Source organism: Streptomyces sp. NPDC045021, assembly GCF_056432645.1.
The window spans coordinates 339,936-449,318 of record NZ_JBWKIQ010000004.1; the positions used below are offsets into that span (position 1 = coordinate 339,936).

Annotated in this window: 111 protein-coding genes and 3 pseudogenes (1 of these 114 cut by a window edge); 56 read left to right on the plus strand and 58 right to left on the minus strand. The window is 69.0% G+C overall.

All coding sequences use genetic code 11. The annotated features are described in order from the left end of the window. Positions 1–101: 101 nt before the first annotated feature. Together AC07DC_RS15690 and AC07DC_RS15695 are read right to left on the minus strand one after the other, a co-directional pair. Positions 102–248, minus strand: coding sequence for a hypothetical protein (locus AC07DC_RS15690; RefSeq protein ID WP_478914934.1), 147 nt, complete (start codon positions 246–248; stop codon positions 102–104). A gap of 163 nt (positions 249–411) precedes the next feature. After that, a complete protein-coding gene (locus AC07DC_RS15695) occupies positions 412–729 on the minus strand; it encodes a plasmid stabilization protein (RefSeq protein WP_478914935.1) in 318 nt (105 codons plus the stop codon). 128 nt (positions 730–857) lie between these two features. Here AC07DC_RS15695 and AC07DC_RS15700 point away from each other — a divergent pair, with 128 nt between their 5' ends. From AC07DC_RS15700 to AC07DC_RS15720, 5 genes are all read left to right on the plus strand, one after another. Beyond that, on the plus strand, positions 858–1,127 hold the full coding sequence (locus tag AC07DC_RS15700; RefSeq protein WP_478914936.1) for a hypothetical protein: 270 nt from the start codon (positions 858–860) through the stop codon (positions 1,125–1,127). 199 nt (positions 1,128–1,326) lie between these two features. Further along, a complete protein-coding gene (locus AC07DC_RS15705; RefSeq protein ID WP_478914937.1) occupies positions 1,327–1,527 on the plus strand; it encodes a hypothetical protein in 201 nt (66 codons plus the stop codon). Positions 1,528–1,712: 185 nt separating this feature from the next. Next, entirely contained in the window at positions 1,713–2,177 is a 465-nt protein-coding gene (locus AC07DC_RS15710) for a hypothetical protein (protein WP_478914938.1), read from the plus strand. Between the two features lie 104 nt (positions 2,178–2,281). Beyond that, positions 2,282–3,205: a hypothetical protein gene (locus AC07DC_RS15715; protein WP_478914939.1), complete on the plus strand. Its 924-nt coding sequence runs from the start codon at positions 2,282–2,284 to the stop codon at positions 3,203–3,205. Positions 3,206–3,319: 114 nt separating this feature from the next. After that, positions 3,320–4,543, plus strand: a complete 1,224-nt coding sequence (locus tag AC07DC_RS15720) for a permease (protein WP_478914940.1) — start codon at positions 3,320–3,322, stop codon at positions 4,541–4,543. A gap of 119 nt (positions 4,544–4,662) precedes the next feature. Here AC07DC_RS15720 and AC07DC_RS15725 read toward each other — a convergent pair whose 3' ends face one another. Next, complete coding sequence (locus AC07DC_RS15725) at positions 4,663–4,857, minus strand: hypothetical protein (protein WP_478914941.1); 195 nt, start codon at positions 4,855–4,857, stop codon at positions 4,663–4,665. A gap of 167 nt (positions 4,858–5,024) precedes the next feature. On the opposite strand from AC07DC_RS15725, the pseudogene AC07DC_RS15730 reads away from it, so the two are divergent. The 6 genes and pseudogenes from AC07DC_RS15730 to AC07DC_RS15755 form a co-directional block, all read left to right on the plus strand. After that, positions 5,025–5,240, plus strand: a pseudogene (locus AC07DC_RS15730) (aldo/keto reductase); the annotation flags it as partial. 1,035 nt (positions 5,241–6,275) lie between these two features. Continuing rightward, positions 6,276–6,464 carry a hypothetical protein gene (locus tag AC07DC_RS15735; protein ID WP_478914942.1) on the plus strand — a complete coding sequence of 63 codons (189 nt, stop codon included), beginning with the start codon at positions 6,276–6,278 and terminating at the stop codon, positions 6,462–6,464. A 39-nt stretch (positions 6,465–6,503) separates the two neighbouring features. Beyond that, positions 6,504–7,151, plus strand: a complete 648-nt coding sequence (locus AC07DC_RS15740; protein ID WP_478914943.1) for a class I SAM-dependent methyltransferase — start codon at positions 6,504–6,506, stop codon at positions 7,149–7,151. A gap of 390 nt (positions 7,152–7,541) precedes the next feature. Further along, positions 7,542–8,183, plus strand: a complete 642-nt coding sequence (locus AC07DC_RS15745) for a VOC family protein (RefSeq protein ID WP_478914944.1) — start codon at positions 7,542–7,544, stop codon at positions 8,181–8,183. A 171-nt stretch (positions 8,184–8,354) separates the two neighbouring features. Beyond that, positions 8,355–8,630, plus strand: a complete 276-nt coding sequence (locus AC07DC_RS15750) for an isoamylase early set domain-containing protein (protein ID WP_478914945.1) — start codon at positions 8,355–8,357, stop codon at positions 8,628–8,630. Between the two features lie 108 nt (positions 8,631–8,738). After that, positions 8,739–9,089 (plus strand): PRC-barrel domain-containing protein, encoded by a 351-nt coding sequence (locus AC07DC_RS15755; RefSeq protein ID WP_478914946.1) that lies wholly within the window; start codon positions 8,739–8,741, stop codon positions 9,087–9,089. Positions 9,090–9,159: 70 nt separating this feature from the next. On the opposite strand, the gene AC07DC_RS15760 is transcribed toward AC07DC_RS15755, so the two are convergent. Next, entirely contained in the window at positions 9,160–9,534 is a 375-nt protein-coding gene (locus AC07DC_RS15760) for a hypothetical protein (protein WP_478914947.1), read from the minus strand. 250 nt (positions 9,535–9,784) lie between these two features. On the opposite strand from AC07DC_RS15760, the pseudogene AC07DC_RS15765 reads away from it, so the two are divergent. The 3 genes and pseudogenes from AC07DC_RS15765 to AC07DC_RS15775 form a co-directional block, all read left to right on the plus strand. After that, a pseudogene (locus AC07DC_RS15765) lies at positions 9,785–10,045 on the plus strand (TetR/AcrR family transcriptional regulator); the annotation flags it as partial. A gap of 92 nt (positions 10,046–10,137) precedes the next feature. Next, a complete protein-coding gene (locus tag AC07DC_RS15770; protein WP_478914948.1) occupies positions 10,138–10,302 on the plus strand; it encodes a hypothetical protein in 165 nt (54 codons plus the stop codon). Between the two features lie 8 nt (positions 10,303–10,310). Beyond that, entirely contained in the window at positions 10,311–11,153 is an 843-nt protein-coding gene (locus tag AC07DC_RS15775) for an alpha/beta fold hydrolase (protein ID WP_478914949.1), read from the plus strand. A gap of 44 nt (positions 11,154–11,197) precedes the next feature. Here AC07DC_RS15775 and AC07DC_RS15780 read toward each other — a convergent pair whose 3' ends face one another. Beyond that, positions 11,198–11,941 carry a TetR/AcrR family transcriptional regulator gene (locus tag AC07DC_RS15780; protein ID WP_478914950.1) on the minus strand — a complete coding sequence of 248 codons (744 nt, stop codon included), beginning with the start codon at positions 11,939–11,941 and terminating at the stop codon, positions 11,198–11,200. 89 nt (positions 11,942–12,030) lie between these two features. On the opposite strand from AC07DC_RS15780, the gene AC07DC_RS15785 reads away from it, so the two are divergent. Continuing rightward, a complete protein-coding gene (locus AC07DC_RS15785) occupies positions 12,031–12,903 on the plus strand; it encodes an NmrA family NAD(P)-binding protein (protein WP_478914951.1) in 873 nt (290 codons plus the stop codon). A gap of 87 nt (positions 12,904–12,990) precedes the next feature. Here AC07DC_RS15785 and AC07DC_RS15790 read toward each other — a convergent pair whose 3' ends face one another. Further along, positions 12,991–13,356 (minus strand): MerR family transcriptional regulator, encoded by a 366-nt coding sequence (locus tag AC07DC_RS15790; protein ID WP_478914952.1) that lies wholly within the window; start codon positions 13,354–13,356, stop codon positions 12,991–12,993. A 95-nt stretch (positions 13,357–13,451) separates the two neighbouring features. Here AC07DC_RS15790 and AC07DC_RS15795 point away from each other — a divergent pair, with 95 nt between their 5' ends. Then, positions 13,452–13,928 carry a hypothetical protein gene (locus AC07DC_RS15795; RefSeq protein WP_478914953.1) on the plus strand — a complete coding sequence of 159 codons (477 nt, stop codon included), beginning with the start codon at positions 13,452–13,454 and terminating at the stop codon, positions 13,926–13,928. A gap of 35 nt (positions 13,929–13,963) precedes the next feature. On the opposite strand, the gene AC07DC_RS15800 is transcribed toward AC07DC_RS15795, so the two are convergent. The 3 genes from AC07DC_RS15800 to AC07DC_RS15810 form a co-directional block, all read right to left on the minus strand. After that, positions 13,964–14,605 carry a winged helix-turn-helix transcriptional regulator gene (locus AC07DC_RS15800; protein WP_478914954.1) on the minus strand — a complete coding sequence of 214 codons (642 nt, stop codon included), beginning with the start codon at positions 14,603–14,605 and terminating at the stop codon, positions 13,964–13,966. A 119-nt stretch (positions 14,606–14,724) separates the two neighbouring features. Continuing rightward, positions 14,725–15,390: a maleylpyruvate isomerase N-terminal domain-containing protein gene (locus AC07DC_RS15805; RefSeq protein WP_478914955.1), complete on the minus strand. Its 666-nt coding sequence runs from the start codon at positions 15,388–15,390 to the stop codon at positions 14,725–14,727. Positions 15,391–15,442: 52 nt separating this feature from the next. Beyond that, complete coding sequence (locus AC07DC_RS15810; protein ID WP_478914956.1) at positions 15,443–16,423, minus strand: alpha/beta hydrolase family protein; 981 nt, start codon at positions 16,421–16,423, stop codon at positions 15,443–15,445. Positions 16,424–16,766: 343 nt separating this feature from the next. Between AC07DC_RS15810 and AC07DC_RS15815 the strand changes: the two genes are divergently transcribed. Further along, on the plus strand, positions 16,767–17,618 hold the full coding sequence (locus AC07DC_RS15815) for an inositol monophosphatase family protein (protein WP_478914957.1): 852 nt from the start codon (positions 16,767–16,769) through the stop codon (positions 17,616–17,618). Here the strand turns inward: AC07DC_RS15815 and AC07DC_RS15820 are convergent. Beyond that, positions 17,574–19,262 carry a CocE/NonD family hydrolase gene (locus tag AC07DC_RS15820; protein ID WP_478914958.1) on the minus strand — a complete coding sequence of 563 codons (1,689 nt, stop codon included), beginning with the start codon at positions 19,260–19,262 and terminating at the stop codon, positions 17,574–17,576. The genes AC07DC_RS15815 and AC07DC_RS15820 overlap by 45 nt on opposite strands. A gap of 92 nt (positions 19,263–19,354) precedes the next feature. On the opposite strand from AC07DC_RS15820, the gene AC07DC_RS15825 reads away from it, so the two are divergent. After that, positions 19,355–20,071 (plus strand): TetR/AcrR family transcriptional regulator C-terminal domain-containing protein, encoded by a 717-nt coding sequence (locus tag AC07DC_RS15825; protein ID WP_478914959.1) that lies wholly within the window; start codon positions 19,355–19,357, stop codon positions 20,069–20,071. Between the two features lie 29 nt (positions 20,072–20,100). Here AC07DC_RS15825 and AC07DC_RS15830 read toward each other — a convergent pair whose 3' ends face one another. Further along, entirely contained in the window at positions 20,101–20,640 is a 540-nt protein-coding gene (locus AC07DC_RS15830; protein ID WP_478915142.1) for a GNAT family N-acetyltransferase, read from the minus strand. A gap of 97 nt (positions 20,641–20,737) precedes the next feature. After that, positions 20,738–21,247, minus strand: a complete 510-nt coding sequence (locus AC07DC_RS15835) for a VOC family protein (RefSeq protein WP_478914960.1) — start codon at positions 21,245–21,247, stop codon at positions 20,738–20,740. 119 nt (positions 21,248–21,366) lie between these two features. Between AC07DC_RS15835 and AC07DC_RS15840 the strand changes: the two genes are divergently transcribed. Continuing rightward, positions 21,367–21,936 carry a hypothetical protein gene (locus AC07DC_RS15840; RefSeq protein WP_478914961.1) on the plus strand — a complete coding sequence of 190 codons (570 nt, stop codon included), beginning with the start codon at positions 21,367–21,369 and terminating at the stop codon, positions 21,934–21,936. Between the two features lie 33 nt (positions 21,937–21,969). On the opposite strand, the gene AC07DC_RS15845 is transcribed toward AC07DC_RS15840, so the two are convergent. The 4 genes from AC07DC_RS15845 to AC07DC_RS15860 all read right to left on the minus strand — a co-directional run bounded on the left by AC07DC_RS15845 (position 21,970) and on the right by AC07DC_RS15860 (position 27,179). Then, positions 21,970–23,196 carry a glycosyltransferase gene (locus AC07DC_RS15845; RefSeq protein WP_478914962.1) on the minus strand — a complete coding sequence of 409 codons (1,227 nt, stop codon included), beginning with the start codon at positions 23,194–23,196 and terminating at the stop codon, positions 21,970–21,972. Continuing rightward, the gene (locus AC07DC_RS15850; RefSeq protein ID WP_478914963.1) at positions 23,187–24,176 is read right to left on the minus strand and encodes an NAD-dependent epimerase/dehydratase family protein; all 990 of its coding nucleotides are present in this window, start codon (positions 24,174–24,176) and stop codon (positions 23,187–23,189) included. Before AC07DC_RS15850 ends, AC07DC_RS15845 begins: the two co-directional genes overlap by 10 nt. A gap of 196 nt (positions 24,177–24,372) precedes the next feature. Beyond that, positions 24,373–26,088, minus strand: a complete 1,716-nt coding sequence (locus AC07DC_RS15855; protein WP_478914964.1) for a sugar transferase — start codon at positions 26,086–26,088, stop codon at positions 24,373–24,375. Further along, positions 26,085–27,179: a glycosyltransferase family protein gene (locus tag AC07DC_RS15860; protein ID WP_478914965.1), complete on the minus strand. Its 1,095-nt coding sequence runs from the start codon at positions 27,177–27,179 to the stop codon at positions 26,085–26,087. Before AC07DC_RS15860 ends, AC07DC_RS15855 begins: the two co-directional genes overlap by 4 nt. 216 nt (positions 27,180–27,395) lie before the next feature. Here AC07DC_RS15860 and AC07DC_RS15865 point away from each other — a divergent pair, with 216 nt between their 5' ends. Together AC07DC_RS15865 and AC07DC_RS15870 are read left to right on the plus strand one after the other, a co-directional pair. Beyond that, complete coding sequence (locus AC07DC_RS15865; protein WP_478914966.1) at positions 27,396–28,352, plus strand: class I SAM-dependent methyltransferase; 957 nt, start codon at positions 27,396–27,398, stop codon at positions 28,350–28,352. 161 nt (positions 28,353–28,513) lie between these two features. Next, on the plus strand, positions 28,514–30,067 hold the full coding sequence (locus AC07DC_RS15870; protein ID WP_478914967.1) for an oligosaccharide flippase family protein: 1,554 nt from the start codon (positions 28,514–28,516) through the stop codon (positions 30,065–30,067). Between the two features lie 110 nt (positions 30,068–30,177). On the opposite strand, the pseudogene AC07DC_RS15875 reads toward AC07DC_RS15870, so the two are convergent. Then, positions 30,178–30,453: pseudogene (locus AC07DC_RS15875) on the minus strand (IS630 family transposase); the annotation flags it as partial. Between the two features lie 131 nt (positions 30,454–30,584). Then, the gene (locus AC07DC_RS15880) at positions 30,585–31,379 is read right to left on the minus strand and encodes a TylF/MycF/NovP-related O-methyltransferase (protein ID WP_478914968.1); all 795 of its coding nucleotides are present in this window, start codon (positions 31,377–31,379) and stop codon (positions 30,585–30,587) included. A 146-nt stretch (positions 31,380–31,525) separates the two neighbouring features. Here AC07DC_RS15880 and AC07DC_RS15885 point away from each other — a divergent pair, with 146 nt between their 5' ends. Beyond that, a complete protein-coding gene (locus AC07DC_RS15885) occupies positions 31,526–32,527 on the plus strand; it encodes a glycosyltransferase family protein (RefSeq protein WP_478914969.1) in 1,002 nt (333 codons plus the stop codon). Between the two features lie 28 nt (positions 32,528–32,555). Here the strand turns inward: AC07DC_RS15885 and AC07DC_RS15890 are convergent, their stop codons facing one another. Next, on the minus strand, positions 32,556–33,695 hold the full coding sequence (locus AC07DC_RS15890; RefSeq protein ID WP_478914970.1) for a glycosyltransferase: 1,140 nt from the start codon (positions 33,693–33,695) through the stop codon (positions 32,556–32,558). 198 nt (positions 33,696–33,893) lie between these two features. On the opposite strand from AC07DC_RS15890, the gene AC07DC_RS15895 reads away from it, so the two are divergent. Both AC07DC_RS15895 and AC07DC_RS15900 read left to right on the plus strand, forming a co-directional pair. Further along, complete coding sequence (locus AC07DC_RS15895) at positions 33,894–35,303, plus strand: O-antigen ligase family protein (RefSeq protein ID WP_478914971.1); 1,410 nt, start codon at positions 33,894–33,896, stop codon at positions 35,301–35,303. Next, positions 35,300–36,145, plus strand: coding sequence for a hypothetical protein (locus AC07DC_RS15900; protein ID WP_478914972.1), 846 nt, complete (start codon positions 35,300–35,302; stop codon positions 36,143–36,145). The genes AC07DC_RS15895 and AC07DC_RS15900 overlap by 4 nt, the downstream gene beginning before the upstream one ends. A gap of 84 nt (positions 36,146–36,229) precedes the next feature. Here the strand turns inward: AC07DC_RS15900 and AC07DC_RS15905 are convergent, their stop codons facing one another. Both AC07DC_RS15905 and AC07DC_RS15910 read right to left on the minus strand, forming a co-directional pair. Next, the gene (locus AC07DC_RS15905; RefSeq protein WP_478914973.1) at positions 36,230–37,759 is read right to left on the minus strand and encodes an oligosaccharide flippase family protein; all 1,530 of its coding nucleotides are present in this window, start codon (positions 37,757–37,759) and stop codon (positions 36,230–36,232) included. Positions 37,760–37,769: 10 nt separating this feature from the next. Beyond that, complete coding sequence (locus AC07DC_RS15910; protein WP_478914974.1) at positions 37,770–39,335, minus strand: tyrosine-protein kinase domain-containing protein; 1,566 nt, start codon at positions 39,333–39,335, stop codon at positions 37,770–37,772. Positions 39,336–39,646: 311 nt separating this feature from the next. Here AC07DC_RS15910 and AC07DC_RS15915 point away from each other — a divergent pair, with 311 nt between their 5' ends. Genes AC07DC_RS15915 through AC07DC_RS15925 form a run of 3 tightly spaced genes read left to right on the plus strand, consistent with a single transcriptional unit; the run spans position 39,647 to position 43,500 of the window. Next, entirely contained in the window at positions 39,647–40,918 is a 1,272-nt protein-coding gene (locus tag AC07DC_RS15915) for a DegT/DnrJ/EryC1/StrS family aminotransferase (protein ID WP_478914975.1), read from the plus strand. A gap of 6 nt (positions 40,919–40,924) precedes the next feature. Further along, entirely contained in the window at positions 40,925–42,421 is a 1,497-nt protein-coding gene (locus AC07DC_RS15920; protein ID WP_478914976.1) for a polysaccharide biosynthesis protein, read from the plus strand. Next, positions 42,421–43,500 (plus strand): LCP family protein, encoded by a 1,080-nt coding sequence (locus AC07DC_RS15925; RefSeq protein ID WP_478914977.1) that lies wholly within the window; start codon positions 42,421–42,423, stop codon positions 43,498–43,500. Before AC07DC_RS15920 ends, AC07DC_RS15925 begins: the two co-directional genes overlap by 1 nt. Before the next feature lie 18 nt (positions 43,501–43,518). Here AC07DC_RS15925 and AC07DC_RS15930 read toward each other — a convergent pair whose 3' ends face one another. Next, entirely contained in the window at positions 43,519–44,175 is a 657-nt protein-coding gene (locus AC07DC_RS15930) for a LuxR C-terminal-related transcriptional regulator (RefSeq protein ID WP_478914978.1), read from the minus strand. Positions 44,176–44,434: 259 nt separating this feature from the next. On the opposite strand from AC07DC_RS15930, the gene AC07DC_RS15935 reads away from it, so the two are divergent. Continuing rightward, on the plus strand, positions 44,435–45,133 hold the full coding sequence (locus AC07DC_RS15935; protein WP_478914979.1) for a response regulator transcription factor: 699 nt from the start codon (positions 44,435–44,437) through the stop codon (positions 45,131–45,133). A gap of 84 nt (positions 45,134–45,217) precedes the next feature. On the opposite strand, the gene AC07DC_RS15940 is transcribed toward AC07DC_RS15935, so the two are convergent. From AC07DC_RS15940 to AC07DC_RS15955, 4 genes are all read right to left on the minus strand, one after another. Beyond that, entirely contained in the window at positions 45,218–46,030 is an 813-nt protein-coding gene (locus AC07DC_RS15940) for a polysaccharide deacetylase family protein (RefSeq protein WP_478914980.1), read from the minus strand. Beyond that, a complete protein-coding gene (locus tag AC07DC_RS15945; RefSeq protein ID WP_478914981.1) occupies positions 46,027–46,401 on the minus strand; it encodes a hypothetical protein in 375 nt (124 codons plus the stop codon). Before AC07DC_RS15945 ends, AC07DC_RS15940 begins: the two co-directional genes overlap by 4 nt. Before the next feature lie 651 nt (positions 46,402–47,052). Continuing rightward, the gene (locus AC07DC_RS15950) at positions 47,053–49,188 is read right to left on the minus strand and encodes a putative bifunctional diguanylate cyclase/phosphodiesterase (protein WP_478914982.1); all 2,136 of its coding nucleotides are present in this window, start codon (positions 49,186–49,188) and stop codon (positions 47,053–47,055) included. Beyond that, positions 49,185–49,991: an SAM-dependent methyltransferase gene (locus tag AC07DC_RS15955; RefSeq protein WP_478914983.1), complete on the minus strand. Its 807-nt coding sequence runs from the start codon at positions 49,989–49,991 to the stop codon at positions 49,185–49,187. Before AC07DC_RS15955 ends, AC07DC_RS15950 begins: the two co-directional genes overlap by 4 nt. Positions 49,992–50,136: 145 nt before the next feature. On the opposite strand from AC07DC_RS15955, the gene AC07DC_RS15960 reads away from it, so the two are divergent. Then, entirely contained in the window at positions 50,137–51,918 is a 1,782-nt protein-coding gene (locus AC07DC_RS15960; RefSeq protein ID WP_478914984.1) for a glycoside hydrolase family 15 protein, read from the plus strand. 51 nt (positions 51,919–51,969) lie between these two features. On the opposite strand, the gene AC07DC_RS15965 is transcribed toward AC07DC_RS15960, so the two are convergent. Together AC07DC_RS15965 and AC07DC_RS15970 are read right to left on the minus strand one after the other, a co-directional pair. Further along, positions 51,970–54,237: a bifunctional polysaccharide deacetylase/glycosyltransferase family 2 protein gene (locus AC07DC_RS15965; RefSeq protein WP_478914985.1), complete on the minus strand. Its 2,268-nt coding sequence runs from the start codon at positions 54,235–54,237 to the stop codon at positions 51,970–51,972. Between the two features lie 41 nt (positions 54,238–54,278). Further along, the gene (locus tag AC07DC_RS15970; RefSeq protein WP_478914986.1) at positions 54,279–54,794 is read right to left on the minus strand and encodes a hypothetical protein; all 516 of its coding nucleotides are present in this window, start codon (positions 54,792–54,794) and stop codon (positions 54,279–54,281) included. Positions 54,795–55,042: 248 nt separating this feature from the next. Between AC07DC_RS15970 and AC07DC_RS15975 the strand changes: the two genes are divergently transcribed. The 3 genes from AC07DC_RS15975 to AC07DC_RS15985 all read left to right on the plus strand — a co-directional run bounded on the left by AC07DC_RS15975 (position 55,043) and on the right by AC07DC_RS15985 (position 56,800). Further along, positions 55,043–55,390, plus strand: a complete 348-nt coding sequence (locus AC07DC_RS15975; protein WP_478914987.1) for a hypothetical protein — start codon at positions 55,043–55,045, stop codon at positions 55,388–55,390. Between the two features lie 82 nt (positions 55,391–55,472). Next, positions 55,473–56,063 (plus strand): RNA polymerase sigma factor, encoded by a 591-nt coding sequence (locus AC07DC_RS15980; protein ID WP_478914988.1) that lies wholly within the window; start codon positions 55,473–55,475, stop codon positions 56,061–56,063. Continuing rightward, entirely contained in the window at positions 56,060–56,800 is a 741-nt protein-coding gene (locus AC07DC_RS15985) for a hypothetical protein (protein ID WP_478914989.1), read from the plus strand. Before AC07DC_RS15980 ends, AC07DC_RS15985 begins: the two co-directional genes overlap by 4 nt. A 70-nt stretch (positions 56,801–56,870) precedes the next feature. Here AC07DC_RS15985 and AC07DC_RS15990 read toward each other — a convergent pair whose 3' ends face one another. The 3 genes from AC07DC_RS15990 to AC07DC_RS16000 form a co-directional block, all read right to left on the minus strand. After that, on the minus strand, positions 56,871–58,067 hold the full coding sequence (locus AC07DC_RS15990; protein WP_478914990.1) for a S53 family peptidase: 1,197 nt from the start codon (positions 58,065–58,067) through the stop codon (positions 56,871–56,873). 690 nt (positions 58,068–58,757) lie between these two features. Continuing rightward, positions 58,758–59,762 (minus strand): zinc metalloprotease, encoded by a 1,005-nt coding sequence (locus tag AC07DC_RS15995; protein WP_478914991.1) that lies wholly within the window; start codon positions 59,760–59,762, stop codon positions 58,758–58,760. A 385-nt stretch (positions 59,763–60,147) separates the two neighbouring features. After that, a complete protein-coding gene (locus AC07DC_RS16000) occupies positions 60,148–60,825 on the minus strand; it encodes a hypothetical protein (RefSeq protein ID WP_478914992.1) in 678 nt (225 codons plus the stop codon). A gap of 255 nt (positions 60,826–61,080) precedes the next feature. On the opposite strand from AC07DC_RS16000, the gene AC07DC_RS16005 reads away from it, so the two are divergent. Continuing rightward, entirely contained in the window at positions 61,081–61,743 is a 663-nt protein-coding gene (locus tag AC07DC_RS16005; RefSeq protein ID WP_478914993.1) for a helix-turn-helix transcriptional regulator, read from the plus strand. 32 nt (positions 61,744–61,775) lie between these two features. Continuing rightward, positions 61,776–62,249 (plus strand): DUF3291 domain-containing protein, encoded by a 474-nt coding sequence (locus AC07DC_RS16010; RefSeq protein ID WP_478914994.1) that lies wholly within the window; start codon positions 61,776–61,778, stop codon positions 62,247–62,249. A gap of 448 nt (positions 62,250–62,697) precedes the next feature. Here the strand turns inward: AC07DC_RS16010 and AC07DC_RS16015 are convergent, their stop codons facing one another. The 5 genes from AC07DC_RS16015 to AC07DC_RS16035 all read right to left on the minus strand — a co-directional run bounded on the left by AC07DC_RS16015 (position 62,698) and on the right by AC07DC_RS16035 (position 66,832). Continuing rightward, positions 62,698–63,258 (minus strand): GNAT family N-acetyltransferase, encoded by a 561-nt coding sequence (locus AC07DC_RS16015; RefSeq protein WP_478914995.1) that lies wholly within the window; start codon positions 63,256–63,258, stop codon positions 62,698–62,700. 198 nt (positions 63,259–63,456) lie between these two features. Then, the gene (locus AC07DC_RS16020) at positions 63,457–64,482 is read right to left on the minus strand and encodes a GDSL-type esterase/lipase family protein (protein ID WP_478915143.1); all 1,026 of its coding nucleotides are present in this window, start codon (positions 64,480–64,482) and stop codon (positions 63,457–63,459) included. A gap of 414 nt (positions 64,483–64,896) precedes the next feature. Beyond that, positions 64,897–65,346, minus strand: coding sequence for a hypothetical protein (locus tag AC07DC_RS16025; protein ID WP_478914996.1), 450 nt, complete (start codon positions 65,344–65,346; stop codon positions 64,897–64,899). Positions 65,347–65,558: 212 nt separating this feature from the next. After that, on the minus strand, positions 65,559–65,750 hold the full coding sequence (locus AC07DC_RS16030) for a DUF6381 family protein (protein ID WP_478914997.1): 192 nt from the start codon (positions 65,748–65,750) through the stop codon (positions 65,559–65,561). A 455-nt stretch (positions 65,751–66,205) separates the two neighbouring features. After that, a complete protein-coding gene (locus tag AC07DC_RS16035; RefSeq protein WP_478914998.1) occupies positions 66,206–66,832 on the minus strand; it encodes a TetR/AcrR family transcriptional regulator in 627 nt (208 codons plus the stop codon). A gap of 129 nt (positions 66,833–66,961) precedes the next feature. Here AC07DC_RS16035 and AC07DC_RS16040 point away from each other — a divergent pair, with 129 nt between their 5' ends. The 3 genes from AC07DC_RS16040 (at position 66,962) to AC07DC_RS16050 (ending at position 69,226) form a co-directional block, all read left to right on the plus strand. Then, complete coding sequence (locus AC07DC_RS16040) at positions 66,962–67,912, plus strand: alpha/beta fold hydrolase (RefSeq protein ID WP_478914999.1); 951 nt, start codon at positions 66,962–66,964, stop codon at positions 67,910–67,912. A 46-nt stretch (positions 67,913–67,958) separates the two neighbouring features. Beyond that, entirely contained in the window at positions 67,959–68,498 is a 540-nt protein-coding gene (locus AC07DC_RS16045) for a DinB family protein (protein ID WP_478915000.1), read from the plus strand. 431 nt (positions 68,499–68,929) lie between these two features. After that, on the plus strand, positions 68,930–69,226 hold the full coding sequence (locus AC07DC_RS16050; protein ID WP_478915001.1) for a hypothetical protein: 297 nt from the start codon (positions 68,930–68,932) through the stop codon (positions 69,224–69,226). A gap of 111 nt (positions 69,227–69,337) precedes the next feature. Here the strand turns inward: AC07DC_RS16050 and AC07DC_RS16055 are convergent, their stop codons facing one another. Together AC07DC_RS16055 and AC07DC_RS16060 are read right to left on the minus strand one after the other, a co-directional pair. Beyond that, positions 69,338–70,225 (minus strand): ALF repeat-containing protein, encoded by an 888-nt coding sequence (locus AC07DC_RS16055; protein WP_478915002.1) that lies wholly within the window; start codon positions 70,223–70,225, stop codon positions 69,338–69,340. Between the two features lie 327 nt (positions 70,226–70,552). Continuing rightward, positions 70,553–71,146: a helix-turn-helix domain-containing protein gene (locus tag AC07DC_RS16060; protein WP_478915004.1), complete on the minus strand. Its 594-nt coding sequence runs from the start codon at positions 71,144–71,146 to the stop codon at positions 70,553–70,555. On the opposite strand from AC07DC_RS16060, the gene AC07DC_RS16065 reads away from it, so the two are divergent. Then, complete coding sequence (locus tag AC07DC_RS16065; RefSeq protein ID WP_478915005.1) at positions 71,145–71,663, plus strand: N-acetyltransferase family protein; 519 nt, start codon at positions 71,145–71,147, stop codon at positions 71,661–71,663. The genes AC07DC_RS16060 and AC07DC_RS16065 overlap by 2 nt on opposite strands. Before the next feature lie 196 nt (positions 71,664–71,859). Here AC07DC_RS16065 and AC07DC_RS16070 read toward each other — a convergent pair whose 3' ends face one another. The 4 genes from AC07DC_RS16070 to AC07DC_RS16085 form a co-directional block, all read right to left on the minus strand. Continuing rightward, positions 71,860–72,999 (minus strand): RNA polymerase sigma factor, encoded by a 1,140-nt coding sequence (locus AC07DC_RS16070; RefSeq protein ID WP_478915006.1) that lies wholly within the window; start codon positions 72,997–72,999, stop codon positions 71,860–71,862. 8 nt (positions 73,000–73,007) lie between these two features. Next, complete coding sequence (locus AC07DC_RS16075) at positions 73,008–73,415, minus strand: YciI family protein (protein ID WP_478915007.1); 408 nt, start codon at positions 73,413–73,415, stop codon at positions 73,008–73,010. A 153-nt stretch (positions 73,416–73,568) separates the two neighbouring features. Beyond that, a complete protein-coding gene (locus AC07DC_RS16080; RefSeq protein ID WP_478915008.1) occupies positions 73,569–74,003 on the minus strand; it encodes an ester cyclase in 435 nt (144 codons plus the stop codon). A gap of 294 nt (positions 74,004–74,297) precedes the next feature. Continuing rightward, positions 74,298–75,626: a phosphatase PAP2 family protein gene (locus AC07DC_RS16085; protein WP_478915009.1), complete on the minus strand. Its 1,329-nt coding sequence runs from the start codon at positions 75,624–75,626 to the stop codon at positions 74,298–74,300. Between the two features lie 353 nt (positions 75,627–75,979). Between AC07DC_RS16085 and AC07DC_RS16090 the strand changes: the two genes are divergently transcribed. Continuing rightward, positions 75,980–76,348 carry a cupin domain-containing protein gene (locus AC07DC_RS16090; RefSeq protein ID WP_478915010.1) on the plus strand — a complete coding sequence of 123 codons (369 nt, stop codon included), beginning with the start codon at positions 75,980–75,982 and terminating at the stop codon, positions 76,346–76,348. 658 nt (positions 76,349–77,006) lie between these two features. On the opposite strand, the gene AC07DC_RS16095 is transcribed toward AC07DC_RS16090, so the two are convergent. From AC07DC_RS16095 to AC07DC_RS16105, 3 genes are all read right to left on the minus strand, one after another. Then, positions 77,007–78,215: a DUF2254 family protein gene (locus AC07DC_RS16095; RefSeq protein ID WP_478915011.1), complete on the minus strand. Its 1,209-nt coding sequence runs from the start codon at positions 78,213–78,215 to the stop codon at positions 77,007–77,009. A gap of 202 nt (positions 78,216–78,417) precedes the next feature. Then, positions 78,418–79,137, minus strand: coding sequence for a ZIP family metal transporter (locus tag AC07DC_RS16100; RefSeq protein ID WP_478915012.1), 720 nt, complete (start codon positions 79,135–79,137; stop codon positions 78,418–78,420). A 209-nt stretch (positions 79,138–79,346) separates the two neighbouring features. Further along, positions 79,347–81,707 (minus strand): arylsulfatase, encoded by a 2,361-nt coding sequence (locus AC07DC_RS16105; protein ID WP_478915013.1) that lies wholly within the window; start codon positions 81,705–81,707, stop codon positions 79,347–79,349. 303 nt (positions 81,708–82,010) lie between these two features. On the opposite strand from AC07DC_RS16105, the gene AC07DC_RS16110 reads away from it, so the two are divergent. From AC07DC_RS16110 to AC07DC_RS16125, 4 genes are all read left to right on the plus strand, one after another. After that, positions 82,011–84,686 (plus strand): winged helix-turn-helix domain-containing protein, encoded by a 2,676-nt coding sequence (locus tag AC07DC_RS16110; RefSeq protein WP_478915014.1) that lies wholly within the window; start codon positions 82,011–82,013, stop codon positions 84,684–84,686. Positions 84,687–84,822: 136 nt separating this feature from the next. Next, positions 84,823–85,020 carry a hypothetical protein gene (locus AC07DC_RS16115; RefSeq protein WP_478915144.1) on the plus strand — a complete coding sequence of 66 codons (198 nt, stop codon included), beginning with the start codon at positions 84,823–84,825 and terminating at the stop codon, positions 85,018–85,020. 90 nt (positions 85,021–85,110) lie between these two features. Beyond that, complete coding sequence (locus AC07DC_RS16120) at positions 85,111–85,371, plus strand: hypothetical protein (RefSeq protein WP_478915015.1); 261 nt, start codon at positions 85,111–85,113, stop codon at positions 85,369–85,371. Between the two features lie 164 nt (positions 85,372–85,535). Continuing rightward, positions 85,536–86,540, plus strand: a complete 1,005-nt coding sequence (locus tag AC07DC_RS16125) for a formylglycine-generating enzyme family protein (protein ID WP_478915016.1) — start codon at positions 85,536–85,538, stop codon at positions 86,538–86,540. A gap of 237 nt (positions 86,541–86,777) precedes the next feature. Here the strand turns inward: AC07DC_RS16125 and AC07DC_RS16130 are convergent, their stop codons facing one another. Both AC07DC_RS16130 and AC07DC_RS16135 read right to left on the minus strand, forming a co-directional pair. Next, entirely contained in the window at positions 86,778–87,218 is a 441-nt protein-coding gene (locus AC07DC_RS16130; RefSeq protein WP_478915017.1) for a large conductance mechanosensitive channel protein MscL, read from the minus strand. Between the two features lie 537 nt (positions 87,219–87,755). After that, positions 87,756–88,118 carry a DoxX family protein gene (locus AC07DC_RS16135; protein WP_478915018.1) on the minus strand — a complete coding sequence of 121 codons (363 nt, stop codon included), beginning with the start codon at positions 88,116–88,118 and terminating at the stop codon, positions 87,756–87,758. 220 nt (positions 88,119–88,338) lie between these two features. Here AC07DC_RS16135 and AC07DC_RS16140 point away from each other — a divergent pair, with 220 nt between their 5' ends. Then, the gene (locus tag AC07DC_RS16140) at positions 88,339–89,190 is read left to right on the plus strand and encodes a LysR family transcriptional regulator (RefSeq protein WP_478915019.1); all 852 of its coding nucleotides are present in this window, start codon (positions 88,339–88,341) and stop codon (positions 89,188–89,190) included. 505 nt (positions 89,191–89,695) lie between these two features. Further along, positions 89,696–90,013, plus strand: a complete 318-nt coding sequence (locus tag AC07DC_RS16145) for an FG-GAP repeat domain-containing protein (RefSeq protein ID WP_478915020.1) — start codon at positions 89,696–89,698, stop codon at positions 90,011–90,013. Between the two features lie 146 nt (positions 90,014–90,159). On the opposite strand, the gene AC07DC_RS16150 is transcribed toward AC07DC_RS16145, so the two are convergent. Both AC07DC_RS16150 and AC07DC_RS16155 read right to left on the minus strand, forming a co-directional pair. After that, positions 90,160–91,368: a GH12 family glycosyl hydrolase domain-containing protein gene (locus AC07DC_RS16150; RefSeq protein ID WP_478915021.1), complete on the minus strand. Its 1,209-nt coding sequence runs from the start codon at positions 91,366–91,368 to the stop codon at positions 90,160–90,162. Between the two features lie 511 nt (positions 91,369–91,879). Beyond that, positions 91,880–92,710: an alpha/beta fold hydrolase gene (locus AC07DC_RS16155; protein ID WP_478915022.1), complete on the minus strand. Its 831-nt coding sequence runs from the start codon at positions 92,708–92,710 to the stop codon at positions 91,880–91,882. A gap of 78 nt (positions 92,711–92,788) precedes the next feature. On the opposite strand from AC07DC_RS16155, the gene AC07DC_RS16160 reads away from it, so the two are divergent. From AC07DC_RS16160 to dnaN, 4 genes are all read left to right on the plus strand, one after another. Then, positions 92,789–93,388 carry a sigma-70 family RNA polymerase sigma factor gene (locus tag AC07DC_RS16160; RefSeq protein WP_478915023.1) on the plus strand — a complete coding sequence of 200 codons (600 nt, stop codon included), beginning with the start codon at positions 92,789–92,791 and terminating at the stop codon, positions 93,386–93,388. A 123-nt stretch (positions 93,389–93,511) separates the two neighbouring features. Then, entirely contained in the window at positions 93,512–94,240 is a 729-nt protein-coding gene (locus AC07DC_RS16165) for a TSUP family transporter (protein ID WP_478915145.1), read from the plus strand. A 330-nt stretch (positions 94,241–94,570) separates the two neighbouring features. Next, complete coding sequence (locus tag AC07DC_RS16170) at positions 94,571–94,831, plus strand: YciI family protein (RefSeq protein ID WP_478915024.1); 261 nt, start codon at positions 94,571–94,573, stop codon at positions 94,829–94,831. 243 nt (positions 94,832–95,074) lie between these two features. Further along, positions 95,075–96,214 (plus strand): DNA polymerase III subunit beta, encoded by a 1,140-nt coding sequence (gene dnaN, locus AC07DC_RS16175; protein ID WP_478915025.1) that lies wholly within the window; start codon positions 95,075–95,077, stop codon positions 96,212–96,214. A gap of 117 nt (positions 96,215–96,331) precedes the next feature. Here dnaN and AC07DC_RS16180 read toward each other — a convergent pair whose 3' ends face one another. The 6 genes from AC07DC_RS16180 to AC07DC_RS16205 all read right to left on the minus strand — a co-directional run bounded on the left by AC07DC_RS16180 (position 96,332) and on the right by AC07DC_RS16205 (position 101,247). Further along, entirely contained in the window at positions 96,332–96,838 is a 507-nt protein-coding gene (locus AC07DC_RS16180) for a hypothetical protein (protein WP_478915026.1), read from the minus strand. Positions 96,839–97,114: 276 nt separating this feature from the next. Beyond that, on the minus strand, positions 97,115–97,978 hold the full coding sequence (locus tag AC07DC_RS16185; RefSeq protein WP_478915027.1) for a hypothetical protein: 864 nt from the start codon (positions 97,976–97,978) through the stop codon (positions 97,115–97,117). 200 nt (positions 97,979–98,178) lie between these two features. Next, on the minus strand, positions 98,179–98,586 hold the full coding sequence (locus AC07DC_RS16190) for a nuclear transport factor 2 family protein (protein WP_478915028.1): 408 nt from the start codon (positions 98,584–98,586) through the stop codon (positions 98,179–98,181). 122 nt (positions 98,587–98,708) lie between these two features. Then, a complete protein-coding gene (gene ku / locus AC07DC_RS16195) occupies positions 98,709–99,716 on the minus strand; it encodes a non-homologous end joining protein Ku (RefSeq protein ID WP_478915029.1) in 1,008 nt (335 codons plus the stop codon). A 102-nt stretch (positions 99,717–99,818) separates the two neighbouring features. Continuing rightward, on the minus strand, positions 99,819–100,157 hold the full coding sequence (locus AC07DC_RS16200; RefSeq protein WP_478915030.1) for a hypothetical protein: 339 nt from the start codon (positions 100,155–100,157) through the stop codon (positions 99,819–99,821). A gap of 109 nt (positions 100,158–100,266) precedes the next feature. Further along, positions 100,267–101,247, minus strand: a complete 981-nt coding sequence (locus AC07DC_RS16205; RefSeq protein WP_478915031.1) for a hypothetical protein — start codon at positions 101,245–101,247, stop codon at positions 100,267–100,269. Positions 101,248–101,833: 586 nt separating this feature from the next. Here AC07DC_RS16205 and AC07DC_RS16210 point away from each other — a divergent pair. Then, positions 101,834–102,076 (plus strand): hypothetical protein, encoded by a 243-nt coding sequence (locus AC07DC_RS16210; RefSeq protein WP_478915032.1) that lies wholly within the window; start codon positions 101,834–101,836, stop codon positions 102,074–102,076. Between the two features lie 21 nt (positions 102,077–102,097). Then, a complete protein-coding gene (locus AC07DC_RS16215) occupies positions 102,098–103,525 on the plus strand; it encodes an MbnB/TglH/ChrH family RiPP precursor modification enzyme (protein WP_478915033.1) in 1,428 nt (475 codons plus the stop codon). A gap of 43 nt (positions 103,526–103,568) precedes the next feature. Here AC07DC_RS16215 and AC07DC_RS16220 read toward each other — a convergent pair whose 3' ends face one another. Both AC07DC_RS16220 and AC07DC_RS16225 read right to left on the minus strand, forming a co-directional pair. After that, the gene (locus AC07DC_RS16220) at positions 103,569–104,549 is read right to left on the minus strand and encodes an NADPH:quinone reductase (protein WP_478915146.1); all 981 of its coding nucleotides are present in this window, start codon (positions 104,547–104,549) and stop codon (positions 103,569–103,571) included. 386 nt (positions 104,550–104,935) lie between these two features. After that, complete coding sequence (locus tag AC07DC_RS16225) at positions 104,936–106,135, minus strand: serine hydrolase domain-containing protein (RefSeq protein ID WP_478915034.1); 1,200 nt, start codon at positions 106,133–106,135, stop codon at positions 104,936–104,938. A gap of 404 nt (positions 106,136–106,539) precedes the next feature. Between AC07DC_RS16225 and AC07DC_RS16230 the strand changes: the two genes are divergently transcribed. From AC07DC_RS16230 to AC07DC_RS16240, 3 genes are all read left to right on the plus strand, one after another. Beyond that, positions 106,540–107,151: an NUDIX hydrolase gene (locus AC07DC_RS16230; RefSeq protein WP_478915035.1), complete on the plus strand. Its 612-nt coding sequence runs from the start codon at positions 106,540–106,542 to the stop codon at positions 107,149–107,151. Between the two features lie 132 nt (positions 107,152–107,283). Next, positions 107,284–107,496, plus strand: coding sequence for a hypothetical protein (locus tag AC07DC_RS16235; RefSeq protein ID WP_478915036.1), 213 nt, complete (start codon positions 107,284–107,286; stop codon positions 107,494–107,496). A 149-nt stretch (positions 107,497–107,645) separates the two neighbouring features. After that, positions 107,646–107,990, plus strand: coding sequence for an FtsX-like permease family protein (locus AC07DC_RS16240; RefSeq protein ID WP_478915037.1), 345 nt, complete (start codon positions 107,646–107,648; stop codon positions 107,988–107,990). Positions 107,991–108,057: 67 nt separating this feature from the next. On the opposite strand, the gene AC07DC_RS16245 is transcribed toward AC07DC_RS16240, so the two are convergent. After that, a complete protein-coding gene (locus tag AC07DC_RS16245; protein ID WP_478915038.1) occupies positions 108,058–108,411 on the minus strand; it encodes a VOC family protein in 354 nt (117 codons plus the stop codon). 270 nt (positions 108,412–108,681) lie between these two features. On the opposite strand from AC07DC_RS16245, the gene AC07DC_RS16250 reads away from it, so the two are divergent. Together AC07DC_RS16250 and AC07DC_RS16255 are read left to right on the plus strand one after the other, a co-directional pair. After that, positions 108,682–109,020: an SCO0607 family lipoprotein gene (locus AC07DC_RS16250; RefSeq protein ID WP_478915039.1), complete on the plus strand. Its 339-nt coding sequence runs from the start codon at positions 108,682–108,684 to the stop codon at positions 109,018–109,020. Between the two features lie 196 nt (positions 109,021–109,216). Beyond that, positions 109,217–109,383 carry the 5' end (the start) of a class I SAM-dependent methyltransferase gene (locus tag AC07DC_RS16255; protein WP_478915040.1) on the plus strand. Its footprint extends 514 nt past the window's final position, so only the first 167 of its 681 coding nucleotides appear in the window; it begins with the start codon at positions 109,217–109,219; its stop codon lies beyond the right edge, outside the window.

Genomic DNA, 109,383 nt, shown 5'->3' on the forward strand with positions numbered 1-109,383 from the left:
CGGACACCTGAGTGCCTTCGTGGAGAAGTGCTGTAGGGCCGGCGGAGGGTCAAGCCCCGGTTGCACGACTTCCGTCCGGTCCCGTCCGGGCAAATCGCTCCCTAGCGCAGGATGCTCACGGCACGGACGATCACGAGGAGCGAGGTGATGAGCGCGGCGACGCTCTGCACACTCATCATGAGTCTCGCGCGGGTGGAGAGCGGCATGGTGTCGGTCGGGCTGAAGGCGGTCGAATTGGTCACCGACACGTACACGGCGGTGAGTACCCTCCGTCGAGCGGAGGTCGTCAGCTGCCGATCCATCACGTCGCGCGGTGGACCGGTCAGGGTGTCGAAGCCCTGACCGGCCCACCGCGCCGGGCCACTTGATGGAGCTGCCGTGGGAACGGCGATGCTCCCTACGGCGTTGCTGTCAGCGGCTTAGGGCCTTGACGAGTTCGGCCTTGCGCATGGAGGAGCGGCCCTGGATACGGCGGCGCTGGGCCTCTGCGTACAGCTGGTCGTAGGTGCGGCTGCTGGGACCGGTGCGAGAGCGCAGGCTGCCGGGCCGCGCGGCGGAGCTGGTAGAAGTGCGCGAGATGGTGCGCGGTGATCCCGTCCCGGCATGCTTCCGTGCGACGGTGCGGACAGCGGTCCCCTTGGCGCTCGGCGCCTTTTGGACGCGCTTCGTCACGGTGGTCTTTATCTGCCCGTGCTGCCGAGCCCGCTTGGTACTGGACCTCTGCGGCATGTCTGCCTCCTGCTGTTGTGTCGGGGTGCCGCCATGCTGTGTCCAGGCGGTCCCGTTGATCCTCGCGCTCGCGGAGGAGCCAGGCATCTTGTGTGGCGCCAATCGGGTCGCACGGGAAGCATGGGGCCATGGCCGATACCGAATCCCCAGGGAGCCTCGACGCGGAACATTTGGCCGCCGTCGGCCGGTCCTACGGGTGGGATGCGGCAATGGCAGCCGAGGGCGGCTTGCGGTTGACGCTGCAGGAGTGGACGCTGACCGCGGTCTTCACCCATGACGGCGCCTTTTGGTATGCCCGGGCGACAGGACCGGGCAGCGTGGACATGGAGTTGGACCTGCAGCAGGTGCTCGGCACGCTGGAGGAGTACGGGAACCCGGTGCCGCCGTCGGGTTCGTGACCTGAGGGCAAACGCCGACGTCTCGTTGAACGGCGTGGCCGCGGGGGCAATCGCTGAGTGACCACGTCGGGAAAGCGCGGCTGGTCTATGGTTCGCATGCTGGGCCAGGCAGGTGTTTCCGCCCGATATCCAAGGGCACCCTTCCCGGTCCGGGAGGAATACCGGGGCCGTATGAAGGAATAGCGCGGAGGCGGGGAACATGATCGTTCTGGTACTGCTCGGAGTTCTGACGCTCGCGGTCGGCGGGTGCGTATGCGTGGTGTGGGCGGAGCGCGGCGGGCCCCGCTGGGTCCGTGTCGTGGCGTTCGTGGCGCTCACGGCCGGCGAGGTGCTGCGCAGTTCCGGAAAGAACCGGCGCCGGAGCGTGAACCAGTCCAGCGGCAACGGCACCGGCGACTAGGAAAGTGCCCGTCGCTGGGTGGCTCGGTGCTGTCGGTCGAGGTTGAGGGCATCGCAGTGTCTGCTCTGACCGCTGCCACTGTGCACGCCGACCCAGGGCGCCGGCGGCAGCGACAGGGTACCCTCCCGGGGTATGGTCAGAGGGTCGCGCCATTGGAGTGCGTTCCGCAGGGAGGAGAATCGGCAGTGGCAGGCACCGGACGGACGCACCGGCGGGGTACCACCCGGCTGCTGGCGCTGTGCGCGGTCCTGCTTGGCCTGTTTCTCATGCACGGCGCACCGGCCACCGCAGCTGAAGGCTGCCACGGCGCGATGTCCACCGCAGTCCCCGCGTCGGTCGGCCAGGACGCCGTCACGATGGCCTCGGCGGCCCCCGAGGCGATGACTTCGGCGATGTTGCCGGTGATGTCACATCCGGGCGCCCCGCAGGTGTCGGATGCTTCGGCGATGCACGGGGACCTGTGCGTTTCGACTCCCGCACGCGACCGGACTCCGGTGCCGACGGGCGGCGCCCTGGTGGCCGTTGCGGCGGTGATGGCCGGCGGCTTCCCTGTGCACCGGCAGGTGTCACTCGACCGGGCGGGACGGATCGGACCAGCGCCGCCCGGTGGACGGAGTCTGCTCCTGACGGTGTGTATCGCGCGGACCTGACACGGCCGCGCCGGAATCCGGATCTTCGAGCCGGCCCGGCGATGTGTCCTGTCACCTTCGCGCGCCCGCACGGCTTGGTGCGCCAACCCGGGAAGACCACCGCAATGACTGCACGTACCCGCCTCACTGTCCGCCGGCGAGCCCTCGCGGCGGCCTGCACCGCAACCGCCCTCGCGCTGGCCCTGGCTGCCTGCGGGGCCTCCAACGACTCCTCGATGCCCGGCATGGACCACGGCGCCAAGCCTTCCGCGTCTTCCTCATCGAAGGCGGCGCCGCCGATGAGCGAGATGCCCGGCATGGGGAACATGGCCGGCAGCAACGGCCTGTCCGACACGAAGGACGGCTACCGCCTCATCAGCCAGAACCCCACGCTCCCCGCAGGGAGCCCGGCCGCCTACCGGTTCACTGTCAGCGGCCCGGAGGGCAGGCCCGTGACGGACTTCGCCGTCGACCAGACCGAGCGGCTGCACTTCTACGCCATCCGCTCGGACCTGACCGGCTTCCAGCACCTCCACCCGACCCTGGCCGCCGACGGGACCTGGACCGCCGACCTGGCAGCCCTCACGCCCGGCTCATGGCGGATGTTCGCCTCGTTCACTCCGAACTCCGGCGCGGGCAAAGGCAAGGCGTTCGTCCTCAGCCGCGCCGTTACCGTGCCCGGCGTCACGACGAAGGCACCGCTCCCGGCGGCAACGAACTCCACTGCCGTCGATGGGTACACCATCACCGTCAATGGCTCGCCGATGGCCGGCATGGCGCAGCCGCTGACCGTCACCGTCAGCAAGGACGGCAAGCCCGTCACCGACCTCCAGCCCTACCTGGACACCTACGCCCATCTCACCGCCTTCCACGAGGGCGACACCGCCTTCGCGCACCTGCATCCCGAAACGAAGGTGAACGGCGATCACGGGGGACCGGAACTGTCCTTCCACGCCGAGCTGCCCACGGCCGGCAACTGGCGGCTGTTCCTGCAGTTCCGGACCGGCGGCGAACTCCACACCGCCGCTCTGACACTGAACGTCGGCTGAAGTCCTGTGGGGCGCCGCTCGGGCGGCGCCCCACAGGTCCCATCCACTGCGCGAGCTCGCAGAGGCGGGGCGTGTCGTGGACCCCGGTCGCACTCCTGCGGTAAGGCTTGAGGAATGGTCCACGCCGTACTGCACGCCCTGTCGATCACCGGTTCCATGACGTGGGAGATCACGTGGGCCCTGATCCTGGGCTTCGCCCTGTCCGCGGTCGTCCAGGCGGTCGTCCGCAAGTCCACCGTCGTCTCCCTGCTCGGTGACGACCGCCCCCGCACCCTGGCGGTCGCCGCCGGCCTCGGCGCGGCCTCCTCCTCGTGCTCCTATGCCGCGGTGGCCCTGGCCCGGTCCCTGTTCCGCAAGGGCGCGAACTTCACCGCCGCGATGGCTTTCGAGATCGCCTCCACCAACCTGGTCGTCGAGCTCGGCGTGATTCTGGCCTTGTTGATGGGCTGGCAGTTCACCGCTGCGGAGTTCTTCGGCGGCCCCATCATGATCCTCGTACTGGCGGTGCTGTTCCGCCTGTTCCTGCGCGACAGACTCCTGCGCCAGGCACGCGAGCAGGCCGATCGTGGACTGGCCGGCTCCATGGAGGGACACGCCGCGATGGACATGTCGGTGCGGCGCGAAGGACCGTTCGCGAGCCGCCTGCTGTCCCGTGAGGGGTTCACGTCCACGAGCCATGTCTTCGTCATGGAGTGGGCGGCGATCCTGCGCGACCTGGTCATCGGCCTGCTCATCGCGGGGGCCATCGCCGCCTGGGTGCCCGACTCGTTCTGGCGCACGTTCTTCTTCGACGGCCATCCGCTGGCGTCCAAGCTGTGGGGGCCGGTCATCGGCCCGCTGGTCGCGATCGCGTCCTTCGTCTGCTCGATCGGCAACGTGCCGCTGGCGGTGGTGCTGTGGAAGGGCGGCATCAGCTTCGGTGGGGTCGTCGCGTTCATCTTCGCCGACCTGCTGATCCTGCCGATCCTCAACATCTACCGGAAGTACTACGGCGCGAAGATGGCCCTGTTTCTGCTCGGCACGTTCTACGTGGCCACCGTCATCGCCGGATACATCGTGGAGTTCACCTTCGGCGGCCTCGGCCTCATCCCCGACCAGGCCGACGCGGAACTCCCCACGGAAGGTGTCACCTGGAACTACACCACGTTCCTCAACATCGCCTTCCTCCTCCTGGCCGCTGCCCTCCTCATCCGGTTCCTGCGCACCGGCGGACGCGACATGCTCCGCATGATGGGCGGCTCACCCGCCGCCGGCCACGATCACCACGGGCACGACGACTCCCACGCCAACCAGGTGTCGGACAACGGGGACCACCAAGGAGATGCCGACTGCGGCTGAGGTCTTCTCAGCGCTCCACCTGGCATGGGGACGCCGGGCTGCCATACGACGGGCCGACTGAACGCAGTTCTGGGCCCGCAACACCGTGCGGTGTTGCGGGCCCAGGGGCGCAGACGGGATCAGAGGCGATCGTCCATCTCGTCCTGGATGTCGTCGAAGCCCTGCTGTCCCTGCTGGCCCTGCTTTCGGGCCTGCTCCTCGCGCTCCTTCATACGGTCCTGCTCGCTCTGGCCGCGCTGGGGCATGTCGTCCGGCTTGCCCTGCATCTTCTGCTGAGCCTGCCGCGCCTTCTCGTTCATCTCGTTCTTACCCATGAGGGTTTCTCCGCTCTGGTGAGGGGTGATTGGATCCTCAGCCACCGTGACACGGAGGTACCTGCGGCGCCTTTCACGTCCCGCCGATCGAGTGACGGCCCTACGGAGCGGCCATTCGCCGCTGTCCTCAGAGCTGCTTGCGCGACTGCTCCGGGTTCTCGTTCGCGGGGTGCGGGCCCGCGCAGGTCGCGCTGGCCTGGCTGCTCACGCGGGGCGACGACATTGCCCCGATCCCCGGGACCAAGCGCGTGAGCCGGGTGGAGGAGAACACCGCCGCGGACGGCATCCAGCTGACCACCGCGCAGATCGAAAAGCTCAGCAGCCTGCCACCGGCGGCGGGCGAGACCCACACGGAGGCCGGGCGGCAGATGCTCGAACGCTGACGCGCCCGCCACCACCGCACACCTTCACACCCTCGCATTTCCGCACCTCGCACCTCGCACCCAAGGAAGATCCATGGAGACCGTCACCCTCAATCCGGCGGTCCGCGACCTGGTCTTCGGTGGCAACGCGGCCCGGCTCCTGGCCAGGGGCTGACCTTGCACCAGCCGGGCACCTCGCCTGATGCAACCCGTTACGCCGTGGCTTCGGTCGGCTCCTCGTCGGAGTCGACGATCGAGACCTCCAACTTGCGCAGCAGCCGCGCGGGCCCTGCAGGATGTCGCCGACAGCGCTCCCTTACCGCGAGGCCTGCGACATCCGCTGCCCGGACCGCCGCCTCCCACCGCTGGGCCGGCCACCGCTTCGAAGCGACCCCGGTCGCCCAACAAGCTGCGGCGGCGGGTCATTCAGGCCGGCGCGGCGGTGGCGGTCGTCCTGACCGTCATCGCGGTCAAGACCTGGCTGCCGGGCACCCACCCGCAACCTGCGGCGCTTCGCGCTCAGGACCAGGCAGCCACCTCCATCGAAACCGCGATGACCGGTAAGCGGCTGATGGCCTTCGATGTCGATGCCCGCAATTTCAGTGACCCGGCCTGGTTCGTGGGTCAGGCCAGACTCGACATGGCCGCGAACGGCACCGTCGCGGCAGCGACGCACGTGATGTACGACATGGGCGAAGGCCACGGCTGGAATCCGCCCGACGTGGTGCTGATCGGTGACCGGGCCTACGTCACACCCGAGAACGCCCCGAGCAACCCCGTGAGCTACGGTCCGACCACGATCGTCGACGGCGCCTCGGGCCACACCACCGACCTCGACATCAGCAACGCACTGCGGATCCGCTGGCTGGCGTCCCCCGCCCATCTCGCCGAACTCCTCAAGGACGCCGCGCAGTTCGCGGAGCCCGACAAGGCAGCACTCGTACGTTCACCGGCAGCGCTCCGCTGCGTACGCTCGCCGGCGATCCGGCGGCATAGTTCTTCTACCGGCCCTACATCCGGCCCGGGACCGACACGGCCGTCAGCTTCACGATCGTCATGGACCAGCACTACCTCCCGACCAAGCTCACCATCCGCATCCCCTTCCCGCACACCGGCCAGGAATTCCTCGCGCGGTATCCCGACGACCCGTTCACCGTCACCTATCGGGGCTGGGCACTGGGCCGGCCCATCACCGTCCCTACCACACCACCGACGCCGCAGTGGGGCGGGCTTCCCCAGCAGTAGCGCGCTCTCTCCACCGACCGATGAACTACTGTCGCCGGCATGGTCGAACACGATGCCCTCAGTGTCACCCGCGAGGCCTACGACACCGCCGCGTCCACGTATGCGCAGCTGTTCCGCGACACGCTGCGTGACAGACCTCTGGACCGTGCGATCCTGAATGCCTTCGGCGAGGTCGTCAGTGCGAGTGGGGACGGTGAGGTCGCGGATCTGGGGTGCGGGCCCGGCCACATCACCGCGTATCTGCAGGAGTTGGGTCTGGCGGCGTTCGGGGTCGACGCATCTCCCGAGATGATCGATCTGGCTCGACAGGCCTATCCGGGCCTGCGGTTCGAGGTGGGCTCGATGGCCGCGTTGAACATCGCTGACGGCGTGCTGGGCGGCGTACTCTCGCGGTGGTCCATCATCCACACTCCACCGGAGGAACTCCCCGTCATCTTGGCGGAGTTCCACCGTGTGCTGGCGCCCGGCGGCCACCTTCTGGTCGGTTTTTCTGCCGGCGATGATGCAGCGCATCCGACGCAGGCATTCGATCACACGGTCGCGCTCGCCTATCGGTGGTGGCCCGATCACCTCGCCGCGATGCTGCGCGAGTCCGGGATGGCCGAGGTGGCCCGGATGGTCCGCGAGCCGCAGCCCACCGACCGACGCCAGTTCCAGGAGATCCAGCTGCTCGCCCGCAAAGCCTGACAGCGTGGCCCGCCGCCGTGCGGTCGGCCGAGTGCCCGGCGCCGCCGCAGGCCGGGCCAGCTCTTGATCGTGCGGGCGCCCGCATCCGATCGGCGGGACGCGCGTTGAATCGACGAGAGAACAATGGGAACAGCGCGCATGTGCTGAGGCAGAGAGTTTCCGGCCGTCCTCACGTTCACGATGCGGCCGGAAGCCCGGGATACGAACGAGATGTCAGCCATGAAGAACGAAGGCCCCGGGGGCCTCACCGCGGGAACGACAGGCAGCGACGTTTTCGGCGCGCCGTGCTGGATCAGTCTGATGGCCCGTGACCTGGAGAGCGCGCAGGAATTCTACGGAGGGGTGCTGGGCTGGGAATTCCGGCCCGGAGGATTGGGTGACGCTTTCAGCGTGGCACTTGCGAACGGGTTGCCCGTCGCGGGTATCGGGGCGCTGGCGCCGACCCTGCAGGTGGCTGTGGCGTGGACCCCCTACTTCGCCGTAGCGGACGTGGACGAGACCGCGGCGAAAATCCGGGAGCGCAGCGCCACTGTCGCGGTCGGACCGCTGAGCCTCGCGGGAGGTCGCGGAGCGCTGGCTGTGGACCGGGACGGTGCTGTCTTCGGCATCTGGGAAGGGCAGCTGCTGTCCCAGTGGCATACCTGGCGGCGGGAAGCACCCGCATGGCTGCGGCTGTGGACCCGCGATGCGTTCGACGCCGCCATCTTCTACGGCGAAATCCTGGACTGGGCGTCCCAACGTCCCGGGAGCTGCGAGGTCGCCTACGAGGAGCAGGAGGTGGTGCTGCGCAGCGCGGGGCACGTGATGGCGCGGTTGAATTCCGGCGCCGTCGAGGCGGCGCCGGACCCTGCGACCCGCCCCCGCTGGCAGGTGCACTTCCCGGTGGCCGATGTCGAAGGGTGCGTGCGGACAGCCCTCGAACTCGGCGGAACTGCCGTCACACGGTCTTCCGCACCCGGCCGCGAGCAAGCGACGTTGCGTGACCCCGACGGCGGGCTGTTCACTCTCGTCCCCCGCACGTCGACGAGGTGAGTGTGATCACCGCGTTCGATGGCATCCAGCGGCCTCGCCCGCCCACTCCGCCCACAGGTTTGCGCTGAAGGGGTGAGTTCCTGGCTCCGGTGACGCGCGCCGCCCGCGCGGGCCGGCTGTGCCGGGGTCAGGATGCCGTTGCACTCTCCCCCCATGCGAAGGAGCCGTCCCATGTTGGAGCGCACCAAGCGTAAAAACGCCCTCGAGGTCACGTTCGTGCTGCCCGCCGAGGAGCCCCGTGGTGAGGTCAGTGTCGTGGGTGACTTCAACGGCTGGCAGCCCGGTGCCCATCCGCTGAAAGAGCGCCACGACGGAATGCTGGCGGTAACGGTGTCGATGCCCACCGAGCGGCGGGTTCGCTTCCGGTATCTGGCGGAGGGCGACGTCTGGTTCAACGACGAGGCCGCCGACGGGTACGACGGCGACAACAGCCTCCTGCACACCTGACGCGACCAACCGCAACAGCCGACCGGCAGGGCGGCGGCCCACGCAGAAGTACGTTCGCGTAAGTCGCCGCCGGCGCGCCACATCAACCCTGAAGGAATCGAGTGCCTCGTGAGTAACGGCATGTGGGGATACGAATCGGCGTCGGGATATGAGTCGGGGGCCGACCTGACCGGATTCACGGTCGAAGCGACTGATGGCACCATCGGCAAGGTCGACAAGCACTCCGACGCTGTCGGATCTTCTCACCTTGTCGTCGACACCGGTGTGTGGATCTTCGGCAAGCGTGTGCTGCTCCCCGCAGGGACCGTCACTCGGATCGACAGCAGCCACCGGACGATCTACGTCGATCGCACCAAGGATCAGATCAAGGACGCTCCTGAGTTCGACCAGGCCAAGTACGCCGATGAGCCCAGTTACCTGGAGGAATTCGCCAGGTACTACAACCGCCCGCACATGTGACCAGCGGCTCCGCCCCGCCCACGCCTGACAGGCAAGCGCCGGTGTCTGTTTCGGGCCCGGTCCGGGCGGATCACCGTGTCGCGCTCATGAGACGCAGCTGGACGTCCTTCTCCTGGTCTCCGGCGGCCGTGCTCTGCTTCTGGATGTCGAAATCGGCCGCCAGCGTCTCCAGCATCCGGTCCACCGCCCAGTAGCCGCCCTGCAGACCGACCTCCACGGCAGCTGACAGCTGCACCGGCCCGACAGGGGCACGGTCGGCCGTCACCTCGAAGGTCGAGCTCCACACTGTGTGCGGCCGGAGGGAGTACTGCGGTGTCTCGTTGTCCGCGCGGTCGCAGTCGAAAGTCTGCCGCAGCGCCTGGAAGACGGTGTCGGCGTCCTCCTTCGAGCAGCCGGTGAGCGTCACCATCACCGGCATCGTGCGCTTCTGCTGTGTGCTGATCACGATGATCCCTGCCTTTCGAGGACGCCGTTGCCCGCCCGGGCCCGGTGGGTGGGTGGCCCGCTGAGGGCAGACGCTGTGGCCGACGATTCCGGCTTTCACGACCCCTTCGTTGATTCTCCCGCGTTTCTGCTGCGACCGGACCTCAGCCGGAGGGTTCCTCCGGAACCGGGCCCGTCGGAGTGTTCCCCTCAAGCCCGCCTTCGTACGCGACCGGATCCGTGTCGCCAGGCCGGCGCCAGTTGCAACTCAGTTGGCAGCGGTACTCGACACCGTCGCCGTCGCCGACTTCACCGCCTTCGACCACGCCCAACGTTCTGCCGGTCTGCCGGTGACGCCGCAGCGCGCCGCCGCCGTCACACTTGCCCTGCACGCCGCCGTGCACCACCTGCTGGCCGGGGGCCGCGACACCCTCACCGCGGCTGGCCTGGACGACCTCGGCCGCTTCACGCGCGAGCTGCTGGACACCGTCTATGGGCCGGCTGACGGCGTCCTCACATCGAGTGACCGATGAGTTCCGACGCGCCGCTTCGTCTGCATGTTGGGAACGTCCCCCTTCCGCGCCTGCGGGAGGCCCGAGAGGAGACGACAAGGAGCGTGCACACGGTGGACCAGGAGAACGTGAGCGCCACGCTGACTTTCGCGGTCACCGCCGCGAGGGTGTTCGCGGTGCCGGCGGACCCGACGACCCATTCTGCGATCGATGGCACCGGCTGGGTTCAGGAGTGTGTCGACCAGGCGCCGCAGACCGAGGTGGGGCAGTGGCGATGACTGAGCGGATGATCGACACAGACGGCGTTGAACTGTGCACCGAGACCTTCGGCGATCGATCGGACCCACCGGTCCTGCTCATCATGGGCACCGGCGCTTCGATGCTCTGGTGGGAGGAGGGCTTCTGCCGGATGCTCGCCGAGGGCGGACGGTTCGTGATCCGTTACGACCACCGCGACACCGGTCGATCGGTCACCTACGAACTGGGCCGACCCGGATACACGGGCGTGGATCTGGTCGCCGACGCCGTCGGGGTACTCGACGCGTACGAGATCCCGGCCGCACACGTAGTGGGTGTCTCGGCTGGAGGGGCGTTCGCGCAGTTGGTCGCGCTCGATCACGGCCGTCGAGTCCTCTCGCTCCTCCTGATCAGCACGTCCCCTGCCGTGGCCGGTGACCGTGAGCTGCCCCCGCCCACCGAGGAGTTCGTGCGGTTCGTATCGACCGCACAAGTCGATTGGTCGCGGGCCACCTCGGTCATCGAGTACCTGGTCGCGTACTCGCGTGTGCTCGCAGGAGGCGGGCGCCCGTTCGATGAGACCGCCGTCCGCGACCTTGTCCGTCGAGACGTCGAGCGTGCGCACAACTTCGCCGCCGTGCGGAACCACGACGCACTCTCGGACGGCGAGCCATCGCGAGAGCCTCTGTCGTCGATCGCCGTGCCCACGCTGGTGATCCATGGGACTGCGGATCCGATGTTCCCGTTCGGGCACGGCGAGGCACTCGCAGAAGAGATCCCTGCCGCGGGGCTGTTGGCCCTGGAAGGTGCGGGCCACGGGGTCGACCGAGCCGATTGGGACACGATCGTCCGCGCGATCCTGGAGCATACTGCCGCGGATGAGCAGGGCTAGAGCGGACGGAGAAGCACCGGACAGGTGGTCCCGGTGCCCGGGCCTCAATCGTCGGCGGCGAGGCGGTCCAGCCACTCCCTCAGCAGATGCTGCTCCGCGCCGCTGAGAGTCGTCTGTTCGGGCAGCGCCGCGCGCAGGGTGCGGGCGATGCCGGCCGGGCCCGCGTCCTGTACGGCCGGCTCCTGGTTGGTCACGGCGGCGACCATGGACTCCCGGAGAATGGTCAACAGGGCCGGATTGCGCCGGTCTTCGGGCAGGGACAGCCAGGTGAGCACCGCGCCTCGTGCCGTGGCGTGGATGAGCGTGGCCGCGAGTTCCTCGTCGACGCGGAGCCAGCCGCCGACGGCGAGGCGCCGGATCCGGCCCATCAGGATCTCCATGCCGGCCTTGAAGGCGGGCGACGTGTCCTTCGTGGGCTCGCTGTACATCAGTGTGTACAGCGCGGGATTGGCCAGTCCGAACTCGACTGCCAGATCCCAGCCGGCCCGCAGGTCCTCGATGAGGTCCGGCGGGTCGGGGTCGACGTGCTTGGACGCGAGAAACGTGGCGAAGCCATGTTCGGCCACCGCTTCGAGCAGCCCGTCCTTGTCACCGAACAGGCGGTAGATGGCTGGTGGCTGCAGGCCCGCCGCGACCGCGACCGCGCGGGTGGTGACCGCGTCGCGGCCCTCGTGCGCCAACAGCTCGGCGGCGGCCTCGATGACACGTTGTCGGGTCTGCTCACGGGCTTCGACCGCAGTGTCGGGGTCGGCGGCGGCGCCGTCCCTGAGGCGTGAACGTGGGGGCATGTATCAACGATACCGCACATGCGATTCCGTCGTTAATATCAGTGATACTCTCGTTCTGATTCCATTGGAACTAGATCACTGGAGCCAGCATGATCATCGTGACCGGTGCCACCGGACAGCTCGGACGCCAGATCGTCGAGAGGCTGTTGACCCGCATCCCGGCGGACGAAGTCGGCGTCAGCGTCCGGGACGCGCACAAGGCGCAGGCGTTCGCCGACCAGGGAGTGCGGGTGCGGCGCGGCAGCTTCACCGACGCCGCCAGCCTCGCCCACGCCTTCGAGGGCGCCACCCAGGTGCTCATCGTTTCCGTCGACAAGATGGGCGAAGAGGCCGTGCAGCAGCACCGTGCCGCCATCGAGGGGGCCGTCGCCGCCGGTGCCCGTCGCATCCTCTACACCAGCCACATGGGCGCCAGTGACTCGTCGCGATTCCAGCCCTGCCGTGACCATGCCGCCACCGAGGAAGCGCTGCGCGCCTCCGGCGTGCCGTTCACCTCGCTGCGCAACGGCTTCTACGCCGCCAGCGCGGTGCAGTTCGTGGGCCACGGGGTGGAGGCCGGCCAGATCGTGCTCCCCGCCGACGGGGCGGTCAGCTGGACCGCGCACGCCGACCTCGCCGACGCAGCCGCCGCCGTCCTGGCCGACGAAGGCCGCTTCGACGGCCCCACGCCCCCGCTCACCGCTGCTTGGGCGTTGACCTTCGACAACATAGCCGGCATCGCCACCGACGTGACCGGCCGCACCATCACGAGGACCATCGCACCCGACGACCGGTTCCGGCAGCAGCTGATGGGTCGCGGCGTTCCCGCCGAGGCGGCAGACCAACTGCTGGGCATCTTCTCAGCCAGTCGCGCCGGCGAATTCGCCGCAGTCGACTCGACACTGGCCACCTTGATCGGCCGCGAACCCATCGCCCTGAGCACGGTCCTGCGCGAGCAACTGTCCAACAGCGACGGGCGCTGATGGCACTTCTTGCCAATCGCCACCCTGCTCAGGGCGTTCGGCAGACCTGCTCAGTCGGCCAGGCGCGTGACGCTCTCAGCCTCGCGCTCAGCCCGATTGGCCGGCTGCCCGCAACGGGCACCCGGTGCCGACGCGCGCGGCAAGTTCGGCCCGCAGGGCCGCGAGTTCAGCCATGCGGGCGTCGACGACGTGGATCTTCTCCTCGAACAGCGCGGACAGCGCTTCCGCGGCATCCGGCAACTCGCGTAGTTCTTCGCCGGTCCGTGCGATCTCCGCCAGCGAGAATCCGAGCGTCTGCGCGGTGCGGACATAGTGCAGCCAGGCCACTGTCTCGGGAGGAAAATCGCGGTAACCGTTGGCCAGCCGCTCGCCTTCGACGAGGCCGACCTTCTCGTAGAACCGGATGGTGTCCCGGGACATGCCCGCCTGGGCGGCCAACTCTCCGATACGCATGGTCCTCCGTCGAATTCTGGGCTTGACCTTGGACCGTACTCCACTGTTTAGCGTGAGGTATTCGCTGCCCCAAGAACAGCAGGAGCCTTATCGTGATGCCACTCTTCGCCCCCGCACCTCCCGCCTACCTTCGAGTCGTACGGGCGAGCGCCTGGTACGACCTCGTCGTCACGGCAGGGTTCGCGACGCCGTGGACGTACGTGCTGGTGCACGACGCGCTGTCATCGCTGGGCGACGCACTCGGGATGGGAGTCCTACCCGAACTCGACCCGGTACAGACCCTGTACGCGAATCTGATGGGTTCGGTCGTGGTCGTCTGGGCCGTCCTGCGCATCGTCCGTCCGCTGCCGGTGCACGGACTGCTCGACGGCGTCGCGCGCACGCTGTTCGCGGCGTGGCAGGCGTACGCGCTGGCCCACGGTGCCATGCGGCTGCTCTGGCTGTTCTTCATCGTCGAGGCGGCCTTCGGCGTCGTCCAGCTGGCGCCGTGGTGGCGGTACCGGCGCACCGACCTGGTGGACGTCCACACCGGCCCGGCCGATGGGCGCCCGCACAGTGCGGCGAGTCGGTGACGCCCGGGTTCATCCTCGAATGAGTTCACGCCGGCTCAGCCGGGCCGGGGGACCGATGCGAACGGCGGCAGTGTGAACCAGCTGGACACTGCCCGGCGGGCCTCGGACGGTCCCAGCAAGGTGACGTCCCCGGAGCGCAGCGTGTCAGCCCAGCGCACATCGCCGCGCCAGATGCGGATCATGGCCTGAAGGGGCGCGCTCACCGTGACCGCGACCGGGTATCCGGGGTCCGCATCGCACAGGTCGGCGGTCCGGGAGCGCGAATTGGCCACCACCCACCATTCACGGACAGCGGCGGAGACATCGGGGAAGGTGAAGTGAACCACCGTGCGCCCGTGCGGAATCGCCTCGCGATCGATGTTGCGGCACATGTCCCACAGCAGCAGTTTGGGATCGAGGTCCTTGTCGCCGAGCTCCCCGATCCACCGGATCCCCCAGACGGCGAGAGCCTCTGCAACCGGCCGCAACTCCTGACCGGCGGGCGTCAACACATACCGCACCCCCTGGTCATCGTCGCTCCTCATCAGGACGCCCGCCCGGACCAGTTGGCTGAGCCGTTTGGACAACAACGTCGGCGACATGCGCGGCACGCCCTGGCGAATCTCGTTGAAGTGGACGCTACCGCTGAGGAGTTCGCGCACGATCAACAGCGTCCATCGTTCGTCGAGCAGTTCCATCGCTTTGGCCACCGGACAGAACTGGTAGTAAGAAGCCCCCATGGACGGAGGTTAGGGCCGCGCTCCCCGTCCGCGCGAGCCCTGGTACAGATCCTGTACTAGGAGGGGACGACGAGCGCTCATCCGAGGACGAGGGGGACTTTCGCGGCCAGCTTGCCCAACTTGCCCAGTTCGGCCTTCTCCGAGTCGGTCGGGGCACGCCGTCCGGTGCCGACGCGCAGCGCGTCCGTGTCGCAGAACGAGGCGGGGAACGCGGTCCCGGCAAGCTTCTCCAGCATCTCGCGGGACCGGGCGAGCCCCTCCGCGGGCGGCTCCGCCGCGCCCGGGAGATGCGCGACGAGGTCGAGGTGGTGCAGCGTCCACTCCAGGACGTATGCGGAGAGGTAGTCGCCCGCGGTGAGGACTTGGTCGCGAGTGCCGACCCGGAGGGCCGGGTCGGCGAGTTCGGCGGCGCGGCCGGCGGCGGAGCCGACGTCGTCGAGGTGGAACTTGAGCAGCCAGGGCTCCTCGTACGCCGCGGCCAGCCGGACGGTCAGCGCGTCGAGCGGATCGTTGCCGGTCGGCGGCGCTTCGGCGACGTCCCAGTAGGTCACCGCGTCGCGGGTCGGTTCCGTTTCTGCGGGGGTCACGAGGGTGATCAGAACGTCCTGGGCGTCGATGACCAGATGGCACACCAGGTCCCGAACGAGCCAGCCGGTACAGCCGGACGGCTGCGCGAAAGCCTCGTCCGGGAGTTCGGCGACCGCGGTGCGCAACGCCGCCCATGAACGTGAGAAGAGATCCACCTCAGCACGGTAACGCCCTGCCGCAACGGCGGCCAGGCATCCTCGCCGTCCGCTACGGAGACGGCGCCTTGCCGGCCTCCTTGGATTCGACTCGTCCGAGCGGGTCGGGGTCTGCCATCAGCGCGTCACGCGCCGTCTGCCAAGCGGAATCCCCGGGGTTGAGCGCGGTGCGGAGGTAGGCCCAGGTGAGCCGTTGGACGGCAGCCACTCGCTCGGGGTTCTCGTCGGTGGTCTCGGCGACGTCGTATCCGGAGACGCCGCCGAGCCCGTGTTCTGCGTCGAACAGGGTGAGCAGGGCTTTGGGGCCGGGGGAGAGGAAGTACGGATCGATGTGCCAGTCCGGGCCCTGCACCGTCAGGTGGGAAGAGACGTCCTTGTCGCCGGCGACCACGAGCGTGGGCGTCGTCATCGCGGAGAAGTCCGTGGTCAACAGGAAGGGGAAATTCTCGGCCACGGACTCGGTGAGGGCATCGCCGCCCCTGCCGGGCGCGGCCAGCAGTACACCCGCCTTGATCCGAGGCTCGACCAGGTTCGCTTCCGTTCCGTCCTGAGGATCGGTGAGCCGGGCGCCCAGCAGCAGGCTCGCGGTGTGTCCGCCCATCGAATGCCCGGCCACGGCGACCTTGCTGTGGTCCAGGCGCCCGAGGAGCTGCGGGACGGCGGCCTCGATCACGTCGAGCCGGTCGAGGATGAGCTTCATGTCCTCGGCCCGCGATCGCCAGTACATGGGCGCCCCGGGGGTATTCGGATCCAGGCTCAGGGTCGTCGAGCTCAGGTGGGTGGGCTGGATCACGACAAAGCCGTGCGCCGCCCAGAAGTTGGCGAGGGGGGCGTAGCCGTTCAGCGAGGAGAGGTGGTTCGAGTAGCCCTGACCGTGCGAGAGCAGGATGACGGGCAGGTCGCTCCCGGTCGCGGGCGCGGAGACTCTCACCTCCAGGTCAACGGCTCGGTCGGAAGCCGACAGCACTATCGGACTGACCGAGAGGACTGGGGTGGGAGAGCTGAAGGTGTCGGGGTAAGTCGATTCACTCATGGTGTGTATGTCCCTTCGATGGCCTCTGCTGCCGGTCTCGTTCGGCCGGCGGCAGGTGAGGCGGTCAGCAGCGCCCAGCTCGGCAAAGCGTAAGCGGAGCGTCGTTCCGATTAATATACGGAGCGCTGTTCCGCTTTGTCAACGGCCCGCGATTCGCAGGTGATGGCCGCCACCGAGGGACAGCCGGCTCAAGCCCAGACGTCGAGGGCGGCCGCGAGAACAAGCAGACCCAGCCCGGCGAGTACGCAGTCAACCGCAGCCCGGACGAGCCGTAACTTCCGCCCAGTGACACGCACCGATCAGGACCGAGAGTGTCGTGATACGCGCCGATATCCTGAGCAGCATGATCAACTCGTATGCGAGCCTCGACGATGCCGGGGTCGCGATAGCAGCAGCACGTGCCGGCGCGGACGTAGTGCGCGACATGTATGGCCAACGACTCGCCCGCATCGACAAAGGCGCCGGGGACTTCGCCACCGCCGCCGATGTGGCGGCCGAGAAAGCGATCCTCGGCGTCATCCGGGCCGCCCGGCCCGATGATGCTGTCCTCGGCGAAGAGGGCGGGCAACAGGGCGCCACGGGGGCCGCCCGCCAGTGGCTGGTGGACCCCTTGTGCGGCACGCTGAACTACGCCGTCGGCAACATGCTGGTGGCCGTCAACGTCGCGCTGCGCAACGGGGCGGCGGCCGTGGCCGATCCGTTCAGCGGTGAGACCTTCTTCACCGACGGTGAGACCTCCTGGATGCGGCACGACGGTGTCGATGCCCGGCTGACGCCCACGCCCGCCACCCAACTCGTGGACGTCAATCTGGACCCGCCGTTTCCCAGCGCGCCCGCCTTCAGGGCTGTGGACCTGCTGGCCCACCCCGGGTTCGTCGGCCGGTTCCGGCCCCGGGTCGTGTCCACGACACTGGCGTTGGCGTGGGTCGCCGCCGGCAAGCGCGCCGCATACGTCACCGACGGCGGCGACCTGTCGGGGAGCGTACATTTCGCGGCCGGCATCGCTCTGTGCCAGGCCGCCGGCTGCGTGGTCACCGGGATCGACGGCGCCCCGATCGGACAGGCAGGCCGCGGACTCGTCGTGGCCGCAAACGGCGAAACCCACCAGTTGCTGATGTCGATGATCCGGGAAGAGAAGCCCCGTCCCGCATCAGGAGCTGCGTTCTTGGGCCCCCAGGGGAAGGGTCAGCACTGACCCCGCGTGCAGCGTGATGTGTACCGGCATGAGTGTGGTCGCCTCGGTGGAAGGCTCCCCGGTGCCGGGATTTCGGGCGTAGCGCGGGTGGGCTCCTCCGCTGATCTGCAGCCGTATGCGGTGACCTGCGGGGAAGCGGTAGGCGGTGGAGCTCATCGGCACGGTGGCTTCTGAGGGGTCGGGACCCGCGGTCCGCAGTTGGGTCAGTCCGTCGCAGACGTTGGTGGAACGGTCTTGCGTGTCCACGTCGCACAGGCGGGCGAAGACGTCGGCGTTTCCGGTGTCCGTGGAGATGCGCAGTCGCGCGGCGACCGGGCCGAGGATGTCCACTGGTTCGGTCAGTGGCGGGCCGGTGAACGTCAGGACGTCGTCACGTGCCTCCAGCGGCCCGTTGTCGCGCGGGCCGGCGGTGCGGGAGAGGAGGCGTCCGCCCAGGGACGGGGTGGGGTCGGCCGGGTCGTAGTGGAAGGACGTCAGCGGTGTGGAGTCGGCGGGGGCATGGAGGCTGAGGCCCCCGTCCTGAATGGGGTACCAGGAGACACTGTCCGGGGGCGGCGGCCACTCCTCCAGGTCCCGCCACGCCCCTTCTCCACCGACATGCACACGTACTGCGGTGGCGCGCAGGCCGGAAGGGTCGTTGCACAGGTGCGCACGCAGCCAGGCGAGGCTCTCGGCGAACACGTCCGGCCAGCCCCGCTGGAGCGCGGAGGTGTGCGTCCAGGGACCGACGAGCAGGGCGGTCTCGCAGCCGGCTCGTCGCAGGCGGCCGTACTGCTCGAAGGTCTGGTCGGCCAGTACGTCATGCCACCCGGTGATCAAACTGGTGGGTACGTTCAGCCGCCCGGCTGCCTCGCCCAGGAACGCGCCGGACCAGTACGGGTCGTCGGCGTCCGGGTGCGCCATCGCTCCGTCCAGCCAGGGCACGTCTCCCAGGGCCGCTTTGTGCGCACCGCGCAGCGGCCGCGCCGTGGTGATCTCGCGCAGACGGCGCTGCAGACGCAGCGTGGCCTTGACGAAGGGCACTATTCCCTGGTGCTGGTAGGTCATGCCGACACCGACGGCGAGGGCGTTGTCCAGGTGGAACGCGCCGCCCGCGTGGAAGAGGGCGTGGGGATCGTGCAGGCCGACCTGGACCACCATGGCTCGGAGTTCCGGTGGCGGGTCCAGGGCGAGCGCCCATTGCACGTAGCCGAGGTAGCTGGGACCGATGGTGCCCAGCGTTCCGTTGAACCAGGGCTGCTCGCGGAGCCAGGACACCGTGGCCTGGCCGTCGGCGGCTTCGTTGCGCCAGAGGTCGAACGTGCCGGCGGAGCCGCCGGTGCCGCGGCAGCTCTGCAGGACCACATGGAAGCCCTGTTCGGCGAAGAGCATGCCGTACATGGGTGACCACGGCAGGCCCCTGCCGTAGGGCGAGCGCACGACAAGGGTGGGGAAGTCGCCCTCTGCGCGGGGGAAGTAGTGGTCGGTGAGCAACGGGCTGCCGTCGGCGGCGGGCACCGCGAGCCCCGGTTCCCATCCGGTTTCGTGCCGTTTGGCGGGGAGGCCGCGCCAGGTCGCCCTCATCATCCGTGAGGTCAGCGGCGGCCTTCCCCTGGGTGCGGTCCAGGCAGGCCTCGGCACGGCATTGCGGGTGTGCGTGTTCATGGTCCCCTCACTATTCTCGTACTGCGTACGAGAATAGTGGATGGTTGGATGGTTTGCGCAAGTCACCGTGGCGAGGAAAGGACGAGAAGAACGTGACCCGTCGCGACGCGGCCGGTGCCACGGGCATCGACCCCCTTCAGCTCTGGCTGAGCCCCGGCCGTTCCGGACGAGGGCGCAAGCCCGCCTTCAGCCGCGAGGCGATCACAGCGGCAGCCGTGGCGCTGGCGGACACCGAGGGGCTGGAAGCGGTCACCATGCGGCGAGTCGCCTCCCAGGTCGGAGCCGGCGTCATGTCGCTGTACAGCTACGCTCCCGACAAGGAGACCCTGCTGGAACTGATGGTCGACCACGTCAGCGGCGAACTCTCGACAACGGGACCCCTGACCGGTGACTGGCGCACCGATCTGAAGACCATTGGGCACCTCCAGCGCGCCCACATGCTCCGGCACCCCTGGCTCCCGACCGCACTGTCCGCCCGCCGAACACTCGGCCCGCACACGCTGGCATTCCTGGAACACGCCCTCGCCGCCCTACGACCTTCCGGACTGGACGGCGCCGCGAAACTGGAGGTCTTCAGCCAGCTCACCGGCTTCGTCGCCGGGCACGTCGGCTACGAGATCGCACAGGCCGCAGCCGCGCACACGTCCGAGCGGATCGCGGCCGAAGCCCGATACCTGGCTGCCGTCGCCGCCGACGGCCATCACCCGGAGCTTGCAGAAGTCCTGTCCGCACCTGGACGCCCGATGGCACCCGACGCCACGTTCTCCCGGTTCCTCGACCGTCTGATCGACGGCCTGGACGCCGGCTGACCCGGCTCTGCCAGGATCGCCGCCGAGGGTCAGGCTTGTGCGGCGGTGCTTGCCCTTGGCGCCGGCGGGCGCACCATGAAGACGTCGATCGGGTCGTGGGCTTCCACGACGAAGCCGTGGCGCTCGTAGAGTCGGCGGGCAGCGCTGCCCTGCAAGACGTTCAAGGCCACGGTCATCCCGTGCGCGTCGGTCTGCTCCAGCACCGTGCGCAAGACGGCGGATCCGAGCCCTCGGCCCTGAAGGTGCGGAGCAAGGTAGAAGTGCTCCAGCCACTGCCTGTCATCGGCGGGCCGGACCGTGACGCATCCTGCGAGTTCGCGGTCGACCATGATGATCGACGTGTGCTGCGTGGAGAAGCCGTCGCGCAGCCGCTGCCGCACCCGGTGTTCGTCGTAGCGCCCGAGGCGTTCCAGATCCGCCCGCATGACGATGGCCCGCAACTCCGCGATCTTCTCGATGTCCGCGGCCACCGCGGAACGCAGCACCCAGCCCGTGCCGTGCGCCGACGCACTCCGCGCAGGCACCGCCACATTTGGTCGCGTCCCGTTCCCCAAGACCCCTGCATCCATGGTCGGAGTATCCCAGTCGGCATGCTCCGAACGGGCACGCGGGTAGGTCAGCCCGAACTGCCCGATCCCGTCGCGACCGCCATCACGCACCGCCTCGTCAAGGGCCCTCGGTGCCCAGTTCGTCGGCCAGGGACTTCTGCACGTACGCCATGGCCTGCTGATAGGCGGGTTCGGCGAAGCGCTTTCCCATCTCCTCGGGGCCGACCTCCTCCACGCGCTGGAAGATCCACCACAGGTGACCTTGAGGGTCGCGAACCCGCGCGGCCACCTCGCCGAAAGCGAGCTCGGTCGGCTGCGTCACGAGCCGGGCTCCAGCCGCGAGAGCCTTGTCGACCGTCTCCTGGGCGTCCTCCACGTAGATCCTCAGGTGCGCCGACAGACGCGGCCAACCCGGTTGGAGGTCGAACATCATCACGACCGTGCCCGCCACTTCCACCTCGGCGTGGGCGACTGTCCCGTCCTCGTTGAGGATGCGGGAGCCCCGTTCCCGAAACCCGAACGCCCGGCCCAGGAACTCGATCTCCGCGCCGGTGTCCTGCGAGATCACCCACGGGTCGATCCGCGAGTAGCCGTCGGGAATGATGCCCAGCTCATCCTTGATCGTCATATACGGAGCCTTTCACAGCTCGTGTCCGGGTACTCCTCGAAGTGCCCAGTCGGGTACATCTGGGCGCTGGTCCAAGTCCCATACGGGGGTGGGCTGCTCCGCCCTCTAAGGTATTGATCATGTTCAAGTCAGGGGTGGGGTTCTTCGCACTGTTCGGGCTCGGCTGGTGGCTGCTGGGCACGAGTGCCTTCGACGGTTCTGTGCGGTTGGTCGCGATCGTGGCGGGCAGCGCCGTGGCGGTGGGGCTGATGCTTGCCGCGCGCCGTTTCCTGCCCGCGTCGGCGGGCGCGCCTTTCCCGGCCGATCGGCGCCGGAAGTTCAACCAGATCAACGCGCTGCAGTGGATGCTCATCGTGGTCATCGCCTTTGGGTGCGGTCGCGCTGGGGTTCCGGTCCTCATTCCGCCGCTGGTCGCCGTCGTCGTCGGGCTGCACTTTCTGCCGTTGGCGGCGGTGTTCGAGCAGCCCCGGCTGAGGGTGCCCGCGGCCCTGCTGATGGTGGCGGGAGCGGCGGGTGTGTCTGTGTGGCTCGGCGACGGCCCGGACCAGGCGGTGCGCCTGGGGGTGGGGCTGATCTCGGCGCTCGCCCTGTGGGGTACGGCGCTCTGGACGGTGAAGGGTGAGGCAGCCGCTGCCGTTGGTGGTGTCCCGGAGTCGAGCCCGTCGGCGACGGACCACATGGCTGCGTAGCCTGCTGCTTGTGGGAACCCGGTCGGCCGCTGATCAAAGCTCGTTGGGCAGCGGCCCTTCGGGCAGCCCCAGCAGCAGTCGGTAGGCCTGGTCGATGGCCGCGCACATGGCCGGTGCGTCGAAGGCTGCGCGGACCCGCGTGCGGCCCTTGCGGCCCATTTCGGCGGCCTCTGCCGGGTGGGAGAGGAGCCAGCTGACCGCGCGGGCCAGAGCTGCGGGGTCGGCGGGGGGTGCGAGCAGGCCGGTGGCGCCGGGCTCGACGAGGTCGGGGACACCGTTCACGCAGGTGGCTGCTACCGGGCGGGCGGCGGCGAGAGCTTCGGTCAGCGCTCGGCCCAGCCCCTCGTACAGCGAGGAGATCACGAAGACATCGAGGCCGGCGACCAGTTGGGCGGCGTCGGGGCGGTAGCCGGTCATCTGGACCTCGACCCCGAGTTCGGCCGCCAGTTGCCGCACCTGCGCCTCGAGCGGGCCGCCGCCCACGATCACGAACTGGGCGTCGGGATGGTCCGCGCGGACCGCGGCGGCCATCCGAACGAAGTCCAGTGGCGCCTTCTGGTGGTCGATCCGGCCGACAGTGCCGACCAGCGGGATTCCGGTCGGGACCCCAAGTGCCCGGCGGGCGTCCTGATCGAAATCGAAGGGAACGTCGGCCAGGTCCACCGCCGAGGGCACCACGGACACCCGGCCGGGCGGAGCAAGTCGCTGCTCGACGACCTCCCGGGCCAGTTGCGGCGCCACAGCGAAGAAGGCATCCGTGAACGGACGGGGAAGCCGCTCCAGACGGCGGTAGACCGCCCGGCGGCCGCGTGACATGCGGTCGTGAAAGCTGATGCCGTGGAAGGTGTGGACAACGACCGGCGTCCGGCAGATCCGCGCGGCGAACCGGCCCAGAAAGCCGCCCTTCGCCGAGTGGGTGTGCACCACGGAGAAGCGCTCGCGCCGGATCAGGCGGATCAGCCGCCACAGGACGAGAAGGTCGGCAGGGGTGAGCACCTCGCGGAATCCGGGAATCTCCGCGGTGCGTACGCCGGCTGCACGGGCCTGTTCCCAGAGGTCTCCGCCGGGCACCCCGGCGACCCAGACCTCGTACACCTTCGGGTCCATCCCGACCGCTGTCAGCAGCGTGTTGCCCCCTGCCCCGGCCCAGAACCGGGTGATCACGTGCAGCACCTTCACCCTCGGTGGGGCGGGCTGGGGCGGGAGCAGCTCCCGGGGCGCCGCCAGGGTCGGAGCGGCCGGCCAGCGTGTCATCGCCATGCCGCCGAATTCACCAGGTGTACCGGGGCGTCCGTAGCGAACGGGTCCGTTCGATCCGTGCGTTCAGCCGCCACCATGGCCGCGAGCCCCTGCTCGATCCCCACGTTGGGCTGGTAGCCGAAGGACCGGCGCGCCAGTGAGGTGTCGGCCGCGGTGTGGCGTACGTCGCCGTCCTGATCGGCCAGTCGGCGGATCCGCACCGGGGCGGCCAACTTGGAGACGATCGCGATGACCTGATTCATCGAGACCTGCTGACCGCCACCCACGTTGGCGACGCCGGCCCAGGGACGGATCGCGGCCTGCCGCATGGCGGTCACCACGTCCTTCACGTAGGTGAAGTCCCGGGTCTGTTCGCCGTCGCCGTGCAGCGGGAACGGCTCACCGCTGAACGCGGCCGGTATGAGCCGCGCGAAGGCCATGTCGGGGCGCTGCCGGGGCCCGTACACGCTGAACAGCCGCAGCGACACGGTCGGGACGGCGAAGCAGGTGCGGTACAGCTCGCACAGGTGTTCCGCGGCCAGCTTGGTGACCCCGTAGGGCGACACGGGCCGCGGACGGACGGTTTCGGCGGTCGGGTACGCTTCCGCATCCCCGTAGACCGACGAGCTGGAGGCGTACACCAGCTTGTGCAGCCCGGTTCCGCGGGCCGTCTCCAGGACCCGTTGCGTCACCTTGACGTTGCGCTCCAGGTACTCCTCGAACTGCTCGCCCCAGGACGCCCGGACGCCCGGCTGGCCGGCCAGGTGGTAGATCACGTCTGTACCGGCGAAGAGGTCCGCCAGTGGCAGTGCCAGCAGATCGCCGCGCCGGAAGATGAAGCGCTCCCGGCCCAGTAGGTGAGCCAGATTCCGTACCTTGAGCCGAGGATCGTAGTAGTCGGTCAGCGAGTCGACGCCGACCACCTCGTCTCCGCGGGCGAGCAGGTGCTCGCACAGGTGGGATCCGATGAATCCAGCGGCACCAGTGACCAGGGTTCGCACCCTGAACCACCTCCTCTACCCCCCGTTGCGGGCGCCTCCCGGGGTGGCACGGCGAGTCCGTTGGCCGCCATGCGTCCCAATCGGAGCCAATAACTCCGTTTATCCTGACCGTAGGTCGGCAATGGCGGGGCAGGATCCCGTCCCGGCATGAATTCGGCTACGCCATCCGCACGGGTGGCCGGCACGGTGGGCCGGCTCACCTCGCCGACGAGAGCAGTTGCCGGACGGTTCGCAGGACCATCGCCAGCTCACCCGCGAGCGTGGGAGCCGCGAGAAACTCGGCGTCCAGTGCGACCCGCCGGGGCACCAGGACCGTCAGGTAGTACGCCTCCGGGTCACCCACACCGTCGGGCGGCGCTGCCAGCTCGCGGGCGCGGAGCTGGACCGGCCCGGTCAGACCGGGGCGGAAGGCGAACACCCAGCGGCACTCCGGCGGGTAGCGGCGGGCCAGCCCGGGAGTCTCCGGGCGCGGCCCGACCAGAGTCATGTCGCCGCGCACCAGGTTGAACAGTTGGGGCAGTTCGTCCAGACTCAATCCCCGCAGCAGCCGCCCCACCCGGGTCACCCGCGAGTCGCCGTCGACGGTCACCTCCGGACCCACCGCGCGGCAGCGCATGGAGCGGAACTTGTAGAGCGTGAACTCGCGGCCTCCCTCGCCGACCCGCTGTTGGCGAAAGAGCGCGGGTCCCGGACTGGTGGCCCGTACGAGCACGGCGAGCGCGAGCAGTAGGGGCGACAGCAGCACGAGTGCCAGGAGCCCGCACCCGACATCCAGTGCCCGGCGCGCCCGCCCCGTCCATGAGGGCGCGGTGGGCGGTTGAGGCGGTGGGATCGACGGCGCCGGCGCGCGTTGCGGCGTTGCGGTCGTGGTGCGGGCGGCGAGGTCCATGGGGTTCACTTCCCGGGTCGGGCGATGAGCGGGTCCGTCACGCAAGGTGCGCTGTCGCAGCCAGCGGAGGTACCCCGCGAAGCCGGTTGCGGTCTCCCGGAGCTCCGCCGGACTGCCGCGCAGCGCCGCGCGGCACAGGCGAGCGGGCAGTTCGACGGCCAGGGTCAACACCACCAGGAGCCCCGCCCGGCCGCGCGACCAGTGGCGGTCCGCGTAGAGGCTGCGGCTGCAGAGCGAATAGCACAGACGCCGGCCGCGGATCTGATCGGTGCTGGCGTTCCCTGCGTGGTAGATACGGGCCTCGCTGAGGTAGTAGGAGCGCCAGCCGCGCTGCCGGGCCCGCAGGGCGAGGTCCACCTCTTCGTAGTACAGGAAGTAGCGCGGGTCGAAGCCTCCCAGTTCCTCGAAGAGCGAGCGCCGTACCAGGTAGAACGCTCCGATCACCTGATCGACGGGCCGGGACGTGAGTGTCTCGGCGGGCTGCAGGTGGTGAGGGTGGAAGACAGCGGGCAGCACCCGGTCGAGCCCGGTCATTTTGCCGAACATGATCGGCAGGGTCGGGAACCGGGAGCAGGAGATTCCCGGTCGTCCCTGGGCGTCGAGGATCCGGACGCCGCAGATGCCGACGTCCGCGGCCGCGTCGGTGCGCAGGAAGGCACCGACGGCCCGCAGCGTGTCCGGGTACAGCTCGGTGTCCGGGTTGAGGAACAGCAGGAAGTCGCCGGAGCAGCGGGCGGCGCCCTGGTTGCAGGCAGCGCCGAATCCTCGGTTGTCGGAGTTGTGCAGGGTGGTGAGCGGGAGCGAGGTCAGCTCCAGCGCGTCGGCCGACCCGTCCCGCGAGGCGTTGTCGACCACTACCACTTCGTTGATCGCCAGCAGGGAGCGGTCGGTGCGCTCGATCGAGCGCAGGCAGGCACGCAGGGCAGGTCCGGTGTTCCAGTTGACGATCACTATGCCGGCCGATCCCGGGCTCCTGGCCGGCGCCCTGCCGCCGGACGTTCCGGTCCGCGGGAACGAGGTCATGACGGCACCGTGCCGAGCCTCGGCGGTCGGGTTCCCAACCTCGCGGGCTCCGCCCCGAGTTCCAGCGCGGACCGCCACTGCGGAAGCCAGGACTCGTACGAGTACTGCCGGCAGGTGACCTGGTGGGCCTGGCCGCCCAGTCGTGCCCGGGCCTCGTCGGAGCAGTCCAGCAGCCCGAGGATCGCCTCAGTCCACTCGCCGCCGTTGTCAGGCCATGACCTGCCGAAGCGGGCGAGGATCTCCGCGTTGACACCGATCGGGTCGGCGACCGCCGGCAGTGCGGCGGCGCCGTACTGCAGCAGTTTGTAGCCGCACTTCCCGCGGCTGTAGGGCGTGTCCGGGAGCGGCATCAGTCCGAGGTCCAGGTCCGCCAGAACGGTCCGCTGCAGAGCCTCGCTCCAGGCGAACCGGTCGATGAACCGCTCGATGCCGCCCAGTGAACGGCGAGTGGTGCCGATCAGCGTCAGCCTGGCTCCTGTGCGCTCGTGGACCTCGGTCAGGGCATCCGCGATCAGCAGGAGGTAGCTCTCGTTGCCCGCCGAGCCGAGCCAGCCGAGCCGGGGCGGATCGTGCAGTGCGTAGTTGCTCTTGCGGACGTAGTCGGCGGGCTCGACGCAACTGGGGATCAGCCGTACGTCGCGGTGGTGCTCCGACGCCCAGTCCGCGAGGACCGGACACCCCGCGACCACCCGGTCGGCGCAGCGCACCGCTGCCAGCGCCTTGGCCGCCTTGGGAGCCAGCCGGCGGGCCAGACCGCCGTTCCCGTGGTCCCACTGAAGGGCGTCGTCGAAGTCGTACACCGAGAACTCCGAGCGGGCGATCAGCAGTCGTTCCAGTCCGCCCCGGCTGAGCGGGGAGGCCTCACGGTGCAGCAGCAACCGGCGCGGGCGCGCGGCGGCTATCTGCCGCAGCCGAAGCTCGGCGCGGGCCACCGCGACCGGTCGCCTGGCCAGCTGGGAGGGCCTGGCATCGCGCCGGCCGAGGTAGCTGCCGACCACGAAGTCGGTGTCGATCCGGTCCAGCCACTCGAAGACCCGGACGCGCGAGCTACCCGCGCCACGGCCGTACGGCGTGACCGCGCAATGGCTCATGCGACTGTCCATGGGATCACCCGGGTGTCGACAGGCAGACCTTCGCTGACCTGTACGAGACTCAGGAAGGTCCCTATGGACTCAGCAAAGAGGAGGCCGGGCCCCAGCGACTCCCACATTCGGACGAGAATCGCTGTAATCCGCCGTGAACCGCCCGCCGCCACCCGGCCCACCACAGGCCCGGACCGCACGACCACGCCGACCCCGGGAGAGCATGTGCCACTCGCCGACCTGGACGCAGTCCGCCCGCTTCTGGTCTGCCCGCGCTGCCGATCCGCGCTGGTGGCCGAGCCGGCCGCGTTCCACTGCGCCGAGCCCGGCTGCCCTTTTCATGCGGCCGGTTCGTTCCCACTGGCGGGGCGGTGGCCGGTCCTGGTCGACTTCGAACGGAGTGTGCTGCGCCGTGCGGAGTCCGGCACAGTGGCCGCCGCCGGCCCGCCCCGGTCATCGGTCGGCCGCCTGCCGGCCGCCCTGCGGGCGCTGTGGAAGCCGGTCAACCGGGTGGCAGTCCGCAACATCGACCTGTTGCTCCGCTCCCTGCCCGGCCCCGCGCCGACCCTGCTGGTGGTCGGCGGCGCGACGATCGGGAACGGCACCGCCGCCGTCTACGCCGACCCACGGGTGCGGGTGATCGGCTTCGACATCGTCACCAGCCCGTCGACGCAGTTCCTGGCCGACGCCCACCAGATCCCGCTGGCCGACCGCAGCGTCGACGCGGTCGTCGTGCAAGCGGTGCTGGAGCACGTCCTGGACCCGAGCCTGGTCGTCGCGGAGATCCACCGGGTGCTCGCGGACGACGGCCTGGTGTACGCCGAGACGCCCTTCCTGCAGCAGGTGCACGCCGGGCCGTACGACTTCGCCCGGTTCACCGTGAGCGGCCACCGCTATCTGTTCCGCCGGTTCGAGGAGGTCGCCGCCGGCGCAGTCGCCGGCCCCGGCACCCAGCTGCTGTGGAGCCTCGACCACCTCGTCCGCGGTCTGACCCGCTCACCGAACGCCGGCCGGCTGGCCCGCGCGCTGCTGAGCTGGCTGCGCCTGCTCGACTCCGCGGTCCCGGCGGGGTACGCCGAGGACAGCGCGTGTGCGTGCTTCTTCCTGGGGCGCAAGCGGGAGAGCGGGATGTCGCCCGCGGAGGTCATCGCCTACTACCGCGGGGCGCAGACCACCGGCTGACCGGCCGATGGCTGAGGCACTCGCGTCAGACGCCCGGGGGAGAGTCGTGGTTACCGCTGTGCCTTCGCAGGACGACTTCTGCTACGCCGAATGCGGATCGGACCCGCCGGCGGCCACCCGGCGCAGTACGGTGCCAGGACAGGCAAGAAGGCAGAGTTGTGATGAAACTCGATCGCTCCCGTGCCCGGTCGGTGACACCCCGCCGCTTCAACGGGGCCACAGGAGCAGGTCTCTTCGCCGGAGTGGGCCACAGCGCCCTCGCGCAGGCTGCACCTCTGGTAGTGAACATCGCCCTCACGCCCTTCCTGATCCGCCACTTGGGCCTGGACCGGTTCGGCGTGTGGTCGCTGATCCTGGTCCTGCTGTGGACGTTCACCTCCCTGGACGGCGGGGTCAGCGCCTCGCTGGCGCGCTACTACGCCTACCACGGGGCCCGGGGCGACCGGGTCGCCGCCGGCCGGCTCGCCCTCGGGTCAATGGCACTGTTCCTGGCGCTCGGCGCAGTCGTCACCGGCGCCTGTCTTCTGTTGGCTCCCACTGTCCCGGTGCTGCACATTCCGCAGAGCCTTCACGGCGAGGCCGTCGAGGTACTGCGCTTCCTCGGCCCGCTGGTGACCCTCGCCCTGCTCTCGGACTCAGCCACCTCACTGCTCCAGGCGCACGCCCGCTTCCGCGGGCTGGCGAGTGTCACGGTCTGCTCTTGCGCCGTGTACGCAGCGAGCGTACTGCTGTTTGCCGGGCCGAGCGGGTCACTGACGGGGCTGGCCGCTGCCACCGCTCTCAGGTTCGCGGTGCTGCTGGTCGGCGGGTTCCTGCTCGGGGCGCGGCACATCTTGATCCGCAGGCCGCTGCTGCCTCTCAGGTCCGAGCGGCACGACTTCGGCAGCTACGCGGGTCGGATGCAGCTCTCCGGCCTCACGGTCTTCCTCAACGGCGAGATCGACGCCTTCGTGATCGCCGCGCTGCTCCCCGTCCGCTTCGTCGGGATCTACGCCGCCGGGTACCAGGCCGCGTCGGCCTTGCGCAGCCTCCCGCTGTACGCCTTCCCGCCGATTCTCACCCGGATGACGGCCGAATACGCCCAGCGGGGACGGCCCGGGGCAGTGCGGGAGTTCCAGCGGCTGCAGTCCCGCTGGCTGCCCGCCGTGCTGGCATACGGGGTGGTGACGACCGTGGCGGCGCCGTTCGCCGTTCGGGCGTGGCTCGGCCCGGAGCTGGCGTTGAGCGGGGTGGTCGCCGCCACGCTACTGGCCGGCTACAGCGTGCACGTCGCACTCACAGGGATGCGGACCTGCTTCGTCCGCGCCATCGGCCGCCCGGGGCTGGAGACCCGGTACCTCTGGTTCTCGACGGTGCTCAACACCGCGCTCACCGTGCCGCTCGCGTTGCTCTTCGGCGTCGTCGGCGTGGTCGCGGCCACTGCGGCCGGCCTGGTGGCGGGTTCGCTCTACTTCGTCGTCCTGTGCCGGCAGCTGGCCGGCCTGCGCGAGCAGCGGATACCGCGGGGCTGGCCTCTGACGATCGCCCTGGCGGCCGCTGTGACCGTGGCGGGCGAGGTGCCGATCGTGCGCCTCGGCTGGCACGGGACGATGCCGCTGCTGCTGGCGGGCCTGCCGGTGCTGGTAGGCCTGGCGGTCGTCGCGGTGGTGGTCCTGAGGGATACGGCGTCGAAGGAGACGGCGCACGAGGGCACGAGCGGCGGAGGTCGACCATGAACACCACGGGCGGAGGCGTGTGCTGATCACCGGCCTCCTGGAAGGATTCGCGGAATCGGGATGAGCCCGCCAGCCAGTGCCATGCGTCAGGAATTCGTTCAAGATATGAGGTGAGTTCGGCGCTCGGGCATACCGGGCATCATCGGCAGCACCGGGGCCGAGCGGTCGGGTGCCTGGATCTGCGACTTCTCGTCCACGCACAGGACCAGGGCCCGCTCCGACGGGTCGAGATACAACCCGACGACGTCGCGAACCTTGTCGATGAACTGCGGATCCTTCGACAGCTTGAAGGTATCCACCTGGTGCGGTTTGAGCCCGAAGGCCCGCCAAACCCGACCGACCGGGGACTTCGACAGCCCGGCCTCGGCCGCCAGCGCCTGCGAGGACTTCGCCCGCCGCGACCAACGGATCAGCGTCCCGCGCTCGTCATCCGTCAGTGTCAGCTCGGCGATCGGCCGCCCCTTCGCGCCATGAACCAAGGAGCTACACATATTCAACGAACTTCAGACGCAGGACACTAGCGGAGCGGCTTGATCACGACCCGGGCGCCGCCGTCGTCGATGCGGGTGAGAAACGGCCGCGGGGGGTGTTCGGTGAAGTACTCGTCGGTGGCCGCTGCCGAGCCGCGCCAGGTGCCGTAGTCGTCGATGATCAGCAGGCCACCTGGTGACAGGCGCGGATACAGGTGCACCAGCTCGTGCTTGGTCGACGCGTACCAGTCGGTGTCCAGTCTGAGCAGTGCGATCCGGTCGGGGGACTGGCTCGGGACGGTGTCCTCGACCCGGCCCTCCACCAGATGGACCCGCTTCGGCGGGTAACCGGTCGAGGCGAGCGCGCCGCGGACCTCGTCCCGTCGCGCGCTCGCCCACAGCAGCGACTTGGTGCGGTCCGCCTGCGATTCCCGGTCGAGCAGCTCGGCCGCCCGCTCACCGGTTCGGTGCACGTCCCGGTCGGTCGGCTCGGTCATCCCGCTGAAAGTGTCGAACAGGTAGAGGTCGACATCGGTCCGGCCGAGATCCAACAGGGTCCCGGCGACCGCCATCATGCTGCCGCCACGCCAGACGCCGCACTCGACGACCGCGCCGGGGACACCCGAGTCGATGACGTGCCGCACGGCGTCACCGAGGACCCGGATGGCGTCCGGTGAGGTCATGGTGTAGGGCGCGACCTTGCGCCACAACTGGGCATGGAAGTCGTCGAAGTCCTTCGGCAGCGGCCGTTCGAAGGGCACCAACCGGTAGCCGGCGCTGCGCAGCGCGCGCTTCACCGGCCTGCCGAGGAGCCGGCGTGTGGTTCCGAGACTGCTGCCCATACGTCCAGCGTGTCCCACCGCGGTCCGGCTCACCACCTGGCAGCCCGTCCATATGGCGTACCTGAACTGCGCCGCCGACGGGATCTGCCGGCGGTGCCGCCCTCCTACCGTGGAGTTCACTACCAAGCACCGAGAGGGGCCGGACCGTGAACGGCTCATCGCTCAAACTGGCCACCGCGTTCTACACCGTCGCCGACCGGCGTTTCTTCCCCGGTCTCGTGGCGCTGCTCAACTCGCTGCGACTGGTCGGTCACCACGAGCCAATGCTGGTGGTCGATGCCGGGCTCACCCCGGATCAGCGAGACCTGCTCGCCGACCATGTGGCCTTCGTACCGTCCCCTTCACCGCCCCAGCCCGCGGTCTTCCTCGCCCCGGTCGGGCCCATCCGGTGCCCGGCCGACGTCGCGGTGCTGATCGACGCGGACATCATCGTCACCCGTCCCCTGACCGAGCTCATCGAATCGGCGCGCGCCGGGCACGTGGGCGGATTCGTCGACTGTTCGGACAACAGCGACCGGTACCACCCCGAGTGGGGACCGGTGCTCGGTCTCGGCGCTCTGCGCCGTCAGCCGTACCTCAACGCAGGTCTGCTCATGTTCCCCGACTCGCTGAGCGGCCGGCTGCTGGGCCCGTGGACAGAGGGCCAGACGACCATCGGCATGCGACAGACCAGGTACGGAAAGGCCAGGCTGGACGACCCGTTCTACTTCGCCGACCAGGACGTCCTCAACGCGGTGCTCGCCTCACGGTTCGAGTTGGACGAACTGTTCTTCCTTCCGCACCGGCTCGCGCCGCATCCGCCGTTCAGCGGCGTCTCGCTGGTCGACGAGGAGCACCTGGTCTGCCGCTACGACGACGGCACCGAGCCGTTCCTGCTTCACCACGTCCTCGCCAAACCATGGCTGAAGGACACCCGCACCACTGTCTACTCGACCCTGCTCTCCCGGCTGCTGCTGGCACCGGATGTCGCCCTGCGCCTCGACCCCTCGATGGTGCCGCAGCGGCTGCGGCAGGGCTGGATCGCCGCCGTCGACCGCCGTCGTGCGGACGCGTCCGCGTATGTGCGGGCGAACGGCAGACGCCAGCTCGGCAGGTTCGGCATCCGTACCCGCCTGCGCGCCCGGCGTGCCCGGCAGGTTTCTGTCTGAGGTTTCGGTCCGACGGCGCGCCGAGCGATCAAGCGGCGTCGAGCAGGCCCTCCAGCGGGCGCAGCGTCTCGTCCCAGGACAGCCGCTGCGCCTGGGCGTACGCCGCGTCGCTGAGCGACTGCCAACGACTCTCGTCCCGCAGTGTGTCGATCACCGAGCGAACGGTCTGCTCGGTGTAAGTGACGGATCCCTGCAGTGACTCGAGGTGGCGCCGCCACTCGGGCACCAGCACGGGAAGCCCGTACGCGAGATAGTTCAGGTGCTTCGACGAGAAGCCGTCCCGCCGCAGCTGATCCTGACTGCAGGTGACCAGGCCCAGTTGGTATTCGCTCAGGATGTCGAGAGATGGTGCGTATCCGCGGTAGTTCAGGCCGAGTCCTGGATCCGGCGGCCGTTCTCCGTAGACGTCGATGGACGGGTACAGCGCGGTCAGACGTGCGAGGAGTTCGGGGTTCTGGAAGCGGGAGCTGGCGTTGCCGAGGTAGACGATGCGCGGTTGGGCGTCGAAGCCGGCACGGTGGGCCGAAGGAGTGCAGCCGAAATTGAGGGTGAGCAGGTTGCTCCCGCTGATCCCGTACTGCTCGACGGCGTAGTGCGCATAGGAATCCCAGTGGAATGCCAGGTGGCGCACGCCCTCGAGCCAACGGGTCTCCAGCCGGCGCAGCCTGACGTGCTGCCGATCGGTGAGCCTGCCCTCGTAGTACTCCTCGTCCGCCCACGGGGCGGGGCCGTCGTACAGGGTGTCGCCTTGGGTGACATCGGCCAGCACTCCGGCGTCGTAGGGCGTCTCGCAGACCACCAGGTCGAAGTCGTCGAGGGGGAGTGCCGAGCGCAGGATCGCGCGACGCAGCCGGTGGTCGGCGACCAGCACGTAGTACGACAGGCGCCGCCGGCCGAATTCCCATCGATGTGCGAGCAGCCGCCCCGCCGCCTCCGTCGCGTACAGGGCGAGCTTTCTGGGCGAGGGCGCCGGAAGGCGTCGGGCCGGCGAGGACGGCCGGCTGGACGCCCGGCTCAGCCGATAGGTGTCGACCAGTTGCACCTCGTGCCCCCGTGCGCGCAGGAAGCGCTGGATCTCGACGGGTTTCAAACCGTTGGCGGAGGCATCGAGTTGGCCGATGACCAGGACACGTTTGCCCGGCCCCGCTCGCCTGTCGATGACCTCCATGGATCCATGGTCCCCGGGCGGGCCCCGGGATTGCTCCTCCATACGACGTATCTGCGGCGGTCGTCGGAGCGCCGGATCCGATCGGGCCCAGATCTACTGTGATTTCTGGTCCGATTGGGGGAGCCGGCCGGACCGCGTGTCGTCTTTGATCAGTGTCGGAGGGGTTTTGTGTCCGACGACGCCCGGCTAAGGACCGCAATGGCGATCAATCTCCACCAGCGGTTTCCCGGCGCGCGCGGGGCCGGCGTTCAGCTGCTCGTCGCGCCGGTAATGCCCCAGGCGCCGGGCCGCCGCCGGATGGGCGCCCGTTCGGAGCGCTCCGGCCACGGACGTGCCGGAGCCGGCGGGCGCCCGAAGATCGCCCTCATGCTCGTGCTCATCGCCGCGGCGATGCCGGTTCGCATCCCGGTCTCGGTTCCGCTCATCAACTCGGTCTCGGTGCTGGACATCCTGCTCCTGGCCGTCGCGCTGACCCTTCTGCTCGACCGCGCGTTCCACCCGCTGGAGCACGGGTACCGCGGGCTCTTCGCGCTGCTCTGCGTCCCGCTGGTCGTCAGCGGCCTCTCCCTGCTCTGGTCGCAGGACCGGGCCGCTACCGTGCGCGCCACCATCGTCTATGCGGAGGGCGTCATCGCCTACCTCTTCGTCGTGCGCGAACTGGATGGACTGCCACCCGATCGCGTCATGACGTATGTCAAGCGGTACACCTATCTGGTCATCGTTCCCGCCGTGCTGCTGCTCCTGCACGCACCGGGATTCGGTCCGGAGGAAGCGGGCTTGTCCCACTCCTCCGGCAGCTATCTGTCCTACTACACCCGACTCTCACATCCGGTATTGGGCCGGTCGAACAGCCTGGCCACGGTACTGGCGTTCTTCGTCCCACTGCTCTTCTTCTGGGGCCACAGCCGGCGCGACCGGCGCTTCACCCTGGCGGGAGTCGTCGCCCTGGTGGCCGTGGCCTTCACGCTGTCTCGTGGAGTCGCCCTCGCCCTGCTCGTCGTGGGGCTGCTCGCCGCCCTCGGAGGGACACTGCGCAGCCGCCGGGTCGACAACCGTGCGGTCGGCAAGGCCGTCGCCATCGGCTCACTGACCGTTGCCGGCGTGGTCGTGCTCCATCAGGTCAACCCGTACACCCGCGAGTTCTTCGACGCCCGGTTCGGTCTCGGGAACGTCGTCATCCGCTCGGACTATGCCGGCATCGCGATCAGCAAGATCGCCAACCGGCCGGTCCTGGGCTACGGAGGGGGCGTCACGCCCGATCACGACCCGAACCTGGCTCTGGGTGTCCACGACACCTATCTCCAGCAGATGGTGTACTTCGGGCCTCTGCTGGGACTGGTCCTGTCGGCGAGCCTGATCGCCATCGCCGTGTTCTTCTTCTCCCGGACGGGCCGGAGCCCGGTCGCGCGAGCCGTCGGCTACGCCCTGGTCGCCCAACTGATGATCTTCGTTGTCGAGTCCAGTTACGAGGGCACGGTGCTGCGCGTGCTGTTCTACCTCTCGGTGGGTCTGGCAGCCGCGCTGACCCGCTCGGCTGAGGCGGAGGCGGCGCCGCAGGAGCCGCGTCACGGTCCTGAACCGCGACCCGGACCCAGGAGAACGCCATGACGATCAACCGAGTGATCGTCTTCCGCTTCGATCGTGAGCCCCTGATCTGTCGGGCGCACATCGAACTGATGCGGCGGCTGAATCCGGGAGTGGCGATACACGGGATCTTCGGCGGCGACTCCGGCTACCGCGGCGCCGCGTTCCGGCTGGCGGGCCGGCGGCTGCTGGGGCTCGACACCATGTACGTCTCGCACCGCAGCGGTCACTGGAACTGGAAGAACGGCGACCTGGTGCTCCTGGACTGGTTCCGCGAGATGGGCCATCAGGTCACCTTCGACGTCGTGCACCTTGTCGAGTGGGACCTGCTGCTGGCCGACCGGCTCGACCGGATCTACGCCGCGGTGCCGCCCGGAGCGGTGGGCCTGACGGCCTACACCCCTCTTTCGGTCATCGGCGACAGCTGGCGGTGGACCTCCCAGCCGGACGAGGCGCGCGAGTGGCACCAGCTCCTCGACTTCGCGGCCACCCGCCTCGGGTACCACGGGTCCCCGTACGGGTGCCTCGGCATCGGCCCCTGCCTGCCGAGGTCGTTCCTCCGGGACTATGCCGCCGTCGATGCACCCGATCTCGGCAACGACGAACTGCGCCTGCCGCTGTTCGCCCAGGCGCTGGGGTATCCGGTGGTCGACACGAGGCTGCGCCGCGGCTGGCATTCTCAGGAGGAGGACCGGATCCTCGCCGCCACGGCCCGGCAGGTCGATCGGCGCACCATCCTCGCTGAGCTGGCCAAGCCGGACGGCCGCCGCGCCTTCCATCCGGTGCGCGTTGCGATGAAGGGCCTGGCAGCCGAATTGACAGCAAGTCAGCACACAAGTCAGCACACTGGGCACGAACGCTCATGAACGTCAGCTGACAGTCGGCAGGCTGCCAGGGCCCTTCCAGCAGACGGTGAGGAAGGGCTTGTCCGGCCGATGGTGAGGAACCGACTACTCGGCACTGCCGTGACGCCGCTTGGATGCCGTGGCACGCACCGCGTCGGCGGCGAAACCATAGGTCTCGCGCAGCGCGGCACGGTCGCCGACCATCATGCCCGCGAGGAAGAGCAGGCCCGCGCACGCCCCGCCCAAGGCGCCCGACGCCAGGGTTGCGCCCGCCCGCGAAGAGATGGCCCACCCGGCCCCCGCCGAGCCCAACCCGACCACGATCGGTACCAGGAGCGGCCGCAGCAGCCTGACGCGGATCCGCCGGGTGGTCGCACGCCCGAGCACCATGGCCTCCACCACCGAGGAAACACACCAACCGATCCCGATGGCCACCACGCCGAGCACCGGAAGCAGGGAGAGCGTCAGCGTGAGCCAGACGACGGCCTGCAGGATCCCCGAGCGCAGGACGGCCGTGGCATCGCCGATCGCGTAGAGATATCCCTGAGTGGCGACCGAGACGGTGCCGCCGATGGCCAGTCCGAGGCAGGCGCCGGGAACGATCGTGCTCGCCTCCGTCCACTGCGCCCCGAACAGGCCCGGGACGACTCCCGGGGCAGAGCCGGCCACTGCCGTCAGGACGAATCCGGTACCCACGGCTGCCAGAGCTTCGGCGCGTTGAACGAGCGGCGCCGCGTCCTCGTCGCGTACCAGCAACTGGGACATGGCGGGGAAGGAGACCCGCCACAGCGCGCCGAAGGCCAGGTACGGGACCTCCATCAGTCGCTTGGCCAGCGCCCACAGGCCCAGTGAGGAAACGCCACTGATCGCGGCCACACCCATGTTGAGGGCCTGGTCGCGCAGGAGCCAGGTGGCGTTGACCGCCTGGAACCGCAGCCCGAAGCCCACCAGGGGACGGACGGAGCGGATCGAGCAGGTGGGTCGTACCTGGCCGGCCGGGCAGACCAGAGCCATCGCGACCGTCCCGACCGCGGCGCGCACGACGGTCGCCGTAGCCAGCCCCCACACGCCGAATCCAGCGATCACCGTGCCGATGGCCCAGCCCTGGAAGCAGACCACCTGGGAGAGCTCGACCGCTGCGAGGCGTCGGTAGAGCAGCGACCGCTCCAGCAGAATCCGGCCCGGGAACTGCAGCGCCACGAGCGGCATGGACGCCACCATGATCGCTGTCACCCAGCCGATGCGGCCGAACGCGTCGGCCGCCGCCAGGGCCGCCAGGGCGACCACTCCGGTCACTCCGAGTTGCAGCGTGCTCAGCGCGCCGAGCTCCGCCCGGCTGGGTGGTTCGGCGCGCCTGATCAGTCCGGCTCCGAGGCCGCCGTCGGAGATCAGCCCGGTGAAGAGCACGAACGACATACCGATGGCGACGACACCAAGATCGCTCGGGACGAGGAGACGCGCGACCACGATGTTGCCGACGAGACCGAGGAGCAGTATCGCCAGACCTCGGGTGCCGACGATCAGGACGCCCGAGGTCGCCCGCCTCTTCAGCTCGCTCCTCGACAGGTCCGTATCGGCGGCGTCATCTCCGGTCGCGGCCGGGTCTGTGGGAGATCGGGCGTCGGAGGTGTCCACGCTCAGCTCCCTAAGAGGTCGGCCCCTCGTCGGTCCAGCGCGCTTGCGTCGGATCGGAGGAGCCCGGGACCGCCGCCGATGCCTGGGCCCGCGCCTGGCCGGGGTCGTCGCGGAGCGCCCCGGACGCCGACTGCGTTCCCGGCTCGTCGGGTCCCCGGACCAGCGTGAACGCCTTGCCGAAGGCGCCATCGGCAGGGCGATCGGCCCCGCGCGACTTGGACTTCTTCGGCGCGGCGGCACCGCTTCGCCGATGTCCTCGGCGGCGGGCCGGACCGTTCAGGACGACGCCCAGGACCGCCACGCCGGCCGTGTGCAGGTAGCTGACGGCTTCCGCGAGGTCCGGGCTGCGGGTGGCCCTGGTCCTCGCCACGAGCAGGGCCTGCCCCACGGCACGGGCCAGGATCACGGCATCGGTCTTCAGTAGCAGCGGTGGCGCGGCGAAGATCACCACGTCCGCTCGGCGGCCGAGTTCACGGCTGAGTGCGGCGATGCGCTGTTCCCTGAGAACTTCGCGCGTTCCCGGTGCCGGGGGGCCACTGGTGAGCACCTGCAGCGGCAGTCCCTCCCGCCACTGCTGCAGCGCCCCTTCCAGCGGCGTCCGCTCCGCCAGCACGTCCCTCAGCCCCGCGGCCGGCAGCAGCCCCAGCAGAGCGCTCAGGCCCGGCCGCCAGAGGTCTGTGTCCACCAGGACCACCCGGTCACCGCCTTCAGCGAAGCTGATGGCCAGGTCGACCGCCGTCATGGTCGCACCCTCTCCGCCGCTGGGCCCTGTCACCACGAAAGCCAGCGGTTCGGGTTTCGGCCCGAGCAACTGGATGTTCACTCCCAGCCGCCGGAAGGCCTCGACGGTCGAAGGGTGGCGCCGGCCGTTCGACAGGAGCGGTTCTCCCAGCCCCGCTGCCCCGCCGGGAAGCAGCCCGAGCACCGGGGCGCCGCAGGCGCGAGCAGCGTCTTCGGCGTCACGTATCCGGGTGTCGGTGACCTCGCGGACCACCGCCCAGCAGACACCCAGGACCAGACCCGCCACTGCGCCGAGCGCCGCGTCGAGCACGGTGTGCGACGCCTGCCGCTGAGGTACCAGTTCGCTCGGTGCCAGTGTGGTCACGGTCGGTACAGGCGTCTGGCCGTTGCCGGGCGCAGCCTCGAGCGTGGCTGCGAAATCGGGGAAGATCGAACCGTACGTACTGGCGATGGCCATCGCCCGCTGCGCGGACGGGTCCTTCACCGTCACGTTGATGACGGCCGTGTCGTCCGGGTTCGTCGCACCGATCTCACTCCTGAGCGCGCCCACGGAGTACGGCAGATCCAGCTGGTCGATGAGTTTCCTGAGTACGTGGTCATCGGTCAGCAGGGTGGTGTAGGACTTCGCGCGCTGTTGAGCGAGCAGCGTCCCCTGGTAGGCCTGACCGGGGTCCGCGCCCGGGTTCGTCACGGAGACGAACATCCCCACCTTGGCCGTGTAGGTCGAGGTGTGCGTGCGAGCCACGGCGACGGCCGCCGCCGCGCCCAGCGCGGTGATCAACAAGATCACGAGCCAGCGCCTGCGGAAGAGCCGCATGTACAACCTGAGGTCCATCGCATTCCTCCGGTGTGCTGTGGCGACGACGAGCGTCCCCGGCAGACCACAACCGTTCGACATGGAGCGGTAAGCCCCTCTGTCGCATCCTCCTCAGCCGTACGGCGGGAGGCCACCCGCAAAGGACCGACCGTCCCTACGTCATCCGTCGACCCGGTGGGTCGATCCGCAGCTGGCGTAGCAGAAGTCGTCCTGCGATCGGATCCCGTCCGACCCGCACCTGCCTAGGTTTCGCAGTACTGGGTGCGATCCCTCGGGGGCGAGCGCGCCCCACCCGAAGGGCTGTCATGACTGACCGCGAGGAGTTCTCCATGAGCGTCTCGACCTCCCACCAGGGTGGCGTGTCGGCGTACCCGCCGACCCCCGACAGGGCATTCGCCGTCTCGGCTTCCGCCTCCACCACGCTGCCCCCACCCGTCCCGTTCGCACGGACCGAGATCTGCGCGGAGGCGCGGGCGGCCGCGCAGCAGGTGCTGGCGTCGGGGTGGGTGACCTCCGGGCCGCAGACGGGGCTGTTCGAGCGGGAGTTCGCCCAGCAGGTGGGAGCGCGGTATGCCGTGGCGGTGAGTTCGTGCACCGCCGCACTGGAACTCTCGTTGCGGGCCATGCGGCTGTCGCCCGGCGCGATCGTCCTGATGCCGACGCTGACCTTCTGCGGTGCCGGCCAGGCCGTACTGCACGCGGGCCTTCGGCCACTGCTCGTGGACGTCGACCCGGCGACCGGGATGCCGTCCCCGGACACCACCGTGCGGGCCGTGCAGGCCGTCGGCAGCCGTCCCGGCGCGATGATGGTCATGCATTTCGGCGGGGCCCCCGCACCGCTGTCCGCGCTGGCCGAGGCCGCCGGGCTGCCGCTGCACCGGGTCGTGGAGGACGCCGCGCACGCCCTCGGCACCTCGATCGACGGGCGGCCGGTGGGCGCCCTGTCGCGGGCCACCTGCTTCAGTTTCTACGCCACCAAGAACCTGCCGATCGGCGAAGGCGGAATGGTGACAACCGAGGACCGGGATCTCGCCGATCGGATCCGCCGCGCCAGGCTGCACGGGATGTCCGCAGACTCCTGGCGCCGCAATCTGCCGGGCGGCTCCTGGCAGTACGCCGTGGAGGAGGACGGGCTGAAGGCCAACATGACCGACCTGCAGGCCGCCATCGGGCGCGCGCAGTTGCGCCACCTCGGCGACTGGCAGCGCCGTCGCGAAGTCCTCGCCGCCCGGTACACCGCCCGCCTGCGGGGGGTACCCGGGCTGGGCCTGCCGGGCGAGCCGGCCGACGGCCGGCATGCCTGGCATCTGTACGTGGTCCACGTCGGGCCCGAGTTCGGCATGTCCCGCGACGAGTTGGTCGTGCGGCTGGCCGAGCGCGGTATCGGCAGCTCCGTGCACTTCATCCCGCTGCACCAACTCGGGTACTTCCGGCGCACTGCGCTGCGCCCGCCGGGCGGCCTGCCCGGAGCCGACACACTCTTCCCGCGGCTGCTGTCGCTGCCCCTGCACCCCGGCCTCAGCGAGAGCCAGGTCGACCGGGTCTGCGCGGCGCTCGTCCAGCTCGCCGGCCGCTCAACCGTCGCATCGTCCGGAGTCTGATCCGTCATGCCGATCTCCCCGACCACCACCCCTGCCCAGCGTCCCGGCCTGCGCACACTCATCGTCGGAGCGGGTGAGGCCGGCTGGGCGCTGGCCCGTGACCTGCTCCGGGTACCGGAGTTCGGCCTCGACCCGGTGGGCTTCCTGGACGACGACCAGGCGAAGGCCGGCAACAGCACAATTCCGCTTCTGGGCGACCTGGATCAGACCGAGTCGGTCGTCGTGGCCCACCGGGTCGAGGTTGTCGTGGTGGCGATCCCGGGCCTGACCCCGCAGCGCTTCCGCCAGGTCACCGCCGCCGCGACGGCGACCGGAGCGAGCGTGCGCTATCTGCCCACCTTCATCGCCGCACTGCGCCGCGATGTTGTCGGCGGCGACATGCGCACCCTGGACGTCAATCAGCTGATCGGCCGCCAAGAGGTCCATGTGGCCGGGTCGGAGGCCCGGCGGATCATCGCCGGGCGACGGGTCCTGGTGACCGGGGCGGGCGGCTCGATCGGCAGCGAACTCTGCCGCCAGGTCTATGGATTTGAGCCGAGCCGGCTCTTCCTGCTCGACCACGACGAGTCGAACCTCCACCGCCTGCAGCTCGAGCTCTACGGCGAGGCCCTCGACGACGAGGACGTGGTGATCTCCGACATCCGCGACCGCGACCGCCTTGAGCACGTGTTCGACCGACTCCGCCCCGAGGTGGTCTTCCACGCCGCCGCCCACAAGCACCTCCCGATGCTCGAACACAATCCGTGTGAGGGCGTGAAGTCGAACGTGCTCGGAACCGACCAACTGGTTCAGGTCGCAGTGAAGTTCGAGGTCGAGCGGTTCATCCTGATCTCCACCGACAAGGCGGCCGACCCGATCTCGGTGCTCGGCGCCACGAAGCGGCTGGCCGAGCTGATCGTGCAGGCCCGCCAGGCCGCTTCGACGATCTTCGCCGCCGTGCGCTTCGGCAACGTGCTGGGCAGCCGAGGCTCCCTGCTCGACGTGCTCGCCGCCCAACTGCGTTCGGACCTGCCCCTGACGGTGACCCATCCGGACATGACGCGGTTCTTCATGACGATCGAGGAGGCCGCCGGACTGGTTCTGGAAGCCGCTCGGCTGGCCTCGGGCGGAGAGGTATTCGTCCTCGACATGGGCGAGCCGGTGCGGGTCCTGGACCTGGTCGAGCGGTATGCCGAGCAGATGAACGCCGGTCATCTGGATATCCGTTTCACCGGCCTGCGCCCGGGCGAGAAGCTCGACGAGACCCTCTTCTCCGTGGAGGAGCGCCGGCTGCCGACTGCTCACCCCCGGATTGACGCCGCCGCTCCGTGCACGCCGCACGATCCGTCCGCCGTCCGCCGGGAGCTCCCGGCGCTCTATGCCGCCGCCCGGCGGGACGACAGCGCCGACGTACGCCGCCGGTTGGCCCGGTTGCTGCCCGCCTTCCCTGATCCCCGGCTGACCCCCGAGCCCGCAACCGGTCGGCAGCTCGTGTCAGCGGCCCCCTACCCGGACGACTTCTGATGAAGACAACCAAGGAACCACTCAGCCCGCAGGAGCTCGCCGACAAGCGGCGCCGGCGCCGGCGTCACATCCTCCTGTCGGCCCTGGCCGCACTGATCGCGTTGGTGCTGGCGGGCCTGGGTGCCGTGCTGTGGGGCACCAACCACTACGCCGGCCAGGTGCCGCGGATCGCGGGCGCACTGCCCAACGTGCCCGACTCCCAGCGGCCGGTGAAGCCCCCGGAGGCCGGCAAGTCGTTGACCTTCCTGCTGGTGGGCCTGGACGCCCGCTCCGACCTGCCCACCACGGGCAACGGGGCCGGCAAGCCACTGTGGAGCTACGGCGCGCAGCGCACCGACACGATCATGCTGCTGCACCTGACGACCGACCGTAAGAAGGCGTATCTGGTCTCGATCCCGCGCGACACCTGGGTTTCGATCCCCGGCCACGGCTCGGCGAAGATCAACGCCTCGTTCTCCTGGGGTGGACCCCCGCTGCTGATCCAGACCGTGGAGCAGTACACCGGCATCCGCATCGACCACTTCGGCGCAATCGACTGGAGCGGGTTCACCTCGCTGACCAACGCGGTCGGTGGCGTCAGCATCACCATCCCCGACAACTCCCACGACTCCCAACAGCAGCGCCAGTGGACCGCCGGCACCTACGTCATGGACGGGACGACCGCGCTGGCCTATGTGCGGCAGCGGTACGGGCTGCCCAACGGCGATCTGGACCGAATCGCCCGGCAGCAGAACTTCCTGCGTTCCCTGATGACCAAGTCGCTCGGCAAGGTCTCGCTGTTCGACCCGTTCACGACCAGCCGCCTGCTCGACGCGACCGCGAAAGCGGTCAGCGTCGACGACCAGCTCTCCAACAGCGAACTGCGCGACCTGGTGCTGGGGCTGCGCGACCTGGGGTCCGGTGATGTCAACTTCATCCGGCCGCCGTTCGGGCATTTCGTGACGATGCAGGGTCAGTCCGCGCTCACCCTGGATCCGAGCCGAGCGCCCGCGCTCTGGAAGGCGATGAGCACCGATCGCCTCGCGGAATGGATCGCGCGGTACGGTACCAGTGACCTGCTGGCCCCCACCGTGCACTGACCATGGGGGAGGGCCGCGTCACTCGCTCCGTTGCTCGGCACCCACCTGATGGGCCAGCGCGATGGCCTCCAGCCGGGAGTGCACACCGAGCTTGTCGAGGACGTTCTGTACGTGGGTACGCGCTGTGTTGGTGGTCATGCTCAGCTCGCGCGCGATCTCAGTGGTGTCGTCACCTTCGGTGAGCCGCCGAAGGACCTCACGCTCCCGCTGGGTGAGCCAGCGCAGCGGCTCGGCGCCATCCGAACGGCGGCGCACGCGCCGTAGCACCTCGTGGGCGAGCGTGGGTTCGATGAACAGGCCTCCGGCCTCCACGCGCCGCAGCGCACGGTCCAGTTGGTCGATGCTCTTGTCCTTGCCCAGATAGCCGACCACGCCCGCCTCGATCGCGGCCGTCACCGAGTCGGGGTCCATCGCCCGGGAGAGCACGACGATCCTGATCTTCGGTTCACAGGCGCGGATGAGGTTGATCGCGTCGAACGTACGTCCGTCCATGACCTGCAGGTCGAGGATGCAGATGTCGGGGCGGCATACCGAAACGGCCCGCAGCAGGCCGTTCCACGTGGTGGCCGTGGCCCGGACCCGGTGACCGTGGCTGGACAGCGCCAGCGCCAGCGCCTCGGCGTGCAAGCGGCTGGCGTCAGCGACAACGATTTTCCCTGCGCGCGGAGTGGTCATGACGAATGCCTTTCCCTGTCGCGCACGCGCCGGCGCCGCGAACAGCGGAATGCGGAGCGGAATGAGGCGTCCTGGCAAACCCTCTTGCTACTGCATCCAGGTGCAACACACGCACATACCGGCATATTTTACACGCTTGACAATCGCGCTCCAAGGAACTAAGGGAATGCGGCCGAGTCCACCGATCACCCGGACACGATCCTTGCTGCCCGGGTTCCGCGGCTGGCACGGTGGACCTTTCGGTGGCAACCTCAGAAGCATGGCTGGCGAGATCCGGGTCGTCGTGGCCGACCGACGCCGCTCGGTCGCTGAGGTACTCGCGCTGGGGTTGCGACAGGTGGGAATGGTCGGCAGCTCGGTGACCGGGATGAAGGCGGCCTGCCGAGCGGCGGCGGAAGGCCGCGCGGACGTGGTTGTGGCGGACATCGGCCTGGTGGCCTCGTCCGACAGACTCGCGGTTCCGTCTCCCTGGCCCGGCCAACTGGCCGTTCCGCTCATCGTGCTCAGCGACGGCACCAGGACGGACGATCTCGCCTGTGCCGCGATCCGTGCCGGTGTCCGCGGCTGGGTTCCCAAGGACAGTTCCATGCAGCATCTGCTCGCCGTCATCAGGGGCGTGCAGCGAGGCGAGACCTGGATCCCGCCCCGCCTGCTCACCCGCGTGCTCGCTGAGCTGGCGACCGTGCATGACGGGATGGAGGAGGACGCCGGGCGGCTGGCCAACCTCACCGCGCGCGAGCGCGAGGTGCTGGGCTGCCTCTCCGCGGGGATGAGCCGGGCGGAGATCGGGCGGCATCTCTTCCTGTCGACGAACACGGTGCGTACGCACGTCCAGAACCTGATGATAAAACTCGACGTTCACTCCTCGGTGGCCGCAGTGGCGTTGGCCCACCGGGCCGGCATGCCCAAGTCGCTGCCGGTACCGGAGGAAGGTCCGGGAGAACGCCGCCGGGCCTGAATCGGCCGACCGCTGAAGTCCGGCGGCCGTCAGGGGTGGTTGCAGCGCTCCGGTGCGCCGCCGACCGACAGTCCTGGCCCGAACTCAGCTCACGGGCGGACCGCCGACCGGCTGCCCGAGCGCGGCCCGCACGCGCCGGTACAACCGCCAGCTCCTGGTCCTCGCCCCCTCGCGGAACGGCGCCACGGGAGCCCCTTCCCCCTCGGTCCACCGGCGGAAGAGCTCCCGCGGGGTGTCGGCCCTGACCATCAGACGGGCGATGCGCAGCGGGTCGTCCGTGGGCGAGCTGAAGGCGTTCCCCGCTGCGGCCGCCGACGTCCAGCCGGCCTCACGGACCTCGCGGCGGACCATGGCGCTGGAGTAACCGTGCGGGTAGGCGAACGCGGACACCCGGTGGCCCAGTACGTCCTCCAGTCGTCGCTTACTGTCCGCGACCTCGTGGCGTACCCGCGCGGCGGGCAGCGTGTCCAGTTGCGGATGGGTGAGGCTGTGCCCGCCGATATCGACGCCAAACGCGTCGAGAGTGGCTATCTGACGCCAGGTCAGCATCGGTGCGGGCGGCAGCAGGCTGCCGTCGCAGTCGGCTCCCGGAGTGTGGACGGCACCGGTGGTGACATAGAGCGTGGAGGGCAGCCCGCGGGCGGTCAGCTGCGGGGCCACCGTCCAGTAGAAGTCGGCGAAGCCGTCGTCGAAGGTCAGGACAGCGCAACGCGGCGGCAACTGAACACCGCCGCGTTGCGCCGAGACCAGCCGCGACAGGGGCACCACGGTGCGGCCGCTCTCGGCGATCCGGTCGAGCTGCTCCGCGAAGTCGTCCGGGGCGACCGTGTACGGGGCGATCCACCCGGGCGGGTCACGCGAGACGGAGTGGTAGAGGAAGACGCAGACGGGAGTCATGATCCGGTCTCTTCAGCGCCCAACGGGGCCTGCCGGCTCCCCGTCGGCGGTGCCGTCGGCGCGCGGCTGGCGGTGATGGTCGGAGCCGTGCCGGTGGCGAGTTCACGATGAGCGGCAGCGCCCGGCGCCCGGCGCTTCCCGGCCCGATCGCCGGGTTCGCCGATGGCGTTCGCCAGTCCGAGCGGGTGCCCGTGCAGCCGCACCAACGCCCACACGCGGCAGTCCGGCACGACCGGTCCGGAACCCCCAGGTGAGCGCAGCTCATCGGGCGTCTCCAGGTCCAGCGCGACGACGCGGACGCGGGTGTACAGCGAGTAGCGGGCGGCGATCCAGGGGCAGGCCGTCATGGCGCGCCGGTCGGAGCCGTTCATCACTCCCCCTGGGCAAGCGGTGACGCAGGCCTGGCGCCAGGGCGCTCGGAGACCAGAGTCCGCAGGACCCGGCGGCCGTCGGCGACGGTGTGCGGGTGCGAGCGCCCACTGCGACGGGGAAGTTCGAGGCTCGGGACTTTGGCGATGCGGAGTCCCGAGCGCAGTGTGTGGGTGATCATCTCGGTGTCGATTTCGGGGCCGGGGGAGTGCAGGTCGGGTTGGCTGAGGAAAGTGCGCCGGAAAGCACAGAATCCGTAGCAGAGGTCGGTCGGGCGACGCATGGGGCGACCGCCCGGTAGCGCGCGCGTCGTATCTCTGGAGACACGTTCGTGCTCATCACCGCTGCCTCTTTCCGGAGGCAATGGGCGTGCCCTGCCGACTGGTCCTCCCGGTCAACGGGCGCGCCCTGACTGACCTGACTGAAGAGGCGTGCCCGGTACGACAACGGGGCGCGACCTCGAGGCGAGAGCGTTGGGATCGGCGGCGGTGGAACGATGCCGCCGTGGCTCTCAGGCGCCGGAGAAGGCGCCATCCGATCGACTGCCATCCGATCGACTGGCAAATGCGCTGCCCGCGAAGCGGTGCCAAAGTCCAAGCCTTGCTTCATCCTTGAGGAGAGTCAAGACCAATTCGGGGAGTCTGCTAAATGTACTAATGCTGACTTTCTTCATCGCGACCCGTAGCCATGCGGCGGCTTTCGCGGCGAACCGCTTCCGCGGCGATCCGAGTCCTGATCTCCTCCGGCCGTACGGGTTTGCCGAACAGCCACCCCTGCGCCCGGTTGCACCCCATGGCCCCCAACCGCTCCGCGTGCGCGACCGTCTCGACGCCCTCCGCAGTGACCGTGAGGCCGAGTGCCCTCGCGAGGGACACCAGCCCCTGGACGATCCGCCATCCCACTCGTTGGTCCTTCTTGGGAATGAAGGATCCCGCGATCTTCAGCCCGGAGACCGGCAGTTCTGTGAGGTACCCGAGGTTCGACCAGCCGGTGCCGAAATCGTCAATGGTGAGGGCGACCCCCAGGTCCGCGAGTTTGCGCATCGTCTGCAGCGAATCGTCGGCGGGGCCCGCCACCGCGCTCTCGGTGATCTCCAGTTCGAGGTGTTCCGGGTGGAGCCCGGTGTCCCGCAGGATCCTGCGGATGTCGGCCGGCAACGCGGCGTCACGGGCCTGGTGGACGGAGAGGTTGACGTTGATCATCGGAGCTGCCGGGCCGAAGTCGGCGACCCACTCGGCAGCCTGGGCGCAGGCATGCTCCAGGACCCAGCGGCCCAGCTTCGTGATCACTCCGGTCTGCTCGGCGGCATCGATGAATTCATCGGGGCCCAGCACACCGAAGTCCGGATGCCGCCAGCGTACGAGCGCCTCCACCGCGGTCAGCGACCCGTCGGGCAGCGCGCACAGCGGCTGGTAGTCGATGAAGAACTCGCCCCGGTCCAATGCCATCGGCAGCCGTACCGACACCGCGTAGCGGGTGACCTCGCGGGCGAGGTGATCGGAGTCGAAGAGCGTCCACCGGCCGCGGCCCGCTTCCTTGGCCCGGTACAGCGTCAGGTCGGCGGCGCGCACCGCCGCCTCGGGGGTGGTGTTGGCGACCAGGTGCTGCAGGATGCCGACGCTCGCCCCGACGGTCAGCTGGCGGTCCCCGACCTGGAGCGGTTCGTCGAGCGCCGCCAGTGCCGTCTTCGCCACGGACACCGCCTGGTGCTCCCCGGTGCAGTTCTCGAGCAGCATCACGAACTCGTCGCCGCCCACCCGCGCCACGAGATGGCCCAGCGGACTGATCGCGGACTCCAGGCGGCGTGCCACCGCGGCCAGCAACTCATCGCCGGTCACGTGGCCCAGGCTGTCGTTCACGAACTTGAACCCGTCCAGGTCGAGGTAGCACAGGGCGAACCGGGCGCCGGGTTCCGGGGCCTCGAAGAGCCCCTCCAGCCGCTCGATGAAGGCCTCGCGGTTGGGCAGGTCGGTCAGCATGTCGTGGGTGGCCTGGTGCCGGAGCCGTTCCTCCAGCCGGTACCGGTCGGTGATGTCCTCCAGCATGGCCACCTGGTAGCGCGGAATCTGCTCCTCGTCACGGATCAGCGAGACGGTCAGATGGGTCCAGACGACTTCGCCGTCCCGGCGGTAGTAGGGCTTGTCGCACTCGAAGTGCTCCCTCTCTCCCCTGATGAGTTCGCGGTAGGCGTCCCAGGTTCTGGGCGCGTCCTCCGGGTGCACGAGCTCGTTGACGCGGCGGCTGCGCAACTCTTCCACGGATGCGCCGAAGAGGTCGAGCAGCGCCCGGTTGACCTCCAGGATGTTGCCCTCCAGGTCGCCGATTCCGATACCGATCGCGGCGTTCTCGAACAGCGCGCGGAAGCGGGCCTCCGTCTCGCGCATGGAGCGCTCCGCGACGAGTCTGGCGGTGTCCACGGCGAGCCGGATCTCCTCCTGGTCACGGAGCGTGCGCTCTCGCAGAGCCTCCGCCCACCCCGCGGCGAATGCGCCGGCTACGGCGGGCCCCCGGCCGTTCGGAGCCTTTTCCTGCAGCAGTCGCACCGCGCGGGCCAGCACCGCGGGATCGGTGAAGTGCGCGTCGACGAGCAACCGCCCGGCCTCCTCGGCCGGGAGGGTGCCGGAGGCGTCGTCCCGCCAGCATCTGTGGAGCAGACCGGTGGTCCTGGCCGCGAGCTGCCGGCGGATGCCGGGGTGCATCGCGATGCCCTGTCCGTCCTGCAGCATGTGGGCCCAGGCTTCGTCGAAGCGGTCCGCGGAACTTCCGTGCTCCGTGATCGGAGCGTTCACAGCCGACGCCCCAGACCTGCCAGGCCGGTCATCCGTTCGGGGTGGGGCCCGACCGACTCAGGGACCTCGGGCCGCCATTCGGGGAGGTAGACCACCCCGGGCTCCAGGAGTTCGAACCCGTCGAAGAACGCGGTGATCTGCTGCCGGGAGCGCATCGTCAGGGGGTTGGGCGTCCGGGCGTAGAGCTCCTGGTGCGGGCCGGCCTGATCGGGGCGGCCCTCCAGCGCCGCGTGGGACAGTGCCAGCATGCTGCCCGGTGGTACGGCATCGCGCAGTACGGCGAGGATCGCGCCCGGGTCGTCCTCGTCCGAGATGAAGTGCAGCACCGCGACCATCAGTACGGCCACCGGTTCCGCCGGGCTCAGCAACTCCGCGACGGCGGTGCGGGCGAGCAGGTCCCTGGGATTCCTCAGGTCCGCCTGGACGACCGCCACGTTCGGATCGCGCCCCACCAGCAACCGGCTGTGCGCCACCGCCACCGGATCCTGGTCCACATAGACCACCCGGGCATCGGGTTGGATCTCCCGCACCACCTCGTGCACCGCGCCATACGTCGGGATTCCGGAACCGAGGTCGAGGAAACGCGTGATGCCCGTCCCGGCGAGGTACTGGACCGCGCGGCGCAGAAAGGCCCGGTTGGCCCGCATGATCAGTGGCAGGTCCGGCCAGAGCTCGATGGCCTTGCGGGCCACAGCGCGGTCGGCGGGGAAATTGTGCGAGCCGCCCAGGAAGTAGTCATAGATGCGCGCCGCGTTGGGATGCTCCACGTCCGTTCCTGGAGGCACCCACGAAGGTCGCTCCACGGTCCGCCCCTTCCGCTCGCAGGAGACAGAGCTCGAAACAATTGTCTGCTCAGAAGATCAACCCCGCAACCGGAGCCCACGGCGTGCAGCGCCCCGTCCGGTCGGCTCGCGGGTCCCGGTCCGGTCGCCGGACAATGGTCCCACCATGACCGGACGCATCGAGGACTACGCGATCATCGGCGACCTGGAGACGGCCGCCCTGGTCGGCAGGGACGGATCGGTCGACTGGCTCTGTCTGCCCCGCTTCGACTCGCCCGCCGCGTTCGCGGCCCTCCTGGGCAACGAGGGGCACGGCCACTGGCGGCTCGCCCCGGCCAACGCCGCGCAGTGCACCAGTCGCGGCTACCGGAACGACACCCTGGTCCTGGAATCGATCTGGGAGACCCCCACCGGCTCCGTCCGGGTCCTCGACTTCATGCCGCGGCGCGACCGCGCCCCCAGGCTGGTACGCATCGTCGAAGGCATCAGCGGCAGCGTGCCGATGCGGGGGGAACTTCGGTTGCGCTTCAATTACGGCCGGATCATGCCGTGGGTGCGCCGCACCGACCACCACCGTGTCGCCGTGGCCGGCCCGGACGCGGTCTGGCTCCGGGTGCCGCGCGGGGTGCACACCTTCGGAGAGGACGGCTGCACGCGCTCCGACTTCACCGTACAGGCGGGTGACCGGGTCCCTGCCGTCCTCACCTGGCAGCCCTCGCACCTGCGTACCTGTCAGGTGACCGATGCGGAGAAGGCGCTCCTGCAGACGACCGAGGGTTGGCAGCGGTGGACGGCGAAGTGCCGGTACGAAGGGGAGTGGGAACAGGTCGTACGCCGGTCGCTCATCACCCTCAAAGCCCTCGTGTACGCCCCGACCGGCGGCATCGTCGCCTCGCCGACCACCTCGCTCCCCGAGTGGATCGGGGGGTCGCGCAACTGGGACTACCGCTTCTGCTGGTTGCGGGACTCCAGCATGACGCTGTCCGCGCTGCTGCGCGGCGGCTTCCGCGAGGAGGCGGCGGCCTGGCGGCAGTGGCTGGTGCGCGCCATCGCCGGCGACCCCGCGGATCTGCAGACGATGTACGGCGTCGCCGGCGAGCGCCGGCTGATCGAGACCGACGCCGACTGGCTCCCCGGATACGAGGGCTCGTCCCCGGTCCGGCTCGGCAACGCCGCGGTGGACCAGTTCCAGCTGGACGTCTACGGCGAGGTGGTCGACACGCTGCATCTGGCGCTGATGGCTGGTATCCCGATGGAGCGGCAGGTCTGGAGTCTGCTCCGAACGCTCATGGTCTTCCTGGAGAACCACTGGCAGGATCCCGACGAGGGCCTCTGGGAAGTCCGGTGCGGGCGGCGGAACTTCGTACACTCCAAGGTCATGGCCTGGGTCGCGTTCGACCGCGCCGTCAAGATGGCCGAGACCACCGGCCTGCCGGCGCCGGTGGACCGCTGGCGGGTCCAGCGCGACGCCGTGCACGCCGAGGTCTGCACGCACGGGTACGACACCGCGCGCGGGGTGTTCGCCCAGCAGTACGGCAGCCGGGAACTGGACGCCAGCGCGCTGTTCATCGTCAAGACCGGCTTCCTGCCGCCGGACGATCCGCGGGTGGTCCGTACCGTCGACGCCGTACGGACGGAGCTGGACCACGGCGGCTTCGTGCGGCGCTACTCGGGACCGGGCAGTAGCGTCGCCCCGGCCTCGGACGGACTACCAGGGGAGGAAGGCGCCTTCCTCGCCTGCTCCTTCTGGCTCGTTGACGCGCTGGTCGCCGTCGGCCGCCGGGACGAGGCCCGTGAGCTCTTCGCACGGGTGCTGGCGCTCGGCAACGACCTGGGCCTGTTCTCCGAGGAATGGGACCCGGTGGCGCAACGGCAACTGGGCAACACCCCGCAGGCCTTCACTCACGTCGCCCTCGTGAACTCGGCCTTCACCCTCGCCGGGCGCTGACGAGAGTGGGACCGGTTGCGGCAGCAACCATCTGGCTGACACCCGGGCAACTCACCACTCTGTCCCGCGTCCCCAGTGAACGTCGCTCGCGCTGACATCGGTGCCGGTCTCCTGCGTCCATGAATCAGCCGTGCCGGTTGCCACGGGCGCGGCCACAGGGTGTGGTGAGGGCGCGGGGATCTGGAGGCTGCCGTAGCGCTCCATGCGCTGCCAGCGCAGCCGCGATCCGGCAATCGCGGTCGCCACCGACTGGATGACGACGAGGTACATCAACTGCCGGTAGACGAACTGTTGCAGGGGCAGGCTCCACAGGGCTCCCGGTCGTTCGCCGTCCAGGCGGAACGCGTACAGAGCCATTGCGGTCTGCAGCGCGAGGAAGCCGAGCCAGATGACCAGGATGCGGACAGGGTCCAGGAAGACCAGGCCGTAGATAGCGAAAATGTCGACGACCGGGGCGAGCAGGGGCAGCAGAACCTGGAAGAGCAGCAGGTACATCAGACCGCGGCGGCCCAGCTTGCCCGCCGCGCCGGTCTGCACCAGAGCGCCGCGATGCTTCCACATTGCTTGCAGGGTGCCGTAGCACCAGCGATAGCGCTGTCGCCAGAGCGCACGCAGGGAGGCAGGCGCCTCGGTCCAGGCGATGGCGTCCTCCTGGTAGACCACCCGCCAGCCCTCGCGGCACAGCGCCATGGTGAGGTCGGTGTCCTCGGCGAGGGTGTCCTCGCTGACCCCGTCGATACGCAGGAGCGCGGAGCGGCGGAACGCGCCGACGGCTCCCGGCACGGTCGGCATGCATTCGGCCAGGTCGAACAGCCGGCGGTCGAGGTTGAAGCCGACGACGTATTCGATGTGCTGCCAGCGGCCGAGCAGCCCACCGCGGTTGATCACCTTGGCATTGCCGGAGACCGCTCCGATCCGGGAATCGGCGAACGGCTGCACCAGCATGCGGACGGCGTCCGGTTCGAAGACGGTATCGCCGTCGACCATGACCAGCAGTTCGTATGAGGCGGCCGCGATCCCGGTGTTGAGGGCGGCCGGCTTGCCCGCGTTCCGCTGCCGGATGACCCGCACATAGGGAAGGCGCAGTGACTCCACCAGGTCGGCGGTGCCGTCGGTGGAGCCGTCGTCGACCACGATGATCTCAACGGGGTGGTCGGAGGCGAGCAGCGAGCGGACCGCTGCCTCGATGCCCGCGCTCTCGTTGTAGGCGGGCACGATGACGCTGACGGGGGCGGTGACCCGTGGCCCCCACCCCATGTCTCGTTGCCGGACGTGCCGCCGGGCGGCGATGAGCACGGCGATGGCACGCAACACGGCGAGCCCACCTGCCGCGTACAGCAGCCAGCCGAGCAACCTCAGTGCCCCGGCGCTGCCGTCCAGAGTCCCGATGAGACCGATGCCCAGCCAGTGGTCCTTCTCGGCTGCCGGACTCATGGCCTGAGGAATCCCGAAGGCGTCGCCGACCGTGGTCACGGTGAATCCGCGGGCAGCCATCAGGGGGAGCAGCCGGTCCAGGGCGGCCACGCTCTGGGAGCGGTCGCCGCCCGCATCGTGCATGAGCAGAATCTGGCCCGCGCTTCCGCGCGGGGTGGCGTTGGCGACGATCCGGTCGACGCCGGGGCGCTGCCAGTCCTCGCTGTCCTGAGTGGTCAGCACGGTCAGGTAACCGTCGTCGCCGGCGGTCCGGACGGCATCCCAGTCCCGGTCGCTGAGCGCGTCGTTGACGGAGGAGTACGGGGGCCTCAGCAGCGAGCTGGTGTGTCCGGTGGCTCCGGCCAGGGCGAGTTGGGCTTCGCGCAGTTCCAGCGTGCGCTGCCAGACCGGGATCTTCCCGAGGTCGGCGTGGGTGAAGGTGTGGATGCCGATCTCGTGCCCCTCGGCGAGGATGCGCCGCACCAGCGCCGGGTGGGCGGCGACCTGAGTGCCCACGACGAAGAACGTGGCGTGGACGTGGTGGCGGCGCAGTGCGTCCAGGATCTTCGGCGTCCACGTCGGGTCCGGGCCGTCATCGAAGGTGAGGGCGATGGTGTGCGCCCGAGGGCAGGCGGTGCGGGCCGGAACGGCCGCGCTGTCGATCACCGGGCCGCCGTGAGCGATGGCAGCAGGCACCTGTCCTGCGGCGCTGCCACCGGGACGGGCCGCGTCGTCGCTGATACCGAACATGTGCTGGGTGTAGCCCTGGATGAGGAGCGCGGCGCCGAGCGTGAGGACCAGCACCGTCATCAGCAGCCAGTGGGTGCGCAGCGGTGTGGAGCGGACAACGCCGCGGCGTCCCCGGCGTCTTCTGGCGCGGTTGGAGGCGGCGGGGGCGTGCGACATGGTGGGGTGCTCTCTTCACGGCGGTGAGCCGGCTGCCGGGGTTATCCGTGACCGCGGCTGGTGTGGGTGGGAATAGGATGCGTGGCCGTGCTCTTGCCGTGGCTGACTGTGGCGGTCGGGGCGGCTGTCGTCTGCGGGGCACTGGGAGACGCGCTCGGCGAAAGTGCCGTGCCGGGAGTGGTGGCTGTCGCAGGCGGGCTGGTCACGGATGCCCGGGACTCGCCGCTGCCTGGCGTGCGGCTTGCCGTGACGGCGGCCGGCTTGCGGCCGGCCGCGGTTGTCGCGCCCGGCCCGGGGCTGGAGACGCCGCCCCGGTGGTCGCCGGCCTCGGGCAGCGGGAGGTACGGGGAGGAAACGCTCGGTCCGCCGAGGGCGGCACTCAGCAGCAGCGCGACGTACCCGGCGGCTGGTATGGCCAGGAATCGCCCGATACGCCGAACCCGCCGCTGCCGACGTCCGGAGGTGTCGAGGAACACCGGCCGGGCGGCGGCATGACTGTGCCGTGCGTGGCGCGCGGAGACGTCGACCGTCGTATCGGTGTCGGATGTGGGGTGCACGGTCGCGCACCATACAAGCCGCGGTGGCTTGTTGACGAGGGTCGGCACATGTCGGACATATACCGCTGCGGCGAACGGGCGCTCCGCTCAGTGTGACGTTTTCGCGGTGTGATGCGCCCCCCGTATGAGCCGCGCGAAACGTGCGCGAGGAAAAGTCCGACCAGCGGAGGGACATGATGGAGAATCCCGTGAGGAACCCGCGGGGGGCCGTACTCGGTCCTCGTCTCGCAGCGGACATCGTGGCGATCGTGCGGGAAGGATCCAGGATCGGGCTGGACTACTCGCCGCAGAGTCTGGCGCTGGTGGACCGGACCATCGAGGGCATTCGGCGGGAGAATCCGCCCGCCCAGGCGGTGACCCGGACGCTCCTCGGCTTCGGTGCATACACCGGAGAGGTGCTGGTACGCGGCGCGAGAGCCGTCTGGGTGGAATTCGATGCCTACCAGCGCGATACATTCGGTCAGCCCTTCGGGATCCGAACTCCTGACGGGCGGGTGTGGAACCCGCTGGGGAAGGCGGTCAAGCGGTACGAGAACGGAGCGCAGGACAGCTTGCGTCTCTTCTATCTCGCGGTGGTGGGCCAGGCACAGGTGTGACGCCCGCCTTACCGCGAGTCGGAGGACGTCCTTCGGCGGATCAAGATGTTGCACGGTGTCGGCGAGCGCGAAGAGGAATGTAGTGGGCAAGGCGGAGGTGCGCCGGCGCAGCAGGATGGATGACGGGGAGCTGGGTGATGCGGTCGCTCAGGCCCGTGGTGGCGACGAAGCCGCCTTCGGCATCGTCTACCGCGAGATCCATCCCATGCTTCTGGGGTACCTGCGCGGCCTGGTCGGTGACGATGCCGAGGACATCGCCTCGGAGGCCTGGCACGACATCGTCCGCGATTTCGGCGGGTTCCGCGGCGACGGGCAGCGCTTCCGGGGTTGGGCGGCGGTCATAGCCCGGCACCGCGCCCTGGACCACCTGCGAAGGATCAAGGTCCGCCCCCGGACCTCGGGGTTCGACGAACGGACCAAAGAGCCCCTGACCTTGCAGGACACGGAGGGCGTGGTCCTGGAGAACCTGTCCACCGAGCGCGCGCTGACCCTGATCGCCGAACTGCCCCAGGAGCAGGCCGAAGCCGTGCTGCTGCGAGTGGTGCTCGGACTCAATGGGCCGATGGCGGCGAAAGTCCTGGGCAAGCGGCCGGGTGCGGTGCGAACCGCGTCCCACCGGGGTCTGAAATACCTGTCGGAGCGCCTCAACGGCGCTGGGAGAAATGACGAATGAACGACTTCCGAGAAGACGATGGATGGCTGGACGCGGCCGTCGCGGAGCGGCTGCTCAGCGGACAGGACATCGCGGAAGCCGACAGCCGCGCAGCCGACCTCACCCGACTCCTCACGGTGGCGGCGAAGCCGCTCCCGGTGGACAGCGCGCGCGAACACGAGGCACTGGCGGCCTTCAGGGCGGCCAGGGGCATGCGCCCCAGTCGCGGTCTCCGGCGCCGGACCTTCAGATCGCGGCCCGTGAAGACTCTGGCCGGAGGCATGGCCGCGGTCTTCGTGCTCGGCGGTGTGGCCATCGCGGCGCAGACCGGCCACCTTCCCGTGCCGCTCCACCCCGGTGGCTCCACCTCGGGTCCTGTGCCGTCCACGGCCACCGCCCCCGGCAACAGCGGTGTCGCACCCCACCCGAGCGGCACTCCCCGCCCTACCGCGACCACCGGCTCGTCCCACACGCCTCGGCCAACCGCGCAACCCTCCTCGGCTGCGGCGGCCACTACCGCCGCCTCGCCGGCCCCGGACCTGAAGGGACTGTGCGAGAAGTACGTCCAGGCCGCAGATCGCGGTCAGACCCTGGAATCTCGCTCCCAGGCCCGGCTCGAAAAGGCGGCCGGGGGCAAGAGCGAAGTCGACGCCTACTGCGCACGGCTGCTCGGTACGGCCGCTGCTCACGGCAAGTCCCCGGCCTCGCCGACTCCGCCGTCCTCTCGGCCGACCGGGCCGCCCACCCCTCGGAAGTGACCGGGCGGACGACCGGGCCGGAGGGTGTGGAGACCCTCCGGCCCGGAGCGATGGTGAATAAGTGCGTGGTTCAGAAGGCGCCGATGCCATTGGGGGTGCCCAGGCCGGTGGGGCCGTCCCACCCGGTACGGGCGTTGCACCACTGGACGGTCGGGCACGTGCCGTTGCTTCCGGAGGTGACGTCCCACAGCGAGGCGGAGTGGGTGTACGGGTAGTTGTTGTCGATCGAGCCCGTGTTGCCGGCGAGCGCGTACACCGAGCCGATGATCGGGGCGGAGACGCTGGTGCCGCCGAAGACCATCCAGCCGGAACTGCCCTGGTAGGCGGTGCTGTCATAGACCGCGACACCGGTGGAGGGGTTGGCGACCGCGGAGACGTCGGCCTCGGCCCGCTTGGCGCAGCCGGTGTTGAACGAGGAGGCTCCGGTCAGTGCGGTGTTGTAGGCGGAGCAGCCGCTGCCCGCGCCGCTCCAGGCGGTCTCACTCCAGCCGCGCGCGTTGGAGGCGGTGTTGAGTGTGGTGCCGCCGACGGCGGTTACATAGTGCGAGGACGCCGGGTAGCTCGCACCGTATCCGCTGTCGCCGGAGCTGGCCGTGACGGCTATGCCCGGGTGGTTGTAGTAGCTCCCGTAGTTGGCGTCCGAGGCGTCGGATCCGCCGTAGCTGTTGCTGATCGCCACGACGCCGGGAGTTGCGGCGGCGCGGTTCACGGCCGCACCCAGGTTGGCGAAGGACGCGGACTTGGCTTCGACGAGCAGGATGTGGCAGTTCGGGCAGATGGCGGACACCATGTCGATGTCGAGGGAGATCTCCTGGGCCCAACCGCCGTCCTTGCGCGGGTAGGCGGTGCCGCCGTTCTGATCGATCTTCTTGAAGCAGCCGTTGGCGGTGGTGCAGGCCGGAAGTCCGAATTGGCTGCGGTAGACCGCGAGATCGGCCTCGGCGGTCGGGTCGTCGTATGCGTCGACGATCGCCACCGTGCGGCCCGCACCTGCCGTTGCCGATGGCAGTGCGTAGGCCCCCTGGAGGCCGGCCGGCCCATAGCCTGCCGGGGTCGCGTTGGGCGCTATCGCCTTGGCCGCGGCGATGTCCGTGCGGAGGATCGCCTTGCAGGAGGCGAAGCCGGCCTGGGCGGTGGCGCAGGAGCGTGCCGTGGCCTGTGCGGGCAGCGGCGCGGTCTGCGAGGCTTCGGCGGAGCCAAAGACCATGAACGGGATTGCCGTCATGGCCATGACACCTATGCCGATGAGCCTTGCGCGGAGTTGCATGTCGTTCTCCTCGGATAGTGGTCGATCGGGTTCTCGACCTCGGCAGTCGATCGGCTCCCTGTTGGGGAGATCGCGGCTGCCGCCGTCAGGCGCTCCTCGATGACTGCCTTCGCGTCACAGCCGGGAGGAGGGCTGTGTCCGCCGTGCGCCGGGCACGGATCGGCTGCTGAGGCGATGGGCTGTGGGTCGATGGTCTGTGGGGCGAAAGGCCGTTGTCGGGGGAGAGTGACGAACGAGGCCAGGAACGCCCGGGCGGCGGGGGAGTCGAGTCGGCAGGCGACGTCGGTGGCCCAGCACGGCGACAAGGGCAGCCACGCTTGTGCCGGAAGGTCTCCGTGCGGTTGCTGTGATCCAGAACGTCACGATCAGCTCCCTCAGGGCAGCCGCCGGCACCCCGGCGGCATCACAGACCACGCGTACCGAACTCCGCCGAACCACGTCCGGCGACACCGTCAACCCAGCCGGCACAACGTCGCCCGCCGGTTGGACGGGTGCAGTGTGATGGTCTTCGACGGCGAGCGCAAGGTGCCACATATACCTGCCCAAATGCCGCACATGACCTCACGGTTGCGCGGGCACGGACCACGGACGTTGGAAGGCCCAGGTCGGGACATCACTCCCCGAGCTGGGCCTTCGCGCTGCTACTTCGCGGTTGCTTCCTGGCAGCGGGCCGGGTGTTTGCGGATGTGGTCAGCCGGCCCGGTAGGCGGTCCAGGAGTCCGTCATGCGCTGCACCTGGCCTGCCGTGAACTGGTACATGCAGGGGTCGTAGGTGTAGTCCATGAAGTTGTGGATGGGGTCCGCGCCGGGCTTGTTCGTGCAGGTGTCGCGGCCCGTCGGGCACTGGTAGGCGGCGCTCTTCTCCGCGGGGGTGTCCGAGACGTAGTCGCCGTTGCCGTTACAGCCGCCCTGGAAGGTGTGGTAGAGCCCGAACCAGTGACCTACCTCGTGGGTGGCGGTGTCACCCTCGTTGTAGTTGGTGGCCGAGCCGCCGGGCAGTGAGGTGTCGAGGATGACGACGCCGTCGTCCTTGGGGTTGGACTTGTAGGAGCTGGGGAAGGTCGCCCAGCCGAGCAGGCTCTGGCCGAGGTTGGCCGTGTAGAGGTTGAGGGCGTTGGCACCGCCCTTGCGCAGCGTGGTCTTCATCGACTTCTCCGCCGACGATCCGGGCGTGAGGCCGTTGTACCAGCTCGCGTTGTCGGTGTAGTCCGTGCCGGCCAGCGAGAACTGGAACGGGCTCGCGGCGTTGCCCGTGCCCTGGCCATTGTAGGCGGCGTTGAGGACCGACATCTGTCGGCTGATGTCGGTCGAGGACAGGTTGCCGGCAGCACCGCTGTGAATGACATGGACGTAGACCGGGACGGTGGTCGCAGCCAGCGCCGAAGGGGCGAGATTGCGGCCTTCGGCGCGCAGCTTGGCGACGCGTTGCTGAAGTGCCGCGTCCATGGCCTTGGCCTGGGCGTCGGTCAGTTCGCCTGGTTCATGTCCGGTGGCGCCCTTCATCTTGCGGGCGGCGGCGTTGCTCTGGTCGTCGGTCGAACAAGCCGTGGCTGCGGCCGGGTGAGCGGCGGCAGCCGTCACCGTGCCGGCTACGCCGGGCAACGGCAGCAGCGCCAGGGCGCCGATTGTGGCAGCGGCACCGAGCAAGCGGTTCCTGGACGGGATAAGACGGGGGGAGTGGGGCAGGCGGCGCATGGGCACTCCTCGCTGCGAACATGGCGGGGAGGAACTTCCTCTCCGCCGCGGGGAGGCTATGGCCGCTTGTCATGTCTGCGGCAGATCTGAACTGGCCGAGTCGATTCTGCGGGCAAAACGGGCGTGGGGAGCAAGAAGAGCGGTCTACGCCTGGTTGCTGTGTCCCGATACGGGGTCCCCTGCGCAACATGCGACGAGCGGATTGATCTCCCGTTAACAGGCCAGGGCAACCGAATTAACGAGCCACGGCGGCCAAAAATGGCGTTTCGTCGGCTCGAATACCACTCTGGAGCCTGTCAAACACGGCGTTGGGCGGTGACAGACAACAAGGGAGGGTCTGACCATTGCTCGGTCAGACCCTCCTTCGCGGGCAGCTGGCCGACCGTCAGTTGTGCCGTCCGTTACGACGGCGCATCGCGAGGGCCGTGCCGCCGCCGAGCAGGAGTACCGCAGCGAAAGTCAGGCCGCCGACGGAGGCGCCGGTCGATGCGAGGGTCCCGTCGCCCGGAGTACCGGAGGCGGTGGGGGAAACGGCGGGTGACCCGGTGGTCGGAGCCGTCGACGGCGCCTGAGTCCCGGAGGAAGGCGACGTGGTCGGGCTTGCCGAACCGGTGGGCGTGCCCGTAGGCGTGCCGGTGGGCGTGCCACCCGGCGTGCCGCCGTCCTTGCAGTCGGTCCAGAAGACCTTCTGCTTGGCCTTGCCGTGCTCCCCGTCGAAGTTCCAGCTGAGCTTGTAATGGCCGTCCGGCAGGCTCATGTCCCCGGTGCGTCCATGGCCCTTGCCGTCAAGGGTGATTGCTCCGGTCTTCGCCTCCTGGTTCTTGCCGGTGGGAGGGATCTCGACGATCTTCCAGTCGGCCTGCTGCAGGCCGTCGAAGAAGAACGCGTCGAGGTAGAACGTGCAGACGTGCGGCTCGTTCTTGACGAGGTCCTCGTCCGTCTTGGCGTCGTGGATCTTGATGGTGCCGTTGTCGCCGGGAGGGGCGGCAACGGCGACCGGAGCGAGCAGCAGGGATGCGGCCGCGGCCGCGGTCGCTGCGCCTGCCAGGTGAAGGGTGCGCATGGGCATACCAACCTGAACGTGGGGTGGAGCGGGGGGAGGTGGCCAGAATGCTGACACCTGATCGGCGCGTCAAGAATGATGTCGTCCGCTATATCCACCTACGCCACCCGTGTCCCCATAGTCCATGGTAACGATCCAGCCATAGCGGAATGCTGTGGTCCGGACCATCGCACAGGCGGCTGGTGGCCGTTGGGTCCGCAAAGCTCAATGCATCGCAGCACTAGTAGTAGCGGTCATTGGTCATAGAATCGCCTCGTGAACAGTGAGGATGAAGTCTTCGAGGCCGTCGGCGTACTGGCGGACCCGGTGCGTCGCGCACTGTATCGGCACGTGGTGGCGACTCCGGGTGCGGTCGGCCGCGACGCGGCGGCCGCGGCGGCCGGCATCTCCCGCTCACTCGCCGCGTTCCACCTGGACAAGCTCGTCGAGGCAGGTCTACTGGCCGTCTCCTACCGGCGGCTGTCCGGACGCAGCGGACCAGGGGCGGGTCGTCCGGCGAAGTTGTACCTGCGGGCGCCGGGCGAGCGGGCGGTGTCGCTGCCGCCCCGCTCTTACGATGCCGTCGGTCGACTGCTCGCGAATGTGGTCGAGAGTGCCGGACTCGATCGAGAACTGCAGTCGGCAGCCCGGGCGGCCGGCGCCGCCGAGAGCGCCGAACCGGACAGTGGTGACGATCCCGTCGCGGCTCTGCGGTCGCGAGGCTACGAGCCGTACGAAGACGGAGCCACGGTCCGTCTGAACAACTGCCCGTTCCATGCGCTGGCCGACGAGTTCCCTGCACTCGTCTGCGGAATGAACCTGGCCTTCATCGAGGGACTGCTTCCCGGGTGTGCCGGCGGTGGGGACTGGACGGCGGCGATGGACCCGCTGCCGGAGGGGTGCTGTATCACCCTGACTTCTAAAACAAATGACTCTTGACGATAGAAGGCGGATCCGGCCATGCTGACCCCATGACCCACTTCCACGTTGCCCAGGTCAACATCGGACGCATTCTCGGCCCGCTCGACGGCCCCGTGTTGGCCGACTTCGTCGCGCAGTTGCCCGAGATCAACGCCTTGGCCGACCAGGCCGCCGGCTTCGTCTGGCGCATGGTCGACGACGAGGGCGAGGACTCGACCGGTCTGCGACCCGACGGGGACGACGACATGCTCCTGATCAACTGCTCGGTCTGGGAATCGGTCCAAGCGCTCAAGGACTTCACCTACCGCAGCGAACACCTGAAGGTGCTCAGCCGTCGACGGGAATGGTTCGAGAGGATGTCCGAGCACCATCAGGCACTGTGGTGGGTGCCCGTCGGCCATCGCCCGACGACCGCCGAGGCCATGGAGCGCGTCGCACTGCTCCGCGAACACGGCGACGGACCCCTCGCGTTCACCTTCCGCGACCCCCAACCTGCACCGACCTCCGCAGTCTCGCCCGCTTAGGCACCGGCCTGCAGAGGCGCGCGCAACTGTGGTCTTCCGCGAGCGGAGGAGGACGGGCAGCATTCGTGCCGAAGGTGCAGCGGTCGTATGCGGGGGTGCGATGGTGGTGCGGGTTCTGGCCGGGCGGTATGAGCTGGTGCGGTTTGTCGGCCGCGGCGGCATGGGGGAGGTGTTGGGAGGGCAGGGACCGGGTGATCGGGCGGCGGGTGGCGATCAAGCTGCCACGTGCAGGCGCTGGACGCCACCACCGGCAGGAGGAAGTGGACCTCCTCCATCAGCGGCAGCTCCCTGCTGAGCACCCACGCGCTGCTGTACGTCACCAGCAAACACCGAGGATGCCGTGTACGCCTTGGACGCGGCCACCGGGACAAACGCCAACCCGTAGAACGACCCACACGGCCGCCGGTTCGGCCACCTCAGCGGGGCGCATCGCGGTGCGGTCGTCCGGTCACGTGCGTGGTGGGGCCTGTCGAATGTGCAGATGTCCGTCGGCCGGATAGGGCGGCTGGGCAGGCAGCACCCTGTCGAAGTGGTATCCGCACTTCTCGGCCACACGGCAGGACCCGGGGTTGTCCACCTGGTGGAGCAGCTCCAGGCGTGTCAGGCCGTCGCCTGCGAAGGTGGCGAAGGCCCATGAGGTGAGTGCTTCCAGAGCGCGTGGTGCCACTCCTTGTCCGCGCGCGGCCGCCGCGGTCCAGTAGCCGACCTCGGCGGACGGCTTACCGGTCTTGGCTCCCTTGAGGACCACGTTGCCCACCAGGCGGCTGTCGCCGGTGCCCGGCCGGGACTCCAGTACAGCGAAACCGAGCCGCTCCCCGGTGTCCCAACCACGGTGCTGAGCCTGCAGCCACCGGATGGCGTCCTCATGGCTGACCAGGGGTGTCAGCGTCCATCGGCGCAGCTCGGGATCCTGGTATGCCTCGAACACGGCGGTGACGTCTCCGTCGTTCCAGGGCCGCAGGAGCAGGCCGGGTGCGGATGCGGTGGGATCCACCCGCAAAGTGGTCATCGCGATACCCCCTGAGCGAAATGATCACTCATTTGACCACAGCCGGGTGCGCTCGCTGCCCGGCGGTGGTCATGACTCCCAGTCAGCGGTCACCTGGGTGGCGGGTTCTGAGCCGTTGCAGGAGCACGTTGACATCGTCCCCGTCCTTTTGGACGGGGACGATGTCGAGCTCGAGCACCATCCGGCAGAGGTACCGGGTCAGTGGCGCTCGTCCTGTGCCGTGAGACGCGGTTGTCCGTCCGTGCCGCGCTCGCACTCCGCGCTGCGGACCGGCAGCTTCTCGAATTCCTGTAAGCACCGGGCGAGTTGCCGGTAGCCGCCGGCGTTCGGGTGCAGGGACTGGGAGATGAGATCAGGGCCGATGCCGTGGCTGAGGGCGGCCACGTCCAGGAACAGGCCCCACGAGAGCTCGCTGCTGTGGGTCATTCCCGGTGCGCAGGCCTGGCCGCCTTGCAAAGCTGCAGACAGACCCAGGAACCGCACGCCGCTCACGGAGGCCGCCGCCCTTTCCAGAGACCGCGAGAGCATCGGGAAGGCCACGTCGTGCACCCAGGCGAAGTCCGCGTCCTGGAACGGGCAGCCCTGCAGGCCGCGCTGCAAGGTGGAGTAGCGGGACAGCCCGCTGGAAGGCGAGGGGTAGGACTGCAGGACGAGGTCGTAGGCTCCGTCGTCGTATCCCGCTTGGCGCATCACGGTGCGGATGTCGTGAAGGTCTTTCTCGATCCGCGGTTCCATGGCCGAAAGCCGCTCGGAAAACAGTGTGTTCCACGTGCGGGAGCACGGTGGTCCCGGCACGAGGTAGGCGGCGGCACAGGCGATCGTCAACCCGGTGACCGGGATGTCGTTGGCGCCTACGTTCAGCACGATGGCGCGTATGTCGTGGGTGCGAGCCGTGGTCTTGAGCTGTTCGGCCTGCGGTGGTTCGCCGTAGTGGCTGGTGCCGCCGATACGGACGTTGTCCGTGGTGGCGCCGGAGCAGGCCAGGTTCACCGCGACGCTGACTCCCGCCGGCATGGCGTGCGGCAGTTGGGCGTTGGGTGAACGATGGCAGTAGTTGCCGAACGGAGGCAGGCCCGGCTCGTAGTCGCCGCCTCCTTCGCCGGCGGTCAGACTGTCTCCCATGGCGACGATGGCGGCCGGGCGTTGCGAGGGGCTGTTGGCTGCGGCGGAAGCGGGCGCGAGAGCGCACAGCGCGGTGGCGCCGAGAGCTCCCGCGGTGAGCATGGCGAACAAGCGCCGAGGACGAACAGCATGGTCGCCTGAAGTGGTGGGCACGTGGGCCATTCCTCTTTGGGTGATCGGTGAAGTGAGCGACGGTGACTCCCCGCGGGGGAGTCCGGGACGCTACCTGCCCGCGTTGGAGGGCCAACAGGGCGCAATTTGGACACGCACATGCCTCTGAAAAGTACGTCGCAGCCGCTCGAAGCCCGTCCGTCTCAGCACCCCTGGCCCATGGCTCAACCCAACTGGCCACCGGAGGTCCTCCACTTGACCACTGGGGGAGCGCCGGCCGGTCGGCCGTTGGGGGACACCTCAACGGCGCCACCCCAATCGTGTCGAACAGGCCGATCTGCGGGACTCGAGGGACCTGGAGCGGCGCGTGCGTTCGTTCCGTTCGGGGCGCGAAGGGAAGGGCCTTCATGCGCTCCTGGCGTAGGTCAGGTCGAAGTCCGTCGTCCAGGTCTTACCGTCCTCCGCGATCTCCCATCGGCCGGCGATCGTGTTTCCGTCCTCGGAGAAGGTTCCGGTGAATCGCTGTGAGAAGGGTTCCGCGTCCCGCCACAGCTTCCACACGCCGTCGCCGAGGCTCATCCGGTAGATGCGCTGGACGTCGCGATCGTCGGTGTAGAGCTGGTAGTAGGTGTCGGCCGTCCCGTCGCATCCGATCACCGCGACGCCGTCGGGAGCCTCGGGCAGATCCACATGCCAGCGCTGCAGCAGGAGGGGCACGTTGCTGTCGAGCCACTCAAAGGTGACGCGTGCCTCGCCGGGCCAGGAGGGGCCGCCGGGCGGTCCGGCCTCCATGGTCCATTCGCCGACCAGCCCCTCCAGACGCTCCCGCGCCACCGTGTTGATGGAGCCGCTCATGGCTCCTCCTTTCGCCGACTTGCACATAGCGACTTGAAAGCGCCGAGGAACTCATCGGTGGCGACGGCCCCGAGATCCGGCAACGCACCTGACACGTCGAGGCCACGATTCCGCACCGCCGGCCGCGGCCACCCGAATGGCCCTGGCCGACTGCCTGGCGCCGTGTGCATCCGAAAGGTCCGGCGACGGTGCCACAGGGTTGTGTTCCTGCGTTACGTCAGGGGGTCGGTGTCCCTGTCGGCGATGCTGCTTTCCTGCTCGCTCTGATCCTTGAGCCGACGGGCCTTGTCCTTCAGCCGCCGGCGGTGTTCCGGATCCGTGGCACGCTCTGCGGCCTGGTCCAGCTCCTGCGCCTTTGCTCGCATCTGCTGAATCCGGCCGTTGGACTCTCCTGCGACGCTCATGGTGATCACTCCTTTGTGTAGCCGAGCGGGCCCTGCCAGCGAAGCAGTGCCGGTGCTCCTGCGCATGTCGAAGGCTGCGACCTGGAGGCACCCGTTGAGGGGCGTGCCCGCGGCTGTTGTCAGACCGGCGGCGGAGCACGGCCTGCTGAACCTGCGGCTCAGGGTCGTCACGGAACGCCCTCTCCTTGGAGAGCCTTCCCGTCATATCCGGGATGACAACCTGCCGGATTGGCGGCTGCCGGGCATCGTTGGTCGCGACCTCCACGGCTCGCTCCCGTGGTCCAGTCGGCCGACGCGTGGGTAGCGCAGCTGTCGATGAGCGGCCGGCCGGCTACGTCGCCGAGCTCCCGGCTCCCGACCTGTGCGGCATTCCGCGTCTGCACAGGGGCTGCGGCGTTCTGCCGTGTGGGGCTGGTGTTGCACCGGCCGGAGGGCCAAAACGTGGCGCCGTGTGATCAAGCGGGCAGTGAGGCGGGCCGAGTGGTGGTGAAGATGCGGTCCAGATGGTGGTGCAGTACAGCGATGGCCGACTCCGGCTTCCGTTGGCCCACGAGGATGCTGGTGCCCAGGGTCGCAGCCATCGCCAGCAGGCTGATCGCTTCTGTGCGCGCGTCGATGCCGGGATCGGCCAGGCCGGATTCCTGCGCCTGGTGGAGCAGGCCGGTCAGCGCGTTTTCCGCGGCGTCGGGGTTGTCGATGAAGGGCTGGGCGGCGAGGGCCTCGTCGGTCACGGACAGGATCGCGTAGGAGCTGTAGAGGAGGTGGAAGGTGCGGCTCTCCTCGTCGGTGGGGAGGGAGGCCAGCAGCAGGGCGTCGATGGTCGCGCGAGGTCCCGGGTCCGGGCCAGCAGCGGCGAGGCGGGCGCCCACCCGGGCGGTGAAGCGGCCGGTGAGGTGCTGGAGCCCGTAGAAGAGGAGTTTCTCCTTGGTCTGGAAGTAGTACTGCACGAGGCGGAGTGACACGCCGGCCTCGGCTGCCACGTCGCGCATGCCGACCGCGTGCAGTCCGCGCCGTCCGGCGACCCGGATGAGCGCCTCGGCGATCTGGGTTCGCCGTTCCTCGTGGTCCACGCGCTTCGGCATCTGCCGTGTCTCCGCCCGTCGGTGATGTGTCCGCGGTCCGGCCCGCCTGGACCCCTTCATGGTACCGCTGTATCAACATAATGGTACGGTCGTATCACGAAGAACGGACCACTCCCCGGAGGTGCCCCTGTGCCCGAGAACGCGACCCGAGTACGACGCGACATCGGCCGCTACGTCAACGACACCTTGCGCGACCGGTACTTCGCCGCCTGCGACGCGCTCTACGCGATGGGCGCACCCGCCCGCTCCGAGACGGACGTCGAGACCAGCTTCGGCACCACGCACGTGTACCGGTACGGCCCCGCCGATCCGGCTGCCGATTCCCGCACGCCGGTCGTGCTGATCCACGGCGCGGGCTACTGCTCCGCCATGTGGTACCCCAACACCCCTGCGCTCAGCGCCGAACGCCCCGTGTACGCGCTCGACACCCCTGGCGACGCCGGCCGCAGTGTCCACCGCGAACCGATGTGGCAGCCCGAGCGCGCCGCGCAGTGGCTCGACGAAGCACTCGATGCCCTTGACCTCGACCGGGTTCACCTCGTCGGCTCCTCCTACGGCGGCTGGCTGGTGCTCAACCAGGCCCACCGCCGGCCCGAACGCCTCGCATCCGTCACCCTGCTCGACCCGGGCGGCCTGGAGAAGGTGGGCCTGCGCTTCTTCGTCTGGGTATTTGTCAGCCTCTTCGCCAGCTTCGCCCCCAAGGCGCTGCGCCCGCGCCTCGCCGCCTGGCTGGAACAGCCCGTAATCGTCGTTCCCGAGCTGCGCAAATGGGTCCAGGCGGGCGCGCGGGCCTTCCGGATCCGCCGCCCCGCACCGCTGCCGCTGGCTGAGGAGGCGCTGCCTTCGATCCGCACGCCGCTCTACCTGATCATGGGCAAGCGGAGCCTGCTCGTGCACCCGCAGCGCCAGCTCGAGCGGGTGCCGCGGCTGATCTCCGGGGCCCGGGCCGAGATCATCTCGGCGACCGGCCACGGACCGCAGATCGACCATCCCGACCTTGTCAACTCACGGATGTTGAGCTTCATGCAGGACGTCGACTCGCGCGATCCGGCCGCAGCGCGGGGCGCCGGCGACTCGTAGCACCAGCCCTGGTCCGGCGCCGGCCCTCTCGATATCCTCACTGTTCATGACTCACATAGATGATCAAGGCCGGCCGGAACCTCCTGTCGCGGGTGACGAGACCGCCGCCCTTCTGGGTTCCCTGGAGCGCCAGCGGGCGACCTTGGCGTGGAAGTGCGGCGGGCTGGACGCGGCCGGGATGAGGGCAACGGTCGGCGTCTCGTCGATGACCCTGGGCGGGCTGCTCAAGCACATGGCCAACGTCGAGGACACCCATTTCGCCCGGCTGCTGCTCGGGCAAGGACCGGGCGCCCCGTGGGACACGGTGGACTGGGACGCCGAACCCGACTGGGAGTGGCAGTCGGCAGCGAAGGACAGCCCGGATGAGCTGATGACGCTCTGGCAGGAGGCAGTGGCCCGTTCCCGTTCCGTGGTCGAGGAGGCGCTGACCCACGGCGGCCCCGAGCAGTTGGGGCGATACACCACCTCCACCGGTCAGTCGCCCAACCTGCGACGCATCCTGCTCGACATGATCGAGGAGTACGCGCGGCACATCGGCCACGCCGACCTCATCCGGGAGTCGGTGGACGGCCTCGTCGGGGAGTGACCCGCCGGCGTAGTCGCTCGCCGGCCTCACGACAGGCCCGGTGCTCACCGGCGTCAGGTCGAAGGCGCGACCGATTGGCTTCCGCCTCTGCCACGAAGAGAACTGCTCTCGGGTCTGCGGGGCCCGCAGACCCGAGAGCGGTCGAATTCGGTGAGACCGGACAAGAATCGGTGATGCAGGACATGCTCCGGCGTCCCGGCGTCCCGGCGTCCCGGCGTCCCGACGTCCCGGCGTCCCGACCCCGATGTCCCAACGTCCCAACGACGCAGTGACCCCACCTCACCCTCGACGAGACCCGCCTCGGAGCCAAGCCGCAGCACGCGGCGACACCGTAGCCGCACCCCCGGATGGCGGTGTCCCCCGAGCGTCCCGGTTGGTGTTCTGGTCAGCTGAGCGCAGCCCCAGCAACCCATCGAGAGAGGTACCTCCTCATGTCGGTCATCATCGTCTTCGACTTCCCGGGCGTGACACAGGCCCAGTACGAGCAGGTCAGCAACAAGCTGACCGGTGGACGTGGCATGGCCAAGGCCCTGGCGGACTGGCCGGCATCCGGCATGATCTCCCACGCTGCCGGGCCCACCCCCACTGGGTGGTTCGTCACGGATGTCTGGGAGTCGAAGGAAGCGTTTGAGCGCTTCGGGGAGAAGCTCAAGCCGTTTCTGCAGGAGGCGGGAATCCCTGAGGTCGAACCCAAGGTCTACGAGGCGTTCAACGTGGTGACCGCATAGGGGCTGTGCGCCCACTCAGGTCACGGGTTGCCCGTGACAATGCCGGCAGCGAGCCCGGGACAACGGTGTGGTGGCCGCTGCGGGCAGCGGCCACCCGACCCGCACCGATCGTCAGCGCCCGGCGGACGGGCGGCGGCGGTTCACAAGAACCAGACCGGCGCCCGCGCCGAGCGCGATGACGGCACCGCCGACGGCCCACTGCGTGGCGTCGCCGGCGCCGGTGGAGGCAAGCGTGGTACCGCTGCTCCCCGCGGGGGCGGTGATGTTGGGCGGGGAGGTCACGACGGCAGCGGGCTTGCCGCTGACCTCGGTTCCCGGCTTCGGCTTGTCGCCTGTGCCGGGGGTGGGGCTGGGGGTGGGCTTGTTCTTGGTCGCGTCCTCGGCAGCCTTGTCCTTGGCGCGGGCCTCGTACTGGCCTACTTCGAGGAAGTACTTGATGCTTTCGGGAGTGCCGATCCGGAGCGCGGCCTTGCCGGCCTTCTGTACTTCGGGGCCGCCGACGCTGATGATCTGGGCGACACGGACCCGGTCGTCCTGAAGGCGGGCCTTGTACTGGCCGACCTCGAGGAAGTACTTGATGGCTTCGGGGGTGTTGGCGTCCAGCGCGGCCTCGCCGGCCTTCTGCAGCGCGGGGCCGCCGACGCTGATGATCTGGGCGACGCGGACCCGGTCGTCCTGAAGGCGGGCCTTGTACTGGCCGACCTCGAGGAAGTACCGCAGGTCCTCCGGAGTACCGTCGAGCGCCTTCTGCGCAGCCTCCCGCACGGCCCGGCCGGTGTTCTTGTCGGCGAGCATCCTGAGGATGGCGACCCGGTCGTCGTCGGCCGAAGAATCCGACCCGTTGGTGGGGTCGGCCGGCTTCGCGTCCGGGGCCGCCGCGTCGGGCGCCGAGTTGGCCGCCGGCTTCATACCTTCGGAGGCGACCGCCGGAGAGGAGAAGAGCACGGCCGGTGCGATCGCGGCTGCGGCCACGATCGCCGAAATACGAGCCAACTTCATCTGGTGACCTACTTTTTATGAGAACAAGCTGAGAATGTCACCATAGGATAAGCGCGATTTGATCTTCACATCCCGATCTTCACGCGCGTTCGCCTGGACGACGCCATGCTTACCTCCGTTGGTCGCCTTGCGAGGACGTGGTACACCTGCCCATCGGATGGGTAAGTGGTCACGGCCTGACCTTTCGTTCAACCAAGAGAAGGCGCGGCCTCAACTGTGTGACGCGTCGCCCGTGTGACCCCCGTCATGCCGATGATTCGAACGACCCTCTGGGCGTGCGGAGTTCCCCACGGTTCATCGGGAGGAGAGTGTCGGCTTGGGGGAGAGTCAGGGCCTTTCGCCCCGGGTGAGGACGATGGCGTAGCGGCACTCGGCTTCGCTGTTGTTGGCGAAGACGCACGGGGCGGGCTCGCCCAGTTCGATCGTGTCGCCCGCGTCGAGTGCGTGGACCGTGTCGCCCTCGTGGAAAGTCAGTCGGCCCTCCAGCACCCAGACGACCTGCTGGATGAATACGAATGCCGCGGCCGGATACGGCACGCGGGCACCCGCGGGCAGGCGGACCTCGGCGATCTCCGCGGGGAAGTGCGGTCCGGTGATCTGGCGTCGGCGACACCCGGTGGCCGGATCGCGCCATTCAACGGCATCCGCCACGCGGCGCACGCCCGCGGTCGCCTCCCCGCTCGGGTCGGTCGCACCCTCGGCGAGAGCCAGCAGGGAGGAGACGCTGAGCTGGAAAGCGGCGGACAGCTTGCCGAGGACGGCGGCGGTGGGGCTGCTCTCACCGCGCTCGATCCGGTTGATCATGGCGCGGGACACGCCGGAGGCCTCGGCGAGCTGCGCCAGGGTCCACCGACGCCGTTTCCGTTCGGTGCTGATACGGGCTGCGATCTGCTCCACGAGGGGGTCTACTATATTAGACATGCATCCAATATACGAGAACTCTGGATCGGTGACGATCCGCCCAGCACATCTCAAGGATGCGGAAGCCGTTCTCGGTATCCGCAACCACGCGATCGAGCACTCGACGGCCCTGTGGACCACGACGCTGCAGTCTCCTGCCGAGGGGGCCGACTGGCTTGCCGCTCACCTGGACCGCGGCTCGGCGTTCGTGGCCGAGAAGGACGGCGAGGTCGCGGGCTTCGCGGTCTACGGCCCGTGGCGGCCGAAGGACGGATATCGCCACACGGTGGAGAACTCGGTGTACGTCCGCGAGGACGCTCACGGACTTGGCATCGGCTCCGCGCTGATGACCGCCCTCATCTCCTCGGCGCGCCAGGCCGGCTATCACGTGATGATCGCCGACATCGAGGCGCGCAACACCGCGTCGATTCGGCTGCACGAACGGTTCGGCTTCGGCCACGTGGGCACCGTCCCGGAGGTCGGCACCAAGTTCGGCCGGTGGCTCGACCTGACGATCATGAGTCTTCCCCTGGCCTGAGCGACACGGGGCCAGAGCCTGGATCGGCCGTCCTGCTTCCGGGTTGAGGTGGCCGGAACGAGTGGGGTTGCGGAAAAGTCAGGGATCCGCAGTTGGGGGCGGGCGCTGATCTCGACCGTCTCCTCACATTGAGGCGACCGCGCCGGCCACGAGGCGGCCCCAACTGCCGGGAAAATCCGAGCACGACCCGTCAACGTCACCGGCGGGCGTTGAGCCGGGCGGCCTGACGCGTCAGGTGGTCGCGCTCGGCGAGGTTGGGTGCCTTCTTGGCCGCCTCGGCGTACAGCCGTGCGGCCGACGCCAGGTCGCCATCGCGCTCGTGGAGATACGCCGCCACCGCGGAGTGACGGGGCAGTGAGTCGTCCAGCGCTGCGAGCGCCGCCAAGCCGGCGCGCGGTCCGTCGGCCTCGCCGACGGCCACCGCGCGGTTGAGCCGGACGACCGGGCTGTCGGTCAGGCGCGCGAGCTCGTCGTACCACTCGACGATCTGCACCCAGTCGGTCTCCTCGGCGGTGGGCGCGTCAGCGTGGAGTGCCGCGATGGCGGCCTGGGCCTGGAACTCACCCAGCCGGTCGCGGGCGAGAGCCGCCTGCAGGATCTCGACGCCCTCGGCGATCAACTCGGTGTCCCAGCGGCCCCGGTCCTGCTCGGCGAGCGGCACCAGGCTGCCGTCGGGCACGGTCCGGGCCGCGCGCCGGGCGTGGTGGAGCAGCATGAGGGCGAGCAGCCCCGCCACCTCGGGGTGGTCGATCGCGTCCGCGACCTGCCGGGTGAGCCGGATGGCCTCGGCGGCGAGGTCGATGTCGCCGGAGTACCCCTCGTTGAAGACCAGGTACAGAACGCGCAGCACGGTGGCGACGTCGCCGGGCCGGTCGAACCGCACACCGGAGACGGTGCGCTTGGCCCGGCTGATGCGCTGCGCCATCGTCGCCTCGGGCACCAGGTAGGCCTGGGCGATCTGGCGAGTGGTCAGCCCGCCCACGGCGCGCAGCGTGAGCGCGACCGCGGACGACGGCGTGAGCGACGGATGGGCGCACAGGAAGTAGAGCTGGAGCGTGTCGTCCACCGCGGGTGCGGGCCCGGGCGCAGGCTCCTCGTCGACGAGGCCCTCGCGCCGGCGGCGGGCGGTGTCCGCGCGGGTAGCGTCGAGGAAACGGCGCCAGGCCACGGTGACCAGCCAGCCCTTCGGGTCCCGGGGCGGGTCGGCCGGCCAGACGCGGACCGCCTCGATCAGCGCGTCCTGCACGGCGTCCTCGGCCGCCGCGAAGTCGGCTCCGCGGCGGACGAGGATTCCGAGCACACTGGGGGTGAGGCTCCGCAGGAGGACCTCGTTCACGGCGGAGGTCACTCCGTGATGGTCGGGTGCGCGCCCAGGAACGGGCGCAGTTCGAGCCACTCGTGGATCGGCTTCCCGCCCGCCCCAGGGGCGGCCGACAGCTCCCCGGCCAGCTCGACGGCGCGCTCGTAGCTGTCGACGTCGATCACCATCCAGCCGGCGATGAGGTCCTTGGTCTCGGCGAACGGGCCGTCGGTGACCGGCGGGCGACCCTCCCCGTCGTACTGCACGAACGTCCCTTCGGGGGCGAGCGCCTGACTGTCGACGAACTCGCCGGTCCCCTCGAGCCGGGCCGCGAAGTCGTTCATGTACTGCACGTGCGCCGAGATCTCCTCCGGCGTCCACTGGCTCATGGGCACGTCGTTGACCGCTGCCGGGGCGCCGCGGTAGTGCTTGAGCAGCAAGTACTTGGCCATGGTGTTCTCCTCGGTGCTGGTGCGACCCCATTGTGGTCGCGTTCACCTCGGGGACGGAGCCAGACACGAATTCTCGACATCGTCGTCCATTTTCTTTTGGGCCTCGTAGCTGAACCACTCACCGCGGCGGCCCGGGGGTCCGCGACTCTTCCATCAGGACGGGAGGGCGCCGAGCTGGCGCAGTTGCGCGAGGACATCGACGACGCCGCGGATCTCGGCGATCTGCCCGTCGGCGAAGCGGAAAATGAAGATCTCGTTGTAGGTGACGGTCTTTCCGGTGGCCGGCAAGCCCTGATACTCGCCCCGGTGGGTCCCGGTCACCGTGTTCCTGCAGACGACCCTGTCGCCCTCCGTGACCGTCTCCTCGACGGCGACGTGGATGTCGGGGAACGCGCGCAGGAGCACCTCCCACACCCGCTTCAGGGCCTCCCGTCCCGTCGCGCCCATCGGTACCGGCGCGTGGAAGAGGACGTCCGGCGCGACGAACTCGTCGATGGCCTTCGAGATGATTTCCAGGTCGCCGCTGTTCACGGCGGAGTGGAAGTGGTCGAGCGTCGCTGCGATGTTTGTTGCCCCGGCTGCCGACATGCGGTCTCTCCTCTGGTCCGTGCCTTCGCCGCGTGCTGGACGGTGCCTCAGCAGCACGGTGTCTCTGCAGTAAGACGACACAGCCGCCGGGAATGTGATGCGACGCGCGGACGACGACCTGGATCCGTTGCTCGCAGGGCTTTGGCGGGGTGCGTTGAGCCGCAGCCAGTCGAGCAGGGACACATCAGAGAGTCACCATGGCACGACTCCATTGTCGTCGAACAGCCGGCCGGTGGGGCCATCGTCAGGCAGGGACGCCAACCGGATGGAGAGCGGGTCGTGATGTCACCTGACTCAAACCAGTGCGGGTCGCGGTTCCGGTTGCTGCGCCGGTGCGGCTTTCTGATCCCACAGCTTGGTGGTCCGCAGGTAGCCGTGGACCACCGAGGTCATGGCCAGAAGGAGAAGTGGCCCCGACACCCACGGATGTGTGGCCATCTCCATCGGCAGACAGCGATACGACACCAGGAGTGCGGCGAAGACCGTTGCGCCGTGGATGACCAGCCGGATTCCCGGCCGCTCCCAGCCACGGTCGTGGGCGCGCAGCGCTGCCTCGATCGTGAACGCGAACACCACGCCGGCAACGAGGTCCACGCCGTAGTGGTAGCCGAATCCCAGTGTTGCGGTGAGCGTGGCGATCAGCCAGAAAGCGCCCGCGAATCGCAGAGCCCGGGGGCCCTTGCGGGAATGGATGAAGATCGCGGTGGCCCATGCCGTGTGCAGGCTGGGCATGCAGTTGCGAGGGGTGATCTCGTCGAATGACATTGGGTGCGGGATGTTGATCGGCGGCGCGGTGTTCGGCCACAGGTTGGCCACCGCCCAGTGCTCGCCGCCGGTTCCGTAGGCGAAGACCGGTCCGACCACCGGGAAGATCATGTAGATGGCCGGCCCGAGCAGGCCTATGACCAGGAAGGTGCGCACCAGGTGATGGCGCGGGAAGCGGCGCTCGACCGCCACGTTGCGCAGCTGGTAGAGCGCGACGATGACCGCGGCCACCGCGAGCTGAATGTAGACGGCCTCGAGAACATGGGTGCCGATCGGGCCGGTGGCCTTGACGATCCGGCCTACCACCCACGACGGGTTGCCCAGTGCGTGATCGGCGGTTGCCACGTACTGGTCGAGCACCGCCGGGCGGGTCTTCGACGTGATGAGGAGCCAGGTATCGCCGGTCTTGCGGCCGGTCACCAGCAGCAGGCCCAGCCCGACGCCCTTCAGCAGCAGGACACGTTCCCGGCCGGTGCGGCGGGTGACGGCGATGACCGCATAGCCCAGAATCACCCACAACGCGCCGTTGCCGAAGGTCAGCCTGGCGTCGACCGACCACCGCACCAGCAAGAAGACAACGTCGATGCCGATCGCGGCACCAGCCGCAATGAGCCGTTGCCGCCAGGTGAGCACCAACATCATCAACGCCATGCCGGCGTACAACAGAGGCCCCGATTTGGGGCCGAATATCACTTCTTGCACCTGATTGGTGATCGGCCCCGGCAGACCGTAGCGACGTGCGGCGATCTCCAGTGTGATGAGGAATCCGAGAGCCGCCACGCTCACCGTGGCCCACAGCATCACCCGTGGTTGACGCCACGCGGCGAGCACAGTTCTGAAGTTTTTTCGCGAAAACATTCGTGATGCTGTAGATATCAATTGTTTGGCCGATTTGTTAGAGATGTTTAGTTAAATGGCGCTTCGTGCTAAATGGCATGTTTCTGGCGAAGTGCGGGCGAACAGGTCCATCGTCGTGGGTCGATCATGCTATCGGAGCGGTGCGGGCGGATTTCACGGGCCACGGGTGGTGCGCAGACCGGTCGGTCCTGGGCTCGATGGTCCAGCGTGGCGGGGATGGGCCGGGCGCCCCGGTCCCCGTCCGGTACGGAAGTGTCGGGGCCCACTACCCAGCGGCTGAATCGTCACATGTGAAGTGCGGGTCTAGGCTGGACAGAGACTCGGGGCCGTTTCCCGCCGAGAGGTGGTTGATCATGGCCGGACTGGTGTTCCGGAGTTTCGACTCCGCTGATGAGACAAGGCCGTTTGAGGGCGGTAAGGGCAGGCTGGACCTGCTCGAAACGGAGGGCGGACCGGTCGGTCGGGCTGTCTTCGAGCCTGGCTGGCGCTGGTCGGAGCACGTCAAGCCGCTGGCCGGCACCGACAGCTGCCAGTCGGCTCATACCGGGTACGTGGTGAGCGGCCGCATCAAGGTCGTCATGGACGACGGCGAGAGTGCGGAAGCGGGCCCCGGCGACTTCATCCAGATCGCACCCGGACACGACGCCTGGGTGGTCGGCGAGGAACCCTGCGTGGCCCTGGACTGGACCGGCTACGGCGACTACGCGAAACCGTCCCAGTAGGTGGCTATTCGTCGCAGGGGGTTGCCCGCCGGAAGGTGAGAAGGGCGCTGAGGGCCGTCGAGTTCCCGAACGGTCCCGGGGCCAGTTGCGCGGCGAAAGCACGTGTGGGTTCGTAGGGCGCGTTTGTAGAGGTCGACGTGTGGAGCGAAGCGGCTCATGGGCCCGCCGATGACGGCGATCATCAGGGGTAGGCCGTAGCGGGCGGCCCGGACCACCGACTGCGGGGTGCCGCCCACTCCGACCCACGTAGGGATGCTGCCGGGCGCGATGGCCGGCTGCAGGCGCTGCTCGGATGGCGCAGGGCTGGCAGGATCTCGTCCTGCGCATCTGCCGACCGTGAGCAGCGAGCCGGCCGACAGGTCGCGGGCCCGCGATCTATGCGGGAGCAGACCACGCACATCGGGGGAGGGGCGTGGTAGCGGCGGTCTGTGACTGCTGTCCCGGGGATCCGGTGGACTGGTCAAGTGCCGGCGTCTGCGGTGTCGAGCGCGGCGACCAGCTCCTGGATAGGGATGCGGCCGCCCGCGATCATCTGGGCGCCGGAGCGTCGCTCATGGTTGGACACGGCGGTGGCTGTTCCGGCGACGGCTGCGGTGCGGGCGACTGCGCGAAGAAGCGAATCGACAGCCCTGCCCGGTCACCTCAGAAGCGGTCCGGGTCAGCCGGTAACGCTCTCGCCCCACAGCAGGGGGAACCTGGCTGCCAGCTCCTGTTCCACCCATGCCCGCCGGGCGGTGAGCGTGGCCTGGCTGCTGTCATGGACGTGCGGCTGCAGGCGCACGAGGAGAGCCCGGATACGCAGGAGCACGGTCGGGGAATTCACGGCGGCCGCGATGATGCCGTCCATGCCGGTGCGCAGGAAGTCGCCCCAGTCGGGCAGCGTGAGCACCACGCGCGGTACGCCGTCGTGGTCGCTCACGTACAGCGGGCCGCGCGGCACTCCTGGCAATCCTTGAAGCAGATCCTCCAGGCAGTCCAGGCCCTGGACCGCGGTGGCGGGGTCGTTCACCGCCGGGGACAGCGCCCGCATGACGATGTCGGCCAGCAGGCGAAAGGCCTGCAACGGGTCCTGTTCGATGGTCCGCTCGGTACCGGTGACCAGGCAGGCCAGGACCGCGGCAGCCGGCAGTGGTGCACCGCGGACGTCCGCGAGAGGCGCCCCGTGCCGTAGCACCGCTCCGGGCGTCACGTGCAGGACGATGACGGCCCCGCACTGCTCCGCGGCTGTCACCAGCTCGTCCATGTCGACCTGCTGCAGTACCGCCAGGTGTCCGGGCCAGGCGAGGGTGGCCACCGGCGCCGGCAATTCCACATCGGACATCGGCACCGGGCCGGCCGCGCCGGGGTAGAGGCTTTCGAGGATGTCGCGCCCGCGCTGGGTGATGGAATGGAGTACCGGGGCGAGCTGGATGGCAGCGAAGGCCTGCAACTGCAGCGTCCTCAGCATTGCCAGCATCGTGAGCAGTAGGATCCCGGCCACGGCCGGTACCGCGATGGACACATGGGCTCGGGAGCCGATGGCCAGGGAAGCGGTGATGCTGAAGACGGTCACGCTGATGGCCACCGCGAAGGTCCGCCACACGATGGGCGCCTCACGGAACAGTGTCAGGCGGGGCGAGAAGTTGGAGTGGGCCCACTGCACCACCAGAATCAGCAGCGAGAAGATGACCGCGACCACCCCGAGGACGCCGAAGCCCAGGGTGAGCAGCATGGTGGTGACCTGGCCGGATGTGACCTGCGGCCCACCATTGATTCGGGGCACCGCAATGCCAAGGCCCAGAGCCACGAGGGTGAACAGCATCTGGGTGCGCTCCGCGCGCACACGGCGCCTACGGTGGAGCGGGATGTGACGGGTCCGGGCTGTCATCAACCCTCCAGCCACCGCAGGGCGCCACGGCCACGCGCCCGACCCACGGCCGTGCATCCCCGGGGCAGGCACCCGCAGCCGGCGCAGGGCTACAGCGCGGCAAGTGCCGCACGTACCTCGATCGTCACCCCGCGGCGCCTTGCGCGCATGCGGAGAACGTCACCGAACGCTCCCAGCGGCCCGCCGTCGGGGCGTGAGTCGGTCAGTCGAGCAGGGACAGCGCGCCGGCGGCCGCGAACCCCAGGACGGTGAACAGGCCCGTGAGCTTGCCGCCCTGTTCGAAGGACTCCGGCATCATCGAGTCGGCCAGCATCGTCAGCACCGCCCCGGCCGCGAACGACTCCACGTACTGGCCCTCGGCCTGCGGCACGAGTTGCAGTACCCCGTATCCCAGGGCCGCGGCGCCCGCCGCGACAGCGACGATGCTCCACCACAGTCTGTAGGCCGCATGCGGGCTCTGCCCCTGGCTCCGCATGCTCGCGGTGGCACCCAGGCTCTCCGGAAGGTTGGAGATGAAGACCGCGGCCAGGAAGGCCACGCCGATCGACCCGCCGGCGGCCAGACTCATACCGATGACCAGCGATTCCGGAATCCCGTCCAGCAAGGCGCCCACCACGATGGAGCGGCCCGCCGACTCGCCTCCGGCCGCGCCCTGCTCCGAGGAACCCCGCCGGGACACCGCGCGATCGACCACGAAGAACACCAGCGCGCCGCCGAACAGCGCGAGGAAGTGCAACAGGTTGTCCATTGCGCCTTTGGGCACGAGTTCGTAGGCCAGCGCGGCGACGAGCGCCCCCGCGCCGAAGCCCAGTACCTCGCCGACCACCACGCGCGAGGGTCGCAGATGGATGGCAAGCCAGGCCCCGATGACCAGGGAGAACGCCGCGAACGCCCCCCACAATGCAGCCTCGAGAGCGTTCATCAGGCCCACCTCGTGGCGCGGGGGGCGGGGCTGCCCGGACGGGAGTCAGCACTTCCACGCTCCACCACCGGGTACAGACCCGCCACCTGCGCCATGGAACACGGCTGACGCGGTCGCCGTGACACCCTGACGCGAACGCCCCGCATCCTCGGATCCTCAGATGCGGGGCATCAGCGGTCTCGGCACGTGTACCCGCGGCAGAAGCGGCGCTACTGGCGTGCCATGGCGATCCGGATCTGCTCGTCCGGCTCGATGAAGTGGTCGGCGTCGCTGGCTCCGACGTCGACCTGGATCCAGTGGATGTCGCCGTTGAAGGTGCCAGTGGGGCTGTCGTAGTCGGGGGCGACCGGGGTGCCGCTGTCGAGACCGACGTCGGCGGTCTCGTCGGCGGAGAAGATGAAGGGCATGGTGTGTTCGAGCCGGCCCTGGCCGACGGGCTCACCGTCGTAGTAGAGCGCCACGTTGCCGCCCTTGCCGAGGCCGCCGCCCTCGTAGTCGAACTCCATCCGGACCTGGTGTGCCCCGGAGGGGAGCGGTCGGTCGGCCTCGATCGAGGTGATTTCCAGTGCGCCGAGGTTGTAGGCGAACTTGGCGCGGCCCTCCTTGGTGTAGAGGCTCCAGCCGCCGAAGCTGCCACCCTGGGCGAGGATGACGCCCGAGAGCGGGCCGTTGGTGGATGCGACCTCGGCGGTGACGGAGAACGACTTGTTCTTGACGTTGACCAGGCTGTTCTCGGTCAGCCGCCCCATGCCCGCATAGAGCATCTGGGAATCCCCGGTGATCAGTTCGGGGCGCCCGGCCACCTCGGCGTTGAACCGCTCGGCCGTGCGGTCGTCCAACGGAAGCACGTTGTAGCGGGCGGCGTCGATCAACCACAGCCGTTGCAGGTAGTGCAGCTTGTCGGGCATCTCCGCGGCCAGGTCGCGGGCCTGAGTGGAGTCGGTGGCCCCGTCGTACAGCTCCCAGACGTCGTCGTCGAAGGCGAGGGTGTGGGCCGGGCCCACCAACCAGGGAGTGCGGTGCTTGGTGACGGCGGACCAGCCCTTGTGGTAGATGCCACGGTTTCCGAACATCTCGAAGTACTGGTGGTCGTGGCGCTCGGGGGCGTCGGCGTCGTCGAAGGTGTAGAGCATCGAGGTGCCCTCCATCAGCGACTGCTGGACGCCGTTGACCATGGTCGGCTCCGGGATGCCCGCGGCTTCCAGGATGGTGGGGGCGATATCGATGACGTGGGTGAACTGGTGGCGCTGTTGTCCCTTGGCGGTGATCCCGCGCGGCCAGTGCACGATGGTGCCGTTGCGTGTCCCGCCCCAGTGCGAGGCGATCTGCTTGGTCCACTGGTAGGGGGTGTCCATGGCGTGGGCCCAGCCGACCGCGTAGTGGTTGTAGGCCTCGGGGGTGCCGAACTTGTCGATGCGCTCGGCCATGAACTCGGGCGTCTCCACGTCGGCCATGGCGTTGAAGACCAGGATCTCGTTGAAGGTGCCGCGCAGGCCGCCCTCGCCGGAGGCGCCGTTGTCCCCGATGAGCAGGTAGATCAGGGTGTCGTCGAGGATGCCCAGTTCCTGCAGGGCGTCGATGAGGCGGCCGATGTGGTGGTCGGTGTGGGTCATGAAGCCCGCGTAGACCTCCATCTGCCGGGCCAGGACCGGCCGCAGTTCGGGGTCGATCTCGTCCCACGCGGGGATCTCCTCGTGCCGGGCGGTGAGTTCGGCGTCGGCGGGCACGACCCCGAGCTCCTTCTGGCGGGCCAGGATCTCCTCCCGGATCGCGTCCCAGCCCTGGTCGAACTGGCCCCGGTACGGCTCGGACCACTCCGCGGGCACGTGGTGCGGTGCGTGGCAGGCCCCGGGGACGAAGTAGCAGAAGAACGGCTTGTCGGCCATCAGAGTCTTCTGCTGGCGCACCCACATGATGGCCCGGTCGGTGAGGTCCTCGGTGAGGTGGTAGCCCTCCTCGACGGTCTTGGGCGGATCCACGGGAGTCGTGCCGTCGTACAGCGCCGGGTCGTACTGGTTGGTCTCCCCGCCGATGAAGCCGTAGAAGTGCTCGAAGCCGCCGCCACCGGTGGGCCAGGCGTCGAAGGGCCCGGCCGGGCTGGTCTGCCAGACCGGCACCTCGTGGCATTTGCCGAACTGCGCGGTCGAGTAGCCGTTCAGGCGCAGCGTCTCCGCGATCGGGGCCTTGGTGTTCGGCCGCAACGAGTTGTAACCGGGGGCGGAGGTGGAAATCTCGGTGATGCCACCCATACCGACCGAGTGGTGGTTGCGCCCGGTCAGCAGGGCCTGTCGGGTCGGCGAACACAGGGCTGTGGTGTGGAAGCGGGTGAACTTCAGGCCTCCGCCCGCCAGGCGCTCGAAAACCGGTGTCCGGCACGGGCCACCGAAGGCGCTCGACGCTCCGAACCCCACGTCGTCGAGCATGATCACCAAGACGTTCGGCGCGCCCTCCGGCGGGCGCAGCATCTCCAAGGGCGGGAAGGACGTGTCGGGGTCCTTGGCGTCGTACGTGATCGGACCGGGGCTGGGCAGGTCCGGAATGGGAAGGATCTGGCGCTGAATATCAGCCATGACGGGTGCCTTCTCTTCGTCGGTCATGCGGATTGCCATCCGGGGCCTGGCGCCGGCGCGGTCGCCATTCGGCGGCCGGCGCACGGAACAGCTCGCATCCAATCTGCGTCGACGACCGCTGCACCGCGTCACCCGCACCGGGTGAACGCAGCTCTCCCGACCAGGTGCCTCAGGAAGATCACGCCTTGGACGCATCCGCCGATCCCGTGAAAGGCCGGCACGACTGGCGGCCCCCAGATGCCCGGGGTTCAGTGGAAGGAGGTACTTCTCGCAGGCCCCACTCGCGTGATCCTGGGTGATCCCTTGCAGAACCTGGCAGCCTTTGATCCCCCCGATCCCTGGCAGCACGGCGATCCGGCACCGTCGGGCGATCCGATCCTCTCCGCGAGGTTCACCGTTGCCGCCGTACCCAGGATCCTGGTGCCCCGGCCGGGGCTGCTGGAGCTCCTGACCACTGGTGTGCAGGGGCCCGTCACCCTCGTCAGCGGCCCCGCGGGTGCCGGCAAGAGCGTGCTCACCGCCCACTGGACCAGCCAGTACCGGGGACCGGGCACTGTCGCCTGGCTGAGCGTGGAGCCCGGCGATTCCTCCGACAGCTTCTGGGCCCACGTCCTGGAGGCTCTGTACCGCAATGGCGTCCGGCTGCCCGTCCAGGTGGACGGAGCACCACGTGAGCAGGATGCCGGGCGGTTGCTGCTGATGCGCCTGGCCGAGGGGCTGGCCTGCTCGCCCGAGCCGGTGATCCTGATCCTGGACCAGTTCGACGCCCTCACCTGCCCCGAGGTCACGCAGGGCCTCGCGTTCGTGATCCGGCACGCCGCCCCCGGCCTGCGCCTGGTGCTGACCAGCCGCAGCGATCCGCTGCTGCCGCTGCACCGTTACCGGGCCGCAGGCGAGATCACCGAGATCCGCAACGCCGACCTGCGGTTCACGCTCCAGGACATACAGGTCCTGCTGCGCGGACACGGGCTGAACGTCGGCGAGGAGGACCTGCGGACCCTGGCCGAGCGCACCGAGGGCTGGGCGGCGGGCCTGCGACTGTGCGCGCTGGCGATGCAGCGTGCCACGGATCCGCGGGCATTCATCCGCGACTTCGCCGCCGACCGGTCCACCATCGCCGACTACCTGCTGACCGAGGTCCTGGACGCCTACCCACCCGCGACACAGAACCTGCTGCTGCGGGTGAGCGTCATCGACCGTATCCACCCGGACCTGGCCGACGCGCTGACCGGAGACCACGACGGCCAGTGGACCCTGGCCGCGCTCGCCCGCGCCAACGCCTTCGTGGCGCCGGTGGACAACACGGCCTGGTACCGCATGCACCCGCTGTTCGCCGAGGTACTGCGGGCCAGACTGCGCCACCTCCATCCCGATCTGGAACCCCGCCTGCGGCAACGCGCCGCGCGATGGCTGGCCGCCAACGGGCAGTCGACCGAAGCCGTCGCCGAAGCCGCGGCCGCCGCCGACTGGACTTTCGCCGCGCATCATCTGGTGGGCACCCTGGCGATTCCCCGTCTCCTGGCAGGCCCCGACACCGACCGGCTCACCCGCTTGCTGTCCGCCATGCCGCAGGATCTGGTGGGCGCGGAACCCGCCCTGGTGAGCGCCACGCTGCGCCTGGCTCAGCACGACCCCCAGGGCTGCGCCGCCGCGCTGCGGACTGCCGAGGAACAGCCCGGGAGTCAAGGTGTGGCTGCCAAGCTCTGCGCGTCCTTCCTGGCTGTGCTGTCCGCACGCATGTCCGGCCCCTACGAAGCCGTCCGAGAGGCGGCAGCGGACACCCACCGGCTGCTGCGCGAGATCCCGCAGCCCCTGCGTCTGGAACACCCGGAGCTGGCGGCGACCGTGCTCGCCAGCCTCGGCTCGGCCGCACTCGACGCGGGAGAGCTCGACAACGCAACGGCCACCTTGACCGCGGCCATCGACGCCTGTGGGCAACCGGGCACCGAACACCCGCATCATGAGGCTCTGGGGTCATTGGCCCTGGTCGAACTGTTGCAGGGGAGACTGGGCCAGGCCCAGACCCACGCGCACAACGCCCTCGACATCGCCGAAGGTTCGGACCCGGCACCCCAGGAAGGCGCCGCACTGGGACGCCTCGTCCTGGCGGGCGCAGCAGCTGAACACGACGAACTGGCCGACGCCCAGGCCCATCTCGATCTTGCCCTCACCACCACCAAGGCGGACCTGGAGGATGTCGCGTTGGTCGAGGCGGCGGTGATCGGTGCCAGGCTCGCCGCCGCGGCGGGTCACTGGTCCAGGGCACGTGCCGTCCTGAACCGGGCGTACGAGAGCCTGCCTGCCGACAGCGTGCCGACGTGGGCGATGGACGAGCTCGCCATCGCCGCATCCGCCGTACACCTGGCACAAGGGCAGACCGGCGCGGCCCTGGCCGCCCTGGGTCGTGTTGCCTGCGATCGCCCCCAACACACCGTGGCTCTGGCCCGCGTCCTGCTGGCGGCAGGCCGTGACGACAGCGCGATGCGGGAACTCACCCATCTCCCCACCCCGGAACCGGCTACCGCTCCCAGCCGAGTACAGGCCTGCCTGCTGCGCGTTCAGGCCGCGATGCAACGAGACGACCTCCAGGAGGCGCACGCCCTGCTGGTCCAGGCACTCGCTCTGGCCCGGCCCGAGAAGCTACGCCGCCTGTTCGTCGAGAGCGGACCCGGCGTGCACCTGCTGCTGCGTGAGGACCCGCGCCTGGCGCAGGCACACAGCTGGCTTCCGGCCCAGCTTCTCAGCCACCACCGCACTGACACCGTCGCCCAACTTCCCTCAGTGGTCGAGGGCTTGACCGAACGCGAGCGGGACGTTCTGCATCAGGCCGCCCACATGCTCTCGACCGAGGAGATCGCAGCCGAGCTGTACGTGTCGGTCAACACGGTCAAGACACACCTCAAGAGCGCCTTCCGGAAGCTGGGCGTCACCCGTCGCAGCGAAGCGGTCCACCGCGCACAGGACCTCGGTCTGCTGTGACATCCTCCCCACCCCAATGGGCGGGGATCCGATGACCGGTCGCCGGGTCTCCCCCGAACTGGGGGAAGCCGCCCGGCCCGCGGGCGCCGACCATGGTGGGACGAGCATCGACTGCCACACCCACGAGGAGGCACGCGTGCGCTACGAATTCCATATCGCCGGCGTCGTTTCGGACGACCTTGCCGAGACCTTCCCCGAGCTCGACCACGTCCCGGTCCCCGACCAGGACCTCTTCCTGGGACCTGTCACCGACGAAGCCCACCTGTACGGGCTGCTGCTGCGCTTCCAGGCAGTAGGCCTCCACGTGCTGGAGATGCGCCGGCTACCCGACTGAGACAACCCTTCACCCGCGCCGGGTGAACCCGTCAGCACCCCGCCGGTGCGATGGTGGACGTGCCAAGGACCCGCGAACGCAGGAGGAGACATGGCGACATCCATGCCCGCAGAGGCAGCCGTACCGGACCTGCGCACCGCACTCGCCGCGGTAGAGGCGGCATACGAGCGCCTGACCGCGACCCCACGCCCGGACCCCTGGGTACTGCTCGACCTGGAGAGGAGGACCCGGGAACTGGACACCGCCGCCCACAAGAGCGCCCAGGCAGCGCACAGGCACAGCTCGCGTACCGAGCGCCGATGCGCCGTCGCGAACCGCGGCGCCGAATGGATCATCCGGCGCTACGCCTGAACCACGGCACAACCGGCCCCGTCGCTCGCGGCGCGCCACGCCCACCAGCCCGGCATTCTCCGTTCCTGGCCGGCACCGGCAGATAATCCATGCACCACTGAGCCCGGCAACTTCACCCCGCAGTGCCGCGAGCCGACACAAGCGCGAGAAAGCCGCCCACAAGGATGAACGACGACCGGCCTGCCTGCTGTGCGCCTGCCCGGCCCGCCCAACCGGCGGGGCCGCCACAGCCCCTGGAGTTCCCGGCCTCCCCGACGCCGGCCCCGGCCACCCCCGCGGCGGTACCCGCCCTTGAAGCGCCCGTTCACCTGGAAGCCGGTTCCTTCCGCATGGGCAGCGACGACGCCTGGGCCTACCCCGACGACGGCGAAGGGCCCGTACGCCGGGTCGACATCAGCGCCTTCGCCATCGATGCTCACTGCGTCACCAACGCCCGGTTCCGTGCCTTCGTCCAGGCCACCGGCCACGTCACCGACGCCGAACGCCACGCGGCGTCCTTCGTGTTCGCCGGACTGCTCCCCGACGACTTTCCGCCCACCCGTGGCGTCGCCGCCGCCCCCTGGTGGCGCGAGGTCCCCGACGCCCAATGGCGACACCCCGAAGGCCCGCAATCCGACCTGACCGGGCGCGAGGACCACCCCGTCGTGCACGTGTCCTGGAACGACGCCACGGCTTACTGCGCCTGGGCCGGTGGGCACCTGCCCGGCGAAGCACAGTGGGAGTACGCCTCCCGCGGCGGTCTGGAACAGCAGCCCTTCCCCTGGGGCGGGGACCTGCGACCGGGCGGCCGACACCGGATGAACGTCTGGAACGGCACCTTCCCCCAGCACAACACCCGCGAAGACGGGTACCTGGGCACCTGCCCGGTGGACGCCTTCGAGCCCAACGGTTACGGCCTGTACAACACGACCGGCAATGTATGGGAGTGGACCGCCGACTGGTTCCTCCGCGCCCCGCACACCTCAGGACCCCACCAGGACTCCACCGGACCGCCTGCCGGCACCGCCCGGGCTCTGCGCGGCGGGTCCTACCTCTGCCACGCCTCCTACTGCCGCCGCTACCGCGTCTCGGCACGGATGGCCAACACGCCCGACTCCTCCACCGGTAACATCGGCTTCCGCTGCGCGGAATCGCTCGGGCGGAGTCGCTCAGGTGGTGGGGCCCGCTGAGGTCCCGGAGCGTGCTCGCGCCACCAGTGGCCCAGAAACCTCAGGCAACGTCGACACGAAGTCGCCGCGCATGCAAACAGACAGCTCAGGCTGACTGCGCCCGCCGTTGCAAACGGGCCGTGCCGGCTCATTCGACCCCGAAGAGAACCGCCACAGCGTGCGAGGCGGAATGTCACGGCGGGGTGGGTGGCCGCGGTGGTGTCGGTTGCCGCTGACGCGCCTGTCCACGGCAACTGGTCATGGTTGTGCCGTGGCCCCGGACGCCTGGTCGGAGCAGCAGTACCGGCACTTGGAGGCTGCCAGGGGGAGGTCGTCCGCGAGGCATTCTGTACACGTCTTGGCCGGCTGGGGATCGCCGAAGACAGTCAGACCTCGGCGGGCCTGGGTGCGCTTGTACGGGACGACGATCAGGAAGTAGACCACCGCCATGAAGATGGCGAAGTAGATCAGGGCGGAGATGAATGCACCGATGTTCAGGAACGTCGCGCTGTTGCCGGGCCTACCGAGCTGCCAGCCCAGCCCGGCGGAGTTGTCGCCCTGCGCCCTGGCGATGATCGGGTTGACGACGCTGTCGGTGAACGCCGTGATCAGTGTGCTGAAGGCCAGGGCCACGATCAGCCCAATGGCCACAACGATGACGTCACCGCGCATCAGGAAGTTCTTGAAGCCACGCAACATGACTGTGACCCTCGTCTTCACCGGTTGGGTGGGTTCGATTGGCCGGGTTCGATCGGATTCACAGCCCAGCCGATCCGATGGCGGACCGCAAACAGTGGCCGCCCGAATGGATGACGCCGTTCAATCCGGCGCCGAGCCCGGAGCAGAGGCTGGGCCGTTCCCCGAGTTGCTGTGCACGCTTCGGAGACGTCGGACCTGACCGCGATCTCGTGAAGCAGCTGGTAGCGCGCGAGCGGCAGCCGAAGGATGCTTGGTCACTCTGCCTGAGCAGGGGAGATGCTGTCGGGCGGTGCTGGTGGAGGGGACCGCAAGTGGGTGTCAGTGAGCTGGTACGCGCTGAACTGAGACGTCCCGACTGGGCATCTTTGCAGTGCGGCTGCGGTGATTCAGCGGAGCATGTGCCCCTGCTCTTCGAAGCAATCATCACGGCCGAGACACCCCGGAGCATGATCGGATACACCTCGACGACCACGTTCAGGGTGACACGATCATCTTCGAGTGCACTGTGCCGGCTGTCAGCGTGATCCTTGCCGAGGGTCAGAGCCACGTCGTCGCCAGCCAGATGGTCACGGCCGCAACGAGAATGAGGGTGATGTTGAGGGCGATTCGGCGGTCTCCGCGCCTCAGGTGAACCCTGGTCGCGCCTATCTGCAGGACCACGAACCCGACGGCCGCAGCCAGTGCCAGCCAGGGCGCAATGCCGGTCAGCGGCGGGAGGATCAGCCCGATCGCGCCGAGCACTTCGATCACCCCGATGGCCCTGACGGCCGGCATCGGAGTGCTGTCCACCCAGGCCATCATCGGTCGGAGCTGCTCACGGCTCCGGACCACCTTCACCCCGCCCCCATAGAGGTAGAAGAGAGCAAGCAGGCCGGCAACGATCCAATATGCGACGTTCACGAATCCCATCCACGGTTACCAGTTGAAGGTGTGCTGCACGTCGTCACCAAGCGAGCTGACGAAGGGCACGGGGACGTTCAGAAGTGGGAGCTACGGCAGGGTCGGCAGTCGGCTCACCGGCCTTCGAATCGTCTGTCATGCTTCGATTCCACTGCCAGGGCAGTGCGACTGTCCAAGACTCGTTCTGTGACGTCGATACCGAACGGGTATCGTTTGGGCCATGGAGCTACGCACGCTGCGCTACTTCGTGGCGGTCGCCGAGGAACTCCACTTCGGCCGGGCCGCCGCCAGACTGCACATGAGTCAGCCGCCACTGAGCCGCGCCATCAAGCAGCTGGAGACCGAGGTCGGCGCGGCGCTGTTCGACCGATCGTCCGCCGGTGTCACGCTCACCCCGGTAGGGGCTGTGCTGCTCAAGGAGGCGCGCGCCCTGCTCGACCAGGCCGACCGGGTCCGCGTACGCGTGGCCGCGGCGGCAGGCACCGCGACCATCACCGTGGGCATCCTGGGTGACAGTACCGACCCGGGCGTCATCCGGCTGGCCGGCGCGCACCGTCGGCGGCACCCGCGCGTCGAGGTCCGGATCCGCGAGACCGACTTGACCGATCCCACGTGCGGGTTGCACGCCGGACTGGTCGATGTCGCCCTGACTCGCGCCCCGTTCGACGAGACCGGACTGACCGTGCACGAGCTGCGCTCCGACCCGGTGGGGGCACTGCTGCGCGCCGACGATCCGCTGGCCCGCCGCGACCACCTGAAGCTGGCCGACCTTGCCGACCGCCGCTGGTTCCTGTTCCCGGAGGGCACCGACCCCCTCTGGCAGTCGTACTGGAACGGCGGCGAACCTCGCGAGGGTCCGGTGGTGCGCGCCGTCCAGGAATGCCAGCAGACCGTTCTCTGGAACGGCACCGTCGGCATGACTCTCCTGGACCACGAGCCGGCACAGGGGCTCACCGTGGTGCCGCTGATCGACATGCCGCCGAGCCGCGTGGTGGCGGCATGGAACGCGGGTGACACGAATCCGCTGATCCGCTCGTTCGTGCAGATGGCGACCGCCACCTACCGCGACTGAACGCCCCATCGGCGGCACTGAGTACGACCGGTACTCCATGTGCGAACCGCACGTCCCAATCCCGCGCTGGGGGGCGCGAACCGATGGGGCCCGAACCGACATTCGGTCCGCAGAAGTGCCTTCCGCTGGAACGGACAGAATCCTTCGACAAGTTGATTCGTCTCAGCTCAGAAGGCACTTTTTCGCGCGCAGAGCCTTGGCCACACCGGCAGGTATGACGAAGTAGACGATGCCGCTCCCTGGTCAACTCAGGTGCGTAACGGTCCCTTTCGATCGACTGTGGTGCAGATCACTATTCCCGGTTGTCACGTTCGGGGGCTCGAGGTCTCTCATATACGCGACTCATATACGCGACGGCGAGGAACTGCGGCGCCTCGTCGCCCGGGACGGCGCAGCCCTGGCCGCCGTCGACCTCAATGGCGCACTGTGGCGCTACCCGGCCGACCCGGCCACCGGCAGTTACTCGGGAGCCACCCGGGTCCAGACCGGCACCGGCTGGCAGTCGATGAACATGCTCCTGGCTCCGGGTGACTTCACCGGTGACGGCAAGGCCGATCTGATCGGCCGGAACGCCGCGGGCGATCTGTGGCTGTACCGGGGGAACGGGGCAGGGAGCTACCTCGCCCGTACGAAGATCGGCAACGGCTGGGACATCTACACCGCCCTCACCGCGCCCGGCGACCTCAACGGTGACGGCCGAGCGGATCTGGTCGGCAGGGACAGTGCAGGCGACCTCTGGGCCTACCAGGGCGACGGTGCGGGCTACTACGGACCTCGCTCGCGGGTCGGTTACGGCTACCCGGCGGGGGAGCTCCTCTTCTGACCCGCCCGGCCTGATCCGGCTGCTCCACGCGCTCCACGGTTGCTCCACGGCTGTGACGAGTGTCCTCCGTCTCTGTCCTCCCGTCTCACGATGGCGCGCCCGTAGGGAGGGTCCGGCACCGCGGTTCGCGGTGCCGGACCGGGGCGCTACTTCAGCGACCACACCTGGTTGGGCTGTGTACCGCTGCCGTTGCAGTCCCAGATCTGCAGCAGGGCGCCGTTGGCCGAGCCGGCGGCGTCCAGGCACTTGCCGGACTGCGGGTTCGTGATCGTGCCGTTGCCGTTGATCTGCCACTTCTGGGCGCCGCTGGCGTTGCACGACCAGAGTTGGACCCGGGCGCCGTTCGCCGTGGAACCACCGGACACGTCGAGGCACTTGCCCGACTGCGGGTTCGTGAGGGTGCCGTTGGCCTGGGTCCACTTCTGGTTCCATCCGGTGCCGCAGTCCCACAGTTGGACGGGGGTGCCGTCAGCGGTGCCCCACTCCTTGAGATCCAGGCAACGCCCGCTGCCCAGTCCTTTGATGGTTCCCGGTGTTCCGCCACCACCACCGCCGCCCGAGCCGTCGGAGGTGTAGGAGAAGGAGTTCACGGCCAGTCCCGGGCCTCCGACCCACGGCTCGAAGCCGAACTGCACGCTGGTCATGTACCACGCGGGCGACATGTAGCCGCGGGCGGTCGAGTCATTGGTGAAGTCCTTGATGCTCACCGAGATCGCGTTGGTGGGCTGCTGGCGGACGTAGGACACGACGTTCCAGCCGATGCTGCCGTTGTCGCCGAACCGGCCCTTCCATACATCCCAGTTGGCGCCCTCGAGCCAGACGGTGCCCACCTTGGAGCCGGCGGGCGACGGCGGACCGGAGTGGTTGGCCCAGATCATGATCTCCGCGCCGTTGTTCTGGCCCGTCGGATTGGGGTTGGTGTCGAACCAGAGGTCGTAGGCGGCGTCCCACTGCCCGTCAGCGGTGGTGAAGTCGACGCTGGACTGCGGATTGGCGAAGGACGACACCTGCAGTGGCAGGCCGTTGCCGGAGGAGCAGTTGCCGTAGTGACAGCCGGCGTAGATCGATGGGTAGGCCGCCGGCGCGCCGTTGGTGCCCACGTTGTGCCAGCCCGTGGTGACCTTGAAACCGTCGTCCGACACGTCGATGCACTGCGGGATGGAGTCACCCCACTCGTTGTTCTGGACGATGTACCTGCCGCCCGAAACCGCCATGCTGCCGGTCTTGTCGCAGATGGTGGTGTTGGCGGACGCCGACGGTGCGAGGGCCAGTGACAGCGTGCACATCAGCAGGGTGGCCAGGAGGCTCGCAACCGTCCCGGTTACGTGGCGTGGCCGCGCTAAGAATCTGGGCACGGAATTCCTTTCGGTCGCCGAGTACGGTCTGCTGCCGCACCCGGACGGTGGACGGTCCACTCAACAGTTGCGGGAGCGCTCCCACATGTGGCGTCGGCTGCTCCTTTCGCGGTGAAGGTGGCGAGGGGTGGGGCGCGCCGCGACTCGACGCGACTGCCGAGAGCAGAGCGATCGGCATGTTGGACACCCGGACTCGTTCAGTCCGCTACGTGCTGCAACATATGAAGCCAGCGTTCTTTCCGGGGTGTCAAGACGCCTACCTGTGTTCACTTCTCGAAGGTAGAAAGCAAGGGCTTTCATCCCGGGAACGCCCGCGAGCTTTCGGCCGGCGACATCGGACAGCAGAAGGGGAGCCATTGACGGACTGGTGATTGATGCCTTGACAGCCCCTGTGAGCAGCAACAGACTCGGGCGCGATGCAAGCCGATGGTGGTGTCGGGTCGGCCTTCCGCTCGCTGCTGGAATCCCCACCTGCGGATCGACCATGTTCGGCCGACGGTCGGCGAGGTCTTTATTTCAGGAACGCCGCAGTGGCTGCCACGAACTGGTCGGCGTCGTCGAGCCAGGGGTAGTGGCCGGCCCCCGGCTGCACCACGAGGGTGGCATCGGGGAACAGCGCCGCGAATTCGGCCACCGGTTGAGGGGGACTGTTCAAGTCGAACTCACCGCTGAGCACCAGGACGGGGGTCTCGCAGGCGGCGAGTGCCGCACGAGTGGTCTCCGGGCTGAAGGCGCCCTCGGCCGCGAAGCCGGCGACAGCGTCCATGTTGGTCGGCCGACCGGCCGCACAGTGCTTCTGCGCCGCAGCATCCCACCGGCCGCAGAAGAAGGGAGCGATGGCCTCCCAGTTGCTGCCGGTACCTTCGGTGATCGCTTCCAACGCGGCGAACGCCACCGGGAACCACGGCTCGTTCTTCCGCCGCTTTGCGACCTCGCGGCGCGTCTCCCCGCTGATTTCCACACCGACGGCTCGGGTGCCAGGGCCGATCAGGGCGAGTTTGCTGACGTTCTTGGGGTATCGGGCCACGTACTGCGTCGCGATGTTCGCGCCTGCGGAGTGGCCGAGCAGATCCGCCGTCCTGGACAGTCCGAGGTGTTCGCGCAGCGCCTCGACGTCGTCGACGAGGCGGTCGCAGCGGTAGGAGGAGGGGTTCTGGGGCGTGGCCGACCGACCGGTGCCGCGCAGGTCCAAGGTGATCAGCCGGCGGTGCCGGGACAGGCCGCCGAGGTCGCCGAGGTAGCGAGAGTCGGTGGGACCGCCCGGGATGCAGAGCAGCGGGTCGCCGTCTCCCTGTACGCGGTAGGAGAGCCGGGTTCCGTCAGGTGCGGAGAAGGTAGGCATGCCGCTGATCCTGACAGTCATAACCGAGTTATACAACCCGGTTATGATGGTGGAGTGCGCAGGGTATATAACCGGGTCATGGCGGTCGAAGAGAACACGCACCAGATCCCCGAGACGCTGACCGAAGCACAGGCCGAGCGGCTGCTCGCCGGCATGAACGAGGTCATCCGCGCGGGCGAGGAGATGCGGAAACTACGCGCTGAAATGATCAAGATCTTTGTAGGCTTCGGCTGGACCCAGGACAGGATTGCTCAGCTCACCGACATGAGTCAGCCCGCTGTGTCCAAGCAGGTGGCGAAGTACAAGATGGGCGACCCACTGCCCCCGACGAGGCTCTCCCTCGACCAGTTCGACACACCGTGGCTCGAAGGACGCCTGTGGGGCCTCGCCGAGGAGATCTCCGAGACCTTCGACCCCGCCCGCAGTGCGCGCTACGTCAACGCCATCGCCCGGGGGAAGAAGCGTTTCACACCCCAGAACGTCGACGAACTGCGCCGCCTCGTCGAAGAGGACCTGACGCGGCACCAGGCAGAGATGCCTGGCAGTTACCGGAAGGCGTACGACGAGATCAGCCGCGGCCTCGACATCCCCGCGAAGGTCGCCGCCACCGCATCAGCCTCCGTGCGTCGCGCCCTCGCTTGCCAGATCCAACGCGACCACCTCAGGAACGACGCCTGAGTCCGGGTGCCATCTCATCCCGGCAGGCGGCTTCCCCACCGTGATATTGGGCCATTGATCATTTCTGTCCTTGGGTGGAGGCTGTGGCGGGTCACTCATGAGACCCGTAAGGAGCCGCGGTTGATGAGCAGTTGGACAGCCGAACTACTGCTCGGCGGTGTCATCGTGTTGGGTGCGTCGGTGCAATGGGTGACGGGTATGGGGTTCGCGCTCGTATCTGTTCCCGCGCTGGTGCTGATCCTTGGCCCGGCCGAGGGTGTGGTTCTGGCCAACTGCCTGGCCGGTGTCATCAGCGTGGTCGGGCTTGCCGGGGGTTGGCGCAGAGTGCGTCTGGCCGCGATGCTGCCCTTGGTCGCAGCGGCAGCGATCACGGTACCGGTCGGAACCTGGATAGCCGCCCGGCTGCCTGCACCGGTGCTACTGGCCGGCGTGGGGGTATTGGTGAGCGCCACAGTGCTGCTGGTGATGCACGGTGCTCGGGCGCCCCTCCTGCGCGGGACCAAAGGCGCTCTGGCCGCCGGCGCCGTGGGCGGATTCATGAACTCCGCGGCCGGCGTGGGCGGTCCACCGGTGTCCCTCTATGCCGTGAACGCGGGCTGGACGGTGCGGGAGTTCGTGCCGAATGCGCAGTTCTACGGCGTGGTGGTGAACGTCTTCTCCGTGACCGCGAACGGCGCTCCCCGTCTCAGCACAACGGTCTGGCTACTGGCCGTTGCAGCCATGGCGGCAGGCGCTCTGATCGGGAAGACGCTTGCGGAGCGGGTGCCGGAGAACCGGGCCCGCCTGCTCGTCCTGGTGCTTGCGCTGGCCGGCGGGCTCACCACCCTGGCCAAGGGCCTGTGGGGGCTCTGACCGCTTTGTGATGCGTCTGGCTACCGGAGTGCCATACGGCTGCCCGGTTGAGGTCGTCCCGTGCGCTGTGACTCGGCCGCGCAGTACCAGCAGCAGGTGCGTGGCGGAGTCTCCGGCTGTGCGCAGTACGTCACCGGCGCGGTGACGGTGAGGCACGGAACGGTCCCACATCTGCGTCAGCCGCGCCTGCGGCAACGTGGCCAGCAGTGGCACTGACCGCAGATCCTCCCAGGTCATCGACGCACTCCACCTTCCGCGTATCAGGTGGTACAGACCTGCCTCCGGGAGCAAGGTTGTCTTCGGCCGACCGATCCGAGACAGGGAGCTGTGATGCTGGCCGTCGAACTTGACTTCACCACCGAGCCCAACTCCCAACGCCTCGCGGCACGTCCCGCGCATCGTGAAGTCCTCGCGCGCCTCCAAGCAGGTGGGCAGCTGCTCGCCGCCGGCCCGTGGGCTGACGCCAGCGGGGCGCTTCTGGTGTTCACCGTCGACCGCGAGACGTTGGACGCGATTTTGGCGGACGACCCGTACTACCGAACTTCTGGCGTGAAGATCCGCTCTGTTCGGGAATGGACACCCATCGTGTGATCTGCGCGGGTCCCCCGTTCATCGGACGTGAGCCGCGGCAAGGACCTCACGCAGGTCACCGGTGTCGAACCGGTGGGAGTCGAAGCCGAACCCGTCGCGGGCCTTCTCGCGGGTCACGGTGGATCGGTACGGGCCCGTAAGCGTGTTGCCGGACCCGGCACGATGACGGGGTTCGGAGCCCGTTGTCAGTGGTGGCGCATAGCCTGCGCGGACCGATTGGTCTGACGGGATGGGGATGTGCGGATGGAGTTTCGGATCGAGCGAAGCGCTCTCGTGGAGGCTGTGACCTGGGCGGCCCGGTCGCTGCCCGCGCGATCGCCGGTGCCCGTCCTCGGCGGGTTGTTGCTCACTGCCGAGGACGGGCGGCTTCGTATCTCGGGCTTCGACTACGAGGCGTCCGCGAACATCGAGGTGCCGGCAGCGACGGTGGGACCCGGGCAGGTGCTCGTGCTGGGCCGCAGACTGCTCGACATCTGCAAGGTGCTGCCCGAGGCGATGGTGACGTGCACCCTGGAGGGCTCACGCTTCACGATGGAAGGCGGCGGTACGCGCTTCGGGCTGTCCACGCTGCCCCGCGAGGAGTACCCGCCCTTGCCCGAACTCCCGTCTTCCTGCGGGATGGTGGACGCGGCAGAGTTCGCGGCGGCGGTCGGGCAGGTAGCCATCACCGCAGGGCGTGATGATTCACTTCCGGTGCTCACGGGGATCCAGCTCCGGCTGGATGGCGAGACGATGACGCTCGCCGCCTCGGACCGGTACCGGTATGCCGTGCGTGTCCTGCCATGGAAGCCGGACGGGACAGGTCCCGAGGTCGTTGAGGTGGTGGTCCCAGGGCGCCGGCTGATCGAGATCTCCCGCTCACTGGCGAAGTCCGGGCTGGTCCGCATGGGGCTGAGCGACTCGGGCACCTCAGGTGGCGGCCTGATCGCGTTTGAAGGAGCGGGGATGCGTACGACGCTGCGTCTGCTGGGAGGGAGACTTCCGCGTTACGACAAACTGTTCACGCTGGACAACCCGGCCATCGCAGCCGCACAACGCGAGGCGCTCGCCGACGCCGTACGCCGCGTCGCGGTCGTCGCGGAGCCGAACAGCCCGATCAGGCTGCACTTCTCCACCGCGGGAACGGTCCTTCTCCAGGCAGGGTACGAGGACGACATCGCTTCACAGCAGCTCCCGGCAACCTTGACCGGCGCCGAGGAAATGACGATTGGCTTCAATCCCGTGTACCTGCTGGACGCCCTCAACTCCTTCCGCGCCTCTCAGGTGCGCTTCGAACTCTTGGGCCCCGGCCAACGCGCCCTGCTCAGCGGCCTACCGGACGCGAACGACACGACGTACGAAGACCACCGGCACCTACTCATGTCGTTGCGGCAACTGGGCTGACCAGAACGACTGCCGCTCATCAACGGCTGACGGCCTGCTGAGCCCACGGAGCGCGGGTCCCCACTCGGTGCACTGGGGCAAGCCGTCGGGTAGCGGGGGCACATCGCTGTGTCCCCGCTACCCGACAACCCAGACGCGCTGCTGCCGATCAGGCGGGTCGAAGCTCAGCCCGTTCTCGTCGAGAGCATTGAAGACGGTCACCCGACTCGTCTCGAAAACGAAGCTGACGTCGACGCTTCCCTGAGCCATGTCCTTGCCTGTCCACTCGAGCAGCTCGACCCCTTCGAGGGCCAGGCCCCGCAGAGCCTGCAGTCCGGGAAGAGGCTCGGGACGCCACTCCAGGTCGAAGTCGGGCCACCGGACCTGGTCAATGGGGTCGATCGTGTTCCACGTGAGGGAGAGATCGTCGAACTTCTGATGATTGATCTCGACCTGCTCGCCCTCGAAGTCGAACAGGATGGGGCAGTCACAGAACCATTCGTCGTCCTGACGGTCCCAGACCATCCAGACTCTCGTCAGAGGCCGGCCGGCAAGACCCCGCAGGCGATGCGCGTGCTCCCGCACGACGTCACTGCGGCGGTTCAACCACAACGGTTGGTAGCCTGCGATGCCAAAATCGAACATTGCGTCATCTTGTCAGAGCTGCCTCATCTCAGCTCGACGGGCCCAAGGACAGCGGACCGCTACCTCATGGCTGCGGGATGCCGGTCATGCGCCGGGGGCTGCGCCAATTCGGTAGGGGTCCAGGGCCGTCCTGCGTTCGTTGTACGGCAGCCGGGAGAGCTTGGTGACCAGCGCCCACATGGTTCGCTCCGACTCAAGATCGGGAGGCAGCGCCAGCCCGAGTGATTCCGCGAGCGGTTTGCGTCCGACGTTGACCAGAGCCCGTACGGCTGCTGCTCATTCGTCGACGGCGACCACGGTGGAGCGGTACCACAGCGGGATCAGGCAACCGAGCGCGACGACGGTGACCAGGAGCAGCGGAGCGTCGGCGCGGGTCGCACCGAGAGCCGAGGCCGCGGCGGCGGCGACCACCGCGTGGCCGGACAGCAGCGCTATGAAGAAGTTGGCGTTGGTGCGGGCGAGGTCGGCCTGCCGGCGAACCTGCTCGGGGGCGGTGCCCGTGAGCTCGTTCCACAGCACCTGGGTGTCGAGGCGGAACCGGTCGCAGCCGTATTCCTCGAAACGGCGGATGGCGTTGCCGAGCCGGGTGGGTGCGATCTGTCCGTCGTCGATCGGACAGCGGGCCAGGTTCTCGCGCAGCAGCGCCCGTTGGACGGCGCTGCGGCGGCGGTCCTTGTGCGCGGCACGCGTAATGCGGGAATTGGCGCGCAACAGCGCGAGGTCTGCCGTGGCGATGGCGGGCAGCGCACCTTCGTGCTGCTGTTCACGGCGTTCCAGCCGCATCAGCTTGAGTCGGTCCTGCAGGTTCCACTTGTCCTGGCGGCGGCGGGCACAGCCATGTTCGTAGGCGGCTCCCGGCCAGAGCAGATAACCCTCCAGGATGCGGTACAGCTGGTTCTGCAGGGCGCTGAGGACGAGTCCGAGCAGAACGGAGGTGGCGAGCAGCAGGAGCGTCGCGCCGGTCTGGGTGGTGGGCCACAGGCGGGCGACCGGGCCCGCGCTGCGCAGGCTGGGTGCGACGGCGCTCCGCAGGGCGGCGCTGACGACGGCGCCCAGTCGCTCGGCGTCCCCGACGACCAGGGAGCCGAACCCGGCGTAGACCGGCGGTGTTCCGGCCCGCAGGAACTGCGCGGCTACCACCCAGCCCTGGTCGCTACCTTGCCCGCCAACCCGACACCCAGGTGCGCCAACTCAAGCGCCGGCTCACCGTGTGCAACGCTCAGCACCAATCGATCTGTTCGTCCAGCGATGTTGTCAGCCCGGGAGGGTGCCGCGTGCCGCTGCTGACGGGTGCGGCGATACGTTCCACTGCGGCTTCCCGGCCGGCAATGGTGACGGCCTCAACTCACCAGCTCCGGCGCGAAGTAGTCACGCAGTCGGGCGATCTTCCCGTCGCGGATGCGGAAGATCTGCACGAGCGAGACAGCCATGTCCTGTCCGTCACCGTCGAAGACCGTGTCGATCTCGGCGATGAACACATCGGGATCGGAGGTGGTGTGCAGCACGTATCCGGACTTCTCGAAGTTCGGCGAGCGACTGTCCTTCACCGGTTGCTCGTAGTACGCCGCCATGGCGCTACGGATCTCCTCGCGGCCCACCAATCGCCTGGGGAAGGCGGCGCCGACAGACATGAGCGGCGCCTCAAAGACCCCGTCCTCGGTGAAGCTCTCGGCAAGAGCATCAGCATTCCGGGTCATGGTCCCCGCGTAGAGGTAGCTCTGGAAAATCTCCTGCGGCGTTCTGGACACGGCGGACTCCCTGGACGTGTACGAGTACGTGTGCGACAACATCACCACAGCGAAGCTCGCGGGAACGTGCTTTCCGGGGAACGATCTCCTTTGAGCAGTCAGCCCTCGTCAACGACCTCGTGTCAGGCGCTGCGCTTGCGCGCGCTTGCCTTCTTCGCCGGAGCCTTCTTGGCTGCCTTCTTCGCGGTCGACTTCTTCTCCTCACCGGCCACGGCCTTGGGCGTGCTGCTGGTCCGGGTGTGAGTGTCGGACGTGGAGGCGTGACTGGCGGTCTTCTTCGCCGGCGCCTTTTTCGCGGTCTTCTTGGCGGTCTTCTTCGCGGGGGCGATGTCGTGGACCGTGGCATCCTCTCCGCCGCGGTTCTCCTTGGCCTGGGCGAGACTGGCCTCCAGTGCCTGCATCAGGTCCACGACCTTCCCGGCCGCAGGCGCCGTGACCCCGGCGGGGGCGACCTCGGCGCCTTCGACCTTGGCCCGCACCAGGTCCGCCACCGCGGCGGTGTAACGGTCCTCGTAGGCGTCCAGGTCGGCTTCCCCGAGTGCGTCGATCAGGGCGATGGCGGCCTTGATCTCGTTGTCGGCGAGCTCGACCTTGCCGGTGGGTGCTGCCTCGGCCGGGGACTTCATCTCGTCGGGCCAGTGCAGGGTGTGGGCGATCAGGACGTCGTCGTGGGCGTAGATCAGCACCAAGTGTTCCTTGTTGTGCAGTGCCACCTTCCCCACGGCGGCCTTCCCGGACCGGGCCAGGGCCTGGCGCATCAGGACGTAGGGCTTGTCGCCACCGGGGCCGGGCTGCAGGACGTAGGGGTTGTTGTACTGGGCGATGGGAACGTCCGCCATGTCCAGGAAGCCGCTGATCTCGATGGTCTTGGCGGTGGGCAGCGGCATGGCGGCGAGCTCGTCGTCGGTGATCTCTACGAGAGTGCCGTCGGGGGTCTCGTAGGCGCGGCCGATCTCGTCCGGCTCCAGGACCGTGTCGTCCAGCTCGCACTTCTTGCGGTACCGCACCGGCCCGTTGTCGGCCTTGTGCATCTGTCGGAACGGGATCTTGTGGCTGCTCACCGTCGACCCGAGACGCACCGGGATGGACACCAGCCCGAAGCTGACCGTTCCGGACCACAGCGGCTTCATCGCACCGTTCCCTCGGCTGAGCGGCTCATATGTCGACGCTACGACCGCCGCAGCCACCCCGCGACCGCACTGCGGGCGACTATCCAGTGCGCGCAACGGGAGTCACTGAGGGTATCTATCGAATGTGTGTACGGATTGGCATTTTCGGGACGTCAGGGTCTCGGCGGAGACGAGCAGCGCCGCTTCACCGGGGCCGCCCACGTTCAGTCGCACGGCCGCGACGTTGCCCTTGCCGACCGGGACCACGTGGTGCGGCGCGATCGCGCCCATCCGGGTGGCGAAGTCGTTCAGCGTGCTCACGCCGACGCCGGCATCGTGCTGGATCAGTGGTAGGGCCGGGTTGAGCGGGTGGCCGCGCAGCGAGGCGCAGGTGTCCACGTGGATCTCGACGGTTCCGACCTGGTAGCGACAGGTGACCTCGGCGCCGTTGACCCGCTGCATTGGGGTCAGGTCCGAGTGGGGGTCTCTCGCCTTGGCCTCGTCGTCGGACCAGCCCTCTCTGCCGTCGGCGGCGGGAGCCCCTGGAGCGACCTTTCCGTCCAGGTGGATCTCAGACGGTGGCCATCTCGTCCGCAGACTGCGATGTGGCCAAGGCTTGCGTCGTCCCGCCGATCTGGAGGAAGACTCCGTCGCTGGAAACGGTGGTGCCTGGGGTCGGGGTCAGGGTGAACTTGATCGAGGTGAAGCTCCCGGTGAGGCGAACGACGCCGTTGGAGTCATTGAGCTCGGTCGACCCTGCGGGGGGTTGGTGCGGATTGCCGATGACTTTGTTGCCCTCGACGCGGAAGGTGTCGCTACCGCTGACCCGGGTCACGGGCGGATTCTCGGTAAAGGTCAGAGTGGAGCCGAGTGACCGGAGGTAGAAGACGGGATTCTTGAGCGGGGTACCGAACTTGACTTCGAATGCGTGGTTTGTGGCGCCGACGATTTCGACCATGCCGGTGGCGGGGAGCGGCGGTGTGAATGGGGGCGACGATCCGAAGCCGGGGTAGTCGTCCTTGAAGAAGAATGCGGTGCCCATGGGTCCGGTGAGTGTCACGGAGCCCAGAGCCCCGGTGGCGCCGTTGGGGTCCGCGGACGTCCAGTGGATGAACTCAAGCTGATGTGCCGTCGTCCCTCCGATCTGGAGGAAGACTCCGTCGCTGGAAACGGTGGTGCCTGGGGTCGGGGTCAGGGTGAACTTGATTGAGGTGAAGCTCCCGGTGAGGCGAACGACGCCGTTGGAGTCATTGAGCTCGGTCGACCCTGCGGGGGGTTGGTGCGGATTGCCGATGACTTTGTTGCCCTCGACGCGGAAGGTGTCGCTACCGCTGACCCGGGTCACGGGCGGATTCTCGGTAAAGGTCAGAGTGGAGCCGAGTGACCGGAGGTAGAAGACGGGATTCTTGAGCGGGGTACCGAACTTGACTTCGAATGCGTGGTTTGTGGCGCCGACGATTTCGACCATGCCGGTGGCGGGGAGCGGCGGTGTGAATGGGGGCGACGATCCGAAGCCGGGGTAGTCGTCCTTGAAGAAGAATGCGGTGCCCATGGGTCCGGTGAGTGTCACGGAGCCCAGAGCCCCGGTGGCGCCATTGGGGTCCGCGGACGTCCAGTGGACGAACTCAAGCTGAGGTGTTGCCATTGGTCTCGGCCCTCCTGCGCGATTTGGCCCAGGTGAGCCGACGTGAGCCAATGGGCTCACCTGGAGATTCCCACTGGGATTGGCCCGCCCAGGCCGATCCCGCCGGGGCACTTGTGGCCTCGGCCTCGCCAACAGCCGCGCCCGCTGCGCTCAACTCCTCAGAGGGAGCGGCCTCGCTTCATTCGCCGAGGCGCCCACTGCTGCTGGCGCGCCTCTCTTTCAGATTAGCCGGGTATGGGATTCGCGCCTCCCGGGCCGTACCCGGCTGCCATGAATTCGTGCTCGCCGAGCGGCACACGGACTCGACCGTTGGGCTCGCATGTCGCACGCCCTCCCACCACACTGCGAGGCGACCGGGTGATTGGCCACTCTCCGCGCCCATCCAGGCGCGCCTCATCACCGAGCGTGACGACATGTCGCATGATGGCCATGCGAGGGCGCAGCCGCATGAGCTCTGTTGGAGCCGGCTGCGGCCGGAACGGAAGGATTGGACATGCCGAACGAGACATCCGCAGGTCCGGTGCCCGACCCGTGGCGGACCGTCAACATCACGGTCCCGCTGTCGGTGGCGAACAATCTCGATCAAATGCAAGGTGTGATCAAGGATGTGATGACGCAGCTGGGTTGTCCCACCTGCCATTCGGGGCGTGACCTCCGCATCAAGATCGCCACGGACTTCGTCGTCAACCCGGCCGGCCAGGTACGGCAGGGGCTCGACGTGTCCTTCGGCGGTTAACAGGCCATGAGGCGGCTCGGTGTGGGACTCACCTACGTACCCGGTTTCGACAGGATCCTCGACGCGTGCGCCGACCTGTTGGACGTCGTCGAGATCGAACCGCAGACCTTCTGGCGGGAGCGGACGGACGGCGTGCTGTCGACCGACGAGGAGGCGCTGCGCCGGCTCGCGGACCTACCGGGCGCCCGGCTGCTGCACGGAGTTGGCAACCCCGTCGGGGGTTGCCAACTGCCCGACCGCCGCCACATCGCACTCTTCGGGGAGCTCGCCGAGCAGCTCGCCACGCCATGGGTGAGCGAACACCTGGCGTTCAACCAGGTCGGCGGCAGTGAACAGGGCTTCCACACCGGCTTCATGCTTCCGCCCTGCCAGACGCCCAGCGGTGTCCAGTACAGCATCCGGTCGATCCGGGCGATGGCAGATGCGCTTCCTGTGCCGCTCGCGGTGGAGATCGGCGCCAACTACCTCCAACCACGGCCGAACGAGCTTCCGGACGGCGATTTCATCTCCCGCGTCGTCGAAGGAAGCGGCTGCGGCCTGCTCCTCGATCTGCACAACGTGCTCGCGAACCAACGAAACGGCCGTTGCAGCGTGGATGAGCTGCTGGCCGCTCTGCCGCTGGAGCGAGTGTGGGAGGTGCATCTCGCCGGTGGCGTCGCACATCGCGGCTACTGGCTTGACGCCCACTGCGGCCTCCCCGACGACGACCTGATGTCTCTCGCCGAACGAGTCCTGCCCCGCCTACCGTCGCTCCGAGCGGTCCTGTACGAGGTGACTCCATCGGCCGTACCGGAGCTCGACGCGCAGGCCGTCCGTGAGCTCCTGAACCGGATGCGCTCGATGTGGCCGGACAACTCCCTGGCGCTGCCGCCTCTTTTGCCCGCCCCGCGGCTCGCAGGCGAGTCCGGTGGCCACTGCGAGGACACACCGACACCGCAGGAGTGGGAGCACACCCTCGGTAGCCTGGCGATCGGGCGCGAGGCAGACACCCCGCTGGCACGGCAACTGTCGGCGGATCCCGCGATCGGACTGCTCCGCGAACTCATCACCGAGTTCCGTGGCAGCGCCTTGACCGGCGCCCTCCGCTACACACTGCGCCTGCTGCTTCTCACCCTTGGCGAGGCCGGGGTACGCGAACTCATCGAGGCCTACACGCGCGCCCGCCCACCGCACCTCTTCGCCTCGCAAGAGGCGTTCGAGTTCGCGGACTACCTGCGCCGCACCCGCCCAGCGGTCCCGTGGCTGCGCGACGTACTCGAGCTCGACTGCGGCCTCGCCCAGGCACAACTCGACGGCAAGCCCTGCACGGTGAGCCTCGACAGCGACCCGACTGCCCTGCTGACCGACCTGGGGGCGGGACGCCTTCCTGTAGCCCCCCGCCGTGGGCCGTTCCGAGTGCAGCTCGTCGACGACGGCCGGACCGCAGGCGCACCGCCGGGCTGCTCTTGAGCTGCACGCTTCCTCAGGGTCCAGCTGGGGCGGCCGATTCTCGTCAGCGCGTGATGGTGACCAGCACCCGGCCGCGCCCGCCCGCGTCGACCCGGTCGTGGGCCTTGGCGATGTCCTCCAGTGGCCACCGTTCTCCGACATCAACGCCGAGGGCGCCGACCGCGGCCGCCGCGGTGAGGTCGCGGGCCGCCTGCCGTTTTGCCGCTGCGGGAAAGTCGTCGCTGCCGAGCAGGCGCACCGTCACGTTGTTGAACAGCAAGGGCCAGAAAGGGAGTTCGGCTCGGTCGGCGTGCGTGCCGTACGCGGCGATGACGCCGTCGAGCGCGGTGACCGCGTTGTCCAGGTCGGCGTTGGCCGACAGGGACACCTCGACGACGCGGTGCACGCCGCCCGGCGCGAACGCGCGGATCGCCGCTGCCGGGTCGTCTGCGTCCAGGGCGACGGCGTGGGAGACCACAGCCGCGTCGACGTGGTTCAGGTCGCTGCTGCGCCGGACGGTGCCGATGATGGTGGCGCCGCCCCAGCGGGCGAGTTGGGCGGCCAGCGAGCCGACGCCCCCGAGGACACCGTGCACGAGGACCAGCCGGCCGTCGACCGGGCCATCCGCGAACACCGCGCGGTGGGCGGTGACACCCGGGATGCCGAGGCTCGCGCCCAGTTCGTCGCTGAGGTGGTCAGGGAGCCGTACGGCCTGCTGATCGGGTACGACGGTGTACTGGGCGGCGGTGCCGAAGGCCCGGTAGGACTGGGCGCCGTAGACCCATACCCGCTCGCCCACACGGCGGGCGGCGACTCCGTCGCCTACTTCGTCGATGACGCCGGCAGCGTCGCTGTGCGGGATGACCCTCGGGTACGGCATCGACGAGCCGAGCCAGCCGCGCCGCTTCTTGGTGTCGCCTGGGTTGACACACGACACGGCTACCCGGACCCGGACCTCCCCGGGACCGGGGGTGGGGTCGGGCACCTCGCCGACGTGCAACACGTCCGCAGCGGGGCCCTGTTCGTCGTACCAGGCCGCGATCATCTCAATCCTTCCGGTCATCGGTCCGGGGGAGGTTCAGTCGCCCCCGGTCAGGCGCCTTCGCCCAGGGCTTCGTGGAGCCAGCCGCGATCGGCGCGGCTCGTAGCGCGGGCGGTGAGCAGCATGCCATCGGTGGGAGGACTGCGGACCCGAACGCCCGGACCGCGAACGGTTCGGCGGGCGCCGGGCGCCGGGCACCGGCCACTGATTCCTCCTATTCGGCTCCAAGGCCAGCAACAACAGCTCCTCGCCGCCGTCGTGGAACCACAGTTGAGCCGCCGGCGCTTCCCTGACGGCCGGAGGCCCTCCTGATCGACGATGCCGCTCGTGAGGAACAATGGCCCGGCCCTCTGGCTACGGGAACCGGTGAACCGCCGCGGTCGGATCAACTAGCGCGGGGGGACCGGGCGGTCGTAGATGTTGTCCGGGGTCACGATCTCGGTGATAGCCCGGGCGAGCAGCGTGGACGGCTCCTGGCCTTGGGAGAAGATGTCCGTGTTGATCATGATCGCGAGGGTGGCCTTCTTCGAGGGCAGATAGACGGTCACGCTCTCGTAGCCCGGAATGGAGCCGTTGTGCCCGATCCATCCGCTGGCGTCGAAGATTCCCAGGCCGTAGCTCGTGCCGGGGAAGCCCGTCGGCAGCACCTTGAGCCGCTCTCGCTGGGTCTGCGGGCTCAGCAGCGTCCCGGTGGCGACGATTTCGGCCCAGCGACGCAGGTCGTGCAGGTCCGAGATCATCGCCCCGGCCGCCCAGCCCCAACTGGGGTTCCAGTCCGTGGAGTCCTCGACCTCGCCGCTCAGCGTCTGATCGGTGTAACCGCGCGCGTGCGGCTCGGGGAACTCGGCCCCCTTCGGGAGCAGAGTGTGGCGCAGGTGGGCCGGGCGGAGCACCCGCTGGTGGAGGAAATCGACGAGGCGTTGGCCGCTGACCTTCTCGATCACCAGGCCGAGCAGGATGAAGTTGCTGTTGGAGTACTGGAACGTCGTGCCCGGCGCGGAGGTGTTCGGGTGCTTGTAGCCGTACGCGAGCACTTCCTGCGGGGTGAACGAGCGACTGGGGTCGCTCTCCAGTGCCTGAATGAAGTCCGGGTCCGAGGTGTACGGGAACAGGCCGCTGCGCATCTCGGCGAGATGGCGCAGCGTGATCCGGTGACCGTTGGGCACGCCGTGGATGTAGGCGGAGATCGGGTCGTCCAGCCCGATCCGATGGTCGTCGACGAGCTTGAGCAGCGCGGTGACCGTGAAGGTCTTGGTCTCGCTGCCGATCCGCGTGAACAGATCGGTGGTCATCGGCTTGCGGGTGACCTTGTCGGCGACACCGGTCGCGCGAACGTAGCTTCCCTTGCCCGGCATCCACAGTCCGACGACGACACCGGGGATGCCGGCCTGCCGGCGAACGCCCTCGATGGCCTTGTCCAGCCGGGCGGTCAGCGCCGGACCGAGACCTCCCGGCGGGCAGTCCTCCTTGTCGTACCTGTCGGTGCTCGCGGCGTGGACGGCCGCGGCGGGAGTCGCTGCCATCGGGGCGAGCACGGACGCCACGAGGAGCGCTGCGGTGAACAGGCGCCGGGAGGGGGTACGTCGCATGGGGGGTGCTTCTTCCAGGTCAGGGATTCAGGTGGCAACGTCACCATCCGGGCCTCGGGTGGAGGTCCCTGTCCGGTACGTGTTCCTACGAGTCCACTCGTTCGGAGTCACGGGGTTTCCGAGGCCGCCCCGGTGATCGGCACAGCTCGTCGCTGCTCCCACCGGCAATCGCGTTCCGGCTCACCCGTTACGAGCCCTCTGTGGGGCCGTTCTTGGAGCACCAGTACCCCACACTCCCATCTGGAGGCCGCCATGATTCCTGTGCTCACTCCTGTGCATGATCCCGCCGCATTCGAACGGCAACAGCTCACTTTCGTGCCGCTGCTGTCGTCCCCACCCGGTGTTGGTGCCCCCATGGGCCGACCCAGCCGCACGAAGCAGGACGGCCTGCCCGAGGGCGAGAAGTGAGCGCGGGGGAGCGGCACACCGAGCCGCTCGATGTCCACCTGATCCTGCGCCGCGACAGTGCCGGCGGGCCGGAGGTGCTGCTGTCCCGCAGGGCAGGAGCGGTGTACGCCGCCGGACTCTGGCATCTTCCGTCGGGTCACCTGGACGGACCGCACGAGGACGTCGTCACCGCGCTGCTCCGCGAGGCGGAGGAGGAGACCGGTGTGCTCATCGCCCCCGCCGACGTGTGCGCTGTTGCCAGCGTGCACCACCGCAGCCCCGGCGGGAGCGCCCGCATCGGTCTCTTCTTCGAGGTCCGGCGGTGGCAAGGAACGCCTCAGGTCAGGGAACCCGCCGTGTGCGACGCGATGGACTGGTATCCGCTCGACGCCCTGCCGGCGCCGATGGTGGCCTACTGCCGGGCCGGACTCGACACCTACCGAGCCGACGGCAGGATCGCCGTGCACTTCCAGCGGCCGGGCGACCCGGTCGCGTACGACAGCGCGGCCGACCGGCTGCAGCTGATCCCCGGCGTCGGCAGCGCAGGCGTGCGGCTGCCCGAAGCGCCGGGCCTCAGCGCCGTGCCTCACCCGACCCGGAGCTCGACGAACGCGCACACCGCACCCTGACTCGGCTGCTCGCCGCCGACCCACCCCGAACCACCAGTCCGTCGTCCGCGTCATGCCGCACACGCGTAATCTCCCGACCCGTCGGCCGGGGGCCCCGTTCGGGCCCCCGGCCGTCCCGCGCACCGGCGCTCCATGCCCTACGGGCACAGCGCACACAGCTCAGGCGGCCACGAGCTGCAGCCCGTGGTTCAGGAGCTGCTCCAGAAGTTCGAGGTCTTCGGGTGCCGGATCCAGAAGCGGCGCACGAACACCGCCTGTTTCGCGACCGCGGATCCGGACCGCTGCCTTGACCAAGGACACGGCGTAGCCGGGCTGGCGGCCGCGCAGATCCACGAGGGCGCGTAGAACTCGTCCAGCAGCAGGCGTGCCGTCGCCACGTACGCTAGAAACCATTCAATCCCTACGCCAAGGCCCGCGCAGGGACGGACCGCCCGACTCGTGACGGTCCGAGACCGGCACCGCCACGGCCCAGCCCAGCACCCGGCCCCAACACCGTGGTGCTCAACACCCGCGAGCGCCGCCGCGACCTGGGCGTGCTCACGTCCATCGGGATGACGCCACGTCAGGTGGCCTCGATGATGGTGACCTCGATGGCCGGGGTGGGCCTGGTCGGCGGACTGCTCGGCATGCCCCTCGGCTTCCTTGCCTACCAGCTGATCGTGCCGCTCTCCTTCAGGGCGAGCAGGGTCGAACTTCCCGGCTACATGTTGCACATCTGGTCGCCCCCGGTGCTGGCCGCGCTCAGCCTGGCGGGAATGCTGATCGCCGACCTCGGTGCGCTGCTGCCGGCCCGGTCAGCCGCCCGGCTGACCATCGCCGAGGTGCTGCGCAGCGAGTGAAGGAAGGCCTGGGGGCCCGGCCGGGCCCCCAGGCCGATGGCGCGTCACCGCCTGCGTGAACGCGCGGTCAGGCCGGCTGCCACAGCTCGACCCGGTTGCCCTCAGGATCGGTGACCCAGCCGAACCGACCGACACCCTCCATGTCCTGCGTCTCTTGAGCGACGTCCGCTCCTTTGGCGCGCAATTGCGCGAGCATCGCATCCAGGTCGCGGACCCGGAAGTTGAGCATGGTCTGCTGGGCGCGGGAGCCGAAGTAGTCGGTCTCGGACTCGAATGTCGCGAACACCGTCATCCCGGCCCCCTGACGCCACAGGCCGTTCTCCTCGGCGTCCAGGCCCAAGCAATCGCGATACCACGCGCCCAGGGCCGCCGGGTCGGCGGCCCGCATGAAGTAACCACCGATTCCAAGCACACGTTCCATGTCGCCATCTTGCCAGGACGGCGACCGGCCGTGGTGGCACCACGAGCGGCCGGCCGTGGTGCCGGCACACCATCGCCCGGTTTGCTCCCCGTCCCCATCGCGGGGGAACTCGTGAGCCGCGGTCCGTGCGAACCGGAGGGTTACGGTTCGCGGCTGTGTCCCGAGCCGGCAGGGACCGCCCCGGCCGTCAAGCTGAGTATCTGTACTCATGATTTGCCTTCACGCCTGCGGGCAGGCTGGTCGTACCAACTCATCCGAGGGAAGCCAACTGTGCGTATCGCCGGCCGAGTCCATACCGTGTCGCCTGCGGGCGACAGTCGATTGCTGCGGTCCGTGCTGGGGGGCGTCGCCCTGGCCTGTCTGACCTTGGTGATGCTGACCGGCTGCTCGTCCGGATCGGCAATCTGCGGCGGTGGCGAGTACCCGGTCCTGTCTGTGGGCAACACCGGTCGCGCCTGCGTGTCCAACAACGAGGAGCCGCCGAAAGGTTACGTTCGTTTCCCGCAGGGGAAGGTCCCTGAGCATGTCGGCGACGAGTGGGACACCTACTGGGACACCCACACCGTCGATGAGAACGGAAAGATCATTGAGGTCTCTGGCGCTGGGTGAGCCGCTGGTCGACGTTGTGACGCCGGTTGCCCGACCTGTCCACCGGGGCCGGACACATCCTCTCGCTCAACGCATGAGGCTTTTGCTGACCAGGTGATCCCGGCACGGCGCAGGATCCGCTGTCCGGATCTTCAGAATATTGCCGGATCGGCAACAGGAGTGGCGTGGCCGGGACGCGATGGGCGACGGTGGGCCCGTGACCGAAAACATTGCAGCAGGATCGCCCGCGTCCGACGCTCCCCGGCCCGCCGACGGATACGTCGGAGACCCTGAGGTGCGGGAGGAGTGGGACAACCGGTACGCCGACCGGCAGCAGCTGTGGAGCGGCCGGCCCAACGGTGCACTCGTGGCCGAGGTCGCCGG

Excerpts from the sequence above, each read along its gene's own strand:
- AC07DC_RS15880 (WP_478914968.1), bottom strand. The coding sequence starts at position 31,379 with ATGGGCAGCAGTCTCGGAACCACACGCCGGCTCCTCGGCAGGCCGGTG.
- AC07DC_RS16120 (WP_478915015.1), top strand. The coding sequence starts at position 85,111 with ATGGCGACATCCATGCCCGCAGAGGCAGCCGTACCGGACCTGCGCACC.
- AC07DC_RS16075 (WP_478915007.1), bottom strand. The coding sequence starts at position 73,415 with ATGGCCAAGTACTTGCTGCTCAAGCACTACCGCGGCGCCCCGGCAGCG.
- AC07DC_RS16035 (WP_478914998.1), bottom strand. The coding sequence starts at position 66,832 with ATGCCGAAGCGCGTGGACCACGAGGAACGGCGAACCCAGATCGCCGAG.
- AC07DC_RS15750 (WP_478914945.1), top strand. The coding sequence starts at position 8,355 with ATGTTGGAGCGCACCAAGCGTAAAAACGCCCTCGAGGTCACGTTCGTG.
- AC07DC_RS15740 (WP_478914943.1), top strand. The coding sequence starts at position 6,504 with ATGGTCGAACACGATGCCCTCAGTGTCACCCGCGAGGCCTACGACACC.
- AC07DC_RS16050 (WP_478915001.1), top strand. The coding sequence starts at position 68,930 with ATGTCGGTCATCATCGTCTTCGACTTCCCGGGCGTGACACAGGCCCAG.
- AC07DC_RS15715 (WP_478914939.1), top strand. The coding sequence starts at position 2,282 with ATGACTGCACGTACCCGCCTCACTGTCCGCCGGCGAGCCCTCGCGGCG.
- AC07DC_RS16225 (WP_478915034.1), bottom strand. The coding sequence starts at position 106,135 with ATGCGACGTACCCCCTCCCGGCGCCTGTTCACCGCAGCGCTCCTCGTG.
- AC07DC_RS15700 (WP_478914936.1), top strand. The coding sequence starts at position 858 with ATGGCCGATACCGAATCCCCAGGGAGCCTCGACGCGGAACATTTGGCC.
- AC07DC_RS16090 (WP_478915010.1), top strand. The coding sequence starts at position 75,980 with ATGGCCGGACTGGTGTTCCGGAGTTTCGACTCCGCTGATGAGACAAGG.
- AC07DC_RS15810 (WP_478914956.1), bottom strand. The coding sequence starts at position 16,423 with ATGAGTGAATCGACTTACCCCGACACCTTCAGCTCTCCCACCCCAGTC.
- AC07DC_RS15840 (WP_478914961.1), top strand. The coding sequence starts at position 21,367 with ATGTTCAAGTCAGGGGTGGGGTTCTTCGCACTGTTCGGGCTCGGCTGG.
- AC07DC_RS15785 (WP_478914951.1), top strand. The coding sequence starts at position 12,031 with ATGATCATCGTGACCGGTGCCACCGGACAGCTCGGACGCCAGATCGTC.
- AC07DC_RS15795 (WP_478914953.1), top strand. The coding sequence starts at position 13,452 with ATGCCACTCTTCGCCCCCGCACCTCCCGCCTACCTTCGAGTCGTACGG.
- AC07DC_RS16055 (WP_478915002.1), bottom strand. The coding sequence starts at position 70,225 with ATGAAGTTGGCTCGTATTTCGGCGATCGTGGCCGCAGCCGCGATCGCA.
- AC07DC_RS16200 (WP_478915030.1), bottom strand. The coding sequence starts at position 100,157 with ATGCAGCGGGTCAACGGCGCCGAGGTCACCTGTCGCTACCAGGTCGGA.
- AC07DC_RS16025 (WP_478914996.1), bottom strand. The coding sequence starts at position 65,346 with ATGAGCGGCTCCATCAACACGGTGGCGCGGGAGCGTCTGGAGGGGCTG.
- AC07DC_RS15965 (WP_478914985.1), bottom strand. The coding sequence starts at position 54,237 with ATGTCGCACGCCCCCGCCGCCTCCAACCGCGCCAGAAGACGCCGGGGA.
- AC07DC_RS15895 (WP_478914971.1), top strand. The coding sequence starts at position 33,894 with ATGGCGATCAATCTCCACCAGCGGTTTCCCGGCGCGCGCGGGGCCGGC.
- AC07DC_RS16095 (WP_478915011.1), bottom strand. The coding sequence starts at position 78,215 with ATGACAGCCCGGACCCGTCACATCCCGCTCCACCGTAGGCGCCGTGTG.
- AC07DC_RS15935 (WP_478914979.1), top strand. The coding sequence starts at position 44,435 with ATGGCTGGCGAGATCCGGGTCGTCGTGGCCGACCGACGCCGCTCGGTC.
- AC07DC_RS15910 (WP_478914974.1), bottom strand. The coding sequence starts at position 39,335 with ATGGACCTCAGGTTGTACATGCGGCTCTTCCGCAGGCGCTGGCTCGTG.
- AC07DC_RS16155 (WP_478915022.1), bottom strand. The coding sequence starts at position 92,710 with ATGCCTACCTTCTCCGCACCTGACGGAACCCGGCTCTCCTACCGCGTA.
- AC07DC_RS15945 (WP_478914981.1), bottom strand. The coding sequence starts at position 46,401 with ATGAACGGCTCCGACCGGCGCGCCATGACGGCCTGCCCCTGGATCGCC.
- AC07DC_RS16220 (WP_478915146.1), bottom strand. The coding sequence starts at position 104,549 with ATGATCGCGGCCTGGTACGACGAACAGGGCCCCGCTGCGGACGTGTTG.
- AC07DC_RS16030 (WP_478914997.1), bottom strand. The coding sequence starts at position 65,750 with ATGAGCGTCGCAGGAGAGTCCAACGGCCGGATTCAGCAGATGCGAGCA.
- AC07DC_RS15800 (WP_478914954.1), bottom strand. The coding sequence starts at position 14,605 with ATGGAACTGCTCGACGAACGATGGACGCTGTTGATCGTGCGCGAACTC.
- AC07DC_RS16015 (WP_478914995.1), bottom strand. The coding sequence starts at position 63,258 with ATGACCACTTTGCGGGTGGATCCCACCGCATCCGCACCCGGCCTGCTC.
- AC07DC_RS15890 (WP_478914970.1), bottom strand. The coding sequence starts at position 33,695 with ATGGAGGTCATCGACAGGCGAGCGGGGCCGGGCAAACGTGTCCTGGTC.
- AC07DC_RS15915 (WP_478914975.1), top strand. The coding sequence starts at position 39,647 with ATGAGCGTCTCGACCTCCCACCAGGGTGGCGTGTCGGCGTACCCGCCG.
- AC07DC_RS16065 (WP_478915005.1), top strand. The coding sequence starts at position 71,145 with ATGCATCCAATATACGAGAACTCTGGATCGGTGACGATCCGCCCAGCA.
- AC07DC_RS15845 (WP_478914962.1), bottom strand. The coding sequence starts at position 23,196 with ATGGCGATGACACGCTGGCCGGCCGCTCCGACCCTGGCGGCGCCCCGG.
- AC07DC_RS16045 (WP_478915000.1), top strand. The coding sequence starts at position 67,959 with ATGACTCACATAGATGATCAAGGCCGGCCGGAACCTCCTGTCGCGGGT.
- AC07DC_RS16085 (WP_478915009.1), bottom strand. The coding sequence starts at position 75,626 with ATGTTTTCGCGAAAAAACTTCAGAACTGTGCTCGCCGCGTGGCGTCAA.
- ku (WP_478915029.1), bottom strand. The coding sequence starts at position 99,716 with ATGAAGCCGCTGTGGTCCGGAACGGTCAGCTTCGGGCTGGTGTCCATC.
- AC07DC_RS16145 (WP_478915020.1), top strand. The coding sequence starts at position 89,696 with ATGAACATGCTCCTGGCTCCGGGTGACTTCACCGGTGACGGCAAGGCC.
- AC07DC_RS15705 (WP_478914937.1), top strand. The coding sequence starts at position 1,327 with ATGATCGTTCTGGTACTGCTCGGAGTTCTGACGCTCGCGGTCGGCGGG.
- AC07DC_RS15900 (WP_478914972.1), top strand. The coding sequence starts at position 35,300 with ATGACGATCAACCGAGTGATCGTCTTCCGCTTCGATCGTGAGCCCCTG.
- AC07DC_RS16125 (WP_478915016.1), top strand. The coding sequence starts at position 85,536 with ATGAACGACGACCGGCCTGCCTGCTGTGCGCCTGCCCGGCCCGCCCAA.
- AC07DC_RS15870 (WP_478914967.1), top strand. The coding sequence starts at position 28,514 with ATGAAACTCGATCGCTCCCGTGCCCGGTCGGTGACACCCCGCCGCTTC.
- AC07DC_RS15835 (WP_478914960.1), bottom strand. The coding sequence starts at position 21,247 with ATGACGATCAAGGATGAGCTGGGCATCATTCCCGACGGCTACTCGCGG.
- AC07DC_RS15725 (WP_478914941.1), bottom strand. The coding sequence starts at position 4,857 with ATGGGTAAGAACGAGATGAACGAGAAGGCGCGGCAGGCTCAGCAGAAG.
- AC07DC_RS15775 (WP_478914949.1), top strand. The coding sequence starts at position 10,311 with ATGATCGACACAGACGGCGTTGAACTGTGCACCGAGACCTTCGGCGAT.
- AC07DC_RS16170 (WP_478915024.1), top strand. The coding sequence starts at position 94,571 with ATGCTGGCCGTCGAACTTGACTTCACCACCGAGCCCAACTCCCAACGC.
- AC07DC_RS16010 (WP_478914994.1), top strand. The coding sequence starts at position 61,776 with ATGACCCACTTCCACGTTGCCCAGGTCAACATCGGACGCATTCTCGGC.
- AC07DC_RS16105 (WP_478915013.1), bottom strand. The coding sequence starts at position 81,707 with ATGGCTGATATTCAGCGCCAGATCCTTCCCATTCCGGACCTGCCCAGC.
- AC07DC_RS16245 (WP_478915038.1), bottom strand. The coding sequence starts at position 108,411 with ATGGAACGTGTGCTTGGAATCGGTGGTTACTTCATGCGGGCCGCCGAC.
- AC07DC_RS15790 (WP_478914952.1), bottom strand. The coding sequence starts at position 13,356 with ATGCGTATCGGAGAGTTGGCCGCCCAGGCGGGCATGTCCCGGGACACC.
- AC07DC_RS16020 (WP_478915143.1), bottom strand. The coding sequence starts at position 64,482 with ATGCTCACCGCGGGAGCTCTCGGCGCCACCGCGCTGTGCGCTCTCGCG.
- AC07DC_RS16130 (WP_478915017.1), bottom strand. The coding sequence starts at position 87,218 with ATGTTGCGTGGCTTCAAGAACTTCCTGATGCGCGGTGACGTCATCGTT.
- AC07DC_RS15960 (WP_478914984.1), top strand. The coding sequence starts at position 50,137 with ATGACCGGACGCATCGAGGACTACGCGATCATCGGCGACCTGGAGACG.
- AC07DC_RS16000 (WP_478914992.1), bottom strand. The coding sequence starts at position 60,825 with ATGCGCACCCTTCACCTGGCAGGCGCAGCGACCGCGGCCGCGGCCGCA.
- AC07DC_RS15820 (WP_478914958.1), bottom strand. The coding sequence starts at position 19,262 with ATGAACACGCACACCCGCAATGCCGTGCCGAGGCCTGCCTGGACCGCA.
- AC07DC_RS15815 (WP_478914957.1), top strand. The coding sequence starts at position 16,767 with ATGATCAACTCGTATGCGAGCCTCGACGATGCCGGGGTCGCGATAGCA.
- AC07DC_RS16205 (WP_478915031.1), bottom strand. The coding sequence starts at position 101,247 with ATGGGCACCGCATTCTTCTTCAAGGACGACTACCCCGGCTTCGGATCG.
- AC07DC_RS16080 (WP_478915008.1), bottom strand. The coding sequence starts at position 74,003 with ATGTCGGCAGCCGGGGCAACAAACATCGCAGCGACGCTCGACCACTTC.
- AC07DC_RS16160 (WP_478915023.1), top strand. The coding sequence starts at position 92,789 with ATGGCGGTCGAAGAGAACACGCACCAGATCCCCGAGACGCTGACCGAA.
- AC07DC_RS15940 (WP_478914980.1), bottom strand. The coding sequence starts at position 46,030 with ATGACTCCCGTCTGCGTCTTCCTCTACCACTCCGTCTCGCGTGACCCG.
- AC07DC_RS15855 (WP_478914964.1), bottom strand. The coding sequence starts at position 26,088 with ATGACCTCGTTCCCGCGGACCGGAACGTCCGGCGGCAGGGCGCCGGCC.
- dnaN (WP_478915025.1), top strand. The coding sequence starts at position 95,075 with ATGGAGTTTCGGATCGAGCGAAGCGCTCTCGTGGAGGCTGTGACCTGG.
- AC07DC_RS15720 (WP_478914940.1), top strand. The coding sequence starts at position 3,320 with ATGGTCCACGCCGTACTGCACGCCCTGTCGATCACCGGTTCCATGACG.
- AC07DC_RS15920 (WP_478914976.1), top strand. The coding sequence starts at position 40,925 with ATGCCGATCTCCCCGACCACCACCCCTGCCCAGCGTCCCGGCCTGCGC.
- AC07DC_RS16060 (WP_478915004.1), bottom strand. The coding sequence starts at position 71,146 with ATGTCTAATATAGTAGACCCCCTCGTGGAGCAGATCGCAGCCCGTATC.
- AC07DC_RS16235 (WP_478915036.1), top strand. The coding sequence starts at position 107,284 with ATGCCCTACGGGCACAGCGCACACAGCTCAGGCGGCCACGAGCTGCAG.
- AC07DC_RS16165 (WP_478915145.1), top strand. The coding sequence starts at position 93,512 with ATGAGCAGTTGGACAGCCGAACTACTGCTCGGCGGTGTCATCGTGTTG.
- AC07DC_RS15995 (WP_478914991.1), bottom strand. The coding sequence starts at position 59,762 with ATGCGCCGCCTGCCCCACTCCCCCCGTCTTATCCCGTCCAGGAACCGC.
- AC07DC_RS15780 (WP_478914950.1), bottom strand. The coding sequence starts at position 11,941 with ATGCCCCCACGTTCACGCCTCAGGGACGGCGCCGCCGCCGACCCCGAC.
- AC07DC_RS15860 (WP_478914965.1), bottom strand. The coding sequence starts at position 27,179 with ATGAGCCATTGCGCGGTCACGCCGTACGGCCGTGGCGCGGGTAGCTCG.
- AC07DC_RS16140 (WP_478915019.1), top strand. The coding sequence starts at position 88,339 with ATGGAGCTACGCACGCTGCGCTACTTCGTGGCGGTCGCCGAGGAACTC.
- AC07DC_RS16210 (WP_478915032.1), top strand. The coding sequence starts at position 101,834 with ATGCCGAACGAGACATCCGCAGGTCCGGTGCCCGACCCGTGGCGGACC.
- AC07DC_RS15985 (WP_478914989.1), top strand. The coding sequence starts at position 56,060 with ATGAACGACTTCCGAGAAGACGATGGATGGCTGGACGCGGCCGTCGCG.
- AC07DC_RS16100 (WP_478915012.1), bottom strand. The coding sequence starts at position 79,137 with ATGAACGCTCTCGAGGCTGCATTGTGGGGGGCGTTCGCGGCGTTCTCC.
- AC07DC_RS15830 (WP_478915142.1), bottom strand. The coding sequence starts at position 20,640 with ATGGATGCAGGGGTCTTGGGGAACGGGACGCGACCAAATGTGGCGGTG.
- AC07DC_RS15990 (WP_478914990.1), bottom strand. The coding sequence starts at position 58,067 with ATGCAACTCCGCGCAAGGCTCATCGGCATAGGTGTCATGGCCATGACG.
- AC07DC_RS15735 (WP_478914942.1), top strand. The coding sequence starts at position 6,276 with ATGGACCAGCACTACCTCCCGACCAAGCTCACCATCCGCATCCCCTTC.
- AC07DC_RS15930 (WP_478914978.1), bottom strand. The coding sequence starts at position 44,175 with ATGACCACTCCGCGCGCAGGGAAAATCGTTGTCGCTGACGCCAGCCGC.
- AC07DC_RS15925 (WP_478914977.1), top strand. The coding sequence starts at position 42,421 with ATGAAGACAACCAAGGAACCACTCAGCCCGCAGGAGCTCGCCGACAAG.
- AC07DC_RS15695 (WP_478914935.1), bottom strand. The coding sequence starts at position 729 with ATGCCGCAGAGGTCCAGTACCAAGCGGGCTCGGCAGCACGGGCAGATA.
- AC07DC_RS16180 (WP_478915026.1), bottom strand. The coding sequence starts at position 96,838 with ATGTTCGATTTTGGCATCGCAGGCTACCAACCGTTGTGGTTGAACCGC.